Here is a 114,065-nt window from a genome sequence, read left to right as displayed (position 1 = left end):
TCTTTTCCACGTCGGCGATGACGTAGCTTAAAGGCCGCAAAGTTTCGAACGGTGGCGCATCACCCGGAAACTCGGGCGCGCTGCGCACCGCTTCGATTTCACTCATCCGGTCACGCGCGCCTTTGGTAAGTTTGCGGCGGCATTGAGGGCACGCCGGCCACGCGTCGAACGGTTCTTTGCAATGGCTGCACCAATTCAAAAAGTAGCGCGTGAGTTCGAGCGGGAATTTCAACGTAGCGCCCACACCATGCATTTTAGTGCCCCCGCGCAACGCGGCCATGAGCGCGTCGTAACTCGGTTCGATGTCAATCAACGTGCATTCGCGGCCGATATTTTCCAGCGAGTGCGCGTCTGAATTTGATACCAGCCCGAACCGGTCGAGGCCCGGCACGCGTCGACACATCAGCGGATTCGAAGTCAGGCCGGTTTCAATCGCCCAGAGATTGACCAACTCATCACCGTAAACGCCTTCTGCGGAAGTTTTCCCCGCCACCACGCCGAACACCGAGAACCACGGATTCATCACGTGCGGCGCGACGATATGGACGCGGTCGAAGTTGGCAGCACCACGCACCAGTTTCGCGGCAGAGAGCGCCAGCGTGGGCCGGCCTTCGACTAGGTTGCCGAGTTTACCAACTCGCTCCGCAAACTCCCGCGCCGTCGTGAGCGCCGGAAAATAAATCAATTGGTGAATCCCCTTCATCTCATCCGCACCCGTCACACAATTCACCTCGGTGCTCAGCACGAAGCGGAGCGAACGGCGCAACTTTTCCGGCAAACGCGCATGCACTGCCCGCTCGACCTCGGGTTTAAGGGCGAGAAATCCTGGCTCCGCTTCAACCGTGTTGGCTTCGATTTCGTCCAGCCACTGCGGCTGCAAACAATCGCCGGTGCCGAGCAGATCCACGCCTTTGCGCTGCGCCCACAGCGCGATGTTCTCCATCGTCATCGCGGGCGACACGCCCGACGCATAACGCGAATGCAGATGCAGATCGGCGGCGAAACGCACGAGAAATTATTTCGCGATTGTGCCCGGCTTGATGCCGTGACCGAGCTCGAACCCGGCCCCCGTGGCGCCCACCACGGCGTGCGCGCGATCCAATTTCAGCGCGTCGCGCAGCTGATAAACGGTTTCTATTCCCGTGCAGTGCGCACCGATCAGATTTTCCACGCCGAACTCGCGCAGCTTGTCCGCTGTCCAGGCGAGCGCTTCGGGCTTGGCGTTGAACAAATGAAGCCCGCCGATCAACGCATGCACTTTCGCCGGGCGCACCAGCGTGCGCGCATAATCGAGAATATTAACCACTCCGGCGTGGCCGCAGCCGGTGATGACCACGAGGCCTTCTGCTGTGTCGATGATGAGCGCCGCATCCTCCGGCACCGTGTCTTCCACGACGCCTTTCGGACTTTGGAGCGTGCCATCACCGCTCCAGTTGCGCTCGGGGAATTTACGCGGAATTGGGCCCGTCAGCCACACCCCGGGATAAAGCTGCACCGCGCCTGGATGAATTTTAAACGTGCCGCCTGTCGCCTCGTAATCGGGTTTCAAGACGAGCAACGGATTCGTCAACGCGAGCGGGCCCACATCGAGACGTTTGTAGAAAAGGCCCTCCGCGCCATGCACGGTCGCGAGCGCACTGGAATTTTTTTCTTTCACGGATTCGCGCAACGTGACCAAGCCGCCGATGTGATCCCAGTGCGAGTGGCTCAAAATCACTTCGGGCACCGTGCTCAAATCGATTTTCAGCGCGGCCGCATTTTTGAGCACCACATCCGTGTGCGCGCCGGTGTCGAACAGGATGCGATGTCCATCCACTTCCACAAGCGCCGCAAACCCCCACTCACCGAGCGACGGGCCGTCAGCGAGCATAGTCGAAAGCACGGTGACTTTAACCGAGCGCGCCTGCGCTCGTTTCGCGGTATCGATTTCCGCCGCGTGCGTCGCGGTGATTCCCAACAAGCAGAGCAGGCCGATCTGTAGAAAACGCATGCGCTCACCCAACTCCGAGTTGCCGGGTTGTCAGGCGAAAACTGCGACTTAACCAAGGGCCGTGACGCGCGCGGCGGCAGTTGCCAAACGCGACGTTGCGCTCATCGTCCGGTCATCGCTGCACCACGAGCAGTGATGCGATATTTTCTGCGATGAAAAAACCCACGTTTACTCTGAACTCATCCGAAACGGGCACCGATTATCAGCTCTACGTAAAAACGCCCGACGAGAGATCCGCGCCCGGCCCGTGGCCGTTGTTGCTGGTCCTGGACGGTGACGATCAGTTCACAGCAGTCGTCAAAGCGCACGATGCGCTCGTCGCCGCGGGCAAAATCTCGCCGCTGCTTCTGGTTGGCGTCGGCTATGGCGCAAGCTACGCGAAGCCGGCCAACAAACGCGCTCGCGACTACACCCCCGTGCGCGCCCACGACGAACCGACGAGCGGCGGCGCGAACAATTTTCTGCGCTTTCTCACGGCGACGCTCTGGCCCGCGCTGACGCACCGTTATCTGATTCAACCGGAGCATCGCGGCATCACGGGTTACTCACTCGGCGCGCTTTTCGTGCTGCATGCGCTCTTCCAAGAGAAACCGTTCTTCGAAAAACACCTCGCCGGATCGCCCTCCATCTGGTGGGGCGACGCGGCGATTCTCGACACCGTCACCGCGCTCCACGCGGCGCGATCGCCCCTGCCCGCGAACTTATTTTTCTCCGTTGGCGAAAAAGATTCCCAATCCATGACGCGCGATCTGGACCGGCTCGAAACCCAGCTCGCCGCACTCGCCTTCGCGCAACTGGACGCTACCGCGCGGCGCTTTCCGAAAAAGAATCACTTCAACGCGATCGGGATCACCATGGAAACGGGCTTGGAGATCCTTTACGGCCGCGCTTGAACGGCATTGCGGCGGAACAATTTCACGTAACACGTCGTCATTAGGCGTATCATCCCAACGCGAATTCTCTTCGCGCCACCCTCAACCCAAAGGATTCCCCATGTCTGTTTACGTCGATGGATTTGTGCTCTCGGTGCCCAGGAAAAACCTGCCGGCCTACATCAAGATGTCCAAAAGCGCCGGCAAAGTGTGGAAGGAACACGGCGCGATCGATTACGTCGAGGCCGTCGGCGACGACCTCACCCCGGAAGGTTGTGCCATCACTTTCCCGAAGCTCGCGAAACCCAAACCGAAGGAGACGATTGTGTTTTCATTCATCACTTACAAATCACGCAAACACCGCGATCAGGTGTTGAAGAAAGTCATGAAGGACAAACGCATCACTTGCGGTCCCGATAACATGCCGTTCGATCCCAAACGAATGACCTACGGCGGCTTCAAGAGCATCGTTCACCTTTGAGCGCACGTTCAGTGCAATCGGTTGATCGCCGTATCACGCCGTGAATCTTTCTCGTTCTCTTACTCCTTCTCATTCTCAAAAACACAAGAGAACGAGAAGGAGTAAGAGAACGAGAACGATTTTTAGAACCTTCGAAAAACCCGCCTCTCAAGGCGCAACCGGCGTAGTCGCTTCCGCCGGTTCTTTCATTTTATCGACGCATTCCACGCACATGCCATGCGTGAAACGGATGCGGCTGCGGTTGCTGAAATAATCTTCGACCTGCTCCCAGTAGCCGTTGTCGTCGCGCACTTTTTTGCACCACGCGCAGATCGGCAGCAGCCCGGAAAGCGTCTGCACTTCCGCGTGCGCGCTCATCAATTCATCATGGCGCAGTTGCAGGTGCGCAATCAGCAAGCCGACAAACAGCGCGACCATGAAAAAGCTTACCTCGAGGTCGCCCACGAGTTGCAGCCAGGCCGACGCTTCCGTCCAGCCTTTCGCGGCAAACAGAATCGCGAGCCCCACGCGCAGCGCGTGAAACACGCCGTGTGCGAAAAACACCGTCGCGGGCGCCGCGATCGATTGCCAAAATTGTTTCGCTCCGCGGCGCAAGCAGAGTGCCGACGCGATCGAAAATCCGCCCCAGATGAAACCGTTGACCACCATTCGCCAGCTCGACGGCTGCGCCATCACCAAAAAGCCAATCAGCGCGACCGCATGCAGTCCGGCCACGCACGCCACCGTGCGCCAACTCCGCTTAAGCGCGGCAGAGCGTTGCGCTCCGAGAAAAAGCACCGCGTGCCCGACCGTGACCATGATTGTCGGCAGAAACCGCGCAAGCGTCGGCGCGAGCGTTGGTCGCGCCGCGAATAACACATCGGCCGCAGTCATCACCCACGCCGCCACAACCCAATACACCATGCCCGGCGCCCCTCGATGTTGCCGCCAATAATGCGTGGCCAGCGCCGCGAGGATCGCACTCAACACGATATTCGTGAGATAAGTGATGGTTTCTTGGTTCATCGAAAACGCGGCCAGATTGCCTTCGACAATTATTGGCGCGAGACGAAACACGCCTACCCCGCGTAATGTAACTTACCGCGCGCCAGATTCCCCAAATGCGGCCAGATTTTTGCTTTAGCCGCACCGTCAGTGACGAACGGCCCTCAGCTCTTCACCAGCGCGCCAAGCCGCGCGTTCACATCGGCCAGACGTTCTTCCACCTGGCCCAGCATCACCTCATCCCAGCCTTCGCGACGCCCGCGCGCCACGCGTTCGCACAACGACTGTTGGTGTCCGCGCAGCTCTGCGATTTCCTCTTCAGGGTTTTTCCAAAGCGAATCCGGCGTCAGCTTCGCCCACGCATAGATGCCGGCGGCAACGATGAACGGAATAACAATGGCGAACGCTTCCATGCCTCCACCTTAGCCGCCCCGATCGCGGCCTCCAGTCCACACATGGCTGGAAATACAGTCACAGTAATTCCTTATTGGCCGTGTAAGATTTCGATTTCACGCGCGCACCCGCTTCGCGCCACGCCACTTCCGTCACTTCGCCGCCGGCTCGGGATTAACCGCCAGCAACTCGATATCGAAAATCAAACCCGAGTTCGGCGGAATGTTGCCCGAGCGTTGGCTGCCATAACCCAACTCCGGCGGCAGAAAAAGCAACGCGCGCCCGCCCGCCTTCATCGTCGACAGGCCCGCCGCCCAGCTCGCCATCACATGCATCATCGCAAAGTCCATCGGCTTTCCCTTCGCGCGCGATTCGTCGAACACCGTGCCATCTTTCAATTTCCCCACGTAATGCACGCGCACCCGATCCGCGAGTTTCGGCGACGCACCCTCGCCCACCGTCAGCATCTGAATGCCCAAGCCTGACGAACGCCACGTGATGTCGGGTGAGTTCGCGGCTTCGCCAAAAATTTCCACCCGCTCCGCTTTCAAGCGCACCGCTTCGGCCGCGGCCGCCGCGATGGCCGGATCTTCTTTCGGCGCACACCCCGCGCCCATTACCAACAATGCTACGCCCAGCACGCCGCCAAGGAACACACGATTCATGCGCGCAGGTTGGAAAAGATTACGCGTGGAAACCAGCCCGGAATCAGGCGACGGTGCGCGGGATTACGTTTTACGCGAACCTTTCCAAGCGCCGAGTCCGCCGTTGACTCTTCCTCTTCGCAAAAGCGAAATCGTCGCGACGTTCGCGATACCGTCACCAGACGGCTCACGAAAAATTATTAACCACCTCGGAATCCCATGAAGAAATTACTCCTCACCCTCGCCGCCGCCACGTTGCTCTCGTTCTCGACAGCTTCCGCCGCCGAAGACACCGCTCCGAAATCCGTCATCCACGTCGTCACCGTCAGCTGGAAAGCGGAAGCCACGCCGGAGCAAATCCAAGCCGCACTCGATGGCGTGAAAGCACTTCCGTCCAGCTACAAAGGCATCACCCGCGTCTGGACGAAAACCCTGAAAGCCCAGGGCGATCGCAAGGCCGCCATCGTCATGGAATTTAAAGACGAAAAAGCCCTCGCCGACTATGCCGGCAGCGACGCTCAAAAGGCTTGGTATAAATCTTACCAAGCCGCACGCGGCGGCAGCACGACGTTCGACATCACGAACTAAGCGCTGCGCTTTTTTCAATTCTCCGAAGGCCGCGGTAACGCGGCCTTTTTTATTGTCGTGAAATTTCAGCCGGCGCGCGCCTTGACTTGGCTTTTCGCAAACTCACCGTGAAACGCACCAGCGCGCGCATGTCGCCCGTTGTCCTCTCATGCCAGACGTTCCCTCCGCTTCGCCTTCGGAAATCACCTTCCCCATTGAGTATCAACTCACCGGCAGCATCGAGCACAACCGCACGCTCAAAGGCAGCGGCACACTGGCGATCAATCCCGCCGGCCCCACGTATCGTTTCACCGGCAACCGCCGAGCGACCTTTTCCAGCGAGCCGGTGCAGTTGATTTTAAACGCCGACGAAATCTGGAACGTCACCTTGCGCGACCGCGCCGTTTATTTCACCACGAAGAATCCCGCCGCGCGTGCAAAGGATGACACGTTCGTGTTTTTCTGCGCAAGCGCTGCGGAAGCGCATCAAGTCGCGTCGCTCCTGCCCGCGCGCGTCGATAGTCACTTCACAGCGGAACGCGATTTCGCGCAGCGCCTGCACAACCTCGGCGGCGCTCAGCATCCCGTGACGTCGATCACGACACTCATCATCGTCGCCAATGTCGCCGCTTTCGTCATCATGGGCACGCTCGGTGCCGGTTGGTTTACGCCGGAGAGCATGGAGCCTTACGTGCTCTACGGGGCAAACAATGGCGCCGCCACAACCAACGGCGAGTGGTGGCGACTGCTCACGAGTATGTTTGTCCACTACGGCCTGATTCACCTCATGCTGAACATGTGGGCGCTGTTCCAAGCCGGGCAATTCATGGAACGCCTTCAGGGCCGCACGCTTTATGCGCTCACTTATCTCGCCAGCGGACTTGCGGGTGGATTTGCGAGCATTTGGTGGAACAGCGCCAAACCGATCTGGAGCGCGGGCGCTTCCGGTGCGGTGTTCGGGGTCTTCGGCGCGATGCTCGGTTACATGCTGCGCGAGAAACACGCGGTGCCGAGCACGGTGTTTAAATCGATCCTCAAGAGTTCGCTGGTGTTCGCCGGCTACAACCTCTTTTACGGACTCGCCGCGAAAGGCATCGACAACGCCGCGCACCTCGGAGGCGCGCTCGGCGGGTTTATTTTCGGCTGGCTGCTCGCGCTCCCGCTCGATCCAGCGCGCCGCCCCGCGCTCTTCGTGCCACGATTTTTCACGGGACTGACGGCGCTGATGCTGGTGTGCGCCGCCGGCGTGTTCTTCACTCCGCGATTTGCTTACAATCCTCGCGAAAGCTACCTGCTCGGTTCGGTCGATGAGCGTTACGCCGAGCGCGAAAAGAAACTGTCCCAAAGCGAAACCAAAACGATCGCGGCGATTCGCGCCGGCAACGATCCACTCGCCCAAGCGACTTTAATCGAAAAAGACCTGATTCCTTTCTACGCCGACTGGGCGCGCGAACTGCGCGCGTTGCCAATGACTTCGAAGTTGGACGACACCGAAGTGCGCGACATCAACCAGCGTCACTTCGAGTTTCGCATCGAGGTCTTGAAGAACCTCGTCGCCGCCCTGCGCCGCAACGATCCCGACGCGCTGAAAACTTACGCGATCGAGAGCCAGCAAGCCCTCGCCGAAATCAAACGCTACAACGCCACGCACGGTTCCAAATAATTTCCTCCATGAACGCCCATTTCCCGCGCCGACTGCTTTTCTTTTTCGCCATAGCAACCGCCTCGTTGCTGCGCGCGGCAGCAGCGACGGCACCGGCCTTCTCCGACGCAGTGCTCGCGCTCGCGCTCAAGGAAGACGCTCCGCGTTGGAAATTCACGCCCGGCGCCCAGAGCGGAACCTTGAAACCGACGTTTGCGCTCCAACTCACCGCCGTTGCCGCGCACCTCACGCCCGACCGTAAAATCGGCGATGTCACCCTCGCGCAAAGTGTCGTGCAAAAACTTCGCCCGATCCTCAACGGCGCCGGCCCCGATGCGGACGGACACACGCGCGAGCCCGATGCGGTCGGCGGCATCGCCGGCTGGACGCACAACGCCGCCGCGCAAACCCTGCTGCTCGCTAAACGCACGCCCGCGATTTGGAAATCACTCAAACCCGACGAACGCCACCGCGCCGATCTTATCATGTATGCGCTCGCGACTGCGGGGCACTTGATGACGGACGACGACAACGACTACCACACGCGCCTCGACGGTCTCGGGATGCAGCACAAGAGTTGGAATCCGAACATCGCGGAGGGCTACGTTGATATCATGGTGGCGGCGTCGCAGTATTTTGGTGCGGAGAAGCTCCAGCAATTTTTCCTGAAATTCGATTTCGATAAATTCACCGCCGAACTCAAAGCCGCGAACCTGCTCAACGTGTATCGCTGCTGGAATCACCATCCCGCGATGCGCCAGCTGTTCATGCAGGGCGGCGATTTCAACAACGGCAAAAGTCCCGCGCCCAGCCAGCCGAACGGCCTGATGGGGCACGGTGCCGGCGTGCGCAACCCCTACACTTATCGCGGCCATGCGCTCGACGAACCGTGGGCCATTTTCCGCACGCAATGCGACCGCATGTATGCGAAATCCGTGCGCACCGTCGTCACCGCGTTCGCCGGCAACGACTCGCGCCTGATGCAACGCGCGACTTCCGCGACCCTCTCACCGTGGGAAGGCCGCATGGGCATGTGCTACGAATTCGAATCGATCGACGGCTACGGCGTCCGCACCAGCCTTACGTATGCGTTTGAAGGCATGATGATCAACCTGGGCACTGCCGCCACGCTGCGTGTGCTTGGTCACTGGCCCGACACGATCTCCGGCCACGATGTCGAACGCCGCATGGCCGTCGGCGTTTCGGATGCGATGTTTCGCGCGAAAGAAGGCTACCGCGGCTGGGCCGGCGGCAAGGAAACCATCGCCTGGCTGGAAAAAGACCTTCAGCCGCTCGGCTCGGATTTTATCTTTCCGCTCTGGTCCGAACTCTTCCCGCCCGCGCCTTCGCCCAACTGATCGTTTGACGCTGCGGCCGGCGATGCCGGCACAGGATTCAGCAACTCCACCCGCAGCGGCTTGGTGGTCTCAAGGTGCACGTCGCGTTGCGGGAAGGCCATGATGATTTTCTCTTTTGCGAACGTCTCTGCGATGCGGTGGCGCAGCTCATCTTCGGCGTCGTGCGGATCGCACAAGGCGACCCAAAAATAGATTTCAAAGACCAACGAGTTTTCACCGAAGTCCGCAAATTTCACGACCGGCGCAGGCTCTTTGCGGACATTTTCGATGCCTTTCACAACCCCATCCAATAATTCGGCGACTTTGCGCGTCGGGGAATCGTAGGCGACGCCCAGACGAATCCGCTTCCGCACGACATCGTCCGACAACGTCCAATTCACCACCGGTTGCTCGAGCAGCCGGCTGTTCGGCACGACGATGTGCGTGTTATCCGCCGACCGCACGATCGTGCTGCGCGGCCCGAGCCGTTCGACCGTGACCTGCCGGCCATCGATCTCGATGACGTCACCTTGATTCACGGGACGTTCGATCAGCAGAATAATTCCGCTGATAAAATTACTGATGAGGTTTTGGCTGCCGAAACCGAGGCCGACGGCGAGCGCACCGCTCATCACGGAGAACTGCGTAAACGACAGGTGAAACAAATTAAACGCCACCAATAGCACGATCAGGAAGAAGGTATAAAACGACAGTGTCTGCCACGCGGCGCGCCGACCGACATTCATGCCCATGCGGTGAAACACGGCGCTGCCAATCAGATCGCTCGCGCGGCGCGCCAGCCAGTGCCCGAGCCATACGAGCAGGATTACCCCGAAGATCGTCTTCACGCGCACCGGCTGATCCTTCACCGAGAATAATTCATAGTTCCATGCAGCGAGAATGTTTTCGCGCGTCGACGCGGTGGCGTCGCGAATCGAAAAAAGGTTCACTCGCTCGCCGATCTCCTCCTTCAGACGCTGGCGCTCCGTCCGCAAGTCGCCGATTTCGCGCAGCTCGCGTTCGTTAAGCGCAATCCACGCGGCGACGCGTTGCCGGCGTTCGTTTTCCCACGCGGCGGGTCGCGCCTCATTTTCCGCGCCGGATAATTTTTGCTGCAACGCCTGCAGCTCACGGCGGCTCTTGCCAAAATCCGAAATTTGCTGGCGGCGTTCTTTTTCAACGCGGTCGAGTTCCGTTTCGTTCTCCTCGGCCCACTGGCGCATCTCCTGACTGGTCGTGGTATTCGCCAACACCTTCCGGCGTTGCTCGCCCAGTTCAGTCATTTCAACGAGCCGCTCCCGCTGGGCCGCGAGCACACTCAGCGTGTAATTCGCGGTCTGCCGGTCGGCGCGCCGCGACTCCAACTCGGCGGGATTGGGCTCGGCGCCGCTGCGGCGTTCCACCGCGATTACCAGACGCGACGCTTTATCGGCATCTTCCTTGGCGGCGGACATGGCGGCATCGATTTCCGCGGCGCGCTTTTCGCGCTTTGCGGATTCAGCCTTCACGTCGGCTTCGGCGACCGCGACGTTTTTGCGCAGCCATTTCAAACGCGGCCCGATCAATTCTTTTTTTGGAGCAAGCAGTGACTGCTGGAGTTTTAAGGTCTGGAGCGATTTTTCTTTCAGCCAGACTGTTTCCTGCGCGAGCCGCGTTTCCAATTCCAGCAGTCGCAGCTGACCTTGCGCTTTCACCAAATCGGAGCCGGTCTGCACTGCCTCCCGCGCGGTGCGCCGGGCGCGGTTTTTTGCGTCAAGCTGTTCGCGCGCATCGCCGAGTTCGCCGGTCACATTGTCGATGTCGGCTTTAAGCGTATCGCCCGCGCGTTCGACGTAATCGCGTTCCCCGTAAAGCTGGTTGAGCAGTTTGAGATTATAAGGCGGCTTGAACGTCGTTTCCGGCGAACTCAGATTCAGCGAAAGCTGCTGCACTTCCGCCTGCTCTTTCGCGAGGTCGGTCGCGTGCTGGAGCGTGGCTTCCTGCTCCAAATAAACGCTGTCGATCCGCTCCAGCAGGGCGGTTTCCTGGGTGAGCCACAACGCATTTTCGTCGAGCTTGCCGTCCGGTAGTTTCGCGAGCCGCGCGCGCGCGTCGACGATTTCGCGCCGCACTTGCTCGCGCTTGGTGGCAATGGACGCCGGAGTCAGTTCGGCTGACTTTTCCGCGGGCGCGACAGCGGGTGTTTTTTCCGCGAGCAACGGAATCGTGCCCGCACCAGCCCGTGAAGTGAGCCAAAGCGAACTCCCGAGCAAAATGAGAGCGAAGCAGCGGGAAAAGTGAGCGGGCATACGTGGGTGGATTGACGCGGTGTGACCGTGCATGAAGCAATCCAGTTCCTTTTAAAGAGATATCGGGTGCGCGTGGCGTGGCTTTACAACCGCCTGATGGCCACTGACACTTCGGCCCATTGAATACTCTCGCGCCAGGCTCTTCGACGCGTGGGTGCCGCTCCTTGGGCACCTGCCTTAAGCGGCATTGGGCGATCAAAACGGTGGGCATCACCGGGTTCATGACTGTTTTTTTCGCGGCGTATTTTTACGTGCTCAACCATCCACGCGGCACCGTGGCCATCATGCCGCTGACGTGGCTGGATGAACTCATCGCGTTTCAACCGCTCGCGCTGGTGCCTTACGTGTCGCTGTGGATTTACGTCTCGCTCGCGCCCGGGCTGACGAAGACGTTGCGCGAATTAATCATCTATGGTCTCGCGTCACTTAGCGTCGCGATCTGCGGACTGGCGGTTTTTTATTTTTTCCCCACGGCTGTGCCTGCAGCCTCCATCGATTGGGCGGCGCATCCGGGATTTGCGTTGCTCAAGAGTGCTGATGCCGCCGGCAACGCGTGCCCGTCACTGCATGTGGCCTTCGCTATTTTTACCGCGTGCCGGTTCGGCAATTACTTCGCGGTTTTCGGCGTCAATCGAACGCTGGCGGCGATCAACTGGCTGTGGGCGATGGCCATCGTTTACTCGACGCTGGCCACGAAACAACACGTGGCGGTCGATGCCGCTGCCGGCGCGTTACTGGGATTCGCTGGCGAGTGGGTGCATCAGCGAATCGCCGCGACTTGGCGGAGCTGATTCAGCGCCGGCAAGACGCACGCGTAGTCTTCGGCGCGGAGGTGCTCGAGCACGCCTTGCAGGGCGCTCAAGCGCAGTTTCGGCGGCACGTTCGGGCCTTCGTGTAACAGGATGATGCTGCCCGGACTCACCTGGCGCGTGACGCGCTCGACGACCTCTTCGGCGCTGCGGCTGGCACATTCCAAGCCACGCACGCTCCAGCCGACGCAATGCAGGCCGCGGTCATCGAGCTCACGTTGTAGCCAAAAATTATTCATGCCGGCCGGCGACCGAAACCAGCGCGGCTTCATGCCCATCCGGAGAAATAATTCCAACGGCGGCATGATCTCTCGTTTCAGGCGCGCCGGCGATGCACACCAAAACGTAGCGAGCGGATGCGTATGCGTGTGATGAGCGACCTCGTGCCCCGCGTCCATCATCGCGCGGATCAGCTCCGGATGCTCTTCGGCGCGCTGGCCGATCACAAAGAACGTCGCGCGCGCATGGTGCTCTTTTAACAACGATAACACGCGCGGAGTATCTTCAGGATCCGGCCCATCGTCGATGGTCAGCCACACTTCACGGTGTTTTGTCGCAAAGCTCCGATACACCCGCACGAGACCTTGCGCCCCGGGCACCAGCAAATGATAGAGCAAAATCACATCGGTGATCACCCACACGCTGATCGCCACCCACGGCGCGAGGTCATACAACGCCACCGCCGCGCCCTTGCCCGCCAGATTCAGCGCAAATAAAAGATAAGCGGATTTTTTCAACCGGCTCATCGACAGCTAAACCCTTCGTTGGTGCGACACCTTTCGGTGAAAGGCGCCGGACGAAGATTGGGCAAATTCAAGGGCAGGCCACGCATGCAACGCGCTTCTGGAAATTTCGAACTATTCAGCCAGACGCTCGCGACCGTGCGCTTGATTGAAATCCAGCTCCGGCCCAACCGGCACGATTCCCGTGGGATTGATATCGAGATGGGTCGCGTAATAATGCCGCTTGATGTGCACTAAGTTCACCGTTTCTGCGATACCGGGTTGTTGATAAAGATCACACAGGTAACCTTGGAGCGCCGGCAAATCCACGATGCGCGCAAGGTTGCATTTGAAATGTCCGAAATAGACCGCGTCGAATCGCACGAGCGTGCAAAAGAGCCGCCAATCCGCCTCCACGGGATGTTTTCCAAAAAGAAAGCGCTGCGACTTCACGCGCTCCTCGTAACGCTCAAGCGCGGCGAATACCTTGCCGCACGCGCGTGCGTAGACCGCCTGCTTTGTCGCGAACCCGGCGCGATACACGCCGTTATTGATGTTTTCGTAAATGTGTTTTGCCACCGCGGCGTGGTCGGCCTCGATCTCGGGAGGGAACAATGTCGCCTCGCCATTGCCGAGCGGTGCGAAGACGCCGTCGAACATCCGGCAGATATCATCCTCGGAATTATTGACGATGCGCTTGAGCTGTTTGTCCCACAACACCGGCACCGTCCAACGCCCGCGATAACCTGGCTTCGATGCTTCGTAGGCTTCGCTGAGAAATTTAAACCCGTTGATCGGATCTTCGCTAAACCCGTCGCCTTCGCGGAACGCCCAGCCGCGCTCGTCGCGCCATGGATCGAGCACCGTGAGACCGATCGCGGATTCGAGCCCTTTCAGTTTTCGCACGATCACGGTGCGGTGCGCCCATGGGCACGCGAGCGACACATACAAATGATAACGCCCCGCTTCGACCGCGAAGGGCGTCGAGCCCTCGCGGGACACCCATTGGCGAAAGGCGTCCTCCTGCCGCTCGAATTCGCCGTCACTGCTGGTCTCGTCGGGAAACTGTCCTTGGGTGGCCATGCTCCAGCGATACGTGCCTTTCCGATTTGCTCAACCCCGTTGCGTGAGTTTCCGCGACTAATCTGCCTTTGCGGGAATTCCCCGATAGTCTTCAGGAAAAACCCTCGCCTCGCTTCCGGAAGTTTCAGCCGGCACCCAAGTGCACAGTGAGAGTCTATCGATGCACATTCATTGGTTGCGGAGGCAGCTTCTGCCCGAGCGACCATCAACATCACACCCAACAGGAGAACTTACCCATGTTAAGCTGGACACTCATGTTTTTGATCATCGCGATTATCGCGGGATTACTTGGCTTCACCGGCATTGCCGGTGCCGCTGCAGGCATCGCGAAGATTATTTTCTTAATCTTCATCGTGCTACTGCTCGTTTCGCTGCTCGCGAACGCCTTTCGCGGCAAGGGCCCGCCCGCCTGAGCAAGCTGCATAACCTTCCGGGAACGCCTCTTTGCAGGCGTTTACGCGCTTCAATCACACCCACCATGAAACCTTTCTCTCGCCTTTCGCTTTTTCTAACACTCGGCGCCGGCCTGTTTGTTTCCTCCCATTCGGGACACGCGCAAATGGAGCCGACCCCGCCGGTCGCTCCTGCTCCCTCCGCTCCTGACTCGTCCGCGCTTTCGTGGGACGAACTCAAGAAAGTGGAGTTTGAGCAACGCGCCGTCTTCATCTCCCAGCTTCGCTCCATGCATGCAAAGTTCGAAGCCGATGTTGCCGCGCTCCGTGCCCGCTTCAAGGAAACCAACGCGACCGAGTCACAGAAAAAAGCCATGATCGAACTCGATAAGGCCGAGGTGGACTTTGAAGAAAAGATGAAGGCACTTGATAATGTAACCGCTGAAACTTGGGAAACCGTGAAGTCGAATCTCCTGTCCTCGTGGTTGAATCTACAAGAGGCCTTCAAGCAGACGCGTCCGACGGAATAAGTCGCAACGCGCATATTCGGTAGTTAAAAAAGCCGCAGGCCGGAATCGCAGTCCGGCCTGTTTCTTTTACAGCTCGAATCATTTTCCCCACTCACCGTCCATGAAGCGCTTCAAACCCAAGTTCCCCGACCAGCAACGCCGCCGCGAATGGGATCGACGGTTTCGCGCCCGCGGCAAAACAGTCAGCCACTACCTGCTACATGGCGCACTTATCATCGCGCCGTTCGCGATCACTTTGATGGCGCTCAAGTGGCTCTTCGACCTCGTTGACGGTATTTTGCGGCCTTTGGTGGGGTTTCCCGGGCTGGGATTCCTGATCATTGTGGTGATGGTCGGACTGGTTGGCTGGCTAAGTTCGTTTTTCGTCACTGAAAAAATCTTCGAACTCTTTGACCGTTGGCTGGAGCGGACACCCGGCGTGAAATTTCTCTACACGGCGGTGCGCGATTTCTTCGACGCGTTCGCAGGAAAAAAACCCCGCTTTCAACGCACCGTGCTGGTCAACGTCCATTCGGAGGATGTCTGGATGGTGGGATTCGTCACCGACGAGGACCTGCAGCGCTTCAAACTCGGCGCAAAGTTCGTGGCGGTCTATGTGCCGCAAGCTTACAATGTCGCCGGCCAGCTTTACCTGGTTAAAAACGAGCGTGTTCGTCTGGTGGAAGGAATCGCGCCAAGCGACGTCATGAAATATGCCGTTACAGGCGGCACGGCTGAACTCGCGGTCGCGGCAAGCGCCCTAGAGCCCGCGAAAGCATAATCCTCCACATGGAGGAGGCCGCCGGTCTTGCCAACCACTCACTCGGAGAGTGTGCTCGGGGGAATTCATCCCCTATGTTCACCATGAAACGTTCCCTTCGTGCGCCCGCAGCGGCTTTGCTGCTCAGCGCGGCTTTTACGACCATGTCCGCCAATCCACTGCTCACCGAGAGCCCGCTGCCTTACCAACTCCCGCCGTTCGAGCAGATCAAGAACGAGCATTTCCTCCCCGCTTTTGAGCAAGGCATGACGGAAAACCTCAAAGAAATCGACGTCATCGCCAACAACCCCGCTGCGCCGACCTTCGACAACACCATCGTCGCGCTCGAACGTTCCGGTGAGCTCCTGAGCCGGGCGGTCCGCGCCTTCGGCATCTACACGGGATCATTTACGAATCTTGAATTGCAAAAACTTGAGAGCCAGATGGCCCCGCGCTTTTCCGCTCACGGAGACGCCATCCGTTTAAACCCGAAGCTTTTTGCCCGCATCGCGGAACTCCACGCGAAACGTGATTCCCTTGGCCTCGATGCCGAGTCGAATCGTTTGCTCGATCGTTATTACAAAGACTACGTTCGCGGCGGCGCGAAACTCTCCGACGCCGACAAAGCCAAACTGCGCGCGCTCAACACCGAAATCGCCAAGCTCTCCACGCAGTTCAGCCAGAACGTGCTGAAAGAAATTAACGCGTCCGCCGTGATCGTCGACACGCGCGAAGAACTCGCCGGCCTCTCCGACGCCGCCATCGCCACCGCGGCGGCTGCGGCGAAAACCGCTGGCAAAGAAGGAAAATTCGCGATCGTCCTCACCAACACCACCGGCCAGCCGCCGCTCAATTCATTGCAAAATCGCGCTGTCCGTCAGCGTGTGATGGCGGCCTCCCTCGCGCGCGGCAGTCACGGCGGCGATTTCGATAATCGCGCCATCGTTTCCAGCATCGCCAAACTCCGTGCCGAGCGCGCCAACCTGCTCGGTTATCCGACTCACGCCGCGCTCCAACTCGAAGAACAAACCGCCGGCAGCGTCGACGTGGTCAACAAACTCCTCGCGCAACTCGCCCCGCCCGCCGTCGCCAACGCCAAGCGCGAAGCCGCCGACATGCAAAAGCTCGTCGACGCCGAAAAAGGTAACTTCAAAATCGAAGCCGCTGACTGGGATTTCTACACGAGCAAAGTCCGTCAGGCCCGCTACGCCTACGACGAAGCCCAACTCCGTCCCTATTACGAAATGCGCCGCGTGCTCGTGGACGGCGTCTTTTTTGCCGCGACGAAACTTTACGGCATCACCTTCAAAGAACGCAAAGACCTGAAGGGTTACAGCCCCGACATGTTCGTGTTCGAGGTCTTCAATGAAGACGGCACGCCCCTCGCGCTTTTCCTCGCCGACCTCTACGCACGCCCGACCAAACGCGGCGGCGCCTGGGCCAGCGCTTACGTTCCGCAAAATAGTTTGCGCGGCACCAAGCCCGTTATCGGCAATCACCTCAACGTGCCGAAGCCGCCCGCCGGCGAGCCGACGCTGATGACGCACGACGAAGTCAACACGCTCTTCCACGAATTCGGCCACGCGTTGCACGGCATGTTCTCGAACGTGAAATACCCGCGCTTCGCCGGCACCAGCGTGCCACGCGATTTCGTCGAGTATCCGTCGCAGGTAAACGAGATGTGGGCCACGTGGCCGGAGATTCTCAAAAACTACGCCAAGCACTACCAAACGGGCGCGCCGATCCCGCCCGCGTTGATCGAAAAAGTCATTGCTGCGGATAAATTCAACCAAGGCTTCGCTACCACCGAACTCGTCGCGGCCAACGTCATTGACCAAGCGTGGTATCAGTTAAAAACGAGCGAAGTTCCCGGCGCCGACGACGCCCTCGCCTTCGAAGCGGCAGTGTTGAAGAAATACGGTCTGGATTTCGCGCCGGTGCCGCCGCGTTACCGCACGACGTATTTCTCGCACGTGTTTTCCGGCGGTTACTCGGCCGGCTATTATTCGTATTTCTGGAGCGAGGTGCTCGACGCCGCGAGTGTCGATTGGATGAAGACTCACGGCGGCCTCACGCGCAAAAATGGCGACCATTTTCGCAGCACGCTCCTGTCGCGCGGCGGCAGTCAGGACGCGATGGAGATGTATCGCAATTTCACCGGCGCCGAGCCCGACATCAAGCCGCTGCTCAAACGCCGCGGGCTCGACTCAGCCTCGCCGTAACCAAGTAGTTTTCCTCAGTTCATTTTCCTTCACCCTGCGTCCGAAAGGCGCAGGGTTTTTTGTAGGTTTTTAACAGAACAAATCCGCTCCCTATGCGTCTATGACCGTAGATCACCACCGAATGAGTAACCCCAGTTCAGCCGGCCAACCTCTGCGCATCCTCTATGCGGATGACATGCGCGAGCTGCGGCACTTGATCCAAGTCTGTCTCGGTCGCGACGGGCATGTGGTGGAAACTCATCCTGATGGCGCTGAAGCCTTGGAACGCCTCACAGCCGCGCCGCACGATTTCGATGTATTGCTCACCGACCACCACATGCCGCGCATGAATGGTTTGGAACTGGTCGAGCACCTTCGCAAAACCGCATTTGTCGGAAAAATTTTAGTATTCAGCTCCGAACTCGATGAGTCGATCGCCGACGAATACCGCAAACTTGGCGTCGATTACATTCTGCCCAAGCCGATCGTGCCCGCTACGCTGCGCACCATCATCGCTTCGCTCTCTCCGCAACAAATCCATGTCGCGTGAGTATTCATTTGGGTCGGCTTTAAGCGCGGAAACCAAATGCCTATGCGGCATCGCCCGACCTGCCCGGCCCAGAGGACGAACCCCAGCGCGTCCAAACACCGCCGTGCGGCAACGGGCAGGCGAACTGTGAATCGACCCGAGAGATTTAATTTAGTCATAATCGTAGCGGAGCGTGGGCTCTGGCGAAACAAGGGTTGGCGCCATGTTTCCAATCAGCGCAAACCAGCCGCTTTCAATTGATGCCACTCGATCGTGGCGCTGATTCGCGCATTCACTTCGGAGGCAAATTCGTTCACCCTTTCCCAGAACTGAAGGTTCCCCTCGGCCACATGCCCTCGCCAGCTGGGAGACTGCCAGCCCTGCGCAGTGAGAGTGAATGAATCAACCAACTCGCGTTCCTCGGCCGCTATCCGCCTCAACGACTCGAGAATCGCAGACTCCCCCTTCCCACTGGGATGGGCCATCAGCTGCTTGAGCCAGAGAGGCATCTCTGACTCCAGTTTTAGCGTGTAGCGGCACCAGTAACCACCCTCTTTCCGCGCACCATAGGCAATTAATTCCAAGCGCCTCACGTGCATCTTGGCCTTTTGCCGGTCATCGTTCTGCCCCTGCTGCATTTTGTCCCCGAAGATCAAGGCCAGATGTCCCCACGGGAGACCGTAGGTGCTCATTTGCCCGTTCACCACGCGCCCGTTGTCCTCCGCCAGCGCTCGCAGAATTGCCAGGCGCACCTCTTCACTGGTCGGTGCAGAATAGTTCGCCGGCACGCGCAGCCCGCCATCGTTCGCGGCCAGCGCCCGCTCGCCGTCGGAGTAAAGCGAACGCACGCGCTCCACTTCGAGTTTCTCTTCCCTCGCCGCCCGCAAGACGCCGAACGCCTGCCCGGATTTCGCCGGCAACCTCCAGTCGACGACCTCCTGGACAAGGGCCTGCAGTTGATCGTCATCGCTCGCCTCCGCCAACCGCGTCTGCAAACGAGGGAGCACCGCCGCATAAATGGAATTCTGCCGCTGCTCACAGGCGGCGAGCCATTCGCCCCAATATTCCTGACGGTAACTTACCATTCCTTTTTTTCTGTGGATGAACATCGCGCCGTAAAGTCGTTCCAAATCCGCCAGCTCAGCGGCAGCGGCCACGAGCCCGGCTTCGTTTGCTTTCAAATTTTCCAGCGCGCGCTCGCGCTGCTTAAATTCATGGCTCAAGGCCAAGCGGATCGCCTCCAGCCCACGCTGGTCGATGCCCGCAACCTGCTGCGCTTCGACACCGCGCAGCAACGCTCCGTGCACGGTCTTGACCTGATCGACCGCATGCATCGCCTGGATGAGTTCCTGCTGAACTCGCTCAATTTCCAGCTGCCGGCCCCGTTCGGCCAGTGCGTCGCCCGACCTGCCCCGTCCTGATCGAGCGCGCGGATTCGCGCGCGGAGCAGCCACCGCCTCTCCCGGCGAAGCCACGGCACGCTCAAACTCAGCCAGCCTTTCCCCCAACGTCTGGACTGCTGCGTTCATGGCTCGTGCGTAAAGATTTCCCGCCTGCGCGGATTTCTGCTGGACGATAAAATTATACAGGCCCGCCGCTTCTCCTGGCCACAGCAAGACCGGCCCGTCGTTTTTCTCCAGCGATTCCAAGGCTTCGATCGCCGCGATGACTGCGGCGGGATCGCCCTGCGCGCAAGCGGCCAACCGGGCGTCCAGCCCACGGCGGAAACCTTCAAGCGACTCCAAATGACGCAGCACGGCCTTGGGAGGATCAAAGGGAGCGTCGACATTAAACGTCGCCAAAATCATCGACCGAACTTCGAACGGCAGCCCTTTGATTTTTCCGATCCGGGCGAAGAGCGCGCGTTTTTCCCGGTGGCTCATTTGCCTATACGCCTCGCCAAAAAGTGGCACCGTGTAGTCCGCTCGAAAAAGATTATAACTCCGCTCCAGTTGTGGTTGCTTGAGGCCGTGCTGCGCCAGCGCGATGTCCACCCAAGCCATCAATAACGCGACGCGGTCGGGATCGGACTTGGCATTGGCCAAAAGATTCACCCGTCCCGCAAAAGGATTGGGCGGGGTCCCGCCTAAAATTCCCCTCGTCGCAAATGGATCGCCCGTCGCGATTCCTGCCACAGCCGCATGCAAAGCCCCCGGAATGCACCCTCCCGCTACGAGAAGAAATCCGATTAACGTAAGCAGCATTTTTTTCATAAAGGTAAACCGCCCGCACCCTTTTCCTGGCATCGCACGGCAGAGTGACTGTAGCGGAAATATCGGCCGGCCTCATCCGGGGAAATGCCCCGAGGCTTCGGAATTTCCTACACAACTCTCATTCGGTCACGGTCCTTCGACCACTTTCATTCTCAAAAAAACTCTTCCACTGCCGCCAAATGGAACTGACGCAGCATGGCGCTCCGTTTCGACATCGTCATCTTCAAGACGAACGATTTGCACCGCAGGCACCGCCGTCCAAGTCGTGAGATCTTCGGAGGATTGGATTTCCACCGAAATATCCTGCCGATTCTTACGCAGCCGGTATTCCATGACGAGGACGGGCACTCCGGCAACGTGCTGCACCGATACCTCGGGCCACTGCGCTGGCGTGGTGGTCTCGCCAAGATTCATCGCATACCGCACGAGGTTGGAGAGACCATCGGCGAACGGTGCCGCCGTCGGTGTCGCGTTGGCTCCGACCAAGCCCTGATCCTGCACCCATAGGTCAAAACTGTTCGGAGGCAAAGGAGCGCGGTTGCCGAGAATCGTGTAGCCTGCCAGTCCGCTGTAGCCCGTAAAAGTATTCGCTGCCGTAAATGCTTTCGCGTCGGCCTCACTGGCAAAATATTGCATCGCGAAATGCGAACTGACGGGCGCGCTTTCGTAGCTTGACCCGTTCCATACCTCGATCGCACCCAACAGGGGTGATAAGTGGGATCGATGATCCCCTTTCCATGCGAGGAACCCGCCTTTCAGTCGGAGAAAATTGCCGCTCGCCGCTTTCTCGTTCAACGCCAACCCGTAACTGAAAGGCGTGGAAAACGGCGTGTTTATTACCACCAATCCCGAGTCTTCCACCACCACTTGGTTCCCGTCGGCACCACCGGATATTCCGACCACTAGCCGGTTCTTAAGTCGCAGTTCGCTGCCCGGTCCCGCAACTTGCACGGAATTCCGCGAGCTAGAATAACCCACGGTGAGAGTCGTCGCCTCGAAAAAAGCCCCACCAGCAATCTGCAGTGAATTATTTTTCCACGACGCGGAAAACGACGACCCTACCGATACACGATCATTGTTACCGATCGCTCGGAACCGGGTTCCGGCACCACGCACCACCAGAGTGTTATCAGATGCGTAATTTCCCACGTAGATGGCGTCGGCCCCGATGTAAGGTCCCGTCGTCTCGAAAGTCGCGCCACTCTCGAAGAGGGCATGATTACCCGAGCCGCTTTCACCGACCACGAGCGCCTGGACTTTTACCGCACCCTGATTTTTCACCCACAGTCGATTTCCACCGGTGCGATAACCCACTCGTAACTGACCTGCTCCGGAGCCATCCAGATCTGCCGCCGCGCGCTGAATTGCGCTGCCAACCCCGTCGACCACTATCGCGTTATTACCGAGCGCGGAAACATTGCCCGCCGGCGCGTTAGTCCCGTAGCCGATCTCAGGGCCTCGACCAACCAAAAGTGAGCCGTTTCTTATGGTGAGTCGATTGTAGCCTGTCGTCTCCCCTACAATGACACGGGTCTCTCCGAAATCAGCGCTTTGGGCCTGCTCTGCACCCAACACATACTCTCGCAGACTACTCGCTGAGCCCCCATCATCCATGATCGCGGATAATCCGGATATGACCCGCGGTAACACGGAGATTTTCACTTCTTCGGAATCGACGTAGCCGTGCGTCGCCGATCGCACCCGAACCCAATACCAGGCTTCCTCGGTCAATGCCGGGGAAGTCCAATCCGCATCCGTAGCACCTTCGATCAATTGGGCCGCCCCGGATTTCCGTCCGCGATACCATTGATAAGATAGCATTTCCCCGGTTGCTTGAACCGACAAAGTTACCACTTGCTGAAAAGCAACCGGCGGTGACTGAGGCTGCGTTTGAATAAACGGGTAAGGTCCCGAATCGGAGGTCAGCAGTATATTGTCCGCCACCAGGAAGTTGTTCCCCGTTTCCGCCACTGTAGGTCTATCTTGATACCAAAACAACGAGATGAGACCCATTTCGAGCGGCCGGTCTGATCCTCCCCCCAAGGGACGGTTCGCCACCACCAAAGCATCTCCCACCTTCGCCGACCATGTGTTGGCTTTGAAATCGAGTTCCAAGCTAACCCGATACTTCGTGCCATTCGCAAAATTGTGCCCGCTGTAGTTCCAACTGTTCGTATCGAAGGTATAACCGTAGATTCCCAAGTTCTGGTTATTGAAATAAAGGGAGGCCAACACCTGGTCGTCCCGATTGCGCAGATCGATGGAAAATTCCTCGTAAAATGAGTTCGTCGAATCAAAGAGCGCCATGTCCAGTTCCAGTAGCACCATAGGTCGATTGGTGGTTGGTTGCATGTCCCCCACCCAGCGATAAGCCACCACGTTCGCTCCAACGGAGGTCCGCTCTTTCCCAACGTAGGCCGCTTTGCCTGAACCATTCCACGCTCCGCCGTGGATTCCAGACGATCCCGCAGACGAAACAATCCATCCATCAAACTCCCCCAACTTTCCTGGTCCAGTGTCGGCCAATTCAAAGCCAGTCTGGTAGTGAACCACGGCATTCTGTGCCGTGGCCGGGAGCAAGGTCACTCCGCCAATTACTATCGACATCAGTAAACGCCAAAATGATCGGTGAGCGACCCTGATAACGTTTAGGATTTGGTGCATGATTAAACGAATGGGCATTCGACGCGGGACGCAGTGCGCGACCTCCGCCGAATTACCACCATACGCGAAGTCTGTCCTCGTCACACCCGGGGAATCACCCCGATTTTTTCTTAATCTTGCACGATCGTTTGGCCCCAAAAAAAATCCCTAGAGAATCCGGAAAACATCACATAGCACACACACGCTTCTTGCCAAACCTCGGTCACACTTAACATCTCGTCCGTGTCGACGACCACACCAGCTTCCACCGAAAAAAAACCGCCTACCCGTTTGGTCGTCGTCGAAGATCATCCCGTAATGCGCGCGGGGATCCTCGCGGCCCTCGCTTCCGATCACTTGCTGCAATGCGTCGGTGCGGCAAGCGACGCCAGCGAGGGCAAAAAAATCGTGCGGCGCGTGTGTCCCGATCTCGCCGTTGTCGATCTCATGCTTGGCGGTGCCGGTGCCCGCCGATTTGACGACGGGTTGGCGTTCATCGCCGATCTCCATTACGAATTTCCCCCGCTGCGCCTCGTCGTCTATTCGGCGGTTGAAGACATCGGCTACGCCCGGCGCGCCCTCACCGCCGGCGCGCGCGGTTACGTCTCCAAAAGCGAGGTCGAAACCAATCTCCTTGGCGCGATTCACACCGTGCTTGCGGGCGAGCGTTACCTCAGCCCGCGCATCTTTGTGGACACGGCGCGTCAATTCACAGCTGCAGTGGGCAGCAAATTCGCGACGCTCCTCGCCCGCCTCACCAACCGCGAATTACACGTGCTCCATGCGACCGGCCTCGGCCTGCCCAACCGCCGGATCGCCGCCGATCTCGGCTTGAGCGTGAAAACCGTCGAGTCCTACAAGGAATCCCTCAAAGAAAAAATCGACGCCAGAGATGCCGAGCAACTGGCCGTCAAAGCCCGCGCTTTTTCCGCCGCGCTCATAGCTTGACCGTGCAACCGCCCGCCCCGCCGCTTTCCGCTCACCTCCGCAGGCAGCACCTGCGGCGATGGCAGCTAAACTGCTCTGCGCAAACGGGCCGGTTCGAGTTTGGCATGCGTGCACCCGTCCTCAGCTTTTTCATGGCATTCGCGGCTTTGCTAACCTTGTTCCCACCCGCTCTCGCTTCTTCTGCCCGTGATTCCTTCGTTATGGAAGGAGCGCTCCGCAAAATTCAGGCACCCGTCGATCTCACCAATTTGCAAGACAACGACCGCATGCTGCTGGTGGTCGAACGACGCGCCGTGCGCCTCACCGCGCCCATTCGCGCAAGCTTCCTCACCACTGGGAATTTCGTTCACCAACGTGACAAAACGCCAGGGATCCTCCCTGCGGGACTTGTCGTGAACAGCTACTTCGTCACAGCGAGCAGCGGCAGCGTATCGCACTACCTCGCCTCGCTCAAATTTTCCGGCGAGACCGTGCTCGCCATTATCAGTTACCCGGAGATTACAAGTTCGCACGCGCTCTTTGCGCTCGACGGCGTCGATTACGACATCAACGCCGGTATCGATCTCGCCCCGGCGGGCGGGCCCGATTCCTTCCGACTCAGCGAAGATCGCATGACGCTGCATTTCGATTTCGTCGACATCGGCCTGCACGATTCGTTTCGGATTCTCACGATCACCCCGGCTGGTGCACATAAGACCGTCTCTCCGTGATGCCGTCTTTCGATTCAGCTGCCTGGTATCGGTGGCACTCCTGGGCGCGCTGGGGCGGAGTCGCCGGCGCGCTCTGGTTGGCGTCGCTCTCGGCCCGAACGGAAATTGCCCCGCCGCCCGATGCCGCCTTCGCGCCGGATCGCGGACAAATTCGCACCTGGTTCGTGCCGCTCACCGCCGAAGAATTCGAGCGCCGTCACTCCGGCATCGCGACGGACAGCGCCGGACGCATCCTGATCGGCAATGGCCAGCTTTTGCGCTACGATGGCGCAAGTATCGAACGTCTGCCACGGCCCGGCGATGCGTCCACCAGCGCGCTCGCCATCGATGCCCAGGATCGAATCTGGACGGGCAATGGTGTTGATCTCGGCTGCCTCTCGCGAGCACGCGACGGGACGTGGAAATTCACCTCGCTCAAATCTCACCTGTCTGCCGACGCCGCCAGTTACGATACGATCCTGAGCGTCCATTGCGTCGGGGACGCGGTGGTCTTTGTCTCTCCCCATCAGGTGCTGCGCTGGAGCGAAGGACGCTTCGAACACTGGCCGTTTCAAGCCGACCGCCGCGTGCCCGCTCACACCGGAGGCAACCGCGTGTGGTTGCTCGACCACCGCTCATCCGCCGAACGCCCGACGCAGCTGCTCGCGCTCGCTGAGCGCGGCGCGCCGGAGGAAATCACGCTGGTGGGCGCGATGGCCCGGCCGACGTTCGCCACCACGCTGCCCAAAGGCGGCTGGCTTTTGGCCGATGCACGCAGCGGTGAAGCGCAGTGGTTCGACCCAGCCGGGCAACTCGTGAAAACCGCGACGCATCCCGCGTGGAAGCTCCACGCGATGTCCGTGGCCGACACGCGCAGCGGCCCGGTCTTTGGCGCGGCCGGCGGACTCATGAGTTTCGATTACGCGGGCCGGCTCCGCTTCGCGCTTTCGTCGCGCACCGCCACCGTGCCCTCGGTGTTGTCGGAAGTATTGACCACCACACCCGACGGGCGCGTATGGAGCGTCAATGCGTTTGGCCTCCTCGGAGTCGACCCGACCGCGCACGTCACTTATTTCGCCACCGCGCAAGGCGTGGTCGATCCCATCGGCACGCTGCGCCGTGTTGGCGGGGAAATCTGGCTCGTCGGACCGCGCGGCCTGATCATCCTCGGCGCCTCCGCCAATCCGCCCGCCACGGGCCGGATGACGCCCGGCGAAGACCTCCCCGGGCTCGGCGCAAATTCCCTCGGCTCCGCCCGGACGATCGAGGTCACCGACCGCCACGTTTTCGTCGCCGCCAATACGTTCGCGATCCTGTCACGCGCCACGCAACAATGGACCATGGCGTTCGAAGGCCGCGCGGTCCGCGCGCGCTCGTTGATGCAACCATGGCCCGCCACCGCGCCGGATACGTTGCTCGGCGCCACCGAAACGGAGGTGCTGCTTTTCGGCGCGGACGATCGCACGTGGCCGGTTCTCTGGCGCCAACCGTTCTCGAACGTCGACCGCGTTTATCCGTTGAAAGAAAACCGCGCCCTCCTGACCGATCAATCCGGCCGCGTATCGCTGCTCGCGTGGACCAAGGACGCCGCCAGCAACTGGCGGGAAGCCGCGCCGCCCCGTCTGCTCACACCGCGCGAAGGACTCGGTCGAATCATCCGCGTCGATTTTCGCGACGGCGAAACATGGGCCTATACCAGCGAAGGTGCATGGCATTGGTCGGAGCAGGCTGATGCTTTTCAACGCGTGGTCACCGACGCCGCACCGGGCGTGATTTTAACCGCCCTCGCGCGCCACCCGGATGGTCGTGAGTGGGCGCTCGCGCGCACGGCGGATTTCGGTTTCTCCACTCAAGGCACGCCAGTTTACGCAGTCTGGCCAGTGCAGACGGCGAGCGGCCGCGTGAGCGGATTCACCGCTCCGCCCGTGGAAATCATTGACCGCTTGGGCGGACTCAACGACGCCATCTTCGAAGCGGACGCGCACGCGCACGCCGGCGCACTCTGGTGGCTCGCGGGCTCGCAAGGCGTCGCCCGCATCAGTCTTGATGCTCCGCTCATTCCACTCGCTTTGCGGGCGGCACCCCAGCTCACGTTTTCGGGTGAGGGCGAGACACTTCCGACCGGCGATCACGTGTTGTCACCCGGAACCACGCGCTCTTTGGTCACGGAACTCGCTTTCACTTCTCTCGTGCATCCCCTGCCGGTCGCGTATCAAACCAAACTGGAAGGAGTCGATGTCACGTGGTCGTCCCCCGGACAGGAACGCCACCGCCGGTGGGATCGCCTGCCACAAGGCCACTACACGTTGCGCGCTCGCGCCGTGGACACCGCCGGGCAAATGAGCCCGGAACTCAGCCGCGCGGTGGTCGTGCCCGCCCGTTTCACCGAAACCGCGATCTTTTGGATCACCGTCGCGGGGGTGATCGCGTTGCTGGCGTGGTTGATCGTTCGCCACTGGTTTCAGCGTGTCGCGCAAAAACAATCGGAGTTGGAAACCACGATCAGTGAACGCACCGCCGCCCTGCTCGCCACCAACAAAGAACTCCAACACCAAAGCAGCCAGCGCGCGGAACTCGTGGGCGTCATTGCGCACGAACTGCGCACCCCGCTCATCGGCGTGAGCCTGATCGCACAACGCCTCCAGCACCAGCTCGCCACTTCTCCCGCAGCTGCGGATCTGCAGCTGATCGAAACCCAACTCGATCAGTTGGGCCATCTGCTCGACGGCACGCTTGACCTGACCCGCTTCGAACTCGGATTGATTCCGGTGCACTGGCGGGCCGTGCGCTGGCCACAATTTATCGACGAACTCGTCGCCGGTCACGCTTCCGCCGCCGCAAAGAAGAGACTGCACTGGCAACTCCATCGCGAAAATTCAGCACTACTGTGGCTACTCGTCGACGCGGGAAACCACCGCCGCGCCTTGCACAATCTGATTTCCAACGCCGTCAAATACACCGCGAGCGGCGGCGTAAGCATCGGGGTTGCGTTGCGCCCAGACCCGGACGCGGCGCCGTTGCTGTGGGCCGACTGGATTATCGAGGACACCGGCCCCGGCTTACCCCCGGAACTGCTCCGCTCCCTCGATGGCCCCTATCAACGCCCCGGGCTCGCGGCCTCGCCCCTCGACACACCGAGCAGCGGCCTCGGCCTCGCGCTCACGGCCCGCCTCGTGAAGCTCGCGGGCGGCCGACTCTCCGCGAGCACGCGTGTGGGCGGCGGCACCCGAATGGCGTTGAGCCTGCCGGTGCTTCCGCTCGATTTGCCCGCCGCGCACACCGATGCGCTCGACTTCCCGCCACCGTTCGCCTTGCACGCGCTGGTGGTCGAGGACGATGCCGCCCAACGTGCGCACCTGGCCGATCTGCTGGAACCACTGGGCGTGCAGGTAGACCTCGCCCCGACCTGCGCCGCCGCCGAGGAACTCGCCGCGCAGCACAATTACGATGTCGCTTTCTTCGATTTTAACCTGCCCGATGGAACGGGGCTCGAACTGCTCCGTCGCTTGCAAGCCGCCGATCGCCGACCCGCGCTCATCGCGATGGTCACCGCCCACGAGAGCGTCACGATTCGCGATGCCTGCCTCGACGCTGGCTGTGCCGCCTATCTGGCTAAACCCCTTTCCATTCGCGATGCGCTGGCGGTGCTGGCTCGCGATAAAAAACCGCACGGTCGCGTTTCACTGACGGTCAGATAAGGAAGTCATCGCCCGGCGGTTTACCGCGGGCAGTTTGTTTAGCTTACCCCATGTCTGCTGCAAACCTCGTCCAGCTCGGCGTCTTTCTCGGTCTCAATTTAATCGTCGGCATCATCACGTGGCTGCACTGCCGCAAAGCCGACCGCAGTGGCAGCGAGGCAAAGGAATATTTCCTCGCCGGCAACAGCCTCAACTGGGTGTTCATCGCCGGCTCGCTGACGCTGACCAACATCAGCACCGACACGCTCGTCGGCTGGAACGGCAACCAGATGCTGCTCGTCGTCTGCTGGGAACTCGCCGGCGTGCCGGGCCTGATCCTTTTGGCGAAAATTTTTGTGCCGCTGTATTACAAATACAAGTGCACGACCGTCACGGAACTCCTCGAGCGTCGCTACAACAACAAACACATCCGCGCCACCGTCGGCAGTATCTTCCTGCTCGGCGATGTGTTTATTTTCCTGCCGATCATGCTCTACACGAGTTCGCTCCTGTTGAAGACGATGTTCGGCTTGGAAATCCCGCTCGTCGTCATCGCGAGTTGCACTGCGCTCGTCGGCGCTGCTTACGCCATCGGTGGCGGCCTGCGCGCGGTGGCAATTTCCGACACGTATAGCGGCGTCATCGTGCTCGGCATGGCACTGCTGATCGCGTTTCTCGCGCTGAACGCGGTCGACTGGGACTTCACGGGCATTCCCGCCGAACGCCTCACGTTGATCGGCGGACCTGATTCCGTGCTGCCGTGGCAAACGCTGCTTACGGGCATGATTTTCACGCAGCTCTTTTATTGGAGCACCAATCAAACGATCACGCAGCGCATCCTCGCCGCGCCGAATATTCGCGAGGCCCAAAAAGGCGCTTACGGTGCCGCCCTGATTCGCCTGCTCATCGTGCCGCCGATGGTGGTGATTCCCGGCCTGTGCGCGTATAAACTGTTCGGCCCGCTCGGCGACGCGACTTACGGAAAAATCGTCAGCCACGTGCTGCCGCACTGGCTGCTCGGCGCGTTCGCCGCCGCGATGTTTGCCGCTGTGATGACGAGCTACAACGCCACGCTGAATTCCGCCGCCTCACTTTACGTGTGCGACATCCACCAGAAATACATCAACGCCACCGGGCGCATCAAATGGCTTAGCATCTGGCTGCAAGTAGCGTTTGCGATTCTCTCGGTTGCGATGGTGCCGCTCTACATGGGCGCGGAGAGTATCATTCAACTTATCCAGCAACTCCTCGGTCTTTTCAGCATGCCGATTCTCGCCGCGTTCATCACCGGTCTGCTCTTCCGCAACGTCGATGCGCGCGCCGTGATCGCCACGATTATTTTTGGCGCCACATTTTATGCGACGCTGTCGTTTGGCTGGCCGGCATTGTTGAATAATCACCCGACGTGGCCAAAGCCGCCGCATTTCCTTCACCTGATGTTTATCACCGTGTGGGCGTGCGTGGGATTTGCTCTCGCGCTGAATCGAATCGTTTTCGGAAAAAAATCAGAGTTTGAGCTAGGCACGAAGGCATCGTGGCGTAACGTCATCGCGGTTCTCAAAGCCTGAGTCCGCGGCTCGCAGTTCACAAGCGGCCGCTCGTTTATTAACCCTGAAATCCGTTCGTTCTCCATGCTTTCACGTAAACTCGTGTTTATGGTGCTGTTTGGCACCGCTGCTTTTCTGAGCGCCGCCGAAAAACCACTCGCGACTCTCGTCGACGAGCAATTCGCGTTCGCCGCGAAACAATACACCGGGCTCATCGCCCGGATGTCCGATGATCCGGCGCTCCAGCCGCGCAATTTCGTCAACGGCAAGGTCACCATGAGCAATCTTGAATGGTGGACGTCAGGCTTTTTTCCCGGCGCGTTGTGGCTGGTCTTCGAACACACGCGCGATCCGCAAATGAAAGTGGCCGCGGAAAAATTCACCGCGCGCATGGAGCCGATCAAAAATTTCTACGGCCACCACGACGTCGGCTTCATGATGTATTGCAGCTACGGTCAGGGCCAGCGCCTCGCGCCCAACGCCGCCTATCGCGACATTTTGATTCAAAGCGCACGCAGTCTTTCGAAGCGCTACTTGCCGGGCGCAGGCGTGATCAAATCGTGGGACGACCAGGCAAAATGGCCGAATCCCGTCATCATCGATAACATGATGAATCTCGAATTGCTCTGGTATGCCGCCGACCAGACGGGCGAAAAAACCTTCCGCGAAATCGCTTTCCGCCACGCCGACCAGACCCTCGCGCATCATTTCCGCGCCGATCACAGCAGCTTTCACGTCGTCGATTACGATCCCGCCACGGGCCGCGCATTGAGAAAAGAAACGCACCAGGGCTTCGCCGACAGTTCCGCGTGGGCGCGCGGTCAGGCATGGGGTCTGTATGGATTCACCGACATGTATTATTTGAGCAAAGAGCCGCGCTACCTGGAACAAGCCTGCAAGATCGCCGACTTCATCGCGAATCACCCGCGCCTCCCCGCCGACGGCATTCCGTATTGGGATTTCGACGCCACCAACATTCCCGACGCTTTACGCGATGCGTCCGCCGGGGCCATCATTTCGTCAGCCCTATTCAGGCTTTCCTCACTCGTCACCGGGGAACGCGCGCAGCGCTACCGCGCGCTCGCAGAAAAACAATTGCGCGCACTTTCCAGCCACGCTTACCGCGCCGGCCTCGACGAGAACGGTAATTTTCTCCTGATGCACTCCGTCGGCAACATGCCGATCAAAAGCGAAATCGACGTGCCCATCGTCTACGCTGACTACTATTTCCTCGAGGCGTTGGCGCGCGCCTACTGACTGTCAGCTTCCGTCACGCCGCGCGGCGGCTTGCCTGTCTGCGGCGGCACGCCACGCTCCGCCGCATGAGTCCGCGCCCCCGGTTTCTGTCGCTGTTTATTTTGTGCGCCTGCGTGTGCGCATCGCTCACGGCGAGCCACGCGGCAGACTCGCCGAGTTTTCCGAATCCGTTTATCGAACAGCGCGCCGATCCGTGGATTTATCGGCACACGGATGGTTACGCCTATTTCATGGGCACCGTGCCCGAATACGACCGCCTCGTGTTGCGGCGCGCGAAAACCCTGCACGCACTTCCCGCCGCGCCCGAGAAAACCATCTGGCGTAAACACCCGGCGGGCACCATGGGCGCGCACATCTGGGCGCCGGAGATCCATTTCATCGACGGCAAATGGTATGTGTATTTCGCCGCCGGCGCGTCTGATAAAATCTGGGAAATCCGCATCTACGTCCTCGAAAACGCCGCTGCAAATCCGCTCGAAGGCGAGTGGGTCGAGAAAGGCCAGTTGAAGACCGGCTGGGAATCCTTCGCGCTCGACGCGAGCACGTTCGAACACCGCGGCACGCGCTACCTGCTCTGGACGCAACGTCACCCCGACATCAAAGGCACGAACCTCTACATCGCGAAGATGGACACGCCATGGAGCATCAGCACACCCGCCGTCTTGCTTTCAAAACCGGAATTTCCGTGGGAGCAGATTCGCTACTGGGTCAACGAAGGCCCGACCGTGCTGCACCGCAACGGACGCTTGTTCCTCACCTACTCCGCCGCCGGCACGGGTGCGGAATATTGCCTCGGCCTGCTGACCGCCGACGAAAACGCCGACCTGCTCAATCCCAAATCGTGGAGCAAATCGCGGACGCCGGTTTTTGTTTCAAACGCGGAAAACAACATCTTCGGCCCCGGCCACAATTGCTTCTCTACGGAAAACGGCGTCGACCTCCTCGTTTATCACGCCCGCAACTACGCCGAAATTTCCGGCGACCCCTTACGAGACCCCAACCGCCACACGCGCGTGCAACCGCTCACCTGGAAAAAAGACGGCACCCCGAATTTCGGCGTGCCCGCCAAAGAAACCACCGTTCGCTGACTCCCTGAAAATTGCCATGCCGTCAGGTGCAAAGTTTAGCGTTAAAAGTTGAGCGTTCAGCGTTTTCACGTCGCTTCACGCCGCGTCCAGTGGTGAGCGCACGCCGACGCCCGGCTTTTTCATCACGTGGAGATAAATCTGCGTCGTCTCCACGCTCGCATGACCGAGCAACTCCTGCACGGTGCGGATGTCGGTGCCACTTTCGAGCAAGTGCGTCGCAAACGAGTGCCGCAGCACGTGCGGGGTGACGCGTTTCGTCAAGCTGGCGCCGCGCGACGCACTCAGCACCGCACGCTGGAATGCACTATCAGTCAAATGATGCCTCCGCCGCACACCGCTGGCGGGATCCACACTCGTCTCTCGCGACGGAAAGAGCCACTGCCATTCCCAACTTTCGCCCGCTCCCGGATATTTTCGCGCCAGCCCCTCTGGCAGCCACACTCCGGGTAATCGATCCGCGCGGTCTTTTTCCCAAAGACGGTGCAACTCAACCAAGCGTTGTCTCAGCAAAGGGATTAGCTTTTGCGGGAGCACCGTGACCCGGTCTTTGTCACCTTTGCCGCCCCGGACCTGCAACTGGCCGCGCGCAATGTCGAGGTGATGGATACGGAGCCGCATCAATTCCATCAAACGCAGTCCAGCCCCATAGGCCAACTCAGCCATCAACCGATAAGTTCCCTCCATCGTCGCAAACAACGCCTCGCACTCGGCACGGGATAAAACCGTCGGCACACGCTCCCGCGGCCGGGCCCGACAAAAATCAATCTCACCCAATTTTCGATGCAGCGCTTCTTGCATGAGAAAAACCAGCGCATTGAGCGCCTGCTTCTGCGTCGATGGACTGGCCCGCAACCGCACCGCCAGATCGGAGAGAAATGCCGCCACGTCGCCCGCCTCTGCCGCATAAGGAGAACGCGGAGCAAGGAAGCGGGCGAAACGTGAAGCCCATCCGCGATACGTTTCCTCCGTTCGCCAAAGCAGGTTTTTCCCGCGCACCGCTTTGACCAAATCACGTTCCCAGTCCGCTCCACCCAAGTCGTGGGCGGCCAGCGGAGGCACGCCTGAAATTGCCCCCGGCTGCGCCGCTTGCCTGGCGGCGCGATAAAACCACCTTAACGCCTCCCGCGCCGGTTCCCGCGTCTGCGGCTCCCGAACCATGAGATAGTGTTTAGCTGCCTCGGCGGTCGCAGGAGCCCGCAAGGACTTACACTGCTTAAGAAACGAAATAATTTCCCGCGCGTAACTTTGCTTAAGGGCGAGAGGTAGGTTGGTTTGAGCCAACGCGTGTTTCCACGAAGGGAATGAGATGGGCTGCTGATTCATGTGATAGCGGCCCGCCGTCAGGCATCAGTGCGGCTTTTTGCGGGGCCTACCGCAACCGCAAAAAGCCGCACTCAAAATCTGCGCCCTTGCGCCCCAGAGATTTGCTCCTTGTGCTGCCGCCATGAATCACTTTCCAGTGCGGCTTTCGAGTGCGGCATAATAACACTGTTCGGCAAAAAGCACGCACATGAAATGGCTCGTTACTTTCGGCAGCGTAGTTCTCGTAACTTTCTGGGCATCGCTAGCAATTTTCATAGTTACTTGGTGGCTCGCTGGAAAAGAAATTGGCGAGATGCGCAGTGCGGTTGCTCTGCTCTGCACAGTTATCGGAGGCGGTATCGTGGCGGTCTTGGCGACGATCGCCGCAGTGATCTGGACTTTAGTTCAACGGAAACGCGACAAGATAGAAAGTGGGCTTTTGCACGCCATCTTAGCCGAAATCCCTCAAACGCCGAACCAATCGTCACAGCCAACGTCGCTAACGCGACGTGACTGAGCTCAAACGTTAGGCAGAAAGCAGCATGACCACTATGGACGCGCTCAAGCAGTTCCGAGAGGCAGCGATTGCCAAAGGAGATTTCTCGGCGCGGAAGAGAGACGCAGCGCTGCATCAGGCGATGTCAGAAGCCATTTGGTGCCTCGAAGCCGAAAAAGATGGAAGCGCTGCCATGCATGTTCTGCTCTCCGATCCAAAAGAAGAAGTCCAAGTTTGGATTGCGGCTCATCTGCTGTCGAAGGGTTATGAGACTGCTCGAGAGGTCTTGAAGAGGCTTTCCCTTGGCTCTGGGCCTCGCGCCTTCAGTGCATCGATGACCCTTTCCGAGCACGCAGGCCGCAGGCTTCGGACGCCATTTCCTAAGAAGGAAGAGCCTAACCAGGCGCTAGAGCCAACGGCCCCAAGCGACCGTGGCTCATCTTGAACGTTGAGCAAAATGAGCTTTCTCGCGAAAATCTTTCGCCGCCGTCCTCGACCGAAGCTCGACCTGTCGCATCCACAGGTTGTCGCGCTGTCCGCGCGCTTGCGCGCTCTGCATGCGATGCCGATATCCTCGAAAGAAGAAGTAGCGGCTTGGGAGGTCGAAGCCGAGAAATTGCGGGAGCGACTATATGAAGACTACAAAGAGGTTTACGATTCGCTGCCTCACGAGATCGAGCACTACCTAGTCGATGTCGATATCCGCGCGAAGGATCCCGGTTACGCGAAATATCAGGCAGAACAGTTGGTGGAGCTACTCTCTCTGCCAGAAGAAATGCCTAACCAATCGCCAGAGCCAATGCCGCTAAAGCGGCATGGCTCATCTTGAACGATCGGCGGAAGAAAGATGAAGTTTCCCCAAGAGTTCATCGATTACCTGCGCAGCGACGCGCCGAGATTTGGCGACCTACCCAGTTTTCCGGTTTATTTCCAGCTGTGGGAGGAACCCGAGTTGGAGCTGTTCAATGCCGATTACGAGGTTTCGAAGTATGCGCCCGGTTTCTTGGGTTTTGGAAGCGACGGCGGAGGCGAGATGTTCGCGTTCGATGAGAAAGGAAGGATCTTCGCGTTACCCTTCATTGGCATGAGTCCCAAAGATGCGACGTTTGTTTGCGAGAGCTGGGCCGAATTCGTTTCCCGCATTGTTGTCTCATGAAAACTGCCTCCAATTTCGAGAGCCCTGGTGATTCTTTCACCGCAGGTGTGCGGCAGCTTATCTTTGAAATGGGGCCTTGGATCATTGTTTGGATCTTGGTGGCATCGCCATTCATTTGGCTGCTTTTACGCCGTAAAAAGAAAAGCCGGAGTATCGCTTCAATCATCGTAAGCGCGCTGTTACAGACGGCACTCATCGCCGCAGTCTGCGTAGCCATTCACGGAATTTTGGCGTTTGGTGAAGCCTTCGGGAGCGCCATCGACAGGGACCGTGTCCGAGTTTTTGTATTCCTCACTGCCGCATTTCTCCCTACTGCGATTTTCTGCTCTGCGCGAGAATCACGAAATGAAAAAAACGCCTAACCAGACGCTAGAGCCAACGGCCCCAAGCGGCCGTGGCTCATCTTGAACGTTAGGATTGAGCATCAGCAGGACTGATGGGCCTCGCGTCCATGGCTCGACCACCCCGGCGGATTCGTGCGGGAACCCAAATAAGATAAGCGCGAGTTGGTGCAGAACTTAAATTCAGCGCACGGCCAATCGCGATTCTACATTCGTCACGCCGCTGGTTTCGAGCGCGAGCGTGATGGCTCGGCCGATGAGCGCTTCGGAAGGTGCGGTGCCGTGAAGCGTCACGTTGCCGTCGCGGCAATCGACGTTGATCGCGAGCGTGGAGAGTTCTTTTTCGACGAGGTATTTGCCTTTCAACACGGTAACGATGCGCGCGTCGTCGATGCGCTCGCCGACCACTTTGGCTTTTGAACGCACCACGCGACCGGTTTCCGAAAGTTCCCGTTTGATGGAGTCGGAGTTCAGGTTCCAGTCGGAGGTTTTGTTGACGACGGCGTCTTTCGCATCGACGGCGGCATCCTTGCTGCGCTCGACAGCGGAATCGACGCGTTGGCCGACGGTTGGATTTCCTGCGTAAGCCTTGGTCGCCTGACTCCGCTGGTAATAATGCCAGCCAAACGCGCCGGCGATGAGCCCGAGAAGGAAAAAGATAATGGCGTTTTTCATAGTTGTGAATGATGTGCATTCTGTGACCGGTGCGGCGGCTTAATGTTCTTAGTTCTGCCGTATAAACCCCGGAGTTTGCCATGAAACCCATCTCTGATTTCGCGGTCAAAATGCCGATGCATCTCTTCTTTGCACGCACCCTGCGGTGCACGTTTGGCGCGGTTCTCTGCGCGATAGTCCTGACGCTTTCCGCTCACGCGGCCGTGGGCGGTTTTTCCGCGACGCTTTCCAACGACCAACAACTCGACGCGGGCATCACTTTGCTGACAATCGAGCAACGCACCGCGCTCGACCGCTTCGTCGCGAACGAACTCGGCCAAATCAAATCCGGCAAAGTCGAGGAGTTCGACGGTTCTTTCGTCAGCCGGCGCAGTGACGATGAATTAAAAACCGCCGGGCTCACGCAGCTCTCGGCCTCGCAACTCACCAAGCTCAACGAATACGCTGCCGCCATCCTCGACTATCGGGCTCCGCGCGAGCGTCCGCGGCTGAAGGACAGCGACGTCTTCTCCGCCAAACGTAAACCCGAAGTGCACGGCGAAGTGACCCTCGCTTACGGCTGGGGCAGCGGCGGTCGCGAGATGCGCGCCGGCTCGATGTATGTAAATTATTACGACCCCGCGAGCCGTGTGGGTATCGGCATCGGCGTTTCGCAAATCGAAGGGGACGGTTTCTTCGGCTATCCCGGCTACGGCTTCAACCCGTGGGGCTGGGGTTCGCGTTATTATTTAAACGACCCGTTTTACTGGGGCCCGTCGTATTTTGACACTGGTCCGGGCCGTTACGGATTCGCGGACGATGACTACTCGGTTCGCCATCGCTACCGCTCGGGCGCGTGGCGGCGCTGAGTTTCTCGAACTTTCGGGCCAACGGCCCGCTCGCCGCGGCACAATCAAACGCGCACGCGCGGTTTATTTCACGAGCGACTGATAGATCAGGATTTTGAATTTCCGATCCAGATCGACGCCGCCGGACGGACGGAGTTGCGTGAGCATGAAGCCGACTAGTTTCTCCTGCGGATCGACAAAATACTGCGGGTAATACGCACTGCCCCAGCCATACGCGCCTTCCGTGCTCAGTTCGCCGTGAAAACCGGGATCGGTGTTCACCCAGAAGCCAAGGCCGAAGCCCGCCATGCCGCCGCGGAAAAGCGTGCCCGTATGATTCTCACTCATCAAACGCACCGTCTTCGGGCTGAGCAGGCGCACGCCTTCGAATTCGCCTTCGTTGAGCAGCATCTGCAGGAAACGCCCGTAATCGTTCGCCGTGGACAGCAAGCCCGCGCCGCCCGAGAAACATTTGCGCGGCCCGTCGATGTAGTGGCCTTGCTCGCTCTCTTTGCGGATCAGCTGACCTTTCTCGCGGCTGTAAACCACCGCGAGGCGATCAACTTTTTCCTTCGGCAGAAAAAATCCGCTGTCCGTCATTTTCAGTGGCTGGAAAATACGTTCTTCGAAAAACTGATCGAGCGGCTTGCCGGAAACCACTTCCACCAAATACCCGAGCACATCGGTGCCGAAGCCGTAAACGAAAGCTTCGCCGGGTTGCGACACGAGCGGCAGTTTCGCGAGACGTTTGATCGCGTCGCCCACGGGTTCGTCTTTATCCGCGAAATACCAGCCCTGCACGCGCGCCTCTTTGTAGGTTTCGTGCACGAGCGTGTTGGCATCACCGTAGCTCAAGCCGGCCGTGTGGCACATCAGGTCGCGAATCGTGATCGCGCGCTTCGCCGGCACCGTGCTGTATTTCGTGCCCGCCGGCGCATCTTTCGCGGGCGGCACCGCGACGACGGAGTTCGCGAACTCGGGAATATATTTCGAAACCGGATCGTTCAGCAAAATTTTCCCTTCCTCGTAAAGCATCAGCGCGGCGACCGTGGTCACGGCCTTGCTCATCGACGCGAGCCGGAAGATCGAATTCGTCGCCATCTTCGTGCCGGCCTCAACGTCCTGTTTCCCGTAAGCCTTGAGCTGCTCCACGCGGCCGTTGCGTGACACATACATCACCGCACCGGCGATTTGTTGGCGCGCGATGTAGTCGTCGATCACCGTGTCGAGCCGGCCGAGGCGCTCGCGATCGATGCGCAATTGCGACTTTTCTTCCGCGCGTATCACCGGAGCAGCGACCAGCGACACCATCGCAATTATCAACGCACCCACTCGCAGCAGAGGTAATTTCATCCGCGCACCCAACATTCTGGGATTGCCGCTTTCAAACCAATTTCCGCCTATGACCGTTATCTGAATTCAATTTCCATCGTGAACATCGACTCCGCCGACCTGCTCGAACGTTTCCTCCGCTATGTGCAAATTGACACGCGCAGCGACGACCACTCGCCCACCTCGCCGAGCACGCCCGGCCAGTGGGATTTACTGCGCCTGCTCGAAAAAGAACTGCGCGCGCTTGGCTTGAGTGACGTCGTGCTCACGGTGCACGGCTATCTCCTCGCCACGCTGCCCGCGACCTCTGCGAAAAACATCCCCGTGATCGCGTGGTTTGCCCACGTCGATACCGCTACGAATCTTCCCGGCGCCGCCAAACCGATCGTGCATCGCGCCTACGACGGTCGCGAAATCGTTTTGCCCGACGACCCCACGCAAAAAATTTCCGTGGAGACCACGCCGTTCCTGCGCGGCGCGATCGGCCACGATGTCATCACCGCGAGCGGCACCACCCTGCTCGGCTCCGACGATAAATCCGGCGTCGCCACCGTGATGTCCGCCGTGCGGCATCTGCTCAAGCACCCGGAAATTCCTCACGGAAAAATCCGCATCTGTTTCAATCCTGACGAAGAAATCGCGCGCGGCGTCACGCACCTCGATCTCGCGCAAGTCGGCGCGGCGTGCGCCTACACCCTCGACGGTTCCGAACCGGGCAGCATCGACTTCGAAACGTTCAGTGCGGACTCGGCGACGCTCGAAATCCACGGCGTCGCCGCGCATCCCGGTTGGGCCAAAAACGTCATGGTCAATGCCGCGCGGCTCGCGGGAAAATTCCTGGCCGCACTCCCGCTTGAGCAATCGCCCGAACGCACCGGCGGCAAAGACGGTTTTATCCACCCGCTCGAATGCACCGCCTCGGCCGAGCACGCAAAAGTCCGCATGATTCTCCGCGACTTTGAACTCGCCGGCCTCGCGGCCAAACACGCGCTGCTCGAAAACATCGTCGCCGATCTGCGCGCGGCGGAACCGAAGGCGCGGATCACGCTCACGTTTACGGAGCAGTATCGGAACATGCGTTACTGGCTCGAAAAGGACATGCGCCCCGTCGAGTTCGCCAACGAGGCCGCGCGTCGCGCCGGCCTTACCCCGAACAGCGAACCGATTCGCGGCGGCACCGACGGCTCCGCGCTCACGCAACGCGGTTTGCCGACGCCGAATATTTTTTGCGGCATGCATGAAGTGCACAGTCAGCGCGAGTGGGTCAGTTTGCAGGATATGACAAAAGCGGTTGAAACCCTCGTGCACCTCGCGCAAGTCTGGGAGGAACGTTCCGCATGAAATCTTTTTCGCTCCGCGCCTTTTGGTTCGCCGCTCTCGTTTTGCTCCTCGGGGGTTGTGCCTCCGTCGACACGCAACTCGACCGCGATCTCAACCCGGTTAAATTCCAACGTTTCTTCGTCGTTCAAAATGCCAACGACAACCGCGCGATGGATCGTCGCATCGCCGAAGCACTCCGCGCCCGCGGCTATCAGGCGGAAAACGGCTACCTCACGATGATGCCGGACGACTATCAGGTGATCGTGACGTTTCAGGATCAATGGGCGTGGGATTTCAAAGATCACCTCGCCTCGCTCCGCATCAGCATGCGCGAGGCGAATAAGCCGCAGAATTTCGCCAACGCCTCGCTCGCCGCCCGCCTGCCCTTGCGCGAAGACCCGTCCGTTAGCATCAACCGGTTGCTCGACCGGTTGTTTTCCGGCGCGAAATAAAACCTGCGACTTGGATTCAAGGTGAAGCCTGACCTCCGGGCAGGCTTATCAAGATGCACGCAGCACCTGCGTTTCTCTCACCTGCCCGCCCGAAGCCCGCACGAATTGACACCTATTAAGTGTCAATTGGCACGTCCGTAAAGACGCCACACTCACTGCAGGTTGCGCGCTCGCGCGCAACGTGGCCCGCGCGCAGGCCAGCTACAAACCGACGATTCGTCTCACGCGAACACCGCGGCACGCTCGGTGGCGTTGAGTTCGCGCCATTTCCCCGGAGCGAGCGAACCGAGCGAAAAATTCCCTGTGCGCACGCGCACCAAGCGCAACGTCGGATGCCCGATCGCCGCGGTCATTTTCCGCACCTGGCGGTTTTTGCCTTCCACTAATTCGAGCGCGAGCCACGTGTCGGGCACGGTTTTGCGCACGCGAATCGGCGGCATACGCGGAGAAATTTCCGGCGCGGGATCCAGCCGCCGCACGCCGCACTGCCGCGTCAGATAGCCTGCAATCACGACGCCACGCGCGAGTTCCTTCAAGGCCGCGTCGCTCGGCACGCCTTCGACTTGCGCCCAGTATTCGCGACGATGGCCCGCGTCTGGGTCGAGCAGGCGCGAATTCAATCCGGCTTCGTCGGAAAACAACAATAGCCCTTCCGAATCCGCGTCCAGCCGGCCGAGCGCGTAGACTTTCGACGGCAGTTTAAACTCCGCAAGCGTCCGCCATTGCGAACCGGGTTCGGGCGAGAATTGCGAGAGGACGCCGTAAGGTTTGTTGAAAGCGATCAGCACGGAACGAGACCCTCACGTTCACGCATGCGGCACGACGTAGAAAAACACCGCCGCCCAATGGCACGCACTGCCCGCCATCACCCACAAATGCCAGATCGCATGGTTAAACGGCAACCGCTTCCAAAGATAAAATACCGCGCCGCCCGTGTAACAAAGTCCACCCGCCACCAGCAGCGCCATCCCGCCACCGGACAGCGCGTGGAAGAGCGGTTTGATCGCGATTAAAATCATCCAGCCCATCGCGACATAGAGCAGCGTCGAGAGCAGTTTAAAGCGTCCGGCCAGCCAGAACTTCATCGTCACGCCCACGACCGCCAGACCCCACACCGCACCGAACAGACTCCAGCCCCACGGCCCGCGAATCGTCACCAGGACAAACGGCGTGTAAGTCCCCGCGATCAGCAGAAAAATCGCCGCGTGGTCGAATTTCCGCATGAGCCGGCGTGTGCCTTCGCCGCGAAAACTGTGATACAGCGTCGACGACGTATAAAGCATGACGAGGGTCGCGCCGAAAATCGCCGAACTGGTCACTTGCCACGCGTCACCAAACCGCGCCGAAAACACGACCATCAACACCAGCCCCGCGACGCTGAGCGCGATGCCGAGCCCGTGCGTGACACTGTTGGCGAGCTCTTCGCGGGGGCTGTAAATATCAACCATATGCAAAAGTGACGTGCAAACCCCAGATTTAGCCAGAGAAAATCAAAGTTCGCGGCTTGGCAGAACGCCTGCTCTAAAGTTTGGAATCAGCCCTACTGTTACAGGCATGAAACATCCATCGGTTGAGAGCAATCGGCGGGGGTTGAAGGCTTGACTATGACATAGGGCGGGCGTTCGCTTCGCCTCTAATCCTTGTTCCGAATTACCAACGCGGAACTTCCACACACCAACTGCATCACACCATGCAAAAATCGTTCCTAAAATCGTTAGTTATCGCACTAGTCGCGGTCTTATCCGCGACTTTTTCGCCTACCGCCTTCGCGCAAGGCTTAGTTTCCTCCGGTATCACCGGCAGCTTGCTTGATGCTTCTGGCAAACCGATCAGCGGCGCCGCCGTGACTATCGTGCACACGCCGACCAATACGCCTTACACCGCCATTACCGGCGCCTCGGGCCGTTTCAACATCACCGGCCTTCGCGTCGGCGGCCCCTACACGGTGAGCGCCAGCGCCACCGGCTACGAAGTGGGCACCTATAATGAAGTTTACATCGCGCTCGCTGAGCCGACCGATATCACCCTTCGCGCCCGCGGCAGCGAAGTGGTTCAACTCGAAAAATTCGTCGTCACCGGCGAAGCTAACGCCCTCGACGCCGGCGCGACCGGCGCAGGCAGCGTCCTCGACAATCAGGCGATCAACAGCATGCCGACCACGAACCGTTCGTTCGCGGACATGATGAAGACGAACGCCTTCACCTCCATCCGCTCGGGTTCCCAAGTGAGCGCGTTGGGCATGAATTATAAATACAACTCGATCTCGATCGACGGTGCCCGCCAGAACGACAATTTCGGTCTCTCGTCTTCCGGTCTCTTCTCCCTGAAGAACCCCTTCTCCCTCGATGCGCTCGAGCAGTTCAGCATCTCGCTGACGCCCTACGACGTCACCCAAAGCGGTTTCGCCGGCGCTTCGATCAACGCGGTCAGCAAGAGTGGCACGAACGAGTTCCACGGTTCCGTTTATTACTACTACACGTCCTCCAAATGGGCGGGTGCCGACATCTCTGGCACCACCTTTGGCCAGCGCACCAGCACCTTCTATGAACGCAGCTGGGGTGCAACCCTCGGCGGTCCGATCATCCGCAACAAGCTGTTCTTCTTCCTGAATTACGAAAAGGTTAGCAATCCTTCCGGCGGCGCGACTGTCCCGGGCTTTAATCCTGACACCGCCGCGCTCACCGCGCTCAGCACTCAATTCAGCACTCTGCCTGGCTCCCCTGCCTTCGGTTCTTTCGGTGCGGCCAGCGCCTCGTTGACCGAAGACGAAAAGAAACTCGCGAAACTTGACTGGCAGATCACCAAAGACCACCGCCTGACTGTTCGCTACAGCAAGACGGAAGGTAATCAGCCCAGCTACCCGGACTATCGCAGCACCGGTGCGCCTTCTGGTTTCCCCGCGCTCTCCCCCGCTCCGAGCTTCACCAACGGTGTCACCACCTTTGATTCGAAATACTACTCGATCGCCGTCGCTGAAGAACTGTGGGCTTCCCAACTCTTCAGCAGCTGGGGCCCTAACCTGAAGACCGAGTTCGCGTTCTCCAAGAACGACACGACCTCGCTCCGTTCGACCCCGGTCAACCTGCCTGAAATCATCGTCCTCGGCGTCCCCGGCACCTCGGTTGCTACTGGCGGCGCGGTCACGACCAACACCGCCGTCATTTTCGGCACCGACTACAGCAGCATGGGCAACGGTGTTATTGCCGACACCACCGCGTTCAGCGGTAACGGCACCTACACCTGGAAAGATCTCACCTTCAAGGTCGGTTTCGACCATGAAGAGAGCGACTTCGAAAATCTCTTCCGCAACGGTTCTTACGGCCGCTTTGTTTATAACTACGCTCCCGGTCTGAACCTGGCTACCGCCACCCCGCTGGCGTTCGCTCGCAACGTGTCCACCGCAGGTTTCCCTCCGACCGATGTCAGCAAGTTTGAACAAACCGGTTTCTTTGCCCAGACGAAGTGGGACATCAATCAACGCCTCAACGTCACGGCCGGTCTGCGCTACGACACGCTCGGCAGCCCAATCGCCCCGTTTTATAACCCGGCTTTCGAAACCGCCTTCGGCGTCCGTAACGATGCGACCATCGATGGTGCCGACCAAATCGCACCTCGCTTGAGCTTCAACTACTCGCTCGACGAAGACCGCAAAGTGCAACTCCGCGGCGGTCTCGGCGTGTTCCTCGGCCGCAGCCCGTGGGTCTGGATCTCCAACTCCTACGGTAACGCTGGTCTCGGTCGCTTCCTGCGCACCTTCACCACCGGCGCGATCCCGACCTTGAGCCAATACCTCGGCGGCACGTTCCCGGATTCCGACCCGGTCTATAAATTCGACCCGGCTAATCCGCTAGGCACGACCAACGCCACCACCGGCGGCGGCGACGTCGCCTTCATGAAGTCCGGCTTGAAACTGCCGACCAACCTCCGCGGTAACCTTGCCGTCGACTTCAAGCTGCCGTTCCTCGACTCCAAGCTCTCGCTCGAATACATCAAAACGGATGTCATGGAAGCGATCTTCTACGACCAAATCAACTTGGTCCCTGGCGGCAAAGGTGCCGACGGCCGCACGTATTTCCGCCGCTACACCAGCGCAGCCAACACCACCCTGATTCCGCTCGGCACCACCGGCGGCCTCGTGAACACGTTCAACACAGGCTTCGCCCGCGTCTTCCGCTTCGGCAATACCGACGTCGGTGGCTCGGACTACGTGTCTCTCTCGCTCGAACGTCCCGTCAAGGATAGCTGGGGCTACAGTCTCGCCTTCACCCGCGGCCAATCCACCGAGGCGCAACCCGGCGGCAGCTCGACCGCCAGCTCGCAATGGGCCTTCAACGTCGTCTTCAACCAAGGCGAAGTGGAAGAAACCCGCTCCGACTACGAAGTGCGCAATCGCCTCCAAGCCAGCTTCACCAAGGAGTTCAACTTCCTGAAGCGCTACAAGACATCCACCACGCTCTACTACGAAGGCCGCACCGGTCTTCCGTATAGCTATGTCTATTCCGGCGATCTCAACTTCGACGGTTCCAGCGCCAACGATGCGCTCGCGGTTCCGACCGGTGTCGGCGATGCTCGCTTCGACTTCTCCGGCATGACCACGGCGCAACGCGATGCCTACCTCGCCTACATCGGCAGCAGCGAGCTCGCTCCTTATGCCGGTGGCTATGCTCCTCGCAATTCCTTCATCGGACCGTGGCAAAACCGCCTCGATCTTCACGTCTCGCAAGAGGTCAAGGTTGCCGGTCCCGTGCGCGTTGAAATCTTCGCCGACTTCATCAACTTCGGCAGCTGGATCAGCAACGACATCTTCAATTATGTCGAAACGCTCGGCAATCCGAACAACAGCAACCAAAGCGTCGTGCTCGGTAACGCCGCTTACGGTGTGGATGGCCGCATCCGCCCGTCCGTTGCCCTCAATCCTGACGGCTCGATCGTCATCCCGACCGCCTCCCAGTTCCTCCAGAACAACGGTGATTCCCGTTGGCGCGTCATGGCCGGTGTCCGCCTGAAGTTCTAAAGCAAAAAGCGTTTCGCTTTACTCTCACAAAGCGCCCTGCGAAAGCGGGGCGCTTTTTTTTGGGCCCAATAAAAACGTCATTCGCCCGGGCTGCGATCGTCCTCCCAGGCGCACCTGAAAAATCCACCCGTATTCCTAAACACAGTTTTCGCCGAATTCTAAACCCTCGCCACTGGCCAGACCAGAGAACTGCGCGGAACTTTCAGCGGTCGCGGAAACGCCGCCGCTTTTTTTGTGCCCGCGCATTCACCAACGAAGCAGACCTCGCGCGAATTCGCCGCGTGTCCGGTCCTCATCAACTTCCCGTTCGTCCGTCGTTCGCGCAATTCATGCGGCGGGGCTCGACGCACACGATGTCGCTTCTCCATGCGCTTCCCGTTTCACGGGCTGCGAAAAATTATTTCAAATTCATTCCCTGATCCCACAGCGCATTTATTTTTCCGCAAAAAATTTCACCCACTCCCCGCACGAGATCGCAGAATTTTCTCCGTCAATATTTTTTTTGCGCAAATTTCGCGTAGGGAAATTCCCCCGCCTTTCAGAGGGCGGTTGGTCACGTTTCCAATTTTGTTTCAGAAAATTAGGCGGCGAGTTCCGTGACTGGTTTTGTCCACACCAAAAATCACACAAAAGTTTCTTTTTCTCCGGCCAAAATTATTGACGGTCATTTGCACGGTTCCCATTAGTTGTGGTCAAGGTTCCGGGCATCCACATCCTGTGGTGGTCGACAACGTGTCAGCAAGTTTTGGCAACTAAGTGTCGCCAGAGCGTTTCTGCCGTCTCTAGACCACGGGAAGCTCGTCGCTTTTCCCAAAACCACACGCCTGTCCCTCGTCTCTTTCCGTCCTTTTTCGTCCCCTTAAACCGCGCACCGCTATGCAAAAAACTTTCTCCGTCGGCACCAAGACCTTCGTCCTCGATCAAGACAAAGCGGAAGCCGCTTTTGCCGCCAAGAAAGTCATCAATGGTCGCGAGACCATGACGTTTAATCTCCTCCCGCTGAAATACCAGTGGGCTTACGATCTTTACCGCACGATGAAGGCCAATCACTGGGAGCCGGAAGACGTCCCGATGGGCAAGGACATCGAGCAATGGCGCGATTCCGTCGTCGTTTCCGACGTCGAGCGTTGGATCATCCGCATGGGCATCGGTTATTTTTCGGCCGCGGAAGGCATCGTCGGTGACAACATTCAGCACGTTGTCCGCGAAATGGTCACGGCTCCTGAGTTGAAGCTCGTCCTCGGTCGTCACGCGCACGAGGAAAACATCCACGCCGACTCGCTGCTCTACATGATTTCCTCACTCGGCATCAACCCGCACGAGTGCGAGGCCATGTTCGAGGACATCCCGACCATCGCGAAGAAAAACGCCTTCGTCGTAAATAACTCCCGCAATCTTCGCCGCGACCTCGACCTCACGAAGGTCGAAAACAAGCAGCTCCTCGCGAAAAACATTTTCCTCTTCGGTCAGTGCATGGAAGGCACGCAGTTCTACGGCCTCTTCGGCATGATCCTTTCGCTCTACCGCCAGAACAAGTTCCCGGGCATCGGCCAGATGTTCCGCTACACGCTGCGCGACGAGTCCAACCACATCGAGGTCTTCCGCAATCTGTTCATGGACCTCATCGAGGAGAACCGCGACATCTGGACCAACCAGTTCAAGGAAGAGCTGCGCGCCACGATGGCCGAAGCCGTCGCCCTCGAAAAAGAATTTATTCGTGACTGTCTCCCCGTGAACTCCGTCGGCCTCAACGTCGACGAGTTCACCCAATACATCGACTACATCGCCGACCGGCGCCTGGATGGCGTGGGCCTCACGCCGCTTAATGCCGGCGTGAAGAACCCGCTTCCTTGGCTCGCCGAGATGATGGACATCAAGAAGGAGCAAAACTTCTTCGAAGGTCGCGTCACCGAATACCAAAAATCTTCCGCGCTCTCCGTCGCCAGCGACGACGAGCTCTAACGGCTGCTTCGCAGTTGAAAGTCACGAGCTGAAAGTAAAAAGACCGACCCAGTAATCGCCCAACCCTGCGCGCTTCCTCGTTTCGTCCGTCTTTCAACTTTCAACTCTCAGCTCTCAACTCGCTTTCACCCCACGTCACTTTCTCTCTTCAACCAACCATCGGTTCGCATTCCCATTATGCATACGCCTTCCATCGCGCAGGATCTCGCGCTCAAGAAACTCTCCGTCGCTCCCCAGGATCAGAAACCCAACTATAACTGGCGCGACATCCTCCGCGACGAATCCGTCGCCGTCCCCGAAGTCCAGGTCCTCTGCCCTCACGGCGAGGAACGCTTCGACCTCTCCGAAGTCGCCGACACCGTCGGCAAATCCCTCGCCAACCTCATGCAGGCCAAAGGCGAGAAGGATATCTTCAACGAGAAGAACCAGCGCTTCGTCGCGGACGTCACTCGCGAAGTCGCCGGTAACCTCACTAAAAAAGCCCTCGAACGCGGCCCGCTCCGCGTTTCCCTCCACGACCTTTACGTGCTCATCGAAAAAACTCTCGTCGACAACAACGCCCACGACGTCGCCAAGTCGCTGCTCCTGAAGCGCGCCTCCAAGATGAACGTCGCGCGCGACACCCATGGCGTCACCGTCCGCCTCATCCGCCGCAACCACCAGGTGGTGCCGTGGAATGAAGGCAAAATCGAAATCGCCATCCGCAAGGCCTTCCTCTCCCTCCAGAAAGATCCTTCGCCGGCCACCGCCATCACCCGCGCCGTCACCGAACGCGCCGCCGCCGTGAAACAGGCCTTCCTCCACATCGAGGAAGTCCAGGACATGGTGCAGGAAGAACTCATGAAGTCCGGCCACTACAAAGTCGCCGAAGACTACATCCTTTACCGCGCCCACCGCGCCACGGCCCGCCTCGCCTCCCCGGAAATCGAGGTCAAGCCCGACACCGTTCCGCCGATGCAGAACTCCATGGTCGTCGTCGCCCGCGCCGACGGCACCACGTTCCTCTGGGACGGCCTCGACCTCAAGAAGCGCATCGAGTTCGCCGCCATCGGCCTCGAGCTCTGCCTCTCCACCGAGGAAATCGAATCCGAACTCCGCCGCGCCCTCTTCGACAACATCGCTCTGGGTGATCTCAACAACACGATCATCCTCAACGCCAAGACGCTCATCGAGAAGGACGCCGACTTCGCCAAGTTCGCCGGCCGCATCCAGCTCACCTACATCTACGAAGAAGTCCTCGGCTGGGACATCGTCCGCGACGGCATCGGCGCGCTGAAGAAGTTCCACCAGCAAGCCTTCGCCAAATACATCGACCACGGCATCTCCATCAAGCGCCTCTCGCTGCGCCTGAAGGAATACGATCTCGCCAAGATCGCCGCCGCCATCGACCCGTCCGCCGACCTCGAGCTCGATTTCCTCGGCGTGCAGACGATGTATGATCGCTACCTGATCATCGACAAGACCGGCAAGCGCGCCCGCCGCCTCGAGACCCCGCAGTTCTTCTGGATGCGCGTCTCCATGGGCCTCTTCCTCGAAGAGAAAAAGAAGACCCGCGAAGACTGGGCCATCCGCCTCTACGAACTCTACAAGAGCCGCCGCTTCTGCTCCAGCACGCCGACCCTGTTTAACTCCGGCACGCTCCACTCCCAGCTCTCGTCCTGCTACCTCTATTTCGTCGACGATTCCCTCGAAGCCATCATGTATCGCGGCATCGCCGAAAACGCCCAGCTCTCCAAGTGGGCCGGCGGTCTCGGCGGCTCGTGGACCTCCGTCCGCGGCACCGGCGCGCACATCGCCGGCACCAACGGCGAATCCCAGGGCGTCATCCCCTTCCTCAAGCTGCACAACGACCAGCTCGTCGCCGTCAACCAAGGCGGCAAACGCAAGGGCTCCGGCTGCGCCTACCTCGAATCGTGGCACAACGACATCTTCGAATTCCTCGAGCTCCGTCGTAACACCGGCGACGACCGCCGCCGCACCCACGACATGAACACGGCGAACTGGATTCCCGATTTGTTCATGAAGCGCATGGAAGCCCGCGGCACGTGGACGCTCTTCCGCTCCAACGAGACGCCCGACCTCCACCACACCTACGGCAAGAAATTCGAAGAGGCCTACGTCCGCTACGAAAAGCTCGCTGAAGAAGGCAAAATCCTCGGCCACAAGATCGAAGCCCTCGAGCTCTGGAAAAAGATGCTCTCGATGCTCTTCGAAACCGGTCACCCGTGGATCACTTTCAAAGACCCGTGCAACGTCCGCTCCCCGCAGGACCACGCCGGCGTCATCCACAGCTCCAATCTCTGCACCGAGATCACGCTCAACACCTCGAACGACGAAACCGCCGTCTGCAATCTCGGCTCCGTCATCCTCGAGTCGCACTTGAAGCCCGATGGCACGCTCGATCTCGAGAAGCTCCGCGACACCATCACCGTGGCCGTCCGCGCGCTCGACAACGTCATCGACATCAACTTCTACCCGACCGTCGCCGCCAAGACCTCCAACCAACGCCACCGCCCGATCGGCATGGGCGTCATGGGTCTCGCCAACGCGCTCTACATGAAGGGCATTCCCTTCGCCTCTCAGGAAGCCGTCGAATTCAACGACGAGTTCATGGAAGCCATCGCGCACTACGCCTACGAAGCCTCCTCCGACCTCGCCGCCGAACGCGGCACCTACTCCTCCTTCAAGGGTTCCAAGTGGGATCGCGGCCTCCTCCCGCAGGACACCGTCGACCTCCTCGAACAGGAACGCGGCGTGCCGATCAACGTCCCCCGCGGCGGCAAACTCGATTGGACCAACCTCCGCGCCAAGATCGCCAAGCAAGGCATGCGCAACAGCAACGTGCTCGCCATCGCGCCCACCGCGACGATCTCGAACATCACCAACACGTCGCCCTGCATCGAGCCGACCTACAAGAACCTCTACGTCAAATCCAACCTCTCCGGCGAATTCGTCGTCTTGAATCCCTTCCTCGTGAAGGACCTCAAGGCCCGCGGCCTCTGGAACCAGGAAATGATCGACGCGTTGAAATACTTCGACGGCGAACTCGCCGACATCGAAGCCATCCCGGCCGACTTGAAAGCCCGCTACCTCACCGCCTTCGGCGTCGAGTTCAAGTGGGTGATCGACGCCGCCGCCCGCCGTCAAAAGTGGATCGACCAATCGCAGTCGGTGAACCTCTGGCTCAAAGCGCCCGACCTCAAAGTGCTCTCGCACATGTATCGCAGCGCGTGGCACGCCGGCCTCAAGACCACGTATTACCTCCGCACGCTCGGCGCCTCGAACATCGAGAAAGCCACGGTCAGCGTGAAGAAGGAAGTCCGCGGCGCCGCCGGTGAAACCAAAGCCGAAACCGCCACCCGCGACACCGCCGCCACCGCTTCGGCTGCTGCACTCAACGCTCAACTCTCAGCCCAAGACTCTTCTGCCAAGAAGACCTACACCGCCGAAGAAAAACGCGTGTGCAGTATCGAAGCCATGAAGAACGGCGAAGAGTGCGAGGCCTGCCAGTAACGCACTATATAGATTCAAACGAGGCGGCCTTCACTGGCCGCCTTTTTCTTTGCTCATTTACGAACTCGCATAATTACCTAATGCCAGTCTTCCTAATTAGACTAGCAGAGACGATGAATACCACGTCGCTCATCGTGCAATACCCCGCTTTATGGTCATTCTCCGCAACATTGAAATTAGCCGCTTTCGTTCTATCCGCGACTCGGCTTTGCCAGAACTCGAACATTTCTCTGCTCTGGTAGGGCTCAATAATTCCGGGAAATCCAATTTCCTACGCGCTCTTAATTTATTTTTTACCGGCAAGCCAGAGCCAGAAACATCATTCGACTTAGCTAGGAATTATTTCCGCGGCGAGCTTTCCGCGAAAAAGAAAAAGGTCATTAGCATAGCAATTCACTTCACTTTACCACCCAGTTTCAACTTCAGACGCGAACTGAAGCCTGTCGAAACAATGCTAGGACGAGACTTTTGGATCACGAAGGAGTGGACTCCTCAAAATATTGAGCCGCTGGTTTATCTGAACAAAGCCGCCACGCCTCTCACCGCTTCTGACGTTGCTAAAGTAAATCAATTTTTAGCGCTCATCGCTTTCAGATATGTTCCAAATCGAGTCATGCCCATTGAGATCATCCGCAAAGAGCAGCAAGCACTGCGCGATGTATTGGTGAGGCGGCTAGCTAAATTCAAAACTCAGTCCGCGGCTGTTTTTAACGGACTGCAATCGACAGCAGAAGCCTTGGTCCAAGCCGTTTCGGAGGACATAAATAAGTTCTCACCCGATATTCAAAAGGTGCGCTTAGCAACAGCTTCGTCGCTTGCTGATTTAGCATTTCAATTCGGTTATCGACTTAGCGAGAGTGGCGTAGAAATGGATGAAACAGAGCAGGGTTCAGGGATGCAGAGTTTGTTAATGTTTGAAACGCTACACCTCATTGACCGCGATTATTTTCAACATTTCGGATGGAAACAAGCAGCGCTCTGGGCCGTAGAAGAACCCGAATCGTCATTAAACACCGCGCTAGAAGCTCGCACCGCTCATTTTCTAGCGCGCATCACAAATGATAAAAATGGAAGGCTTCAAATTATCAGCACGACGCATTCAGATCTCATGATCCAGTATAGCGATCGAGGCTACATGATCGAAAAAGCTACCCTGAAAACGAAATTCACTGAAACTACAGCAACAACAAAGAGCGCAAAAGACCTATTGGAATGCGCATCTAGATATGGTGTGACCAGATGGGTTAACCCAATCTTACTCTCTCCTCTAGATCCTGTCATTCTTGTGGAAGGTAAATTTGATCGCGACTTCCTCGACCGCATTTTCGCCGCCTTGAATATCTCACCCCGTCCTCGCGTTGCCTGTTTAGAAGATATCAAAGGAGATGCATCCAAAGGCGGCGTTGAAACGCTTATCACGTTTATATTATGCGAGCCGCTGGTCCAATCACGGCAACCAGTGCTCATCGAAGCATTGGGCGACCCGTCTAGCATGGTGCGGGCAACCGCTCGTCTCTTCCTTAAGCAACTTGGCGTGGACAATGTCGCCGCCATTTATCGGCAGCGACTGGTTGAGTCTGACACTCCTTCGCCTGCGATAATTTTTGGGTTGTCGGAATCAGGATCTAAAGAGGATGCACCGCTGATCGCCAAATTCCTCATCCATCCCAAACCTTCGCTACGCAAAGCTGCCCTCATTAGCATCGGCAAGCTATACGGAGAGGCCTACACTGAGGAGATCAGCCAGGCGCTGATGGATCCTTCGCCGGGTGTGAGCAAAGCCGCGCGTGAGGTGCTCACAAAAAATCCGATATGGATTTCTTCCGCGCTGATTACCGAGACGCTTGCGGGAAATCGCCCTCTTTACATCCGGAAGGCGGGAATAGCATTGATTCGGTCTCTACCGAAGTGGGAGCGGATCATCATGCTTTTGAAAGTCTCCGACCTCGCCCCTGAATTTAATGATCTAATTCGCGAGGAAGTGAATCGATGGCTGATGACGTTCAATCGGAACTCTGTAGAACCTCAAAGCGACCAACTCGCAGATCTGAGGATCCTGTTTAATCAGCGTGTCTCCATGCTCACACTAGATGCCGTGCGCAATCTGCAGCACATCGTCGATTCTCCATTGAAACGGAGTTTATAATTCTCCGCGCTTGCCTCCCATTTAATTTTTATTCTGCTTCTCCACGGGCCAAGGATGTTTCTCACGAAGCGTCGTTGGCCTTCTTTATTATCTACAACGGGCCAGACGCGTTCGCCGTTTTGCGAACTGTTTCCGTGCTCTCCCCCCGTTCATGAACGACCGCGAATCCCGCCGCTACGAAAAGGTTAACCGCGTCCGCGCCTTCGGGCAGGACTACGCCAGCGAATTCCCCGCCGGCTCCCGCGCCCCCACCCACTTCACCGCCGCAGCATGATTCAGTCGTTTGCCGATCGCGACACCGGGCAACTTTTCCACCAAGAAAAGAATCGCCGCTTCTCTGCCATCGCCTGCGTCGCTCTCCGCAAACTCATCCAGTTGAACCAAGCGGAATTGCTCACCGACCTGGCCGTTCCTCCCGGCAACCGGCTCGAAGCCCTCAAGCACGATTTGATCGGTTTCTACTCAATTCGCATCAACGACCAATGGCGCATCGTTTTCCGGTGGACCGACGCCGGGCCGGCCGAAGTGCGCATCATAGATTACCATTGAAGTGCGTGCCTATGACGTTACGCGTTATAGCATGAAAGCGATCACACCGGGAGAAATTCTCCTCGAAGAATACTTAAGCCCGATGGCGATTTCCCAAAACGCCATGGCTCGCGCCGTGGGCGTGGCCCCGCGCGCCATCAATGAAATCATTTTAGGCAAACGCGCGATCACTCCGGCCATGTCCATCCGCTTCGGCGCTTTCTTCGGACAGACCCCGCAGTTCTGGCACGGCCTCCAAGTCGAGTGCGACTTCCGCGCTCTCGCGAAGCAGAGCAAAAAACTGACCGCCAAGATCACACCCGCGCGTGAACTCATGTCCGCCTGATTTTCACGGCGCACCATGGCCGTTCGACGACTGACTTCAGTGGGGCAACTTTCCTTCGGTCTCTCAGCGGACTCTGATGCTACCGACTATCTTTTCTTTAGCATATACCCTGAGCCACCGGTTCCCGCCAAGCTGTCCGGTCACGCCCAACACCTGCGATCCAAACATGGTCTGATAGGAAGGCCGCTGGCCGCGGATCGTTTTCACATTTCCCTGTCCGATCTCGGTAATTACTGCGGATTGCCTGTAGGTAGGGTTCGGGAAGCAAAGGAGGCGGCCTCGACCGTAAAGGCATCTGCATTCGACGTGACGTTCGACAACGTCATGAGCTTCGATCACTCAAGCGGCAACTTTCCCCTGGTTCTGCGCATGGCTACCGATACCGGCCCGCTCATCGAATTCCACCAGGTTCTCGTCACCGCTTTAGTCAAAGCCGGTCTTGATGTTGAGGCGCGGTTTACCCCGCACATCACCCTCCTCTACGACGTCAACTTGGTCCCCAAAGAGCCGATCGAACCACTGCACTTCAAAGTAAATCATTTCACCTTGGTGCACAGCCTGCAGGGAAAGACCCGCCATGTTAAACTAGGGCAGTGGAATCTGCAGGGCTGACCACCTAGTCGCAGTCGACGACTTCAACGTAAACCTACGCAGGAATGCGTAGGTTGAAAACCCATTTGGAGATTCCGCCTGGCACGCGGCGTTCGTTCACTCGAAGTGCTTTCTTGCCCTGGCGCTTCCCCGCATTTTTCTGGAGCCGCTCGCTTTCTTCCACCCCACCCATGAAAAAAATCCTCCCCACCCTCGTTCTGTCCGCCGTGTTCGCCACCGTTGGTTTCGCTGATGTCGTCAGCCAGCGTATCCAAGCCTCCTACCTGATCGCCTTCGGCCGCGGCGCGAACAGCGGCGAACTCACCTATTGGAAACAGCAGAATCCGCGCTCCGTGAGCGCCTTGGTCGCCGGGCACACGCAGTATCTCTCGCAGGATGCCAACACGCACCGGGCCACGATTCGCCGCTCCTACATCGATGCCCTCGGCCGCGAACCAAACGAGGGCGAATATAAACACTGGATGCCGGGCAGCGACACTTACACGCAGTTGATGAAAAACCACGTGAGCTGGCTCAGCGGCAACCCCGGCGAATACGAGTCCGTCATCAAGCGCTCCTACCGTTTCGTCTTCAACCGCCCGCCCAGCGGCGACGAACTCAAATACTGGCGCAAGCAAGGCACGATTTCCTACGCGATCCTCGTCGCCGCTCACGACACCTGGCGCAAAGCCAATCCCTCTCCCTCCGCGCCCGGTAAAACGTCCGGCACCGCCACCTTGGCCGGCAGCTCGGACTTCCTCGCCAGCGTGGTCGTCTCCGGCCCCGTCCTCCAGGAAGCCCAGGCCGCGCTCGGTCTCGGCTCCACCGGCGGTAATGTCCTCGCCGCCGGGGGCGGCCCCTTGGTCGCAGCCGGCGGCGGCAATCTCGTCGGTAACGACGGCGCCAGCCTCGTGGGCAATGACGGCGCGAGTTTGGTCGGCAACGATGGCGCGAGCCTCGTCGCCGCAGGCGGCATGAATCTCGTGGCCGCCGGCGGCGGGAATTGACGAGCCGAGCCGACGGCGTCGGGTGGGAGCGGCCGTTCACGCCGAATTTTTTCCACTGCGATATCTGACGGCTACAAGAACTACGTCGGCGATTAGCCGACGCCCCGAAACCCACCCCGGAGCCAATTCGGCGGAGGTCACCTCGTAGCGTAGCCGGTATGCGAAGCATCTGTGGTCAAAAATTAGGTCAGCGTGAACAGACACGGAAGAGTCAGCTCGAGCAACTTGCTCCCGATTCAACCAAGCCTGCTCTGACGCTTTGACGCACCTCTACGCAGGAACACGTAGGCGGGAAACTCATTTGGAGATTCCGCCGCTACGCCGGTCGCATTCACTCGAGGCAACCTCTCCTCACCATGTCCCTCCGCCACCTCGCCTGTCTTGCTCTCGTCACGCTCGCGCTCGTCAACGCGCCGTTAGCCCACGCCGTTCCCACCTCCGAAGCCACCACCGTCAAGCCGGGCAAGGCCATCGACCTCACCCAGGTCAAACCGTTGTTCAAGCAACGGAATCGCGTGGCCATCGCCGGTTACCAAGTGGCCTTTGTCACGCACAACAAGGCCACCGCGCATGCCATGAATATCCTCGGCAGCGGCACGGCCAAGGCCTCCATTGAAACCTTCCTCGGCAACGTCGACGCCGCGCTGATGAAACAGATCGCCGACGAAGCCTACGTCACGTTCGTGCAGAAACTCCAGGAAGCCGGCCTCGAAGTCGTGCCGTGGGAAACGGTGAAGACGGCAAAGGCCTACGCGCAGCTCGAGCGTCATCCGAAGCAGACAGGCTACACCGTGAATTTCCAAGGAGCCGACTACGCGCTCGTTGCTGCCGGCGACTTTCCCCTTTGGTTCAATAGTTTCGACGGCCTCTCCGGCGGCAAAGGCAGCAAGAAGAACATCAAGGTCATGTGGGAACTCGAAAAGGAACTTAACGCGGTGATCCTCCAGCCGTCCCTCGCCGTCGACTTTGCCTACCTCGACACCTCCGGCGGAAAGTTTTCCAAGAAAGCTTCGGTCGAAGCCCAGAACGGCATGCTCATCGTGCCCGCGGCCTCGGTCTTCTGGGGCAGCCTCGGCGGCGGCCTGAGCTACACCAAGTTCACCGACGGCTTCTGGGCCGAAGGCGCCACCGGCAACTGGACCAAAGCCGGCGACTCTAACAACGCCGCCCTCGTGAAAGGCCTCGCCGGCCTCGGCATCGACATCGGCCCGGCGTCATCGAAAAAAGCCATCGTCCTCGACGCCAACCCCGCCGTCTTCAAAGCTAAAACCCTCGAGCTCCTTGCCGGCGCCGGCGAAGTCTTCAAACGCGGCATCCAGGAAGTCCGGCGCTAAACGCGAGCAGCGCGAACACGCGTCCCGTCTCTCAAATCAGCGCCAAACTGAATGACACGTAATGCGTGTCATTCAGTCAGCCGAAACTACCCGACCGGCTCGCCACGCGTCCTGGTTTCCCAAATTACCACCCAGCCAAATGACACGTAATACGTGTCATTCACGCAGCCACTTCACGCCACTCACGGTGCCGGAAGCCCCTTCAAAATTCGGATGAGCCTTCCGCTCCTTCGCCGGCAGCCTCATCGCATCTGACCGCTGTTAAACCACATGACACGTAATACGTGTCATGATCTCAAGATGGCGGCCGGCCTTGCCGCGTGGCCATGAGCCAGGCAAGCATTTGTAACGTGCGCTCGGCGTCGGGCATTTCAGTGCCGCGCGTCACATACGCCTGCACACGTTGACGCGGCAGCGCGAGCAAACGTCCTAGCCGCGCTTGGTCGCCGTATCTTTTCAGCTCCGTGCGCAATTCCTTCCGAAGCTCATTCCAAAGCGGAGTCTTGCTCCCGGGGCGAAGCGTCTTTCCTCGCCGGAGAGACGGTCTCTCGATGCGAAACGCTTTGGCTGAGTGTTTCGCCATCTCCACGGCCAGCGTGAGCAACGCTTCGGTTAACGCCGCCGGCAACTCCAGGTTACGCTGTGCCGAGTGAAATGACATGACACGTATTACGTGTCATGCGCCTCCATAAGTTGATCGTTAAAAACACCTCGAATCAGGCGTTTTCCAGACAATCGAAACCGAGCAAAAAATTCTGCCCGCGAGGCTTTTAAGGGGCTAGTCTTTCCGCCGTGACTCGAAATGGCTTACCGCGCGACTCCGGCCGCCAGCCGACGTCAATGGCTTCCTGGGTGCACTGCTGAATTCTCGCAGCTAACTGCGCGCGGGAAGCTGGTCGCTTCGGCGGGTAATCCAACGGGTCAAATTCGATCACGAGTTCCCGCATATTTTCTTCGGCCAAACACACCCGTGCGGAGAGTCCGCGCAGATGCGTGTTGGCGGAAGATTCGCCACCGTAATGTTTGACGCTCCAGTTGAACGTATCTGCTCCGATCTGAAATTGGCCTGAATCCACACGTGACATTCCTTTGAGGTAAGAATCGTCTGCCCGACGACAATCCTGAAGACTCCTTCAACTCACGCTGACTCATCCCATGCTCGATCACCTTTTCCTCACCGTCAGCGATCTCACACGCTCAATTCAATTCTACGAAGCAGTGTTGCCCAGCCTCGGCATCACCGCGCGACATGATTACGACGGCAAGGACGGACCAAAAGGGCACCCCGACTTAAAAGGCTTTGGCGCGAACGGCCGCATATTTTTCTGGCTCAAATCAGGCACGCCTTCACCCGGCGCCGTGCATGTCGGCTTCGTCGCGGACTCCGAAAAAATGGTCATCAAAGCCCACACACTCGCGCTCAAAGCCGGCGGCACCGAGATCCATCCACCCGGCCCGCAGCTGCATTACGACCCGCGCTATTTCGCCGCCCAAGTCCGGGACCTCGACGGCTACAGTTTGGAATTCGTCTACAAGAGCTGGCAGCACTCGCAATGACCTCCAGCCAGGTTTCGTGGGCCGTTTAAACTAGGCAGCACGCGCGCTGTGCCGCGACGCTGAGAAAACAACGTGGCCGTCAGCTTCGCCCAATTCCGCCAACTCGCGCTCGCCTTACCCGAAGTCGAAGAGCGCCTCTGCCACGACACGCCAGCGTTTTATTTCCGGAAGAAAATTTTCAGCCGCTTACAGGAAGACCGCGAACACGTGGCCCTCGCCTGGCCGCGCGCCAAGCGGGATGCCCTCATCGAGAACGCGCCTGACGTTTTTGCGTCCAACGACCACCTCGCGAACTACGATTACGTGCTGATGGACTTACTCGCCGCCAGCCTCACGCAAGCGCGCACCCGTTTAGAAAAAGCGTGGCGCCTGAAAGCCACGAAACAGGCGATCGCAGCGTTCGATGGCGCGTAACGCCACGCGTCTCCCAAGAAGAGTGCGCCAATTAGGAACCCTTTTTATCGGCCGCCGCCTTCTTCTCTTCTTCGAGCTGTTTCTCCTTCGCCTTTTTTGCGGCTTTCGCCTCGGCCTCGTGTCGGCGGGTGGGCTGCGAATTCTTTTCCGCGTTATACCAGTTTTCCAGTTCGATCACTTTCGCCTCTGTGCGCACATCCTGCATCGGCGAACTCACGGTCGGCATTGCTTGCTTCTGCGTAGCCATATCACTCGCGCTTCGTTGACTCGACTGCGGAGACTGACACCCGCTCATCCCGAGCAACATCATCGCCACGCAAATCGATTTCTGGCGAGTAACGTGGAGATTCATGCACTCAAGATATCGCCACCACTGAATCGCGCAACTAGTGAAACATTTTGGCTCATTCACGATATCGACAAAACTGGCCCAGCGAATTTTCTGTCGCGCAATTTTTCAACCCCAGCGCTTGATTCAAAGCTGACAATGGTTGCGGCACGCTAAAAGTTTTCAGCATGACCTTTCTTCGCCTGCTGCGTTTATCCAGCCTGCTTTTGATCGTGCTGCCGGCACTCGGTGCAATCGAGGTATCGCGACTCCCCGACCTTCCGCAAAGCCGCGCCGCGCACACGCTCACGGCGCTGCCTGACGGACGCATTCTCATCGTCGGTGGATTTTCAGGCGCCGATCGCACGCCCATCGGGGCCACGCTCTACTCATCGCAAACGCGCACCTTTCAACCCGCCGCGCCGATGCGTGAGTCGCGCTATGGTCACACCGCGACACTTCTGCCCGACGGCTCCGTGCTGATCGCCGGCGGCTGGAATGCCCGCGGTGAGTATCTCACCTCTGCTGAACGCTTCGAACTCGCCTCTGGAAAATTCGTTTCGTTGCCCGCGCTCCACACAGCCCGCGCCGGCCATGTCGCGATCGCCCTCACGGATGGTCGCGTGCTGCTGGCTGGCGGCGTTAGCACCGGCTGGAAATTTCTCGCGAGCGCCGAAATCTTCGACTCTGCCACTGGTCGTTTTTCTCGGACGGGCGACCTGGCCGTGCCTCGAGAAAATCACGCGGCGGTGCGCCTCGACGATGGACGTGTGCTGATCACCGGCGGCCATGCCGGTCGCGGTGCCACTGTGCGCATTCACGCCACCGCGGAAATTTTTGACCCAACGCGCGGCACTTTCACGCCGGCCAGAGCCATGCACTCCCGTCGCCACAAACACGACGCCGTGCTGCTCGCCGACGGGCGCGTCCTCATCACCGGCGGCACCGATGAACGCGACGAGGCGGGGCGTTACGACACTTCGGAAATTTATTCTCCGGTCACGGCCTCCTTCGCCTCCGGCCCGCGCTTAAACCAGAAACGTTATAAACATTTCGGCACTTCGATTCGGTTGCCCAGCGGAGACGTTTTAGTTCTCGGTGGGGCCGCCGTCCCCGAACGTTTCGATCCCGCGGCCAATCGTTTCGAATTACTAGCCAGCCACAACTTCGCCAACAGCGAAAGCTACGCAGCCGCCGCGCTCGCCACCAACGGGCACATTCTTTTCTGCGGAGGCTACAACGACCAGATCCTTGCCAGCTGCGCCGCGTGGTTGATCCAGCCCTAAATACCCGCTATCTCTCACTACGTCTTTATCGCTGCCACGTTTCATTTTTTCCGCAAACATCGCTAATCCTCCCATGCGTTACCTGACTAGTTTGTTTTTCGCTCTCTGCACCGCTTTTGCCGGAGCCGCTCCTTCAGTCAACGAACTCTCGCAATTATTCCTGCCGGCCGAGTTCGGGCAGCCCAAGCTTTCCCCAGACGGAAAGTTCATCGCCTTTCTGGCCAGAAATGGCGACGACTACAGTATTGGGTTGTGCGACCTATCGACGGGACAAACGGATCTTTCCAAAGGTGACGGCAAAGCCCGGCCGATCGATTTCTGGTGGAAAACGCCCCGCCGGTTGCTCGTGCAGGTGAGCAACAACAAACTCAATGCCCTGGCCTACACCATTTTTGATCTCGACCGTCGCACCACGGAAGATGCGTGGCACTTGGACCGTCAGCCCGGACGGATCTTCGATGCCCAGCCTCAGGATCCCAAGCATGTGTTAATGGTGACCTCGGAGGAGATCAGGCGGATTAACCTGAGTAATGGCAAAGCCGAGAACGTGGATCGTCCTCCCACGAGAACCAGCAGCTGGGTGGTGGATTCCCAAGGTCGCGCCCGCGCCGTCTATCAAAGCATTTTCCGATTCGGCGTAGCCGACTTGTGGTGGCGCTCGGTGATCGGCGGAGAATGGCGCCATCAACATTTCACCGCGACAGATCGCCGGTTTGTCCCCCAAGCGGTCGATGCAGACGGCCTTCACTTATGGGGCTGGGAAATGGCCAGCGGCAAGGAAACCGTGTTCGCGCGTTTCAACACTCAGTCAGGCGAACGCACGACCAAACACTTTCCGCCAAATTTACCGCCCACGGATTTGCTGATGCTCGGGAGCACGCGACAACCGGTCGCGGTCGCGTATGCACAAGGCAAGGACGTCGCTCTATTTGCGCTCAATGCATCTGACGAAGCCGCGGTCAGCCGCTTGCAGACTACATTCGCCGGTTTTTTCCCCATCATCGTGGATGCACTTCCTGATAAAAAAACCTGGCTGGTCTGGATCGGTAATTCGCGCCTTCCAGGTGCCTATTTTCTTTTCAACCGCCAGACTGGCGAAGCCTCTTTGATCGCCCAATCGCATGGCAAAAACATCGTCGAAGACAAACTTGCGGCCGCGGATTATTTCACCTTCACCGCCCGCAATGGCGGACAATTGACCGCCCGTCTTTGGCGGCCACCCGGCAAATCCACGCCGCCGCTGATTGTGTATTGCCCGCGCCAGCTGCCGCCAAGTCCCACAGCGGACCTTTATCAAGCGGACGTGCAGGCCTTCGTCGCGCAGGGCTTCGCCGTGTTGCAGGTGAATATCCGGGGCACCGACGGTTTCGGGGCGACCCCCACCTCGCTCGGCGACGAAAACTGGAGCACCAACATCCGTGACGATCTGGAGGACGCCGCCAACCACCTCGCTAATCAACAGATCGTAAACCCGTCGCGCGTGTATCTCTACGGCACTTGGTTTGGCGGTGTGTTGGCGCTGGAAATCGCCACCACCAGCACGCGCTTCGCCGCCATCGCCACCGTCAACATTCCTTCCAAAGTTTCGCGCAACGATCTATTCCGCTACACGGATGACAGCGGCCTGAACGGCATGACCGCACGACTCTGCGGCTGGGCAGAAACCAATAAAATCGCGCGCGAGCTCTCGCCGTTACAGCAAGTCACGGAGCTCAAAACTCCCGCGCTTTATCTGCACAACGAAGACACCCTTAAAGGTCAACCCGTCCAGGACGGTCGAGAAATCAGATCGGCGGTGAAGAAATCCAGCAACGCCCAGACCGGCCTCGCCTACAGTTGGTCCGACCGGCTCAAAGCCCCGTCCAAACTGGCGGCGGAAAACGCCGCCATCTCACTGCAAATCGGCAACTTCTTTAACCAGTTCCGCTCTCCGGACTCGACGGCCCAAACCAAGCCTTGAGCGCTGTGAAAATCCGCCCGTCGCCACTTGTCACGTTAAAGTGCCTCGCGTGCTTACAGCGCATGGGGGAGATTTTGGCGTAGTTTATCAGGAATTCACCTGAGGGGGTTTCTACTCAGAGGGAGAATCGTCGTAGCCTAGCCGCGCGCTTGTTACTGGTGATTACCGGCGTGGAACTGGACAAGTTGGCATCAGTCTAGCTCGTCATCTTTCCTATGGACGAACTTATCATTGATGCTTGGACCGCGGCGGTGAACCGCCTTTGCCAATTCACCGTGGATCGTCTTCCCGCCATCATCACGGCCAGCACGCTCGAGGCCGCGAAGATTAATTTGGTGCTCTCCGAGACGAGCAGCATGAAATCGCTGCTTCGGCTGTTCGAGAAGAGCCACAACGAGGGCGTGGCTCGCATCATCGCGAGCAAGTGCGAATACACCTTCATTTTTTGGCAAAATCATCTGGCGGAGCTCCCTGCCTCGGCCGCGTCTGAACTCGCCCGCATCGAGAAGCTATTCCACATCGTGGCGGGCGAAGTCTCCCCGGCCCCGGCTCTTGAGCAAAAAGCAGTTTAGGCGGTCGCTGATCCACGATTGAGCGTGATTGTTTCACGTGCGTCATCGGTTTGAGTTGCGCAACGGCTGCCTTTTTTTCGCTGCGAGGTGCGAGTGGCCGCCCATGAGATCGTTCGACGCATCACCGGCGGGAACTCGGTGTTTTGCTGACGCGACCATTCATCTTAGGCGCTGAGCGTAGAGGGCAGCCTCAGGGACGCTCTGCTCTCGCGCCCGCGTTGCAGAATTTTTCTCAGCAGCAGATTCAAGATAAAGTGAGCGCCGGTGCGCTTGCGCTGCTCGGTCTTTTTTCTCGTCACCGCATTCAAGTCCAACCACGCGAGAGTTGATGGATGCGCCGCTGAAATGCATCCACTGACGGAGGGTGCTTCGTATAATCACCGACGTTACTTTGGAGCGGGAATTTATATAACGATTCCCGAGGAGCCATCCGGCCTTTCACCGGCATTCATCGTTCGAATTTACTGAGGTTGTAATTACTCAGCTATTCCTACTCAGGAACTGAGACGTTCAAACTATTTCATAAGTGGCGCTACTCCGCGTCAGTTGCGGAGTTTCCCCACATGAAATCACGTTTGAGCCTAATTCGCCTGCTTGGATTATATTCTGAATGCCGGTGTGATAATTTAGCCACGGCTGATGCCCTGTGCGGGATGTGTGTCGTTGATCACGGCACACTGCGTCGGTTTTCGACGCTCCGTTTTTACCCTGCACAAAATGAAAACAAAACCATCGCTAGGTAGTATGGTCGCGATCGTGGCTGCATTCGTCAGCCCGCACATCGCTGTTGGTCAGCTCCTGAATACCGTCAACAACACGGTCAACGCCACGCTCAGCGCGACAGTGAACACCGCCACCACGGTCACGCAAACCACGGTTAACGCTGCGGCGAATGTCGGCGCCACGGTCAATACCGTAGTCACCGCGCCACCGGTCGCCGAGACGGTGACGGGCGTAACTTCAACAGTGGGCGCGGTCGCGAATAACGTGACCGGCACCGTGGCCACCACAGTTGACCAAACTGCCGCGCTTACCGCCGGCGCAGCCAACTCGGCCGGCGCCGTCGTCGGTGGTGTCGCCACCGGAGTCGGCACGACGGTCGGAGCCACCAGTGCGAGCGTCACCACCGCGGTGCAAAGCCTCACGAACAGCGGCTTGATTGCTCCCACCGAAGAGCGGTTGCGCGCCGAAGCCGCCGCCGGCGCGGGCGTCTACGTCTATAAACACGGACACATCCCTTACGGTGCGCGTGTGATCGCAGTTGAGAAAACTTCGGTCGCACTCGCGCCGCTTTCCACCCGCTCACGCATCGAAGGCATCAACCTCGAAACCCGCGAACGCATCCTGCTCGATGTGAGAGCCCGGCTCGGGCTCGGTGCCGCCGTCGTCTCGCGCGCAAAAAAAATCACGCACGATACCGCCGACGCCGCCACCAGCCGGATCAGCCAAGCGATCGCCACGGTGGAAGCGAAAAAGCGCTCGGTGGTTCAACACGTGCACGCGGTTAAAGCCGCCAGCGTGAATCAACTCGGCCGCGCGAAAAAAAGTCTCTCCGACGATTACGCCGCCTACGCGCGCGCCGTCGCTGACTTGGAAGGCGAGGTCGATTTATTTCATCACAATCATCCGGGGCATCGCAATTACGACCTGGCCCGCGCCAAGGCCAATGTCGACGCACTCGTCGGCATCCGTAAAACATCAGGCGAAGAGCGTGATCCCGGCGTGTATGTGGACGCCGATGCCGCCGCACTGGTGCGCCTGCTTTCACCGCACGCGCTCGCTCGCGCCGGAGCGGAACCAGCGCTGGAAGCGAGCATCGTCCTTCCTTTGATTCGCGGTTGCTCGCCGGATGGACGTGACCAACTCATCATCGATGTCGGCGCTCACCTGGACGCTGCACTCGCGGTGATCGTCGCCGATAATCCCGGCAACGGTGGCGGCACGCCTCCCGGCGGAACCAACCCTGGCGGGGGCACGAACCCTGGCGGCGGGACGAACCCAGGTGGAGACACCAATCCGGGTGGTGGAACGAATCCGGGCGGCGGCAACAACCCAGGTGGTGGCACTAATCCCGGTGGTGGCACTAACCCTGGCGACGGCACCAATCCCGGTGGCGGCACGAACCCCGGCGGCAATCCTCCCGGCGGCACCGGCCCCGGCGGCGGCACCGGTGGCCCGGGCGATGGCAATAATCCAGGGGGCCCGGGCGGCGTTTTGGTGAACGTGCCTCCCTACCTTGCCGACAAAGACGAAGACGTGCGCGAAAAACTCGCTGAACTGGCTGAAGCCGACGACGACGATTTACCAAGAGTGCGCGAAGAACTCGCTGACACTTATGAAGACTATGTCGACGCGGTAAAACGCTACGAAACGCAAACCGTGATCCGGCGCGATGTCGTCGTAACGTCCACTGAGGAAGTTCCCGCTGAACAGTTCCGAATCGAAGTCGGCGTGGGCTACAGTCGCGGTGACTACGGTCTTGCGAGCGACACTGAAGTATTCTCTCTCCCGGTCAGCCTGGTCTATGAGAACTCAGACTGGATTTTGCGCGGCACGCTTCCGTGGGTGAGCATTGAAGGCCCGGCGGTCGCACTGGCGGATGGCATCGCCACCCCGGCCCGGCCCACGAGCGATTCAGAATCCGGTTTCGGTGACTTCGTCGCCGCCGCCACTTACAAGTTCGTCAAAGATCCCGCGGCGCTTCACGTCAACTTCACGGGGCGCGTGAAATTCCCGACGGCCGATGACGACAAAGGCTTGGGCACGGGAGCGACTGACTACTACGCGCAGATCGATCTCTACAAAACTTACGGCAGCATCACGCCATTCGCCGGTTTCGGCTATCGTTGGCTCGGCGATAACAGTCGTTATCAGTTGGACGACGGTTTCTATGTTTCCGGAGGCGTGGCCAAACGCGTGTCCGAGCGCGGCAGTATTGGCGCTGCGCTCGAATGGCGTGAAAAAATCGTCACCGGCGGGGACGATGCGTGGGAAGGCACTCTCTTTTACTATCAACGCATCAACCGTCACTGGGGCGCCACGATTTACGGTCTAAAAGGTTTCAGTGATGCGAGCGCCGACTATGGATTCGGTGCTTCCGTCATCTACACCTTCTAGTTCGTTGCAGGGGTCGCAAGCGCCGGTCCTCCCGGGCCGGCGCTTTTCTTTTGCCTTAAAAAGCGCGCTTAGAAACTCAGACTTTCAACGAAGCGCGAAATCCGCGGACGCCGTAGTAGGACTGCGCGCCGTTGTAGCCGATGAACACCCGGTTGTAGCGGCGATCCGCGTGCAACGCGCCACCCAATTTCCGGATCTCATCTGGAGTTTTGATCCAGCTCGAAGTCTTCGTATCAAAGTCACCGAGCTTTTGGAGCGCTTGATATTCTTCTTCCGTCAACAGCTCGACCCCCATCGCGGTGGCCATGTCGATCGCGGTGTCTTTCGGTTTGTGCTCTTTGCGCGATTCTAATCCTGCGCGGTCGTAGCACACGCTCACGCGACCTTGCGGGCTCTGCTCTGAACAATCGAAAAAAAGATATTCGCCCGTCTTTTTATCGTGGCTGACCACGTCCGGCTCGCCACCTGTTTTTTCCATTTCGGCGAGCGACCAAAGTTTCGCCGGGCTGGCCGCGAGCTTCGCCTCCACCTTGGCCCAATCGAGCGCCTGGTGCCGGCTTACATTTTTTTCGAAGCGTGCTTTTAATGTGCTCAACAGTTCTTCCCGTTGGGCCGTCGTCAGTGATTTTTTGGATTCGGCGCTTTTCAGGGGCATGATTTGAGTGGGTGGCGCAACTCTACGCCCACGCCCCGCCCGCGATCAATCCTGCGCTTGCTTTGCAGACTCCGCCGGACACCAGTGCGCGAAAATCCACCGCAGCAATCATGGCGCTCGCCCCTGAATCCTTGCACCAGAGGCTTTATTCAGACTCTCTCCGCGTCTTTCATGCGCACCCTTCGCTCTTGCCTGTTTCTGCTCGGTCTATTCGCAACGACGCTCCACGCCGTCGATGCCACCAAGGCACCCACCGCGCCGCGCAAGGTTGACCTCGGCATCTACATTCTCGACATCACCGACATCGACGAGCCCGCCGGTCAGTTCACCCTCCACGCGCTCGTGGGCGTTTATTGGCAGGAACCGTCCCTCGCCTTCGAAGGCACGGAGCCGCGCGTCCTGCGCGAGGATGCCGCCTTGGAGCAGGTAAACGCAATGTGGCGCCCGATGGTGGAATTCAACCGCACCACCGCGCCCGCCGAATTGCATCATAGCTTGCTGCGCATCCATCCCGATGGCCGCGTGGAATTCGAACGCCAGATGACCGCGCAAATCGCGACCGAACTCGATTTGCGTAAACTGCCTTTCGACACCCAAACGCTGAACATCGAATTGGAATCTTTCCAATACCTCGCAAGCGACGTCGAACTCACGCTCAAACCGGAAAAACTCCGGATGGCCTCGCGTATTTCCCTGCCGCAATGGCTACCCGGAAAAATCTCCGGCGAGGTGCAGCCCTACTATCGTGAAGTCTTCCAGGAAACCTACAGCCGCGCGAACGTGACGATCCAAATGAAACGTCACGTCCAGTTCTACATCTGGCAGATGATGGTGCCGCTCGGTATCGTGCTCGCCATGGCATTCGCGGTTTTCTTCCTGCCGCCCAAGGATCTCTCCGACCGCATGAGCGTGATCATCGCGAGCCTGCTGACCGTGGTCGCGCTGAGTTACTCGCTGCATTCGGGTTTGCCCAAAATTTCCTACCTCACCGTCATCGATTGGTTTTTCGTATTGGCCTACGTTTTCCTCGGGCTCGCGATGGCTGGCATGGTGTGGATCAGCAATCTCTATGACCGCGACGAAGCCAAAGCCATCCGCTACGACCATGTGCTGCGCTGGGTTTATCCGGGAGCGTATATTCTCTGCTCGGCCATCGTGGTGATCATGGCGCTGAACTGATCGTTGCTTCACAACGACCGCCAAGCGACGCCGCCAGTTCGACGATTGGCCATGGCTACAAAATCTCCCGCACGCCGGGCAGCTTGCGCAGCGCCGCTGCCACGCCCCAACTCAACGCGACCGCCCCGATCATCACCACGCTCGCCTTCACTCCCCCGGCCCACGCGCTTGTGAGCAGCGCATACTGCAACCAAGTCACGATCGCGTAGTGCACGAGATACATGCCAAACGCATTACGCGCGAGGCTCGCGAGCATGGCGTGACTGCGATGACCTTTACGTGCGAACAATGCCAGTAGCGCAAACGTGGTTGCGACGCCCGTGATCGCATACATCGCGTTAGCCGCGATATCCAGGGAGAGTGAAGCCCCGCCTTTGCCGGCTTGCGAAAACCACATAATCAGCGTCGCCACAAACCCACCGAACATCATGCCTGCGGCAGCCATCGCCCATTTCCAGCAGCGCGCCAACGATCCTTCGGCGCGCATCCAATCGCGCAGCTTTTCCATTCCGCCCGAACCCAGCGCGCAACCCACAAAAAAATAAATCGCATAGAGCGGTAACCGACTCGTTTGCACGGTGAACGGTCCCCACGTGGCCCACACGAACGGACTGACCACGCGCGTCGTGGCAAAATACACCGGCACCACGAGAGCGCAGAAGACCGCGCTCGTTTTCACCGGATGCGTTCTTGCCCAGGTTCCGAATCGCGCGAGTGCGTTGGACGCAGGCGGCAACCACGCCTGCAAGCCCGCCGCCACGCCACTGAACGCGAGCAGCACCCACAAGAACCATGCCGGCCCCGCCGGCCAGATTCCGAGCGAAGTCCATGCATTCCAAAAACCGGGATTCCCAGTCGCTTCGGCGCGCTGGAGATACGCCGGCCAATACGCGAGCGGCGCCAGCACCGCCGCCGCGACCACAAACGGCAGCCCCAAACGCAGCGCGCGATCACGCAGAAAATTAAGGACGCCTTTTCTCTGGATGCTCGGCCACACGAAGAGCCCTGAGAGCAGGAACATCATCGCCATGAAATAGGAATCATTCCACAGCGTGAACGTATCCAAGCCGGGCGCACGCGCCGCATCGACCACCGGAAACGCGCCCCACACCATATTCTCGCGCGTGAACGCTCCCGCGGGCGGTGCGTAAAGATGATACGCGAGCACCGCGTGATGCGCGATCACGAGCAGCGTCAGACACAAACGCGTGAGATCCAGCGCCGAGTCGCGAGTGGGCGCCCCTAACTCGCTGGATGAAGGCAGTCCGCCCGAAAGCGGCGCCGTGAAGTGATTTGATTTAGACATAAAAAGGCCCTCCGGCTTAGCCGGCTTAATCTTGCGGGTGTTCGATTCAGGAGTGGCGACGCCTCAGCCGTCGCGATTCTCCGGACTTGTTTTCGTTGGCCCCAACCGCCGACGCACCGCCCGCGCGTAGAGCGTGATTGGAACCAGCGTGGCCAACGCGACCACGATATAAAAAATCATTTGGTTCTGCTCCGCGTTGGGATCGACGACTAACGCCAGCGCCGCCGGCGTATTCGCATGTTCGGCCAACGCCACCGGCGCATCCGCCGCCACGCGTGCGACGCCAAAACCATTACTCCGCGCCGCGAACCAGCCGAGCGCGCTCATGCCGGCATACGCTTTCAGCCCGATCGCGATGCCACCAATTGCGAGCAATCCGACGCCGAAGGTCCCGAGTCCGATCACGCCGACACCGACCGCGCCGATCGCTAGAAACCCCACCGCAAACGCGCCGACACTCACCGGTGCCACCGCCACCGCGCCCCAGGCCACGAGCAAGCCATACGCGCGATCTCCACCCGCAATCCAACCCACCACCGGCCCCTCGCTTTCGTCCGGCGAGGCGAAACGAATATGCACGAGCGGCACGCCAAACAAAGTCGCTCGGCTTCGATAAATTCCCGCAGCCGATCCAATCTGATCGCGCTCCGCACGAAACGATTCCGGATTCAGTCGCCGCTCTTCGGAGCGTAGCCGTCGGAAAAAACGCAACAGTCGCACCAGGGCAAACGGCCACGCGATCACGAACGCGAGAATCGCCACCTGCGCGATCGTCGCGAACACCACGCGTTGTTCCCACGAACGCAACGCCGCGACCCGCAGTCCCCAAATCGCGCCAAGAAACGCGAGGCTCCCGAAAAATACGACGATCGTGGTGATCACCAAGAGTCGCTTCTCGCGATGCGTGCGCGACTGATCGAGTCCCACGCGCAATTGCATCGCCGTCGACGCCACGCCCGAAGCCGACGCCATCACTGCCGCCAGCGCGGTGGTTTTCGCCGCCAGACCGCTGTTTGCCGCGACCGCCGCCCCGAGTCCCGCCGCCTTTGCCGTAGTCGGCGTCGCCAGTGCCGGCAACGCCGCGAGCACGCCGAGCGTGAACGCGCGACCGGGAGTCGTTCTCGCCAGCGCACCTTCGACAAACGCGAGCGCTTGCTCCTGCAATAGTTTGCGGCCACGCGCGAGTCGTTGCTTGACCGCATCCTCACTGACATCGAGCGCACACGCGACGTGTTCGATCGAGGAGTTTTCGCGATAATATAACACGAGCGCCTCACGATAGAGCGGCGGCACGCGTTCCAGCGCGCGCCAGAGAATCACTTGTTCTTCGTCTCTCATGGTTTTTTCCACCGCAGGCACGTCTTCACTCACGATGTCGGCGGCGGCCTCCACGGGCTCCGCGCCGAGCGCGGCGTCGCGACCATATTGCCGGCGGAGGCGACTGAGTTTGTGGCGTAAAATTCCGCAAAGCCACGGGCGCAGTTTTTCCGGTTCGCGAAGATCCGGCAGCTGCGTCCACGCGGCAATAAACGCTTCCTGCGCGGCGTCCTCACTTTCAGTCACGTTGCCCGTCGACGAATACGCCAGCGAACACAACAGACGTTGATAACGCTCCACGATCCGCGCAAACGCCTCGCGCTCCCCAGCGAGACATGCCGCGACGAGTTCGGCATCGCTCGCGGCGGAAATCAGAGGAGTGGAAGACGTAAACTTCATGGCGTTTCTAATACAGTGCCCGAAACCCACCGATTGGTGACAAACTATTTTCATTTTTCGCAACCAACGGTCAAACAGGTGTTTTCCGTCACCGCACTTGCTCAAGGCGTTAAATTCTGCGGAGGTCTTTCCATGAAATTTTTCTGCGCACTCCTGTTCGCCACCTCACTTTTCGCCGCGAAAGCCGTCGCCGCTCCCACCCACGCGGTCGCCATCGAAGAAAAAATTACCGCCGCGCTCGTCGATTTCCTGACTTATAACAGCGACCCCGCCCGCCACGAAAACTTCTGGGCAGAAGATTTAATTTACACGAGTTCGCTCGCGGCGGTGCGCACGAAGCCGATGATCATGCAGTCGGTCACCGAAGCCGCGAAACTCGCCAAAGTCGCGCTCACCAAAAAAGCTCCGACCGCTTACTCCGCCACCGACATCAAAGTCCGCGTTTACGAAGGTTTCGCCGCGCTCACCTTTCAACTCGTCGCCCGCAGCGCCGACGGCACTGAAGAAAATTTCCGCAATAGCGGCACCTTCGTGCTGCGCGGTGAATGCTGGCAAGCCGTCACCTGGCAAGCCACGCGCATCCCGACTGCGACTGCCGACTCGAAATAAGCATAACCCGTCCACACACTCTCTCTTCATGCTACCCCGTCGAATCGCTTCCCTGTTGCTCGCGTGTGGTGTGGTGTTTTTCGCAGCCCAGGAAACCCATGCGGACGAAGCCTCGCTTCGCCATCGCGTCATCATTTCCACCGACATCGGCGGGACCGATTTCGATGATTTTCAGTCGCTCGTGCATGCGTTCCTTTACGCGGACACGCTCGACTACGAGGGAATCATCTCGTCGCCCTACGGCGCCGGGCGCAAGGAACATATCCTCCAAGTCATCGCTCACTACGAAAAGGATCATCCCAACCTGCGCACCTACTCGGAAAAATATCCCGCGCCCGATGCTCTCCGTGCGATCACGAAGCAGGGTGAAACCGAAATCGCGCCCTACACGGGCGTGCGCCGTTCGACTGAGGGCTCCGAGTGGATCATCGCTTGCGCGCGTCGTGATGATCCACGGCCCCTTTATGTGCTCATTTGGGGTGGCATCGAAGATCTCGCGCAAGCCCTGCACGATGCGCCGGACATCTTGCCGAAACTACGCGTGTATTTTATCGGCGGCCCGAATAAAAAATGGAGTGTCGACGCGTATCATTACGTCGCAACCCATCATCCGAAATTATGGATGATCGAAGCGAACGACACCTACCAAGGTTGGTTTGTTGGCGGCAATCAAACCGGCGATCTCGCCGCTGACCAGTTCACACCCGCCCACGCCGTGGGCCTGGGGGCCTTGGGTGATTATTTTGCGAGCGGCATCAGCTTCGAAGGGAAAACCCGCACCGCGATCCGCATGGGCGATTCGCCGACCATCGGCTGGCTGCTCAAAGGCGATCCCACCGACCCGACGAAACCGGGCTGGGGCGGCCAGTTCATCCGCGCGTGGAAGCGTCCCTATAATCGTTTCGATCGCCTCACCACGACGGACGATCGCATCGAACAGTTCGCCGTGTTCGAACTCGTGCTGCCACTGGGCGAAACCATTCCCGTAAATCCTGAGGCCCACCTCGTGATCGAAAATCAGTCGCTGGTCGGCACGGTTGTCGATGGCGCGATGCATTTTCGTTTCTCACCCAAGGAAGCCAAAGCCTACCGCTACACAATTCGCTCCAACGTCGCCTCGCTCGAAGGCAAAACCGGCGGCCTTACTTCCCTGCAACCCGCGCCGCAGCTCGCGCAACAGCCTGACCTCACCCTGCCCGACTGGTGGACCGACGATCCTTCGCCCGCACTGATCGAAGGGAAATTGATTGGCGCGAAAACCGTCAATCGCTGGCGCGAAGACTTCCTCCGTGACTTCGCCGCGCGCTTCCTGCGTTGTGAAAAGCCAGCCACGACCACCGTGCAGCGCTGATCGCCCGCGCAGTTCTCAAAACTTAATGTTGAACTTGATCGCCGCCACCCCGAGGCGCTCCGGCCCGGCACTCAGCGAAAATTTTCCATCGCGACTTTGCACAATCTTGCCGTCGCCATAGAAAAAGTTTTCGAGCGTGAGCCGGGGGATCACCGGTAGTTCGATCTCACGTTTTTTAGTGATGGTGAAAGGATCAAGTTGCAGGACGTCCTCGGGCATCGGCTGGTGCTGGTCGTTGAACACCGGATCGCGATCGACCGCCGCCGGCGCTGGCATTTTTGGTGAAATCTTTTCCGCGTCTTGCCGCACTAACTCTGCGATTTGTCCCCGCAGCACCGTGCCGGATAAGGAGCGTTTCTGACCCGGCGACGTTGCCGCAGGCTGCGCCGCCAGTGCGACTACGCAGCCCAGCGAAAGAAATATGCCTACGCCGGCTTTCATCTGAAAGCGCTCATTACACGGGCGAACCTTGCCAATCGACAGGTGAGCGTCGAACGCATTAGCGGGAAAATTCACCCTCACCTCCTACCGCTTGGCCGCTGAATGGTTCCTGCCATTCCACTTATTACGATCCCATCCTGGGCGGACACCGCCAAAATCAGACCTGGCTTCGACTATTTCCAAAGCGCTGCGCACCTGAGACGTGGCGCTGATTATAAGCACTTCACCGCAGCCCGCTGGTAGCTGCGCGAGGCGAGTCTCATTGTGCGTTCATGAAATCCCTACGCCGTCTCGCGCTCGCACTCGTGGGTTTCCTCGCGAGTTTGGCGGCGCTCGCTCAAACTGCGCCCACGTCGCTACGAGTGCTTTTCCTCGGCAACAGTCTTACCGACGGCAACGACGTGCCCGCACTCGTGCAAGGCATGGCCCAACTTCAGGGCGTGGAACTCAAATACACCACGATCGCGCCGGGTGGTTATGCCATCGAAGACCACTGGCGTGACGGAAACCAAATTCACCTGGCGCAGGGCAACTATGACATCGTCGTCCTCCAACAAGGGCCGTCCACGCTGGTCGAGAGCCAAGCGAATCTCCGTCAGTGGGCCACCACGTGGGCCAACGAAGCGCGCAAATACGGCACGCTCCCCGCGCTTTACATGATCTGGCCCGTGCGCACCCAAACGAACGGCTTCGCCCTCGTCGCGCAGTCCTACCGGAACGCCGCGCTCGCCGCAGACGCGTCGATCTTTCCCGCGGGCGAAGCGTGGGATCAAGTCACCCGCGCCAACCCCGCTATCGCGCTTTACAGCGAGGATAATCTTCACGCCACCTCCACCGGTTCATTTCTGGCGGCGATGGTGATCGCCCGCGGCATGGTCGGCCTGGATCCCGAGCGCGTGCCCACCCGCGTCGGCCTCGTAAGCGTTCCCACTGCCACGCTCACGGTTTTCCGCAACGTCGTCGCCGGACTTCCTGCGACCGTGTTGCCCGCCAAGGCTGCCGCCACGACTCCCGCCACGCCCACGATCACATCACCCACGACCACACTGACGCCGCAGTCTTCCGGAAATAGCAACGGCAGCGGTGGTGGTGGCGGGCCAAGCGCGTGGTGGGTCGTCGCCTTGCTCACGATCGGAGCCCTGCGATTTCGCCACGCGCTCCTGAGATAAATTCGGCGACGGACAAGCCTGCCGCTTTTCACGCTTTATCTTCGGGCATTCCTCCGAAGCATCGCGCCATGCTTTTCCGCTGGCTCGCCATTCTTTTCGCGCTCGGAGTTTTCGCCGGTTGCGGGCAGAAAAAAGATCTCCCAGAAATCACGGTCGCCGCAAACGATCCCAGTGATTTTGCCCGTTTCTCGTCTGAATTGCGCGCGCAGTTCCCCGCGGAACGCTTGAAAGATTTCGATACGGCGGTGAATGAATTAAAATTGGACGCGATGAACCGTAACGTCGCGACCGCCGAAGCGCGTGAGCAGGATATGGTCAACGCCGTGAAAAACAAAACCGTGCACGCAGCCACCTTGCTGGGCTGGCAGGCACGGCGCGCGCGCTTCGCGCGGGAAATCGCTTTCATCGACGTCCTGCTTCAAGGCGATCTCAAGCAACAAGCCAAAACCGCCGCGACCGGCGTCCCGCCCACGGTCACCGCGCGCATCCGTAGCGCCCAAGAGATGATCGCCCGCCTGCAGATCAGCCTCGATGAAACCGAACGGCGTCTCACTGAATGGGGCGTCGCGTTGGACAAAACCTCGCCCGCCGCAACGATTCCTGCCGCCAAGTAGCGCGCGGTTCCACTTTCCGATCAGTGAACCCCCGCAAATCGCGGGAGCGGCGGGGATTCGCTCTGCTATTCGCATGGTTCGTGCTAGTGACTCGTGAACTCCGTCGACTCCCTGACGGCTTCGCCAACTTGGTTTTTGAAATTCTTATGCGTGCCTCTCCTAAATTCCTGCTGGCCGCGGTTTGTCTCGCGGCAGCGACGGTCAACGCGTTTTCCGCGCCTCGTAATTTCGATCTCATCCTTGCCGGTGGCACCGTCATCGACGGCACCGGCGCCGCGCGGCGCATCGCGGATGTCGGCGTGATCGGCGACACCATCGAGGCGATTGGCGATCTTTCAAAGAGCACCGCCACGCGAAAAATCGACGCGCGCGGCCGGCTCGTCACTCCCGGTTTCATCGATGCGCACGCGCACGTCGCGGACAATCTTCTCGGCAGCAATGGCCTGCTCTCGCCCGACAAACGCCGGCGGGCCGCCCAGAATTTTCTCCTGCAAGGCATTACCACCGGCATGGGTAATCCCGACGGCAGCCAAGTCGAGCCGGTCATCACGCAACGTCGCCGACTCGAAGCCGCGGGCATCGGCATCAACGTCGCGTTGTTCAACGGCCACAATTACCTCCGTGCCCAAGTCATGGGCAAAGACACGCAGCGCCCCGCGAAGCCCGCCGAGATCGAGCGCATGCAAGCGATGCTGGTGAAGAGCCTGACCGAGGAAGGTTCGTTCGGCATGAGCACGGGTTTGGAATACGACAGCATGTTGTTCTCCGACACCCACGAACTCGTCGCGCTCGCGAGCGCGCTCGTGCCTTACGGTGGCATCTACACCGCGCACCAACGCAGTCAGGGCATTGCGCCGATGTGGTATAAACCCAGCGTGCACAAAGCCGTCACGCCGCCGACATTCGAAGGCTCGCTGCGCGAAAGCATCGCGGTCGCCGAAACGGGCGTCACCACCGTCGTCACTCACATCAAGGCGTGGGGCCCGGGTTATCGCGGCCACGCCGACAAATACATCGCGTTGCTGCAAGACGCGCGCGATCGCGGTGCGCGGATTTTTTGCGACCTGTATCCTTTTGTCAGCGCCGGGTCGGACGGCGGTTTCGTCATGCTGCCGCCGTGGCTCTTCGGCGTCACCGGCATGGCGCAAGTCAACACCGACCGTGCCGCCGCCGCGATTGAGAAAACCGATTACCGCGCGGCGTTCGAAAAAGAGATCCAACGCGGCGCCCGCGTCGACGACATCGCGCGCGACGTCCAAAACCAAGTCGACCTCAAGGGCGGCGCGGAACAGGTCTTCGTGCTCAACTACCCCGACGCCTCCTATGTCGGCAAAAACATCGCGACACTCATGCACGAGCGAAACCTGAGCCTTGTCGATCTTGCCATCGCGCTTCAACGCGAAGGCGACCCCACCCTTCCCGGTGGCGTGAAACTGCGCGCCGTGAGTATGGAGTTGAGGGACGTGCAGGCTTTCTACCGCCAATCGTGGACGATGACCGGCACCGACGGCTGGATCGTGTTACCCGAAGAAGCGGTGGGTCCGGCAAAATATCTCAGCACGAATCAACGCTGCTTCGGCACGTTCATCCGTCGCCTTACCGACATCAGTATCGAGCAAAAAGTGGATTCGCTCGAAGAAGCTGTGCGCAAAAGCAGCGGGCTCACGGCAGAGGTTTTCAATATTCCCGATCGCGGGCGCATCGCTCCCGGCATGAAAGCGGACTTGCTCATCATCGACCTCGAAAATCTCCGCGATCACACCACGCTCGCCGAGCCCAGCGTGTATCCGACCGGCGTGGAATACGTCTGGGTCAACGGCGCGCTCGTCGTCGAAAAAGGCAAATGCACCCTCGCCCTCCCCGGTCGCGTGCTTGATCCCGTGCGTCGCGCCGTAAAGACTCCCGCCTCGTGAAATCCACCCCCGCCGAAGCCACCGTGACGTTTGCCGACATCCAAGCCGCGCGCGAACGCATCCGCCCTTACGTCCACCACACGCCCGTGCTGCGCAGTCATACGTTGAACACCCTGTTCGGCGCGGACGTGGCATTTAAGTGCGAAAATTTGCAACGCATCGGCGCGTTCAAAGCCCGCGGTGCGCACAACGCCGTCTTCGCGCTGACCGACGCGGAAGCCGCCCACGGCGTCGTTACTCACTCCTCCGGCAACCACGCCGCCGCGCTCGCCCTCGCCGCGCGCAACCGCGGCGTTCCCGCGTTCATCGTGATGCCGAGCAACGCGCCAGTTTCGAAAGTCGCTTCCGTAAAACGCAACGGCGGGCAAATCACTGTCTGCGAACCTACCAACGCCGCGCGCGAAGCCACCGCTGCCCGCGTCTGCGCCGAAACCGGCGGCGTGCTCGTGCATCCTTACGACAACGCAATGGTGATCGCCGGCCAAGGCACCTGCGCGTTGGAATTTCTCACCGAAGCACCCGAGCTCGATCTGCTCGTCGCCCCGGTCGGCGGCGGCGGTTTGCTGGCCGGCACGGCCATTGCCGCGAAAGGCGTTAACTCGAAAATTTCCGTTTACGCCGCCGAGCCACTCGGTGCTGACGATGCCGCGCGCTCGTTTCGCGACGGCGTGCGCCACCCGCAAACCGATCCCCGCACCATCGCCGACGGCTTGCGCACCGCGCTGGGGGAGAAAAATTTTCCGTTGATCAGAAATCTCGTGGACGACGTCGTCACCGTGGACGAAGCGAGCATCATCGCGGCCATGCGCCTCGTGTGGGAAGTGCTGAAAATTATCATCGAGCCGTCCGCCGCCGTGCCGGTGGCTGCGTTGCTGGAAAAGAAAATTCCCGTGACTGGTCGCCGCGTGGGCGTGATCCTGAGCGGCGGCAATGTCGACCTCGACAAGCTGCCTTGGATGAACGCGAAAGCGTAACGCGCGATGTCCTTGCCGACTAAAGAAGGCGCGACCGCGTTGCTGCACGCACACGTGCGTGACGAGTATCAACGCCTGCACGCCGTGATGGTCGCGACCGCGCTCGAAGGTTACGCGCAGCACATTTTCCCGGGCGAAGACCCGCACCTCTGGTATCTCACGGGCCTGCTGCACGACCTCGATTTCGAAGAACACCCTGACACGCACCCCGCTCCTTCGCTCGGTTGGTTTAAAGAATGGAATTATCCGGAGGCACTCATTCACGCCGTCGAAGCCCACGCCTACGGTTACCATGATTTCAAAACGCTTCCGCAAACCAAGCTCGCCGCCGCGTTGCTCGCGACTGACGAGCTGTGCGGCATTTTTTACGCTTATCGGAAAATGAATCCCGTGCGCTACGGCGAAATGAAACCGGCTTCACTCAAGAAAAAGTTTAAAGACCATGGCTTCGCCGCGAAAATCGACCGTGCCACGATCGAACTCGGTTGCCAGCATCTCGGCGTGGATCTCGACGCACACATCGCGAATCTCGGGCGATTCCTCGCTCCGCTGAACTGACACCTCCACGCTGCGCCCCAGTCAGCAAGCGATGCGGATTGAACCGCTTTTTTGTCCCACTGGTCGCGCGAATGGCGCCGTTGCCCGCAGCGAGGTTGAATAATCCACAATTTCGCTCATCGTGTGGCCAATCCCCTTCGCCCCATGACACGTCTCTTTCTCGCCTTGTTTGTTTTGACGGGTGCGCTTTCCGCGCAAACCCAGCCTGCGAAAGAATACAGCCTGCACACGACGGAGCCCGATGAAATCGACCGCGCCGCCCTCGGCCACACGCGCTACGATTTCCGGATCGATTCGAAAGACGGATTAGTCGACTCGTCTGGTAAAGCCGTCGCCGCCGCGAATCTCGGGACCTACCTCAAGACGCGTGAATTCAAAGCCGACGCATTTTACTTCCTCTGGATCACGCCGACGAGCGCCCCGACCGACACCCTGGCGCCTACGCTAAAATCGCTCAGCGATCACGGTATCACCAAGATCGTGGTGCGCTACGAACCCCGTCCTCGCATCACGAACAATAAAACTGTCGAGCCCGTGAAAGGCTTGGAAAAAAGTCTGGCGAACCTTCGCACGGAGAAAAAGAACTGACCCGCCCGCCGGCGGTAAGTTTATTTTTTCTTCCGTTTGTGAAACGTCAGCATGTTGCCGTCGGGGTCGCGGACTCCGAACATTGAGCAGATCGGAAAATACTGGGGCGGGATCGCGAATTTGATTTTGTGCGCGCGAAAGTGCTCCACCGCTGCTTCGAAATCCGCAACTTCGATGGCGACCGCCGTGCCCTTTTTAGAGGGAAACCAGAGCTTCGGCGCACATGCGACGACTAGCGTGCTTTTGCCGATGTCGTATTCGATGAAGTTTTTCGAAAACACCCGGCTCCGTTTCAGGCCAAGCACGCCTTCGTAGAATTTTTTCGCCTTCGCCATGTTGGTTACCGCGTAGGCCGTGAATGCGATCTCTTTGAATTTAATCATAGGGCAATGAGGTTAGCCTTTTGACCCATTACCACCCGTCTCGTTCCGTGTTCAAATTCCGCGTAGCGCGACGATCCCAAACGCCACCGCAAACCCAACGGCGAGCGGCACGACCATTTTGCGAATCACCACGGGCACGGCCACGCCCGCCAGCGTGCAGGTGAAAATCACGACCGCCGCCACCGGCGAAAGCGTGCGTCCATAGTTCGCTGCAATCGCCCCGAGCACACCGAGGTCAATCCCGTGCGCAAGCTGGTCGCCACGCAACGCGGGCAGCACCGCTTTTGAAAACGCCACACTCGGCCCCGTGCCCGATCCGCACACCACGGCGAGCAAACCGGGGAACACACTCGCCGCTATTTTCGCGGCAAAACCACTGGTCGCGGCGAAGTTCACCAGTTTCTCCGTCAAGCCCACCGCCGTGATGCCCGCAATGAAACAGCTCGCCGTTACAATCAGCGAAATAATCTGCGCATACGCCTGCCCCATGCCCTCGAAAAACGATTTCACAATCGCCGACACGCCGCGCCAGCTCGCCAGCAACACAACAATGGTCGAAACCAGCATCGCGTAAGGCACCGGCAAACCCCGCTCGAACGGCGCCGGCAAATTATCAAAAATAAAACCGGGCAGCATCACGAAAATCATCACCACCGGCAGCGGCGGCATAAACGCTTTCCATAACGGTTCGCTGATGAGCGTGGTCGCCGATGACGCCTCGTGCGTCGTCGGGATCGCCGCCGCGCTTCGACTGCGGGCATTCAGCACCGTAAACACGGTCACGAGCACCGCAAAGCCACCTAACACCGGCGGCAGTATAAAACTCAAGATCTGCGCCATGGGCGCGCCGTTCGCGTCGTGAATCGCTACGAGGTCCGCCTCGCCGGGATTGCACAAATTCCCGCATGACGTCCCGAGCAACAACGTCGCCGCTGCGACCACGGCAGGAAAGCCTGCCGCGATTAACAACGGCACGAGAATCGGCCCGACTGCGGCCGCCGCTGCCGTCTGGCTGTTGATCGCGACATTCGTGAAAAACGCCACCACGCAACCGCCCGGCAACAGCAACCAACCCGCCCGCCGCAACGGCGCCATCAACCGGCTCACCATCGCGCGATCGCAGCCGGTGGCCCGCAGCACAAACGAATACCCCATCGCCGAACAAATCGGCCCGATCGTTTTGCCATTCCCCATTTCCGCGATGAACGCATCGAACACGCCCAATGGTTTCCCGGCGAGCAGGGCCAGCAACAACCCCGCGCCAAACAACACCAGCCGCACGTCCACCTGTCGCACGAGCAGATACGCAGCGAAGCCGATAATTAAAAAAGCGACAGTTAACAGCATGAGGGCGAAAAACGACCTTGGGGTGCAAGCTGGTTATATGCCGGCGACGACGCCAAGCCATTAAAACTTCGCACGCCGGCCTTGTGGGTTAGCCCACGCTCGGCCATGAATTCCCCGTGTCCGATCCTTCGTCCCCGCTCAATCCTGATTCCAGCCCATCCGGAAACACGCCTGCTCCACACAAACGTCGCCCGCGTTACGCTGGGAAAAACCCGCGGCGCTTCGAGGAGAAATACAAGGAACACAACCCCGCGCGCTACGCCGCCGACGTCGCCAAAGTGCTCGCCGCTGGCAAGACGCCCGCCGGCAGCCATCGCCCGATCATGGTCGCAGAAATCCTCGACGTGCTCGCGCTGCAACCAGGCGAAATCGCTGTCGATTGCACACTGGGATTCGGCGGACACTCCCGCGAGTTGTTGCAGAAAATTTCACCGGGCGGACGTCTCATCGCGCTCGACGTCGATCCGATCGAACAACCAAAAACCACCGCGCGCCTGCGCGACGCGGGTTGGAACGAAGCCGTTTTCACCAGCGTGCGCTCCAATTTCGCCGGCCTACCCAAAGTGCTCGCCACGCTCGGCCTACTCGGAGGCATCGATGCCGTGCTCGCCGACCTCGGCGTTTCCTCGATGCAAATCGACGACCCCGCGCGCGGCTTCACTTTCAAAAGCGATGGCCCGCTGGATCTGCGCCTCAATCCTTCGCGCCCGCCGTCCGCCGCCGACTGGCTTGCACGCATCTCCGAAGAAAAACTGGCCGTCGCACTGAAGGAAAACTCCGACGAACCTTACGCCGAACTGCTCGCCCGCGAACTGACCGCACGCCGCGAATCCGCGCCCTTCACGCGCACGCAGGCACTCGCCGACGCCGTCCGCGAAATCATCCAGCCGCACCACACGCATCCCGATGAAGATGCGCAGGACGACTGCGTGCGCCGTGTCTTCCAAGCGATCCGCATCGCCGTAAACGATGAGTTTGGCGTGCTCGATCTTTTCCTGCGCCAATTGCCGGGTTGCCTGAAACCCGGTGGTCGCGTCGCGATTCTCACGTTTCACTCGGGCGAAGATCGCCGGGTAAAACATGCCTTCCGCGAAGGCGTGCGCGCCGGCATCTATTCTTCGACCAACGACGAAGTCGTCCGCGCCGGCCCGGAAGAACGCCGCGCCAATCCCCGCAGTTCCTCCGCAAAACTTCGGTGGGCGATCCGCGCTTAAATTGAATGCGGGAAGGATAGTTCGCTAACGCGGCCATCTTCTGTCCCGTTCAGCTGCATCGACGATCATCCTGACCTTCCCGCGTGCGCCGGTTGCGGCCGCTGCTGCCACTTGGTGGTTGAACTGCGTGAAGACGACTGGGTGCCCGCTCATTTTATCGTCGAGCATGCCGGCGCGCGTTGCATGGATCAACACAGCAACGGGGCCTGCGTCGCCCTCGATCCGCGCACGCAGCTCTGCACCATTTACGACGATCGCCCGCAAACTTGTCGCGACTTCAATCGCGGCGAACCGCTCTGCCGTCACATTCTCACCCAACGAGCGCCGAGCGTCGCCTGAAATTCAATTCGCGGAATACTTCGCTATTCCCGCGAGTCTGCGCAGCTTGAGAGAATGAAACCTGCTGCCCTCGTCCATCCGCCACTCGTGGCCCGCCGTAGCTGGGTGCAAGGGCGCCGGATTTACTTCGAAATCAACGACCGCCGCTCGCTCAGCTTTCCCGCGACGAAATACGCGCTCCTCGAGAACGCGCTTCAGTCCGAGCTGAACAAAATCCGCCTGAGCGCCGACGGCACATCCGTGACTTGGGATTCGCTCAACGAGGAAATTCAGATTGGCGACGTCGCCGCCAACCACTTCGTGCACACGGCACGCAGCTAGGTTTTGGCAAGCGCCTTGCGCAGCGCACGGTGACACACGTCCATTTCCTCGGGCAGGCCGATTGTCACGCGGGCCCAATCCGTCAAAGGCGGAAACGGACGGCCCACACTCACGCCCTCCGCGCGCATCTTGGCGGCGAACTCCTGCGCCGGCATTCCCGTCTGGAAAAACACAAAATTGCCCTGCGGTTCCGCGTGACGTTTTCCGAGCTTCGTCACTTCTGCGATCAGCGCGTCTCGGCCGGCTTTGATTTTCGCGCGCGTCGCCGGCACGTAACCGCGGTCATTCAGCGACGCCGTCGCCGCCGCGAGCGTGAGCGAACTCACACTGCCGGTCATGTGGCCGCGTAACGACACCGCGAGTTTCTGCGGCAAGATCGCGTAACCGAGTCGCAAGCCCGCCATGCCGTAGATTTTTGAGAACGTCCGCGCGACGACCACATTGTAACCTTCCGCCACGAGCGGCGCGACCGTCTGGCCGGCGTAATCGTCAGCGCAGTCGAGATACGCTTCATCGACAAACACCACCGTCTGCTTCGAGACCGTGCGGACAAATTCTTTCAACGCCGCTGCGTTCACCACGGTGCCCGTGGGATTATTCGGATTAACCACATAAACGAGCGACGTGCGCGCCGTCACCGCCGCCGCCATCGCGGGCAAGTCGTGCTCGAGCTTCGCGTTCAGCGGCACGCGCACGGCCTTGCCGCCGGATTTTTCCGCCGCGTTCACGAGTTGCATGTAGGAGGGATCTGCAACCACCACTTCTCCTTTCTCCAAACCGAAATGAAATCCCGCGACATCGAGAATCTCGCCTGAGCCATTGCCCAACACAATTTGTTCGGGACGACAGCCTTCCTTCGCCGCGATCAGCGCGAGCAATTCAGCTTCTTGCCCGAAAGAATAACGACAACTCCGGCTCACGGCTGACGTCATCGCTGCCTGCGCCGCGGCCGAGGGGCCGAACGGATTTTCATTCCACGCGAGCCGCACGATGCCCGGTTCGACCGGCCCGGGAATCACCGGCGCCGGCCCGACCGGTTTGGGCGCGGGCGTTTGCGCCTGGAGTGAAAAGCGTGAAGTCAGGGCAGTCGCGGCGATCGAAGCGCCAGCGGCCTTGAGCCACTGCCGCCGATTGAGAGGAGAAGTGAGTGAGGCCATGATTAAGTCGTAACGCGCAGCCGCCGCCATGCCAAGCCAGCGCGACAAACTCCCTGAATAATCAGTGAGATAATTTTTGCCAAACGCCCGCACGCCGCCGCAAATTTTTGTCACCCCGAATGAAATTACGCTCACTCCGTCTCCTCGCGTTTACCGTCGTTACTTCAACCGCTTCCTTAGTTGGCGCCGAATTTTTTGTGGCGCCCACCGGCAGCGATGCCGCCAACGGCACGTTGGCCGCGCCTTTCAAAACGTTGGAACGCGCCCGCGATGCCGCCCGCGAACTGCGCACGAAGCCCGGCGCAGCTTCGGAAAAAATCACGCTCTGGCTGCGTGGCGGCACTTATCCGCTCGCGCGCACCTTCGAGTTAAACGCGACCGACTCCGGCACGAGCGATTCGCCCTTTTTAATCACCGCTTACGAGAAGGAAGAAGTCCGCGTCACGGGCGGAATGCCGGTTCCCGCGACTTCGTTTACGAAAGTCACCGACGCATCGCTCTTGCGACGCCTGCCAGAAGCCGCGCGTGGCCACGTGCTGGTCGCCGATCTGCGTGCGCTCGGCGTGCAGGATTTCGGACGTCACCAACAATTCGGCCACGGTCTGCCGGTGGTGCCGTCGTCGATGGAATTATTCTGGAACGACACGCCACTGGCCCTCGCACGTTACCCCAACACCGGCGCGATTCTCATGGGCGAAGTGACCGAACCCGGGTCGATGCCGCGCACAGGCGACTACTCGAACCGTCCCGGCCGCTTCAAATACACTGACCCGCGCCACGAACGGTGGGTCAACGCACCTGACGTGTGGTTTCAGGGTTATTTCAATCATGGTTACGCCGACGACAAAATCCGGGTGGCGAAAATCGACGTCGCCAAAAAAGAAATCTCCCTCGCCGCACCGCATTTGTATGCGCTTGGCAGCGGCCAAAATTACAACGCCTACGTCGCGCTCAATCTACTCGAAGAACTCGACGAACCCGGCGAATGGTATGTCGATGCGACTGCGGGCAGGCTCTACCTGTGGGCTCCGGGCGATCTGCGCACCGCGCGCATCGCGGTTTCCATTCTGGAACAGCCGCTCATCGCGATCGAAAACACCAGTGATTGCCAACTGCGCGATTTGATCATCGAAACCGGTCGCGGCCTCGGCATCTACCTGGAAGGCGGCACGCGCAACCGCATCACCGGTTGCACCATTCGCAACTTCGGCACGATGGGCATCATGTTCGGTCAGGGTGCGCGCCAGACCAACCCGCCCGCCGTTGATGACTATCTTGGCGTCGGTGTCCCGCGTGACGTGGGTTCGTATCACTCCCACATTTATCACAACACCGCGTGGGAACGAAACGCCGGCACAAATCACGTCATCGAGCACTGCGACATCTATAACACGGGCTCCGGCGGCATTTTGCTCGGCGGCGGCAGCAAGAAAAACCTCACGCCTGGCAACAACGTGGTCACCGACACGCGCATCCACGAATTCAGCCGGCGCAACAAAATGGGCGCGAGCGGCGTGACCTTGGACGGCTGTGGCAACCGCGTCGTGCACTGCGAGATTTTCGACGGCGACCTGCAAGCGATCTTCTCGCGCGGCAATGACCACATCTTCGAGTTCAATCACATCCATCATGTCGCGCGAAACTCCAACGACGCCTCCGGCTGGTATCTCGGCCGAGACCCGAGCGATCAGGGCAATATCGTCAGGAATAATTTTTTCCACGACGTCGGCCGTCCCGACCGCAAGTGGACGATGGGCGTCTATTGCGACGACGCGACGTGCGGCGTGCTCGTCGAAGGCAACGTGTTCCTCAACGTCGCGAGCTACGGCACCGTTTACAGCAACGGCGGCAGCGACATCGTCGTGCGGAATAATATTTTCATCGGCGGGACTGGCCCCGCGTTTCAGCAGAAAGCGATGTGGTGGGATTTCGCGATCGATAGTTTCGATTACTACTTCGGCCCGAAAAGCATTTACCGGAAACGCCTCACGCAAGCCGTGGACATTTACTCGCCCCCTTACAGCACGCGTTATCCGCATTTGAAAGAATGGCTCGATCCGATGCCCGACGGAAAAACTTTCGTCGGCATGTATCCGAGCCGGAATCGTTTCGCCGACAATGTGATTTATAAATTCGAAGAAACCGTCCGCCTCGTCGGCGAGCACACCCAACTCGAGTTCGGCAAAAATTTCCTCACGAGCAAAGATCCGGGTTTCGTCGATGCCGCCGCGAAAAATTTCTCGCTCAAGCCCGACGCCGCCGTTTACCGCGAACTGCCGGGATTCAAACCCATTCCCTTCGACCAAATCGGTCCGCGCCCGCGCCAGAATTAGCAGGTGGGCGTCGGTCTCCGCACCGACGCCCAAACGCTCTCACTCGATCGGCTGCTCGTCGCGCAGCAATTTCGCGTCCACGATAAACGGCCCCGCCGGCAGCAGGCTCGCGAGCAACACGAGGCCCGTGCGCTTCCAGTTCCAATTCTGCGCCAGCGCGGCTTGGATCGCCGCCAGCACGTAGAGCAAAAAAAGCACGCCATGCGCCATGCCCACCACGCGCACGAACTCCGGTCGGCCCGCGAAATATTTCAACGGCATCGCGATCAACAGCAGCGCGAGAAACGATGCGCCTTCCCACCAACCGATTACCCGCAAGCGCCCGAGAGGAGTTTTGAGCCAATTCATGCGTCGTTGATGAAACGCGGGCTCCCGATGCTCAAGTCCGCAGCCGCTCCAACGCAGACGTATTTTTCCAACTCATCGCGGTCATGAATCGCACGTGCACGCAGATTTAGTTTTCTCGAGGGGAACCGCCTCGCTCCATCCCAGTCGAAGTTGCGCGCCGCCCGGCTTATCCTTGCGAGGAAAGCCGCGCCGCAAGCGCTCGATCCGCAGTTCGCCATCTCCGCTCCGCAACTCGCCCCTGCCAACTCGCCGGGCGCTTTAATCGCTGTTGAAACCTGTCGTGTGCGCACAAACCCGCGCCACGCCCACCAAGTTTCACACATATGAAAAACCGCCTCGCCTCCCTCCTCAGCGCCTCGCTCCTCGCCTGCGCGCTTTCGTCCTCCGCTATCGCCCAGATCACCGTGACGGCCTCTGCTGACACCGTGCTGCTCAATCACGGGGAAACCCCCAATTCCGCCACCACGAATTATTCATCGGCTATCAGTCTTCAATCGCTGGTTCCGGCCAACGGCGATTATCAGAGCTATCCGCTCTTCAAATTCGATCTTTCCTCCTACGCTGGCACCACCGTCTCCGGCGATGCTATTTTCTCGCTCCATGTTTTGGGCGGCTCGGGCGTCAACCGTCCCATCCAATTACTCAATTTGAAAGGGGCGGTTGATTTCAGCACAGTGACATGGGACAGCTACGGCACCGCATTCGCCGTTACCCCCAATGTCTATGCGCCCACTGACTCCGCCACCTACGGCGCGGCCATCGGCGGTGAGCAAACTTTCACCCCAGTCGCCGGAGCGGTGAGCACGTTCGTGATTCCAGCATCCACCGTGCAAAGCTGGATCGACAGTCCCAGCACCAACTACGGTTTCGCGTTCTTCCGCTCCGGTCTCAACTACACTGAAGGCCTCGCGGACTTCTCTTCGATCGAAGGCGTGCAAGGTGCAACCCTCTCGTTCAGCAGCGCCTCGGCCATCCCGGAACCTTCCACCTACGCTGCGATGTTCGGTGCCTGCGCCCTCGGTTTCGCCGCGTATCGCCGTCACAAAAAATCCAAGACGGACGCGGCAGCCGCCACCGTCATGGCCGCCTAACCTCTTCCGACTTTCACCATGCAAGCCGCCGTTTCCTTCGACCCCGCCACGGCCAAATGTATGCCCTCATCGCATCGCCCTAAATCCCGCCACCTCTCCGACGCCGCTCGCGACCGGAGGGCAGACGTCTGGCAGTTCGTTGCGACCGGGGTGGTGTTCGCATGGTTGGTCGGTCTTTTCATCTACGTGCTGAAAAACGTTAACTGAGTTTTCGAAAAAAAATCTTCCCAAGCCCGCCTCTCAAAAAGGCGGGCTTTTTATTGTTCGATTTTAAACAGAAACACCGACGACGTCTCGTAACGCCCGCCTTGCGACGCCGCGAAAAGATACGCCGGCTTCCCCTCGCGCAGCAGCAACTGCGGACGCTCCAGCCGGCCCCACCGATTCAGGTGCTTCGGCCGCGGCGGCAATTCCACGTAGGCGCTCACGGGACGAAATGCGATTTTCGGCTCCGACCACGCAATGCCATCAACCGACTCCAGCCAAAGCCCGACCTCGTGATTGAACACGCCCATGTCGCGCATGATGGCGCAAAAACGTCCGTCCTCGTGCCAGATAAACACATCTTCGCACTGCCGGTTTTCGCCGCGCCCCGAAAAATCAATCAACGGATTCTGCGGATGCTTGCGATACGGGCCTTCTAATTTTTCCGCGATCGCGAGTCCGTATTTACGATTTCCCCGCACCGGCGGTTTGCCCGCTTCATAGTCGGCCGTGTTCCACGATTTGTAATAGAGCCAGTATTGCCCGTTCGGGTGCTTGATGAACGACGGATTCGTTGTGCAATGATCGTCCCACGCGCCCTCCGCGCCCGCTTCGAGCAACGGCGCAGCCGGACGCTGCCACGGCCCATCGAGCGAATCCGCCAGCGCAAGCCCGACCCGTTTCGTATTCGTGCGACCGTTCGAGTTGCCCATGTAAAATAACGCGTAACGCCCGTCCACTTTCACGATATGCGGGTTGTGACACGTTGTGCCGTCCCAAAATCCCGCCCCGCGCGGCGCGAGCACCATGCCCGTAACCTCGTAAGGTCCCTCTGGCGACGGCGCGACCGCGTGCGCAATCTCGCTTGAGCTGATCCACCCGCCCATGCCTTTCGCTTTCGGCCAGCGCGAAAAAAACACATGCGTGCGCCCATCCGGCGATTCGATCGGCGCGTTGCACCACACATAGTAATTTTCCAATTCGAGAATCCGTCCAACTGGGCGCAAGCGTTTCGAAAAATCAGAATACAGCTCAGGTGGAATTTCCGCCGTCGCCGTTTGTGCCGCCTTCAGCGCGAGCGGCAGCGTCGCCACCGCCCCGATAAATGCCCGCCGTGTCCACATCCGACAAGACTCGCAGATTTATCCTCTGAGCCGAGTTCACGTTTTTCACTCGGTCAGAAAGTCACGCCAATCCTCGAATTCCGCACCTCTGCCTCAATCCGTGTTTATCCGCGCAATCCGTGGTTAAAAAATCCAGCTTTTCGCCGTCACCCACGCTCACACCTTCTTGAACTGCGGATGCCCTTCGATCCTCGCCGCAAACGCCGCTTTCTCACTCTCTGCGAGCCCGGCAGGAAATTTCGAAATGCTGCGATTCCACCGCCCGAGCCATTCTTCGCCGAGCAACCCTGGCGAGCGCGGATGCCGCGTCGCGCCCTCGGCCCGCGTAAACGCCAGCGTCGTATCCGCCTTCGGCCCGGTGCCGACGCCCGCGGCCACATAGAAACCAGCCGTGAGCAGCGACACCCGCACCGAGGTCGCCGCCGAGTAAGTATACAGCTCCGCCGGTTTCGATGCACACTGCGCGAAGATGCGTTTGAACACCTCGACCGTCCACAAGCCTGTGTCCGTCTTGCTCGAAAACGGATCGAAGAAAATCAAATCAGGCGCCGGCGATGCTTCGAGAAACGCCAGGAAATCCCCGTGTCTCAGTTCCCAGTTCAACAACGTCGTCGGATCGGTCCACTTGTTTTCTTCAAGAATAACCTTCGGCGCCTTGTGCCGCAGATGAGGGAAATGACTCGCAAATTTCACCGCGAGAATCAGCGGATCGAGATCGATTTCAAAACTCACGATGCGCAACGGCCGCACCGCTTCGACGCCGACCTCCGCCACCACTTTTTCAAAACACGCGACTGCCGCCATGGCGTTCGAAGCCGCGCCGAGGCCGACGTCCCAAATGATCAGTTCGGTTTCGTTACCGCTGCTCTTGAGCAAACGCGTCGCGAGCGCCGATTGCTCGATGTAGAGGCGATTTGCTTCCTCGCTCGGCGCGTTCACCGAGTGCATCACTTCGCCCGAACTCGTTTGCTTGATACTGGAGAATCCCTGCGGCCCCGTGACGACCTCGTAGTCACCCAGCTTCGGCAACCGCGCTGGCCGCCGCTTCTTCACGGGCGTCACAATATTCTCCTCGTCGCTACGCCCGAATTCGAAGCGGTGCGCCTCGTAATACGCGACAAACTCATCCCGCAAAATCGCTTCACGCATCTCGCGCATGATCCGGTGGTAAAATGCGATGTTGTGAATCCCCAATAAATGCCAGCCGAGCATCTCGTCGGATTTCACGAGGTGATGCAGGTAGGCGCGCGAGTAATCTTTGCAGCACGCGCAATCGCAGCCGGCTTCCAGCGGCGCTTCGGAAAACTTATGGTTCACGCGGCGGAGTTGCACTTTGCCCCGCTTCGTAAACGCCACGCCGCGCTGCGCGAGTTGCCCGGGAATGATGCAATCAAACATGTCCACGCCACGATGCACCGCTTCAAGAATGTCAATCGGCGTGCCGACTCCCATGAGGTAACGCGGCAGATTTTTCGGCAAATGATCTGTGACGAACCCAGTGAACTCGTAACGCTCCGCATGCGTCTCACCGACAGCAAGCCCACCGATCGCGAGTCCATCGAATGGCTGCTCGCGCAAAAACTCCGCGCTCTGTTGCCGCAACGCGTGATGACACGCGCCTTGCACGATGCCGAACAACGCTTGCGGTGATTCGCCGCGCGCCGCCAGCGAACGCAGCGCCCAACGGTGGGTGAGTTCCATCGCCGCCTTCGCCTCATCAAAACCCGCTGTCGATGGAATGCACTGATCGAGCACCATCATGATGTCGCTGCCGATCGCCTTTTGCGTGTCGATGCTCGTTTCCGGCGAAAGCATGTAATAGTCGCCGTTCACGTAGCTCTGGAAACGCGCGCCTTCCTCGTTCATCGCGCGTTCAGTCGGCAGGGAAAAAATCTGAAAACCGCCCGAGTCCGTGAGCACCGGCCGATCCCAATTCATGAAATTATGAATGCCGCCAAATTTCTTAAACACCTCCGGACCCGGCCGCAGTAGCAAGTGATACGTGTTAGCCAGCAACACGCTCGAGCCGGTCGCCTTCAGCGTGTCGACCGTCTGCGCTTTCACCGTCGCCTGCGTGCCAACCGGCATGAACACCGGCGTCTTTACCTCGCCATGTAACGTCTGAAATGTCGCGGCGCGCGCACGTGTGCCGGTGGCTTCTTTTTGCAGATTAAATTTCAGGCGCGACATCTTTAAAAGTGGAGCCGGCGAGTAAGTAATACTTTTGCGTCCATGCGAAGTTCTTTCTCTGACGCTCCCTGCCTTGAGCCCTCGCCCGTGCCATCATTTGAGCATCCTGACCGTCCGGAAATTGCAGGCTTGGCCGTTCACTCAGCTCTGCGTATGGATTTTCACCCCGCATGAAACGCATTTTTGTCTCCGGCTGTTACGACATCATCCACGCCGGCCACGTCCAATTTTTCGAAGAAGCCCGCGCCCTCGGTGATCACCTGACCGTGTGTTTCGCCTCGGCTGACGTCCTCTGGTTTCACAAAAAGCGTCGCAGCTCCCTGCCCGACGAACACAAGCAAGGCCTCCTCGCCGCGCTCCGCATGGTCGACGAAGTCGTCATCGGCACCGGCCTCGATGAGGGCATCGATTTTCGCGAACACTTCCTGCGCCTGCGCCCGCACGTTCTCGCCGTCACGGAAGACGACAAATACGCGCCGCTCAAACGCGCGCTCTGCGCTGAAATCGGCGCGACTTACATCGTGTTGCCCAAGACCCCGCCGAAGTTTGCGCCTGTTTCCACGACGCAGATCGTGAAATTCATCCAAGCACCGCAAGACGCACCGCTCCGCGTGGATTTCGGCGGCGGCTGGCTCGACGTGCCGCGTTACGCCCGCGAAGGCGCTTACATCGTGAATTGTGCGATCTCGCCGACAGTTTCGCTCCGCGAGTGGGGCTATGAACGCAACGCCGGCCTCGGCGGCAGCGGCGCGTGGGCTTTGCTCAACGGCAAAGAAGGCGTCGCCTCCGAACTCGATCTCGGCGTCGGTTGGCAGGATCCCGCGGTCATCAAAGAAACGGGTTTATGCGTCTGGCAAAGCGGCGCGCGGCCCGTGCTCGAAATCAAACACAGCGCTGACTTCTTGAAAGGCCGTCTCGCCGTGTATTGGTCCGGCAAGCAGCACTGCACGCCGAGCGTCGTCGATCAAAGCCGAAACTACGACAATATCGCCAAGGCCGGTGCGCTCGCGCGAGCGGGCGTGTGGGCCGCCGATATCCACAAAATTGCCGAGGGCGTGCGCACCTCCTACGCGGTGCAACGCGCCGAAAACATGGATCCACTGCCCGGCGATCCCGCCTCCAGCGCGCTGCCCGAACTCGCCGCGTGCAAACCGCTCGCGTGGAAATATTGCGGCGGCGGCTTCGGCGGCTACGCGGTGTATTTATTTGCCGAACCCGCCCAACGCGATGCCGCGTGCAAGCTCGCCGGTTTCCGCCCGGTCGAGCCCTACGTGCGCTGAAAGCTTCCGTCCGCCGCGATGACTCCCGTTGAGATTCTGCGTCGCCGGCAACTCAATCAGCGACTCATCGCCAGCGAGTTCACGCAACCCGCCGAAGTCGTTGCCTGGCTCGGCGCGATGCAGGCGCAGGAATACGCCCACGCCAAGTGGGCCATCAATCTGCGACTGAAAAATGCGACTACCGACGCGTTAATCGAAGAGGCATTTAATCGTGGCGAAATTCTCCGCACGCACGTGCTGCGCCCCACGTGGCATTTCGTGGCGCCGGCGGATATTCGCTGGCTGCTCGCGCTCACTGCGCCGCACGTGCATCGCCTCAACAGCTACACCGCTCGCCAGCACAGCCTCGACGCAAGCCTCTGCCTGCGCGGACTAAAAGTAATCGTCAAAGCGCTCACTGGCGGCCAGCACCTCACGCGCACCGAACTGCAAAGCGCGCTCGCCCGCGCGAAAATCAACGTCAGCGGTCTCGCGCTCGCCTACATCGTGATGCACGCCGAACTTGAAGGCGTCATCTGCAGCGGCCCGCGCGTCGGCAAGCAATTCACCTACGCACTGCTGGACGAACGCGTGCCCGCGGCAAAATCGCTTGCGCGAGACGAAGCCCTCGCCGCGCTTGCCACGCGCTACTTCATCAGCCGCGGTCCAGCAACGGCGCGCGACTTCGCTTACTGGTCAGGACTTTCGCTCAAAGACGCCCGCGCGGGCGTCGCGTCGTTGTCCGCTGCTTTCACTCGCGAGACGATCGACGGCGAAGATTTCATCTTCAAAGGCAGCTCTGTAAATTCAACGAAAGCCTTGCTCCGCACGTTCGTCCTGCCCGACTACGACGAATGTGGTATGGCTTACCAAGATCGCCGCGCGCTCTTTCCAGCGAAACGCCTCGTCCCGCCCGCTTCAAAAAACGGCGAATCTTATCACGTCTTTGTCGTTTCGGGAAAAGTCGCCGGCACGTGGACGAAAACCACCAAGGGAAAAACAATTTCCCTCCACACAAATCCATTCGTCGCTTTGAAGCCCGCGGAAACGAAATCGCTCGCGCGGGCCGTTGCAGCCTATTGCGAGTTCAGCGCAGGCCGCTGACGTATTTTTTCAAGCGCTTCTTGGCGGCTTTCTTCGCGATCGCGCTACGCTTGGAGTGGGCCCGCTTTTGGCGAGCCACGCCGAGCAACGCAGCTTTGCGGTGCTCCGTGGTGACGCGGTATTTTTTAATGCGATTCTTGAGCTTCGTTTTTTTCCCCTTCGAGACGGCCACGCGGACCTTTTTCTTTTTCTTAAAATCAGTCAGGCCATACTTGCGGTCACCTTCGATTTTGCCCGTGGCTTCGTGAATCACGACCTGCGCGGTGGGCGAACTCTTCGCGAGATCGCTCGCGGCCTTCACCGCTTCGTCCTTCGTCGGCAGCACGACACTCGCGCGTTTCGCAGCGCCGACTTTCACTGACCAACCGTTTTCACCGGGCAACACATGATAGATTTTTCGTGTAGGCATAAATTGAAAAGGTAACGATTATTTGGCTCCCCATGGGACAGACGGCGTGGCGATTGGTTTCGTAAGATCGAACTCCACGCGAAAACGCCGGCCCTCCGCCTCGCGGCGCAGCCCATAGCCGAACGTTTTTCCCGGTTCGATGAGCATCGTCCAGATGTTGTGTTTCGCCGCTGGAATCAATTCGCCAGTAAAGGCGTCCGCCAAAAAATCCTGCCTCACTGCCGTGCCCTCGGACGCGGTGTCGCCGCCGTATTGAGTGACCTTATCCTCGGTGCCGTCTTCGTGGCGATGATCGTGCTTCAAGCGCAGCCCGGCCGCCGTGCGCGTGATCACCCACGTGCGCGAACGATTTTCGCCGACGTGAAACGGAATGCGAATCTCGTTCAGGCCGCACGCCCTGACGTGCATCACCAGGCGTTGCCCCTTAAACGCTTCATCGGCCGCCGCCGTGCTCTCGACCATTTGCCCTGCAAACGCTGTTCCGCAGAGCGCCTGTAGATTCTCCCAGAAAACATCCTGCGACGATTTTCCTGCTCCGCCCAGGTGCGAAAACCCCAGACTTAAGATAACCAACCAGCAGATTTTTTTCATACGCGTAAAAAATGAAATGACACGTATTACGTGTCATTCGGTTCGGACTGCGGACGCTCCGGCCAGATCGCGATGAACGCCATTTGCGCTTCACGATCGGGCACGGCTTCGTAACCGGGGCGCGTCAGGAAACGCAGCGGATAACCGGCTTCGATTTGATCGACGCAAATCATGCTGCCGGTCGTCGTAAACACGGCGCGCCACGCACCGCACGCGATCACGTGCTGCGTGGCCCCGCGCCGCTTGATGCGACGCGTGCGATGCGGCGTCGGATCTCGAGAAAGCAATTCGATCAGTCGCGGGCGAAAATCGATTTTCCAATTCTCGACCAGCCACGTGGCTTGCGCTTCCGCCGGCGGGCCAAATGTCACCGTGAACTGTGGCGGTTGCTCGAGCGAGGCATCGACTTCCTCGATCCAACCGGCGCGCGATTCGGGAAACGAATCGTAAGCCGGCACGTAGGGTTTGATATCGAACACCGGCGTGCCTTCGACGAGATCGCACGGCCCGAGAATCAACCGGCGTTTCTCCACCGCCAGCAACTGCACCGGGGTCATGCCGAGGAAATTGGGGCGATGCGGCGAGCGCGTGGCGAACACGCCGCGCCGTTGAGCCGGACCGCGCGGCGGCAGGACGAGCGGACGCCACGTCGCGTTGCGATGAAACCACCAAATCAGCCACACGCGATCGAAGCCCGCGAGATCTTGGAGTGCCTGCTCGTAGTTTTGCCCCGCAACCAGTTCGAGCACGTTGCGCTCGCCGCTCGTTTCCTCCGGCTGATGCCGTGCTTGAAACTTCACCTGCTGATGCGTGCGGATGAAGCCGATGGGATGAAGCGTGAGCGTATCGCCAGACAAGACCTTAGAAAGCGAAACTCAGGGCAAGGCGGCGAGGACGAAGTTGTCCGCGACTGGATGCCTTGAGGTAGGGTCTGTTATCCCGAACCGACCTCGGCGTGGAAAGCGTGCATAAAAAAAGGGCGGTTAAGGATAACCGCCCCTACTTTAAGAATTTTCGCGCCGCTTACACCAATTGCGCGTCGAGCGTGATCTTGGCGTTGAGCACGCGGGAGATCGGGCAACCGGCTTTGGCTTTCGCTGCGAGTTCGGCGAATTTTTCCGCCGTGATGTTCGGCACTTTGCCTTTCACGATCAGGTGCGACTCCGTAATCGTCCAGCCGGCGGGAGCGACTTCTTCAAATTTAACTTCAGCGGTCGCATCGAGACGTTCCGGCGTGAAACCTTCGCCGCCGAGAATCATCGAGAACGCCATCGCGAAACAGCCCGAGTGGGCCGCGGCGATCAGTTCTTCCGGATTCGTGCCGGCGCCCGAAGCGAAGCGCGAGCCGAAGGAGTATTCGGTGTTTTTCAGAGCGCCGCCGGGAGCGGTGAGCGTGCCTTTGCCTTCTTTGAGTGAACCTTGCCAGACAGCGGATGCGGTGCGTTTCATAATATAAAGGATGTTGAGTGGTTGACGGTGAGGACGGAAAGGTTGCCAATTCCCCGCCGCGTGCAAACCGCATCTGCGATTTTCCTCCGCGCGCTCCTTCCGTCCATGAAAATCAAATCCGCCGTCTTCACCATTAGTTGCCCGAACCTGCAAAGCTGCAAGTGGTCACCGCTGCCGGAGTTTGCCTTCATCGGCCGCTCCAACGTCGGCAAATCGTCGCTGATCAACCTGCTCTCCGAACGCAACGATCTCGCGAAGGTCTCGAACGTGCCCGGCAAGACGAAGCTGATGAATTTTTTCACGATCAACAATGCGTGGACCCTCGTCGACTTACCCGGCTACGGCTATGCGCACGTCAGCAAAGAAAACCGTGCCGACTTCAATGAAGCCGCCGCGGACTTTATCGAAAATCGCGAAAACCTCGCGTGTGTTTTCGTGCTGATCGACTCGCGCTTACCGCCGCAGGAAATCGACATCGAGTTCCTCGGCTGGATCGCAGAAACCGACACGCCATTTGCGCTGATCTTCACCAAGACCGACAAACAATCGATCGCGCAGACCAAGACGGCGATCGAACGTTTCAGCAACAACGTGCTCGCGGAACTCGACGTGCAGCCGGAGATTTTTTCCAGTTCCTCCAAAACGAAGTTCGGCCGCACGCAGATCCTCAACTTCATCGAGCAGACGATTAAGCAGAAGTGAGCGCGGCAGATTGGTAGAGAATGTGAAACTCAGGAAGTCAGGAAAAAATCACCGAAGCGCTCGCTTGGGTGAACTGCACTTTTGCTCATCGTCGCCTGTTGAGATCGGAAGCGTTTTCCATCCTTCCTGATTTCCGCATTAAAAACATCCTGCTCCACATTCGCAAAATCGGGAAACTTGGGCAGGGTGCCCCATGATTCCGTTTTCCGTTCTCGATCTCGCACCCATCGTGCAAGGCGGCTCTGCCCGCCAGGCATTTGACGATGCGGTGGATCTCGCGCAACTGGCCGAAACGCTCGGTTACAAACGTTACTGGCTCGCCGAGCATCACAACATGCCCGGCATCGCCAGCGCCGCCACCGCCGTCGTGATCGGCCACGTCGCCGCCGGCACGAAAACGATTCGTGTGGGATCGGGCGGCATCATGTTGCCCAATCACTCACCGCTCGTGATCGCGGAACAATTCGGCACGCTCGAAGCGCTTTTTCCCGGCCGCATCGATCTTGGCTTGGGGCGCGCGCCCGGCACCGATCAGCAAACTGCGCGCGCGTTACGGCGGGGCGCCAAGGACAGCGCGGATACTTTTCCTCAGGATGTGCAGGAACTGCAGGCTTACTTCGAGCCGGCCATCGCGAATCAAGCAGTGCAAGCCGTGCCCGGTGCGGGCACGCACGTGCCGATCTGGTTGCTCGGATCCAGTTTATTCAGCGCGCAACTCGCGGGTATGCTCGGCCTGCCGTTCGCCTTCGCCTCACACTTCGCACCGGACCTGTTGTTGCAGGCGCTGGATATTTACCGGCGTGAATTCCAGCCTTCGGAGTCATTAGAAAAACCCTATGCGATGGCGGCGATTAATGTGTTCGCCTCCGATACCGAGGCTGAAGCGAAACGCGCGTTCACGTCGCTCCAGCAGAGTTTCATCAACCTGCGTTTCGGCACACCGGGACAATTTCCGCCACCGGTCGATGACATCAACGCCCTCGCCTCACCCGCCGTGCTCGCGGGCGTGCAGCAAACTTTCCGCGAAGCGGCGGTCGGCAATCCCCAGCAAGTTGAGCAAACCATCAAAGCGTTTATCGCGAAAACCAAAGTCGATGAGCTGATGGTGGCCGGCATGATGTATGACCACACAGCGCGGAAACGTTCGTTCGAAATCGTGGCGCAGGTGCGCGAGCGGCTCGCGGATCAGGAGCTGTGATGGCCGCACGTTTGTGACGGTAGGGCCTGACCTCCGGGCAGGCCGGTTTCAATAATTGGAGGCGGGGCCATCAGCCCCGCGGGATATTTTGAGTTAATCGAAAATGTAGGTGGCCCGTTTACGGGCTACGTTGCGCGTAAACGCGCAACCTACGCGAACCGATGATAACTTACCGGGGCGATGGCCCCGCCTTCACTCAATTCAACCCAACCTGCTTCACGCCTTACCGAGGCAGCACTGTTTGTATTTCTTGCCACTGCCGCACGGGCACGGGTCATTGCGGCCGACTTTTGGCGCACTCGACTTGACTGGAGCAGGGCCAAGGCGCGCCTCACGGTTGTAGAACCACTGACCATTCTTGCGCAAAAACTCGGCTTTTTCGTGGAGCACCTTCTCGATCTTGTCCTCAGTGCCATACGCCGAGAAATCGACATAGGATTTGTCCGGGTTGCCGCCGACGTCGGTTTCGTGACCGTGCACTTCGAGGCGCGTCCAGACGATCGCCGGCTCGCCTTCTTCGACGACGTAGGGCTTATGCGCGTCGGGCAGGTAGGAGTGGTGGAGAAATTCGAAGTTGTGCGACACGTGCGCCACGAACCGCGCGCGCATCAGCCGCTCGGCGCTCGGGGCTTTGACGGCGCCGCTCAAGATCGGCTCGCAGCAGGTTTCGAACAATTGGCCGCTGCCGCAAGGGCATGGCTGGCCGCGTTGGGGTTTATGGGAAGGCTGGGCTTCTGTCGTCATGTGCCTGAGACCTACCGCGAGTTCGGGGGCCAACGCGAGGGCAAACCTGCTTTCTTTCTCGTCCGCCTCGGCTACCGTTTCGCGCATGTCCACACCTCCTTGGAAGAAACCGGCACCGAAAACGTCTACGAAAGCCAAGGTCACGCTCTCGCCCGCGAGCATCGCCTGGGCCAAAGCCCGCGCCAAAAAAGCCGGCCGTCGCTACCCCAATCTCGTCGACAACATGGCCGCGTCGCGCCGTCAGCTCGAACAGGAACACGGCGGACACCGCCCGGACGACGATCGCCCGCGCTGAGAACAATCGAGGCGAAACCCAATGCCCGCGCGAGCTAAGTCCCGCGGCCTAATTGACACTTAATAGGTGTCAATTACCGGAGCCCGTTTGGCGCGCACAAGCGGTGTGCTGCGCGAAATTTCTGCATCGGCGGGCGTTCCCTTGCGCGAAAGCCGCGGGGCCTACCGCACCGTTAGCCTGTCGGGAAATCGCGTTCCTGTCCTGTTCAATTGACACTTATTAGGTGTCAAGTCACGGCGAGACTCACCAGCCAGGGGCAGCTCCTCCAACTCACCTGGGGCCACTTTCACTACGTAGATACGCGTATTCCCGAGTTGGAACATCTTTGCGATGATACCCCCGCCTGCTCCTTGGCCGGCTCACCGCAAACACTCCGCAGTTCCAATCATGAAATCCCGCATACTCCTCGCCGCCCTCCTGATCGTTTCGCTCTCGCCCCTCGCCCGCGCCGCCGACGTCGCCGATCTGGCCCGCGCCCAAGTCGTCTTCGCCAAGGTGATGAAAATCACCGAGTCTTACCAAAAAGTTTCCGGCGTCGTCGGTGCCGCCAATGCGACGCCCGCTGCGATCCGCATGCCCGTCGCCACCGCGAACAAGACCGGCAAATTCTACCTCCCGTTCGCTGAAAACGGCGAACTCGCCGCATGGGCCGAAAAAGCCATTTCCGCCCACGTTGGTGCTGCCGTCGGCTCCAAAGTCGGCGAGAAGGCCGGCGCCGCGGTCGCTTCCAAAGTGCCAATCCCGTTCGCCGGCAGCTTACTCGCGGGCGGCATCAAGAAAAAGAGCAAGGAGATCGGCGCGATGACCGCCGTCGGTGGCGCTGACTTCGTGAAAGAATCCTCAGGCATGTCCTTCGCCACGATGGATGATCTCATCGTCTACATGCACATGAACTATTCGAGCAGCCCCGGCTACCTGAAAGCCATCGCCGCCTCGCTCGCCCTCTACCCCGACCTCGAGAAAAACTACGAGAAGGCCATCAAGAACGCCTACGCCGGGAAATAATTTTAGCCCTAGCACCACACACACGAAAATCCTGCGTTGCTCCCGCGACGCAGGATTTTTTGCGTCCGCGCACTCCAGCTTGCACGCCGGCTTGAACTTACGCTGGCGCCCCGCACGCTGACACCGCCATGAAACGCCCGACCGCCGACGAGCGCAAACACCGCTGCATGCGCAAACGCCGTTACCGCTCCCAGGGAGACGCCCTCGACGCTGCGCAAATCCTCGGCCTCGGTCGCCAGCGCACCGCGTATCTTTGTCCGCTCTGCCACCACTGGCATCTTGCGACCGCTTAAGGTAGGGTCGGTTATCCTTAACCGACCTTCAGGATGATCGAATCACGATCGTATTAGCGCTGTCAGAAACAACCGCCCAACCTCTAAAAATAACGGGTTGGCCTTCGGGCGCTTCGTGTCCTTCGTGTGAGTTCTTTCTCAATGCGCCTGATCCTTCCGCCCAATCTGCCCGCTGCCGCGCCCCGCGACTCCATCGCCGTGCGCCTCGAGTTGGATCTGTCGAAGGCTCCGCCGGCGGAACTCGTGCCCGCGCTCGCCATCCTGCAACGCCTCGGCGTGCCCAATCAGCCGGTTTCACTCCTCCTCCTTAAACGCGCTCAACTCCGCGAACTCGTCAACGCGCTCATTGGCGAAAAAGTCTTTTTTCGCTCCGACAAACCCGCGCAACCGCTCGCATGGAATGGCATGGAATTGCCCGGAGTTTCCGAACACTTATCCGAGCCGAAAGTTGAAAAACCGATCGAGCCGGCGCCGCCAGTTCCGGCGAAAAGAAAACTGGTCGAAGATCACGATCTCACGCCACTCACCATCGACGGCTCCGAGCATTTCCTCGCGGTCACGCTGCCATCGCGCGAATCGATGATTTACGACGCCGGGTTAGATTTTCTCAAAACCCACCGCTTCATCCTCGATCCTTCCTCCCGCAAATGGTGGCTCCGCGATCGGCACAAAGTGTTAAACATTCTCGCGACGCACGGCGATTTTTTGCGCGACGAACTCAATGCCGATTTCACCGCGAACTTTGAGAAAAACACCGGGCACCTCAAAACCGCCGAAATCGCCGCGCAAATCAGCGAGGAGCGCGACGCTTATGATGTCACGCTCGGCCTCAAAGCCGGCTCCGCGCCCGAAGCCCAGGTCCGCGCCGCGATCTCCACCGGTCGCGGCTACATCGAAGACGGCAAAAACATTTATCTGATCGACGCCGCCCGGCTCGCCAAACTCCAAGAAGCCCACCGCGCCCTCGCCGGCGAACCCGCTGCCACGAACGCCAACGGCCGCCACCGCGTCGCCAAGGCCCGCGCGGCCGAGGTCACCGATTTGCTCGAAAGCATTGCTCCGCATTTCGCCGCTCCCGAGACATGGCGCACTCGCAGCGAAGCGTTGCGCAATCTCTCGAAGCTTCCGCCCGCGCCGATCCCGTCGCAATTCACCGCCACGCTCCGCCCGTATCAACAACTCGGCGTCGCGTGGATGTGGCATCTCTATCGCCAGCAACTCGGCGGCATCCTCGCCGACGAAATGGGCCTCGGCAAAACCCCGCAAGCGCTCGCGTTGCTTTCCGCCGCTACGGCGCAAAAGGGGTCGTCGGTTTCCGCGTCGACGATGGTAGGGCCCGACCTCCGGGCGCGCCGCGTTGCCGTCGCCAGTGCAGAAACTGGCGCCCACCATAAAACCCACCTCGTAGTCGTCCCCGCTTCGCTCGTGGAAAACTGGCGCCGTGAAGCTGCGCGCTTCGCACCACAACTTCGCGTTTTCATCCATCACGGCAGCCAGCGTCTCGGCGAAAACGATTTCGCGAACTACGACCTCGTGCTCACGTCCTACGGCACACTGTCGCGCGATGCGGAATTATTCAGCGCGATCCGCTTCGACCTCATCCTTGCCGATGAAGCGCAGCATCTAAAAAATCGCCGCACCCAAGCTGCCCAATCGCTCCGCGCGTTGCACGGTCGCGGACGTTTCCTGCTCACCGGCACGCCGCTCGAAAACTCGCTCGACGACCTGCGTTCGCTCTTCGAATTCCTGATGCCCGGTTTCCTGCCAAAACTCGCGCCTGGCCTGAAGAAAGAAGAACGCTCGTTCTACGACGAACGCCTCCGCGTGCAAACCGCGCCATATATTCTGCGCCGCACCAAGCTCGTCGTTGCCCCCGAACTTCCGCCAAAGATCGAGCAAGTCATCTACTGCGAACCAACCGCCGCACAGGCCGCACTGTATCGCCGCACGCAGGAGGACACCGAACGCGAACTCCTCGACCTCGCCGCCAAAGGCGCGTCGGAAGGAAAACTCCATTTCGCCACGCTCACCCAACTCCTCCGCCTCCGCCAGATCTGCTGCGACCCGCGCCTCGTCAAACCCCAGCTCCCAACGGCGCAGCCGGCGCCGTTTGCCGACTCCACCAAGCTCGACGCTTTCCGCGAACTCCTCGCCGAATCCATCGACGAAGGCCACCGCATGCTCGTGTTCTCGCAGTTCACGTCGCTGCTCGGTTTGCTGCGCGAGGAATTGGACGCCCAGGAGATTTCCTACTGCTACCTCGACGGCTCGCTCACGCCCAAGGCGCGCCAGCGCGAGGTCGATCGCTTCCAAGCCGACGCCACGATTCCGGTTTTCCTGATCTCGCTCAAAGCCGGCGGCACGGGCCTCAATCTCACCGGCGCCGACACCGTCGTGCATTACGACCCATGGTGGAACCCCGCCGCCGAAGCTCAGGCCACCGACCGCACCCACCGCATCGGCCAAACGAAAGTTGTTACTAGCTACCGACTCATCTGCTCCGGCACCGTCGAAGAAAAAGTCATGGCCCTCCAGGAAAGCAAACGCGCCCTCCTCGCGGACGTCTTTGAAGCCTCCGATGCCGCCGCCGCGAAACTGAGCCTGAGCGACCTGCGCGAGCTATTGAAATAATCGACACGACTCGCTCGTCGCTTACGGTTTGCCCAACCAACGATTCTGAAACTCCACGTTAAACGCATGATCGATCTCCCTCCACTTTTACGCGATCAACGGAAGGCCGATGCTGATCACTTGCGGCTCCTCGCCGTGTTTCATTTCGTCGTCGCGGGGCTTTCCGTCGTCGGCTTGGGTCTTGTCGCGCTGCACTACACCTTCATGCGGGTTTTCTTCATGAATCCCGACATGTGGAAAGACCAAAAAAGCGCCCCGCCACCGGTTGCGATTATGGATATCTTCAAGTGGTTCTATCTCGTTTTCGCAGTGCTGCTCGTAGTCGTGGTGGTCGGAAATCTGCTCTCCGGTCTGTTCATCGGAAAGCGCAAGCACCGGATGTTTTCACTCGTAGTTGGCGGAATCAACTGCCTCCAGTTTCCGTTTGGCACAGCGCTGGGTGTTTTCACGTTGGTTGTCCTGACCCGCGACTCCGTGCGCGAGTCGTATGAAGCTAACCAAACGTAATCACTAAGGGTTCGAGGCTCTGCACACGGGAACGGCGCTAGTCCACGCCTGTCGCAAGCGACTATGCCGCGTCTTTTTGATCATGTTGATCTCCGCGTAAACGATCTCGCGGTGGCTGGGCTGTTTTATCGGCAGCTTCTTCCACTACTCGGATTTACGGTGAGCGTCGATATTCCGGGTTGGATTCAGTTCGAAGCTCCGGGCGCGGGCGCTGCGGAATTTTTCGGCGTGACGGAGGACAAGACCCACCGGCCCAACCACTCGCGCATCGCGTTTTGGGCGGAGTCAGTGGAACGCGTCAATGAACTGGCGGCGAAGCTCGACGCGCTCGGGGCGCAGAAGATCGAAGGCCCGAGCTTTGAGTCGGCGACGTATTACGCGGTTTATTTCGATGATCCGTCCGGCAATCCGCTGGAAATCGTCCATCGCACGCAGCGGTTCGAATGAGGAAACGGTCTTCCTCGCGATTTCCTCATTTTCATTTCGACGGTGCTTCTCATTCTACGGGGGCAATGTTTTCGCGCGCTTGTTTAAGCCTGACCGTCTGGTTTGTCACCTCGCTGTGCGTGGGGGTGACTACTAGCTGTGCGCAGACGGCGACGCCGCTCCAGCGCCCGATGCGGCCGGAAGACGTCCCTGCGCAGACGGCTGACACAAGTGCTCAAACTGAGTCCGCAGAAACCTCGGACGAAAACGATCCGCGTTATCACGTCGTTGCGAGTGCGCCGGTGAGTAACTGGCTTGAGGTGCAGATCGAACTCGCCCGCCGAGGTTTTTCGTCAGGCTCGATCGACGGCGTGCGCGGCGCGCAATCGGCGGCGGCGATGAAAGCATTTCAACGTAACAACCAACTGCGCGAAACCGGCGACCTCGACGCGGCCACGCGGCAGGTGTTGCAGCTCACCGACGCGGTGTTTACGACGCATATTTTTAGCGCGGAAGAATACGCGGTGCTTCAGCCGGTCGCTCCCACGTGGTTGGAAAAATCCCAGCAAACCGCCCTCGCGCACGCGAGTGCGCTAGAGATGCTCGCGGAGCGTTATCACGCGACGCCCGGTCTGTTGCGCCGGCTGAATCCGGGGATCGATTGGGAAAACATTTTACCCGGGGTTGAAGTTCAGGTGCCCGCATTGGGCAAATTTACCACGACGCTACGTCCGACGTTGATTCACGTGCGCCTCGCGGATCGCGTGCTGCAAGCCACGGACGAGAGCGGCCGCATCATTGTGCACTTCCCCGTGAGCATCGCAAAGATCGTCGAGAAGCGCCCGGTGGGTGAATTGCAGGTCGTCGTGGTGGTTCCGAATCCCGACTACACCTTCGACCCGGTGAATTTTCCCGAGTCGGCGGAAGGCCAGGAGCTCGGTCGGCGCCTCATCATCCCGCCCGGGCCGAACAATCCCGTCGGGGTTGCCTGGATTGGATTGAATCGTCCCGGCTACGGCATTCACGGCACGCCCGACCCGGAAAAAGTGGGCCGCACGGAATCGCATGGATGCTTCCGGCTCGCGAACTGGGACGCGCTCGCGCTTCTCAGTATCGCGAAAGTCGGCATGCGCGTGGTCGTGGAGCCGTGAGGCCTGCTGCAAAATAGAATTTTAATCCTCAGCCTTTGATCTCCGGGCAATCGATGCCCAGCGCGTCAGCGAGTTCGGTGAGGTGGTCTTGCTCTTCTTTGATGATTTCGCGGAGCACTTCGCTGATCGCAAACTCACCCATTGCTTCCGCCTGACGGATGCGTTGCCGGTAATTCTTGATCGTCTCCGCTTCGTTATCCAAATCGAAACGCAGCATATCGTCCGGCTTGTCGGACATCTTAACTTTCTTCGGCTCTGTGACCGGCGTGCCGTTGAGGTAGTCAACTTGTTTCGCGATCAGGATCGCGTGCTTCAATTCTTCGGCCGCGTGCTTTTTCAGTTCGTCGGCGATGGCTTTGTATTTCGCGCCCTTCATCGTCTGGCTGTAAACCGTGTAGGCGATGATCGCCTGATACTCGCGCGCGAGATCTTCGTTGAGCAGGCGGATAAGTTCTTTGCGGGATATTTTGTCGGAATTTTTCATAATGTGAGTTTGGGTAACTTTTTCGACTGCTCTCGTTCGTCGAGGTTTCCCTACTGTTGTCACCGGTGAAATTCCCACGACCCTACGCACCAACCTGCTGTCAAAATTATCCATGAGCGAAACCCTCCCCATTCTCTACGTGAAACCAGGTTGTCCGTGGTGCACTGACGTCATCAACTTCCTGCAAGCATCAGGCATCAGCTACCGCGAAGTGAATGTGACCGAAAGTGCTACCGCAGCCGCCGAAATGAAAAAGAAATCCGGCCAGACAAAGGCGCCGACTTTGGATTGGAATGGCAAGATCCTCGCTGATTTCGGTGTGGAAGAACTGCGCCCCTTCCTGCGGAAGCAGAATGTGAAGTTCGAGGACAGTTAAGTTTCCGCGCCGCATGGAGGAGCGGCTTTTCATTCTGACGGAGCGACGCTGCAGCATTTCCTTTTGGAGTGGGATGTGTTTCCTTCAGCGCATGCTTTCGAGATTACTTCTGGGGCTGCTCATTTCCGCAGCCGCATTGGTCGCGCAAGACGACTACGCTAAAACTATCGAGCAAGTGCGCGCAGAGCGGGTCGCACAGCTCACCGCGTCTGATTCGTGGCTCACGCTCGTCGGTCGCCACGCATTGCAGCCGGGAAAAAACACTCTCGGCACCGCCACAGAGAACTCCGTCCGCCTCGCCTCCGGCCCGCCCTATCTGGGTATCATCACGCTCGAAGAAGGCGTCACCACCTTCCGTCCCGCGCCAAGCTCACTCGTTAAAGTCGATGGCGAAACGGTGCGCTCCGCGGTGTTGCAATACCGCACGCTCAAACCCACGCGCGTGACATTCGGCACGGCGAATTTTTATATCATGGAACGCGGCGACACACTTTTCGTGCGCATGCGCGACACCGCCGCACCGAACCTGAAACAATTCGCCGGCATTGAATATTTTCCCACTGATCCCGCCTGGCGCATCGAGGCGCAATGGATGCCGTTCGAGAAGTCGCGCATGTTACCCGTCACAAATATGATTGGCCAGACGTCGCCCCAACCCGTGCCAGGCAAAGCCGTGTTCACCCACGCCGGAAAAACCGTGGAGCTGTTGCCCATCGACGAAGGCGGGGACCATTTATTTTTCGTGCTCACCGATCTCACCGCCGGCGAAGAAACCTACGAAGCTTCGCGTTTCCTCTACGCAAAAAAGCCCAAAGCCGGAGAAACGAAAATCATTCTCGATTTTAACCAGATGCAAAATCCGCCGTGCGCCTTTACCGAGTTTGCGACGTGCCCGCTGCCACCGAAAGAAAACCAAATCCCCTTCCGCGTCACCGCGGGCGAAAAGAAATACCGCGGCAAGCACTGAGTCGCTCGGAATCGGGCCCGGTCTCCGAGCGAGCCGACCTCGTTCACCCAACAACCCACGCAGTCTGTCCGTAGTCAGGTCTTACCCCACAATCATGAAGTCTTTTTTTGCTTTCGTCGTATTGTTATTAGCCGGAAGTGGCGTCGCCTCCGCGCAACCCATCGACCGCGAAGCGCTCGTCAAACGCCACAATCCCATCGTGCGCAAAGTCGACGTCGACTCGCCGCTCACCGTCGGCAATGGCGGTTTCGCGTTCGGCGTGGATATCACCGGCCTGCAAACCTTCGCCGATCATTATCAACGCTGGGGCATTCCCACGGAAACGCTCTCGCGCTGGGCGTGGGTCACGGACGAAAACACCCACGGCTACACGCTCGCCGACGCCGGCAAGGATTTCACGCTCGCCGATGATCGCGTGATGTCGTTCCCCACGCGCTCCAGCGTTCCCGCCGGCGACTGGCTCCGCAAAAATCCCCGCAACCACCCACTCGGCCAGCTCGCACTCGAATGGAAAAAGGACGACGGCAGCGCGTTTACTCCCGAGGATATCCAGTCACCCGAGCAGACGCTCGATCTGTGGACCGGCCTGATCAAGAGCCGCTTCAAACTCGGCGGCGTGCCAGTCGTCATCATCACCGCGTGCGCGTCCGATACCGATACCCTCGCCGTGCGCATCGAGTCGGAACTCGTCACCCAGGGAAAACTCAGCGCACGCCTCACGTTTCCTCGTGGACACAATCTCTCCGTTAAAAATACCCCCAACCTCGATTGGAGTTCACCGGAATCGCACACCTCTAGCCTTCACGATCAGACGCGCATCGACCGCGAAATTCTCGGCACGCATTACTATGTCGCGAGCAGCCGACCGCTCACTGAAACCGCGCCGCATACGTTCTCAATCAAAGCCGATGCCCGTGCATCGGCGTTGGAATTCACGCTGCAATTTTCGCCGCAGCCCATCACCGCCCACGCCAGCGATGCCGAGAAGGTGCGCAACGCCTCCAAAAATTACTGGGAAAAATTCTGGCGTGAAAGCGCCGCGGTAGATTTCAACGGCAGCGCCGATCCGCGCGCGAACGATCTCGAAAAACGCATCATCCTCTCGCGCTACCTGATGGCCGTGCAAATGGCCGGCGATGTGCCACCGCAGGAAAGCGGGCTCACCTGCAGCACGTGGTATGGCAAGCACCACAGCGAGATGATCTGGTGGCACACCGCGCATTTCGCGCTGTGGGGCAACGACGCGTTGCTCGAAAAAAATCTGGCGTGGTTTCAGTCCCAACTCCCGGCCGCCCGCGAACTCGCGAAGAGTCGCGGCCTCAAAGGCGCGCGCTGGGCCAAAATGACCGGCCCCGACATGCGCGAAAGCCCCGGGGGTAATCCACTTATCGTGTGGAACCAGCCGCACATGATTTACCTCGCAGAGTTGCTTTACCGCAACCAACCCAACGCCGCCACGCTCGCGAAGTATCGCGAACTCGTTTTCGAAACCGCCGACTGCCTCGCAACGATGGTGCACTTCGACGCCAAGAGCGGCACTTACGTGCTCGGCCCGCCGCTGTGGATAGCGCAAGAAATCTACGACCAAGCCACGAGCCAGAATCCATCCTTTGAACTCGCCTACTGGCGTTGGACGCTCGGCGTTGCGCAGCAATGGCGCGAACGACTCGGCCTCCCGCGCGATGAAAAATGGGATCATGTCATCACGCACCTCGCGCCGATTCCGCAGAAGGACGGCAAGTATGTCGCCCTCGGTTCAAATCCCGACACGTTCGACAACATCGACAGCCGCCACGATCACCCGACGATGCTCGCGCCGCTCGGCGTGTTGCCCGAAGCGCCCGGCGTCGACCGCGCCACGATGGAACGCACCCTCGATGCCGTGCTCAAAACATGGGACTGGGAAACGAAGATCTGGGGCTGGGATTACCCCATGATTGCAATGACCGCCGCGCGACTGAACCGTCCCGAAGTCGCCGTGGAAATCCTCCTGCGCAACGGCCCCAACAATCTTTATCTACCCAACGGCCACTGCCCGCAGCGCAGCGACGAAAAGTTCGACCCGAAAAAACCTCACGACCGCAAACGCGAGATCGCCGTGTATCTGCCCGCGAACGGTTCGTTCCTCGCCGCCGTCGCCCTGATGGTCGGCGGCTGGGACGGCGCCGAAGGAAAATTCCCCGGCATCCCCAAGGACGGCAAATGGAAGGTCCGCGCGGAAGGATTGAAGCCGATGCCGTAACTTTCTTAGCTCTTCAGTCATTGCGAGAGTGGATCCTACCTATCGAAATGAACCCCATTTAAAGGCACGGAATCCAATTCTGGATAAGGTTATGCTCGGACTGTCAGAGGGCGATTGCATTGCCCGAACGGCGCAACCCTCAACGGTAGAGCCCGACCTCCGGGCGGGCCGCGCACGTTTTCCAATTCACGCGCCGCTCGAAGATCGGCCCCTACCTCGTCTTATGAAATCCTCCTTCTTTGTTCTCGCCCTTGCCGCTGCCTCAGTTGCACGCGTTCTCGCTGCCACGCCCGCAGAATTTAAAGATTGGCCTGCTGGCACTTCCCCTGCGGAAATCGGCAAACGCGTCGCAGAGAATTTTGCCGCGCGCCAATTCCAATGGCAGACGGATCCGAAGCGCAAATACGTCATCTATCCGGAAATCTGCGCGTGGTATGGCGCGCTCGATGTCGCGAGCCTGATCAAAGACGCCGATCTGCAGCAGCGTCTCGTCGCCAAATACGACGTTTTGACACTTCCCGAAAACGCGAAACGTATCTCGCCTGACGAACACGTGGACTACCGCATTTTCGGCGTAGTGCCGCTGGAGATCGGCGTCATCACCGGTGACAAAAAATTCCGCGACCTCGGCCTGCATTACGCCGACGCCCAATGGGAAAAACCCACCGCCGACGGCATCACACACGAAGCGCGTTACTGGATCGACGACATGTATATGAGCCCGATTTTGCAGGTGCAGGCGTATCGCTCGACGCGCGACGCGAAATACCTCGACCGCGCGGCGCTCATGATGGCGGCCTACCTCGACAAACTTCAGCAACCCAATGGCCTCTTCGTGCACGCGCCTGACTCGCAGTTTTTCTGGGGCCGCGGCAACGGCTGGGTCGCGGCCGGCATGGCGGAATTATTGCGCGATTTGCCGGAGTCGAATCCGCACCGCGCGCGCATCGTCGCCGGGTTCCAAAAAATGATGGCCGCACTGCTCGCTACTCAAGCCGAGGACGGCATGTGGCGTCAGCTCGTCGACAAACCGGAATCGTGGGCCGAGACGTCCGGCACGGGCATGTTTGTCTTCGCCTTTGTGAGCGGCGTGAAACACGGCTGGCTCGACGAAAAAACCTACGCGCCCGCCGCGCGCAAAGCGTGGCTCAAACTCGTCTCCTATCTCGACGAAAACTCCGCCGTCCGCGAGGTCTGCATCGGCACCAACAAAAGCCGTCAGCAAACCAAGACCGACGACCTCGCTGTCCAGTATGAATTCTACATGAAACGCCCGCGCGCGACCGGCGATTTGCACGGCCAGGCCCCGTTGCTGTGGAGCGCCGCCGCGTTCCTCAGATAACTTTTCCCGGAGGTAGTTTTCGGAGCATCGGGGATTTGCCGTTTTCCCCTGAAATCCAGAAGGGGAATCGCCCGATAGCGGAGCTGCGCGCAAACTGTTAAAAACAGGACATGCCCCGCCCCGCTTCCATTTCCAAAACGCATTGCCCTGCCCTGACCTCTCCCGTTTCCGACGGGCTGGTAAAAATCTGGATCTCTCAGCGCAACCTCCTTCGTGCGATGGACGCACACCGCCAGCTCGATTCACTTTCGGCGGATTCATTCGCCACGGAAGTCGTCACGGATGGTTACTATCTCGTGCGCAAAAATCTTTTCGACTTGGTGACGCTCAATCGCGACCTCCCGCACAACGCCAGCATTTCCGAGAGAAATTCTCGCCCGCCGATGGTTGCCGTCTCTGAAATACCTGACACCTCTTCCAACGAAACCGCTCACAATATCCTCGCGCAAAATCTGGGAGCGCTGCATGCACTCGCGGCCGATTACGCATCGCTCCAAGCCGAAGCCGCGACCGAAAAAGCATCCGCCATTTTCGCCGTCGTCCAGCAACACAGTCGCCAGCTGAAAGCGTTTCTCACAAATCTGTTTCCCGACCGCGTGTCGGCATAAACCCGTCCCGCTTCGCCCGGTGGAGCCGTTTCAGCCACGGCTTTTTTTAGCCTATCACCGACCTTTCGGGCCCAGGCAAATTGACACTTAATAGGTGTCAATGGTGCCGCTTGCTAAGAACCTTGCACGAATCGCTGGTTGCGGCGAGCGGTATCGACGAGCCGCAACAGTGCCACGTGCCACTCGGCAACAGATTCGCCAGCCTGTGCCGACACGAATTGACACCTATTAAGTGTCAAATGTGGTTTGAGTGAGGCGCGCTCTGGACTGTAAGAAGCGTTAGAGTTTGCGACGTGCACGCGCTCCCCGTGAGCTGTCGGCACGCATGAAATTACCCCTATTGCGCTTCGCACTTGTGCTGTCGATTACCGCTAGCGCCTTCGCTGCGCCGCTCACGCTCAATGTCCCTGGCCAACTAACGCCACCCGCGACCGAGACTTTCGCTATGGGCACGTCGGTCAATCCACGAGGCAATCTTCTCACGGTCACGAGCCGAACTCTCTTGCTGGACGGCCAGCCGTGGACGCCCGTGATGGGTGAGTTTCATTATTCGCGTTATCCGCAGAACGAATGGCGCGACGAGCTGGCGAAAATGAAAGCCGGTGGCATCGACATCGTCGCCACGTATGTATTTTGGATTCACCACGAGGAAATTGAGGGCCAGTGGACGTGGCGCGGCGACAAAGACCTCGCGCAATTCGTGCGCACCGCCGGCGAAGTTGGCCTCAAAGTCATCGTGCGCTGCGGCCCGTGGTGCCACGGCGAAGTGCGCAATGGCGGCCTGCCCGACTGGGTCGTCGCGCGCGGAAACGTTCGCTCGGACGAGGTCACGTATCTCGCCAGCGCAAAAAAACTTTACGCGCAAATCGCCACGCAGCTCACCGGCCTGCTCTGGAAGGACGGCGGTCCCGTCATCGGCATTCAGTTGGAAAATGAATACGGCGGCCCCGCGCAGCATTTGCTCACGTTGAAAACCATGGCACGCGAACTCGGGCTCGACGTCCCGCTCTACACGCGCACCGGCTGGCCGACGTTAAAGACGCCGATGCCTTTTGGCGAAATCATCCCACTCTACGGCGTTTACGCAGAAGGCTTCTGGGATCGCGAAACCACCACAATGCCCGGCAATTACTGGGCGGGCTTTCATTTCTCCACACTGCGCACCGACGCCAACATCGCCAACGAAGCCCTCGGTCGCCGCAACGCACAAGATGCGCCCGATGTCGCGCGTTACCCTTATCTCACGTGCGAAATCGGCGGCGGCATGATGAGCAGTTATCACCGTCGAATCCTTGTCGATCCGCGGGACATCGATTCCACCACGCTCGTAAAACTCGGCTCCGGCAGCGTGTCGCCCGGATACTACATGTATCACGGTGGCACCAATCCCGAGGGCCAGCTCACCACGCTCATGGAAGAGCAAGCCACCGCGATCACCAACTGGAACGACATGCCGGTGAAGAATTACGATTTCCAAGCTCCGCTCGGCCAATACGGCCAGATCCGCCCGCACTATTACACGCTGCGCCGGCTGCATTATTTTCTCCATCACTTCGGCCCAACACTCGCCACGATGGACACCGTGCTGCCCGACCAGCGGCCAATAGGGAAAGACGACACAGCCACGCTCCGCTGGGCGGTGCGCTCGGATCGCAAACAGGGGTTTCTCTTCGTGAACAATTACGAGCGCGCGAAAAATCTTCCTGAGAAATCCGGCGTGCAATTCAGCATCCGGCTCCCCGAAGCCGGCACGATTACTTTCCCGAGCAAGCCCATCACGGTGCCCGCCAACGCACGTTTCATCTGGCCGCTCAACCTGCAGCTCCATGGCAGCGCTCGTCTCACGTGGGCCACCGCGCAGTTGATCGGCATCGGCACCGAGAAATCGCAATTCACCTATTACTTCGCCGAGACACCGGGAGTTCCCGCAGAATTTATTTTCACCGGAGCCCGCGTCGTCGCCCACCGAGGCCAGATGTCAGGCACCATGCAGGCTTACAATGTCACGCCTAGCCGCGAGCCCGCGCTCACTGTAAATTCGTTCCGCGTCGTGTTACTCTCCGAAGCCGACTCGCTCGCGCTCCACCTCGATCCCGTGACCGGCCAAGCGAGTTTCGATAACTTCTCGCAGCCATCCACCACGCCGGTCGCGTTCGAGTCCATCAAAGCGGCCGGCCCGCTCCGCACCATCGCTCTCGGCCAATCCAAACAGCCCGTTGCCTCCGCGCCGCTCTCGGCCGACTTCAAAGACGCCGCCGTGTGGCGTGTTAAACTCCCTGCCAATCTGGATTTCACAAAAAACCCGCTGCTACGCCTGCATTACACCGGCGACGTCGCCCGCGTTTCCATCGGCGACACCTTCATCACCGACGACTACTACAACGGCTATGCACTCGAGATCGGACTACAACGTCACGTCGAAGCGTTGAAGCGTGGCGACCTCACCATCGCGATCCTCCCGTTACAAAAATCCGCCGCGACCGGCGACAAACCACAAATCTACCTCCCCGACTCCGCCAAACCCGACTTCGGCACGACCACCGCCATCGCCGAACTCCGCGAAGCCCACCTCGTGACCGGAGGCAATTGACACTCAATAGGTGTCAATTGTCGCCAGCAAATTTTCGCGCAACTTGCGGCTTCGCGCTTCACTCACGAAGGAAAAATTACGTCACCTGCGACCTCGGCACGCGGCTATCAGGAAGGCGGCAAGCCCGCTCGCACGGCATGCAACCACGCTAGCAATTGCAGCGTTCGTTCAGCGTCAGGCATCTGCGTTCCGCGCGTCACGAAAGCCTGCACGCGTTGGCGCGGCAGCCCTAGCAAACGTCCTAAATTTACCTGTGCGCCCCGCTTCTTCAGCAGCGGGCGGATTTCGCGCCGCAGTTCGTTCCACAGTGGGGTGTGCCGGCCAGGTCGCAACGTCCCGCCGCGTTTCGATGTCGGGCGATCAATACGGTAGGCTTTACCGGCGTATTTCGCCATTTCCACAGACGCTTCATAAATCACTTCCAAAAGCATCAGCGGCAACTCGAGTCGCGTCTCAATCAGTTTTGTGCGCATTGACACCTATTAAGTGTCAAGTGCCCGCCGCACAATTAGCCTGACCACCTGTTTTCAGGCGCGTTGATTTTTGCGACGGACCCGGGATTGCGCGCCATGCAAAAATAAGACTGTCAGCATTGGTCGCCCTTGGCTTCGAGGCCGATTCTGTCGCAATTGCGCTGCATGCGGAAACTACCCCTTTTTTCTGCGCTGGCTTCGTTTGCCTGCGCTCACCTCAGCGCCGCTACCGAAACTCCGGGCTTCCACGCGTG

General features: G+C 59.4%; 107 protein-coding genes (2 of these 107 cut by a window edge). 73 read left to right on the top strand and 34 right to left on the bottom strand.

Features of this window, described 5'->3' with window-relative positions:
• Positions 1-1,009, bottom strand: the 5' portion of a protein-coding gene (locus ACRRQW_RS12555) for an endonuclease Q family protein (protein ID WP_438481797.1). It extends 218 nt beyond the left edge of the window; 1,009 of the gene's 1,227 nt are visible here — the first part of the coding sequence; the start codon lies at positions 1,007-1,009; its stop codon lies beyond the left edge, outside the window.
• A 6-nt stretch (positions 1,010-1,015) separates the two neighbouring features.
• Entirely contained in the window at positions 1,016-1,990 is a 975-nt protein-coding gene (locus ACRRQW_RS12550; protein WP_438481796.1) for an MBL fold metallo-hydrolase, read from the bottom strand.
• A 152-nt stretch (positions 1,991-2,142) separates the two neighbouring features.
• Here ACRRQW_RS12550 and ACRRQW_RS12545 point away from each other — a divergent pair, with 152 nt between their 5' ends.
• Positions 2,143-2,883, top strand: coding sequence for an alpha/beta hydrolase (locus ACRRQW_RS12545; RefSeq protein WP_438481795.1), 741 nt, complete (start codon positions 2,143-2,145; stop codon positions 2,881-2,883).
• Between the two features lie 100 nt (positions 2,884-2,983).
• The gene (locus tag ACRRQW_RS12540; RefSeq protein ID WP_438481794.1) at positions 2,984-3,343 is read left to right on the top strand and encodes a DUF1428 domain-containing protein; all 360 of its coding nucleotides are present in this window, start codon (positions 2,984-2,986) and stop codon (positions 3,341-3,343) included.
• A 147-nt stretch (positions 3,344-3,490) separates the two neighbouring features.
• Here the strand turns inward: ACRRQW_RS12540 and ACRRQW_RS12535 are convergent, their stop codons facing one another.
• From ACRRQW_RS12535 to ACRRQW_RS12525, 3 genes are all read right to left on the bottom strand, one after another.
• Positions 3,491-4,348 (bottom strand): hypothetical protein, encoded by an 858-nt coding sequence (locus ACRRQW_RS12535; RefSeq protein ID WP_438481793.1) that lies wholly within the window; start codon positions 4,346-4,348, stop codon positions 3,491-3,493.
• Positions 4,349-4,491: 143 nt separating this feature from the next.
• On the bottom strand, positions 4,492-4,740 hold the full coding sequence (locus ACRRQW_RS12530) for a hypothetical protein (protein ID WP_438481792.1): 249 nt from the start codon (positions 4,738-4,740) through the stop codon (positions 4,492-4,494).
• Positions 4,741-4,872: 132 nt separating this feature from the next.
• Positions 4,873-5,385, bottom strand: coding sequence for an FKBP-type peptidyl-prolyl cis-trans isomerase (locus ACRRQW_RS12525; protein ID WP_438481790.1), 513 nt, complete (start codon positions 5,383-5,385; stop codon positions 4,873-4,875).
• Positions 5,386-5,583: 198 nt separating this feature from the next.
• Here ACRRQW_RS12525 and ACRRQW_RS12520 point away from each other — a divergent pair, with 198 nt between their 5' ends.
• From ACRRQW_RS12520 to ACRRQW_RS12510, 3 genes are all read left to right on the top strand, one after another.
• Positions 5,584-5,952 carry a Dabb family protein gene (locus tag ACRRQW_RS12520; protein ID WP_438481789.1) on the top strand — a complete coding sequence of 123 codons (369 nt, stop codon included), beginning with the start codon at positions 5,584-5,586 and terminating at the stop codon, positions 5,950-5,952.
• Between the two features lie 148 nt (positions 5,953-6,100).
• Positions 6,101-7,594, top strand: a complete 1,494-nt coding sequence (locus ACRRQW_RS12515) for a rhomboid family intramembrane serine protease (protein WP_438481788.1) — start codon at positions 6,101-6,103, stop codon at positions 7,592-7,594.
• Between the two features lie 8 nt (positions 7,595-7,602).
• On the top strand, positions 7,603-8,931 hold the full coding sequence (locus ACRRQW_RS12510; RefSeq protein WP_438481787.1) for a hypothetical protein: 1,329 nt from the start codon (positions 7,603-7,605) through the stop codon (positions 8,929-8,931).
• Here the strand turns inward: ACRRQW_RS12510 and ACRRQW_RS12505 are convergent.
• Entirely contained in the window at positions 8,859-11,198 is a 2,340-nt protein-coding gene (locus ACRRQW_RS12505; RefSeq protein ID WP_438481786.1) for a mechanosensitive ion channel domain-containing protein, read from the bottom strand. The genes ACRRQW_RS12510 and ACRRQW_RS12505 overlap by 73 nt on opposite strands.
• 221 nt (positions 11,199-11,419) lie before the next feature.
• On the opposite strand from ACRRQW_RS12505, the gene ACRRQW_RS12500 reads away from it, so the two are divergent.
• A complete protein-coding gene (locus ACRRQW_RS12500; protein WP_438481785.1) occupies positions 11,420-11,989 on the top strand; it encodes a phosphatase PAP2 family protein in 570 nt (189 codons plus the stop codon).
• Here the strand turns inward: ACRRQW_RS12500 and ACRRQW_RS12495 are convergent.
• Both ACRRQW_RS12495 and ACRRQW_RS12490 read right to left on the bottom strand, forming a co-directional pair.
• Positions 11,959-12,753, bottom strand: a complete 795-nt coding sequence (locus ACRRQW_RS12495; RefSeq protein WP_438481784.1) for a polysaccharide deacetylase family protein — start codon at positions 12,751-12,753, stop codon at positions 11,959-11,961. The two genes, ACRRQW_RS12500 and ACRRQW_RS12495, sit on opposite strands and share 31 nt — an antisense overlap.
• A 111-nt stretch (positions 12,754-12,864) precedes the next feature.
• Positions 12,865-13,812 carry a glutathione S-transferase family protein gene (locus tag ACRRQW_RS12490; RefSeq protein ID WP_438481783.1) on the bottom strand — a complete coding sequence of 316 codons (948 nt, stop codon included), beginning with the start codon at positions 13,810-13,812 and terminating at the stop codon, positions 12,865-12,867.
• Positions 13,813-14,048: 236 nt separating this feature from the next.
• Between ACRRQW_RS12490 and ACRRQW_RS12485 the strand changes: the two genes are divergently transcribed.
• The 5 genes from ACRRQW_RS12485 to ACRRQW_RS12465 all read left to right on the top strand — a co-directional run bounded on the left by ACRRQW_RS12485 (position 14,049) and on the right by ACRRQW_RS12465 (position 18,224).
• A complete protein-coding gene (locus tag ACRRQW_RS12485; protein WP_438481782.1) occupies positions 14,049-14,225 on the top strand; it encodes a DUF1328 domain-containing protein in 177 nt (58 codons plus the stop codon).
• Between the two features lie 65 nt (positions 14,226-14,290).
• A complete protein-coding gene (locus ACRRQW_RS12480) occupies positions 14,291-14,734 on the top strand; it encodes a hypothetical protein (RefSeq protein ID WP_438481781.1) in 444 nt (147 codons plus the stop codon).
• A gap of 100 nt (positions 14,735-14,834) precedes the next feature.
• The gene (locus ACRRQW_RS12475) at positions 14,835-15,494 is read left to right on the top strand and encodes a DUF502 domain-containing protein (protein ID WP_438481780.1); all 660 of its coding nucleotides are present in this window, start codon (positions 14,835-14,837) and stop codon (positions 15,492-15,494) included.
• Between the two features lie 74 nt (positions 15,495-15,568).
• A complete protein-coding gene (locus ACRRQW_RS12470) occupies positions 15,569-17,695 on the top strand; it encodes a M3 family metallopeptidase (protein WP_438481779.1) in 2,127 nt (708 codons plus the stop codon).
• Positions 17,696-17,816: 121 nt separating this feature from the next.
• The gene (locus ACRRQW_RS12465) at positions 17,817-18,224 is read left to right on the top strand and encodes a response regulator (RefSeq protein WP_438481778.1); all 408 of its coding nucleotides are present in this window, start codon (positions 17,817-17,819) and stop codon (positions 18,222-18,224) included.
• Between the two features lie 212 nt (positions 18,225-18,436).
• Here the strand turns inward: ACRRQW_RS12465 and ACRRQW_RS12460 are convergent, their stop codons facing one another.
• Positions 18,437-20,416, bottom strand: a complete 1,980-nt coding sequence (locus tag ACRRQW_RS12460; protein WP_438481777.1) for a hypothetical protein — start codon at positions 20,414-20,416, stop codon at positions 18,437-18,439.
• A gap of 126 nt (positions 20,417-20,542) precedes the next feature.
• Positions 20,543-23,002, bottom strand: coding sequence for a hypothetical protein (locus ACRRQW_RS12455; protein ID WP_438481775.1), 2,460 nt, complete (start codon positions 23,000-23,002; stop codon positions 20,543-20,545).
• A 300-nt stretch (positions 23,003-23,302) separates the two neighbouring features.
• On the opposite strand from ACRRQW_RS12455, the gene ACRRQW_RS12450 reads away from it, so the two are divergent.
• From ACRRQW_RS12450 to ACRRQW_RS12425, 6 genes are all read left to right on the top strand, one after another.
• Positions 23,303-24,007, top strand: coding sequence for a response regulator (locus ACRRQW_RS12450; RefSeq protein WP_438481774.1), 705 nt, complete (start codon positions 23,303-23,305; stop codon positions 24,005-24,007).
• A gap of 200 nt (positions 24,008-24,207) precedes the next feature.
• Positions 24,208-24,717, top strand: coding sequence for a hypothetical protein (locus ACRRQW_RS12445; protein ID WP_438481773.1), 510 nt, complete (start codon positions 24,208-24,210; stop codon positions 24,715-24,717).
• Positions 24,717-28,394, top strand: a complete 3,678-nt coding sequence (locus tag ACRRQW_RS12440) for a response regulator (RefSeq protein WP_438482359.1) — start codon at positions 24,717-24,719, stop codon at positions 28,392-28,394. The genes ACRRQW_RS12445 and ACRRQW_RS12440 overlap by 1 nt, the downstream gene beginning before the upstream one ends.
• 50 nt (positions 28,395-28,444) lie before the next feature.
• The gene (locus ACRRQW_RS12435) at positions 28,445-29,941 is read left to right on the top strand and encodes a sodium:solute symporter family transporter (protein WP_438481771.1); all 1,497 of its coding nucleotides are present in this window, start codon (positions 28,445-28,447) and stop codon (positions 29,939-29,941) included.
• Positions 29,942-30,004: 63 nt separating this feature from the next.
• Positions 30,005-31,177 carry a glycoside hydrolase family 88 protein gene (locus tag ACRRQW_RS12430; RefSeq protein ID WP_438481770.1) on the top strand — a complete coding sequence of 391 codons (1,173 nt, stop codon included), beginning with the start codon at positions 30,005-30,007 and terminating at the stop codon, positions 31,175-31,177.
• Positions 31,178-31,242: 65 nt separating this feature from the next.
• Positions 31,243-32,265: a glycoside hydrolase family 43 protein gene (locus ACRRQW_RS12425; protein ID WP_438481769.1), complete on the top strand. Its 1,023-nt coding sequence runs from the start codon at positions 31,243-31,245 to the stop codon at positions 32,263-32,265.
• A 75-nt stretch (positions 32,266-32,340) separates the two neighbouring features.
• Here the strand turns inward: ACRRQW_RS12425 and ACRRQW_RS12420 are convergent, their stop codons facing one another.
• The gene (locus ACRRQW_RS12420) at positions 32,341-33,324 is read right to left on the bottom strand and encodes an integron integrase (RefSeq protein WP_438481768.1); all 984 of its coding nucleotides are present in this window, start codon (positions 33,322-33,324) and stop codon (positions 32,341-32,343) included.
• 785 nt (positions 33,325-34,109) lie between these two features.
• Between ACRRQW_RS12420 and ACRRQW_RS12415 the strand changes: the two genes are divergently transcribed.
• Genes ACRRQW_RS12415 through ACRRQW_RS12400 form a run of 4 tightly spaced genes read left to right on the top strand, consistent with a single transcriptional unit; the run spans position 34,110 to position 35,581 of the window.
• Positions 34,110-34,508, top strand: coding sequence for a hypothetical protein (locus tag ACRRQW_RS12415; protein WP_438481766.1), 399 nt, complete (start codon positions 34,110-34,112; stop codon positions 34,506-34,508).
• Between the two features lie 12 nt (positions 34,509-34,520).
• Positions 34,521-34,892: a hypothetical protein gene (locus tag ACRRQW_RS12410; protein ID WP_438481765.1), complete on the top strand. Its 372-nt coding sequence runs from the start codon at positions 34,521-34,523 to the stop codon at positions 34,890-34,892.
• 18 nt (positions 34,893-34,910) lie between these two features.
• Entirely contained in the window at positions 34,911-35,219 is a 309-nt protein-coding gene (locus tag ACRRQW_RS12405; protein ID WP_438481764.1) for an SMI1/KNR4 family protein, read from the top strand.
• On the top strand, positions 35,216-35,581 hold the full coding sequence (locus ACRRQW_RS12400; RefSeq protein WP_438481763.1) for a hypothetical protein: 366 nt from the start codon (positions 35,216-35,218) through the stop codon (positions 35,579-35,581). The genes ACRRQW_RS12405 and ACRRQW_RS12400 overlap by 4 nt, the downstream gene beginning before the upstream one ends.
• A gap of 162 nt (positions 35,582-35,743) precedes the next feature.
• On the opposite strand, the gene ACRRQW_RS12395 is transcribed toward ACRRQW_RS12400, so the two are convergent.
• Positions 35,744-36,235 (bottom strand): BON domain-containing protein, encoded by a 492-nt coding sequence (locus ACRRQW_RS12395; RefSeq protein ID WP_438481762.1) that lies wholly within the window; start codon positions 36,233-36,235, stop codon positions 35,744-35,746.
• 80 nt (positions 36,236-36,315) lie between these two features.
• On the opposite strand from ACRRQW_RS12395, the gene ACRRQW_RS12390 reads away from it, so the two are divergent.
• Positions 36,316-37,083: a hypothetical protein gene (locus ACRRQW_RS12390; RefSeq protein ID WP_438481761.1), complete on the top strand. Its 768-nt coding sequence runs from the start codon at positions 36,316-36,318 to the stop codon at positions 37,081-37,083.
• A 63-nt stretch (positions 37,084-37,146) separates the two neighbouring features.
• Here ACRRQW_RS12390 and ACRRQW_RS12385 read toward each other — a convergent pair whose 3' ends face one another.
• Positions 37,147-38,415 carry a serine hydrolase domain-containing protein gene (locus ACRRQW_RS12385; RefSeq protein ID WP_438481760.1) on the bottom strand — a complete coding sequence of 423 codons (1,269 nt, stop codon included), beginning with the start codon at positions 38,413-38,415 and terminating at the stop codon, positions 37,147-37,149.
• Between the two features lie 78 nt (positions 38,416-38,493).
• Here ACRRQW_RS12385 and pepT point away from each other — a divergent pair, with 78 nt between their 5' ends.
• Complete coding sequence (gene pepT, locus ACRRQW_RS12380; protein WP_438481759.1) at positions 38,494-39,735, top strand: peptidase T; 1,242 nt, start codon at positions 38,494-38,496, stop codon at positions 39,733-39,735.
• Entirely contained in the window at positions 39,732-40,166 is a 435-nt protein-coding gene (locus tag ACRRQW_RS12375; protein ID WP_438481758.1) for a hypothetical protein, read from the top strand. Before pepT ends, ACRRQW_RS12375 begins: the two co-directional genes overlap by 4 nt.
• 221 nt (positions 40,167-40,387) lie before the next feature.
• Here ACRRQW_RS12375 and ACRRQW_RS12370 read toward each other — a convergent pair whose 3' ends face one another.
• Positions 40,388-40,954, bottom strand: coding sequence for a pseudouridine synthase (locus ACRRQW_RS12370; RefSeq protein WP_438481757.1), 567 nt, complete (start codon positions 40,952-40,954; stop codon positions 40,388-40,390).
• Between the two features lie 18 nt (positions 40,955-40,972).
• A complete protein-coding gene (trhA, locus tag ACRRQW_RS12365) occupies positions 40,973-41,614 on the bottom strand; it encodes a PAQR family membrane homeostasis protein TrhA (RefSeq protein WP_438481755.1) in 642 nt (213 codons plus the stop codon).
• A gap of 242 nt (positions 41,615-41,856) precedes the next feature.
• Here trhA and ACRRQW_RS12360 point away from each other — a divergent pair, with 242 nt between their 5' ends.
• From ACRRQW_RS12360 to ACRRQW_RS12315, 10 genes are all read left to right on the top strand, one after another.
• Positions 41,857-45,180: a TonB-dependent receptor gene (locus ACRRQW_RS12360; protein WP_438481754.1), complete on the top strand. Its 3,324-nt coding sequence runs from the start codon at positions 41,857-41,859 to the stop codon at positions 45,178-45,180.
• Positions 45,181-46,056: 876 nt separating this feature from the next.
• Complete coding sequence (locus ACRRQW_RS12355; protein WP_438481753.1) at positions 46,057-47,142, top strand: ribonucleotide-diphosphate reductase subunit beta; 1,086 nt, start codon at positions 46,057-46,059, stop codon at positions 47,140-47,142.
• A 177-nt stretch (positions 47,143-47,319) separates the two neighbouring features.
• The gene (locus ACRRQW_RS12350; RefSeq protein WP_438481752.1) at positions 47,320-50,655 is read left to right on the top strand and encodes a ribonucleoside-diphosphate reductase subunit alpha; all 3,336 of its coding nucleotides are present in this window, start codon (positions 47,320-47,322) and stop codon (positions 50,653-50,655) included.
• 151 nt (positions 50,656-50,806) lie between these two features.
• Positions 50,807-52,801 (top strand): AAA family ATPase, encoded by a 1,995-nt coding sequence (locus ACRRQW_RS12345; protein ID WP_438481751.1) that lies wholly within the window; start codon positions 50,807-50,809, stop codon positions 52,799-52,801.
• A 151-nt stretch (positions 52,802-52,952) separates the two neighbouring features.
• Positions 52,953-53,075: a hypothetical protein gene (locus ACRRQW_RS12340; protein ID WP_438481750.1), complete on the top strand. Its 123-nt coding sequence runs from the start codon at positions 52,953-52,955 to the stop codon at positions 53,073-53,075.
• Positions 53,072-53,350: a type II toxin-antitoxin system RelE/ParE family toxin gene (locus tag ACRRQW_RS12335; protein WP_438481749.1), complete on the top strand. Its 279-nt coding sequence runs from the start codon at positions 53,072-53,074 to the stop codon at positions 53,348-53,350. The genes ACRRQW_RS12340 and ACRRQW_RS12335 overlap by 4 nt, the downstream gene beginning before the upstream one ends.
• 31 nt (positions 53,351-53,381) lie before the next feature.
• Positions 53,382-53,675, top strand: a complete 294-nt coding sequence (locus tag ACRRQW_RS12330) for a HigA family addiction module antitoxin (protein WP_438481748.1) — start codon at positions 53,382-53,384, stop codon at positions 53,673-53,675.
• A gap of 15 nt (positions 53,676-53,690) precedes the next feature.
• Positions 53,691-54,287 (top strand): 2'-5' RNA ligase family protein, encoded by a 597-nt coding sequence (locus ACRRQW_RS12325; RefSeq protein ID WP_438481747.1) that lies wholly within the window; start codon positions 53,691-53,693, stop codon positions 54,285-54,287.
• Between the two features lie 170 nt (positions 54,288-54,457).
• Positions 54,458-55,273 (top strand): hypothetical protein, encoded by an 816-nt coding sequence (locus ACRRQW_RS12320; RefSeq protein WP_438481746.1) that lies wholly within the window; start codon positions 54,458-54,460, stop codon positions 55,271-55,273.
• A 356-nt stretch (positions 55,274-55,629) separates the two neighbouring features.
• Positions 55,630-56,607 carry a hypothetical protein gene (locus ACRRQW_RS12315; protein WP_438481744.1) on the top strand — a complete coding sequence of 326 codons (978 nt, stop codon included), beginning with the start codon at positions 55,630-55,632 and terminating at the stop codon, positions 56,605-56,607.
• A gap of 295 nt (positions 56,608-56,902) precedes the next feature.
• Here ACRRQW_RS12315 and ACRRQW_RS12310 read toward each other — a convergent pair whose 3' ends face one another.
• Positions 56,903-57,268 (bottom strand): hypothetical protein, encoded by a 366-nt coding sequence (locus ACRRQW_RS12310; RefSeq protein ID WP_438481743.1) that lies wholly within the window; start codon positions 57,266-57,268, stop codon positions 56,903-56,905.
• Between the two features lie 494 nt (positions 57,269-57,762).
• Between ACRRQW_RS12310 and ACRRQW_RS12305 the strand changes: the two genes are divergently transcribed.
• Both ACRRQW_RS12305 and ACRRQW_RS12300 read left to right on the top strand, forming a co-directional pair.
• Complete coding sequence (locus tag ACRRQW_RS12305; protein ID WP_438481742.1) at positions 57,763-58,164, top strand: VOC family protein; 402 nt, start codon at positions 57,763-57,765, stop codon at positions 58,162-58,164.
• A 72-nt stretch (positions 58,165-58,236) separates the two neighbouring features.
• Positions 58,237-58,578 carry an MmcQ/YjbR family DNA-binding protein gene (locus ACRRQW_RS12300; RefSeq protein ID WP_438481741.1) on the top strand — a complete coding sequence of 114 codons (342 nt, stop codon included), beginning with the start codon at positions 58,237-58,239 and terminating at the stop codon, positions 58,576-58,578.
• Between the two features lie 31 nt (positions 58,579-58,609).
• Here the strand turns inward: ACRRQW_RS12300 and ACRRQW_RS12295 are convergent, their stop codons facing one another.
• Positions 58,610-58,888: a hypothetical protein gene (locus ACRRQW_RS12295; protein ID WP_438481740.1), complete on the bottom strand. Its 279-nt coding sequence runs from the start codon at positions 58,886-58,888 to the stop codon at positions 58,610-58,612.
• A 206-nt stretch (positions 58,889-59,094) separates the two neighbouring features.
• Here ACRRQW_RS12295 and ACRRQW_RS12290 point away from each other — a divergent pair, with 206 nt between their 5' ends.
• The 4 genes from ACRRQW_RS12290 to ACRRQW_RS12275 all read left to right on the top strand — a co-directional run bounded on the left by ACRRQW_RS12290 (position 59,095) and on the right by ACRRQW_RS12275 (position 65,841).
• Positions 59,095-60,192, top strand: a complete 1,098-nt coding sequence (locus ACRRQW_RS12290) for a Kelch repeat-containing protein (protein ID WP_438481739.1) — start codon at positions 59,095-59,097, stop codon at positions 60,190-60,192.
• Between the two features lie 73 nt (positions 60,193-60,265).
• Complete coding sequence (locus ACRRQW_RS12285) at positions 60,266-62,152, top strand: prolyl oligopeptidase family serine peptidase (protein ID WP_438481738.1); 1,887 nt, start codon at positions 60,266-60,268, stop codon at positions 62,150-62,152.
• Positions 62,153-62,367: 215 nt separating this feature from the next.
• Positions 62,368-62,724 (top strand): hypothetical protein, encoded by a 357-nt coding sequence (locus tag ACRRQW_RS12280; protein WP_438481736.1) that lies wholly within the window; start codon positions 62,368-62,370, stop codon positions 62,722-62,724.
• Positions 62,725-63,441: 717 nt separating this feature from the next.
• Entirely contained in the window at positions 63,442-65,841 is a 2,400-nt protein-coding gene (locus tag ACRRQW_RS12275) for a transporter (RefSeq protein WP_438481735.1), read from the top strand.
• 76 nt (positions 65,842-65,917) lie between these two features.
• Here ACRRQW_RS12275 and ACRRQW_RS12270 read toward each other — a convergent pair whose 3' ends face one another.
• Positions 65,918-66,496, bottom strand: a complete 579-nt coding sequence (locus ACRRQW_RS12270; protein WP_438481734.1) for a DUF4256 domain-containing protein — start codon at positions 66,494-66,496, stop codon at positions 65,918-65,920.
• Positions 66,497-66,667: 171 nt separating this feature from the next.
• On the opposite strand from ACRRQW_RS12270, the gene ACRRQW_RS12265 reads away from it, so the two are divergent.
• The gene (locus tag ACRRQW_RS12265; protein ID WP_438481733.1) at positions 66,668-67,675 is read left to right on the top strand and encodes a hypothetical protein; all 1,008 of its coding nucleotides are present in this window, start codon (positions 66,668-66,670) and stop codon (positions 67,673-67,675) included.
• A 55-nt stretch (positions 67,676-67,730) separates the two neighbouring features.
• Here ACRRQW_RS12265 and ACRRQW_RS12260 read toward each other — a convergent pair whose 3' ends face one another.
• Together ACRRQW_RS12260 and ACRRQW_RS12255 are read right to left on the bottom strand one after the other, a co-directional pair.
• A complete protein-coding gene (locus ACRRQW_RS12260) occupies positions 67,731-68,981 on the bottom strand; it encodes an acyltransferase family protein (RefSeq protein WP_438481732.1) in 1,251 nt (416 codons plus the stop codon).
• A gap of 63 nt (positions 68,982-69,044) precedes the next feature.
• Positions 69,045-70,697, bottom strand: coding sequence for an RNA polymerase sigma factor (locus tag ACRRQW_RS12255; RefSeq protein WP_438481730.1), 1,653 nt, complete (start codon positions 70,695-70,697; stop codon positions 69,045-69,047).
• A gap of 132 nt (positions 70,698-70,829) precedes the next feature.
• On the opposite strand from ACRRQW_RS12255, the gene ACRRQW_RS12250 reads away from it, so the two are divergent.
• Complete coding sequence (locus ACRRQW_RS12250; protein WP_438481729.1) at positions 70,830-71,306, top strand: nuclear transport factor 2 family protein; 477 nt, start codon at positions 70,830-70,832, stop codon at positions 71,304-71,306.
• Between the two features lie 28 nt (positions 71,307-71,334).
• Entirely contained in the window at positions 71,335-72,657 is a 1,323-nt protein-coding gene (locus ACRRQW_RS12245) for a DUF1593 domain-containing protein (RefSeq protein WP_438481728.1), read from the top strand.
• A 15-nt stretch (positions 72,658-72,672) separates the two neighbouring features.
• Here the strand turns inward: ACRRQW_RS12245 and ACRRQW_RS12240 are convergent, their stop codons facing one another.
• Positions 72,673-73,098: a hypothetical protein gene (locus ACRRQW_RS12240; RefSeq protein ID WP_438481727.1), complete on the bottom strand. Its 426-nt coding sequence runs from the start codon at positions 73,096-73,098 to the stop codon at positions 72,673-72,675.
• Between the two features lie 272 nt (positions 73,099-73,370).
• On the opposite strand from ACRRQW_RS12240, the gene ACRRQW_RS12235 reads away from it, so the two are divergent.
• The 6 genes from ACRRQW_RS12235 (at position 73,371) to ACRRQW_RS12210 (ending at position 78,914) form a co-directional block, all read left to right on the top strand.
• On the top strand, positions 73,371-74,267 hold the full coding sequence (locus ACRRQW_RS12235) for a hypothetical protein (protein WP_438481726.1): 897 nt from the start codon (positions 73,371-73,373) through the stop codon (positions 74,265-74,267).
• Positions 74,268-74,335: 68 nt separating this feature from the next.
• Complete coding sequence (locus tag ACRRQW_RS12230) at positions 74,336-74,881, top strand: hypothetical protein (protein ID WP_438481725.1); 546 nt, start codon at positions 74,336-74,338, stop codon at positions 74,879-74,881.
• Positions 74,882-75,027: 146 nt separating this feature from the next.
• Positions 75,028-76,794 carry an N-acyl-D-amino-acid deacylase family protein gene (locus tag ACRRQW_RS12225; RefSeq protein WP_438481724.1) on the top strand — a complete coding sequence of 589 codons (1,767 nt, stop codon included), beginning with the start codon at positions 75,028-75,030 and terminating at the stop codon, positions 76,792-76,794.
• A complete protein-coding gene (locus ACRRQW_RS12220; protein WP_438481723.1) occupies positions 76,791-77,768 on the top strand; it encodes a pyridoxal-phosphate dependent enzyme in 978 nt (325 codons plus the stop codon). Before ACRRQW_RS12225 ends, ACRRQW_RS12220 begins: the two co-directional genes overlap by 4 nt.
• A gap of 6 nt (positions 77,769-77,774) precedes the next feature.
• Positions 77,775-78,326 carry an HD domain-containing protein gene (locus ACRRQW_RS12215; RefSeq protein WP_438481722.1) on the top strand — a complete coding sequence of 184 codons (552 nt, stop codon included), beginning with the start codon at positions 77,775-77,777 and terminating at the stop codon, positions 78,324-78,326.
• Positions 78,327-78,470: 144 nt separating this feature from the next.
• The gene (locus tag ACRRQW_RS12210; protein ID WP_438481721.1) at positions 78,471-78,914 is read left to right on the top strand and encodes a hypothetical protein; all 444 of its coding nucleotides are present in this window, start codon (positions 78,471-78,473) and stop codon (positions 78,912-78,914) included.
• A gap of 20 nt (positions 78,915-78,934) precedes the next feature.
• Here ACRRQW_RS12210 and ACRRQW_RS12205 read toward each other — a convergent pair whose 3' ends face one another.
• Both ACRRQW_RS12205 and dcuC read right to left on the bottom strand, forming a co-directional pair.
• Positions 78,935-79,297 carry a VOC family protein gene (locus tag ACRRQW_RS12205; protein ID WP_438481720.1) on the bottom strand — a complete coding sequence of 121 codons (363 nt, stop codon included), beginning with the start codon at positions 79,295-79,297 and terminating at the stop codon, positions 78,935-78,937.
• A gap of 51 nt (positions 79,298-79,348) precedes the next feature.
• Positions 79,349-80,644, bottom strand: coding sequence for a C4-dicarboxylate transporter DcuC (gene dcuC / locus ACRRQW_RS12200; protein ID WP_438481719.1), 1,296 nt, complete (start codon positions 80,642-80,644; stop codon positions 79,349-79,351).
• Between the two features lie 116 nt (positions 80,645-80,760).
• Here dcuC and rsmH point away from each other — a divergent pair, with 116 nt between their 5' ends.
• From rsmH to ACRRQW_RS12185, 3 genes are read left to right on the top strand one after another with little or no spacing between them, the layout of a single operon-like run.
• The gene (gene rsmH / locus ACRRQW_RS12195) at positions 80,761-81,858 is read left to right on the top strand and encodes a 16S rRNA (cytosine(1402)-N(4))-methyltransferase RsmH (RefSeq protein ID WP_438481717.1); all 1,098 of its coding nucleotides are present in this window, start codon (positions 80,761-80,763) and stop codon (positions 81,856-81,858) included.
• Positions 81,859-82,197, top strand: a complete 339-nt coding sequence (locus ACRRQW_RS12190) for a YkgJ family cysteine cluster protein (protein ID WP_438482358.1) — start codon at positions 81,859-81,861, stop codon at positions 82,195-82,197.
• A 54-nt stretch (positions 82,198-82,251) separates the two neighbouring features.
• On the top strand, positions 82,252-82,518 hold the full coding sequence (locus tag ACRRQW_RS12185) for a DUF2442 domain-containing protein (protein ID WP_438481716.1): 267 nt from the start codon (positions 82,252-82,254) through the stop codon (positions 82,516-82,518).
• Here the strand turns inward: ACRRQW_RS12185 and ACRRQW_RS12180 are convergent.
• On the bottom strand, positions 82,515-83,789 hold the full coding sequence (locus tag ACRRQW_RS12180) for a pyridoxal phosphate-dependent aminotransferase (protein ID WP_438481715.1): 1,275 nt from the start codon (positions 83,787-83,789) through the stop codon (positions 82,515-82,517). The genes ACRRQW_RS12185 and ACRRQW_RS12180 overlap by 4 nt on opposite strands.
• Positions 83,790-83,794: 5 nt before the next feature.
• On the opposite strand from ACRRQW_RS12180, the gene ACRRQW_RS12175 reads away from it, so the two are divergent.
• Positions 83,795-86,008, top strand: a complete 2,214-nt coding sequence (locus ACRRQW_RS12175) for a right-handed parallel beta-helix repeat-containing protein (protein WP_438481713.1) — start codon at positions 83,795-83,797, stop codon at positions 86,006-86,008.
• A 39-nt stretch (positions 86,009-86,047) separates the two neighbouring features.
• On the opposite strand, the gene ACRRQW_RS12170 is transcribed toward ACRRQW_RS12175, so the two are convergent.
• The gene (locus ACRRQW_RS12170; protein WP_438481712.1) at positions 86,048-86,356 is read right to left on the bottom strand and encodes a DUF3817 domain-containing protein; all 309 of its coding nucleotides are present in this window, start codon (positions 86,354-86,356) and stop codon (positions 86,048-86,050) included.
• A gap of 323 nt (positions 86,357-86,679) precedes the next feature.
• On the opposite strand from ACRRQW_RS12170, the gene ACRRQW_RS12165 reads away from it, so the two are divergent.
• Both ACRRQW_RS12165 and ACRRQW_RS12160 read left to right on the top strand, forming a co-directional pair.
• Positions 86,680-87,447: a DNRLRE domain-containing protein gene (locus ACRRQW_RS12165; RefSeq protein ID WP_438481711.1), complete on the top strand. Its 768-nt coding sequence runs from the start codon at positions 86,680-86,682 to the stop codon at positions 87,445-87,447.
• 18 nt (positions 87,448-87,465) lie between these two features.
• Positions 87,466-87,654, top strand: coding sequence for a hypothetical protein (locus ACRRQW_RS12160; RefSeq protein WP_438481710.1), 189 nt, complete (start codon positions 87,466-87,468; stop codon positions 87,652-87,654).
• 50 nt (positions 87,655-87,704) lie between these two features.
• On the opposite strand, the gene ACRRQW_RS12155 is transcribed toward ACRRQW_RS12160, so the two are convergent.
• Both ACRRQW_RS12155 and tgt read right to left on the bottom strand, forming a co-directional pair.
• Complete coding sequence (locus tag ACRRQW_RS12155) at positions 87,705-88,775, bottom strand: glycoside hydrolase family protein (protein WP_438481709.1); 1,071 nt, start codon at positions 88,773-88,775, stop codon at positions 87,705-87,707.
• A 156-nt stretch (positions 88,776-88,931) separates the two neighbouring features.
• Entirely contained in the window at positions 88,932-90,965 is a 2,034-nt protein-coding gene (tgt, locus tag ACRRQW_RS12150; protein ID WP_438481708.1) for a tRNA guanosine(34) transglycosylase Tgt, read from the bottom strand.
• A gap of 170 nt (positions 90,966-91,135) precedes the next feature.
• Here tgt and ACRRQW_RS12145 point away from each other — a divergent pair, with 170 nt between their 5' ends.
• The gene (locus ACRRQW_RS12145; protein WP_438481707.1) at positions 91,136-92,245 is read left to right on the top strand and encodes an adenylyltransferase/cytidyltransferase family protein; all 1,110 of its coding nucleotides are present in this window, start codon (positions 91,136-91,138) and stop codon (positions 92,243-92,245) included.
• 18 nt (positions 92,246-92,263) lie between these two features.
• Entirely contained in the window at positions 92,264-93,328 is a 1,065-nt protein-coding gene (locus tag ACRRQW_RS12140) for a winged helix DNA-binding domain-containing protein (protein ID WP_438481706.1), read from the top strand.
• Here ACRRQW_RS12140 and ACRRQW_RS12135 read toward each other — a convergent pair.
• From ACRRQW_RS12135 to ACRRQW_RS12120, 4 genes are all read right to left on the bottom strand, one after another.
• Positions 93,312-93,737 carry a DUF2188 domain-containing protein gene (locus tag ACRRQW_RS12135; RefSeq protein WP_438481705.1) on the bottom strand — a complete coding sequence of 142 codons (426 nt, stop codon included), beginning with the start codon at positions 93,735-93,737 and terminating at the stop codon, positions 93,312-93,314. The two genes, ACRRQW_RS12140 and ACRRQW_RS12135, sit on opposite strands and share 17 nt — an antisense overlap.
• Positions 93,738-93,755: 18 nt before the next feature.
• A complete protein-coding gene (locus tag ACRRQW_RS12130; protein ID WP_438481704.1) occupies positions 93,756-94,328 on the bottom strand; it encodes a hypothetical protein in 573 nt (190 codons plus the stop codon).
• A gap of 26 nt (positions 94,329-94,354) precedes the next feature.
• Positions 94,355-95,185: a tRNA (N6-threonylcarbamoyladenosine(37)-N6)-methyltransferase TrmO gene (gene tsaA, locus ACRRQW_RS12125; RefSeq protein WP_438481703.1), complete on the bottom strand. Its 831-nt coding sequence runs from the start codon at positions 95,183-95,185 to the stop codon at positions 94,355-94,357.
• Between the two features lie 166 nt (positions 95,186-95,351).
• The gene (locus ACRRQW_RS12120; protein ID WP_438481702.1) at positions 95,352-95,777 is read right to left on the bottom strand and encodes an OsmC family protein; all 426 of its coding nucleotides are present in this window, start codon (positions 95,775-95,777) and stop codon (positions 95,352-95,354) included.
• A gap of 105 nt (positions 95,778-95,882) precedes the next feature.
• On the opposite strand from ACRRQW_RS12120, the gene yihA reads away from it, so the two are divergent.
• Positions 95,883-96,479 (top strand): ribosome biogenesis GTP-binding protein YihA/YsxC, encoded by a 597-nt coding sequence (yihA, locus tag ACRRQW_RS12115; protein WP_438481701.1) that lies wholly within the window; start codon positions 95,883-95,885, stop codon positions 96,477-96,479.
• Between the two features lie 193 nt (positions 96,480-96,672).
• Positions 96,673-97,677 (top strand): LLM class flavin-dependent oxidoreductase, encoded by a 1,005-nt coding sequence (locus ACRRQW_RS12110; RefSeq protein WP_438481700.1) that lies wholly within the window; start codon positions 96,673-96,675, stop codon positions 97,675-97,677.
• Positions 97,678-97,893: 216 nt separating this feature from the next.
• Here ACRRQW_RS12110 and ACRRQW_RS12105 read toward each other — a convergent pair whose 3' ends face one another.
• On the bottom strand, positions 97,894-98,508 hold the full coding sequence (locus ACRRQW_RS12105) for a YchJ family metal-binding protein (RefSeq protein ID WP_438481698.1): 615 nt from the start codon (positions 98,506-98,508) through the stop codon (positions 97,894-97,896).
• Here ACRRQW_RS12105 and ACRRQW_RS12100 point away from each other — a divergent pair.
• The 7 genes from ACRRQW_RS12100 (at position 98,507) to ACRRQW_RS12070 (ending at position 104,729) form a co-directional block, all read left to right on the top strand.
• Positions 98,507-98,716: a hypothetical protein gene (locus ACRRQW_RS12100; protein WP_438481697.1), complete on the top strand. Its 210-nt coding sequence runs from the start codon at positions 98,507-98,509 to the stop codon at positions 98,714-98,716. The genes ACRRQW_RS12105 and ACRRQW_RS12100 overlap by 2 nt on opposite strands.
• 387 nt (positions 98,717-99,103) lie before the next feature.
• A complete protein-coding gene (locus tag ACRRQW_RS12095) occupies positions 99,104-99,721 on the top strand; it encodes a hypothetical protein (RefSeq protein ID WP_438481696.1) in 618 nt (205 codons plus the stop codon).
• Between the two features lie 128 nt (positions 99,722-99,849).
• Positions 99,850-100,014: a hypothetical protein gene (locus tag ACRRQW_RS12090; RefSeq protein ID WP_438481694.1), complete on the top strand. Its 165-nt coding sequence runs from the start codon at positions 99,850-99,852 to the stop codon at positions 100,012-100,014.
• A 141-nt stretch (positions 100,015-100,155) separates the two neighbouring features.
• A complete protein-coding gene (locus ACRRQW_RS12085; protein WP_438481693.1) occupies positions 100,156-102,645 on the top strand; it encodes a DEAD/DEAH box helicase in 2,490 nt (829 codons plus the stop codon).
• 66 nt (positions 102,646-102,711) lie between these two features.
• Entirely contained in the window at positions 102,712-103,152 is a 441-nt protein-coding gene (locus ACRRQW_RS12080; protein WP_438481692.1) for a hypothetical protein, read from the top strand.
• 63 nt (positions 103,153-103,215) lie between these two features.
• On the top strand, positions 103,216-103,599 hold the full coding sequence (locus ACRRQW_RS12075) for a VOC family protein (protein WP_438481691.1): 384 nt from the start codon (positions 103,216-103,218) through the stop codon (positions 103,597-103,599).
• Positions 103,600-103,724: 125 nt separating this feature from the next.
• Complete coding sequence (locus ACRRQW_RS12070) at positions 103,725-104,729, top strand: L,D-transpeptidase family protein (protein ID WP_438481689.1); 1,005 nt, start codon at positions 103,725-103,727, stop codon at positions 104,727-104,729.
• A gap of 28 nt (positions 104,730-104,757) precedes the next feature.
• Here ACRRQW_RS12070 and ACRRQW_RS12065 read toward each other — a convergent pair whose 3' ends face one another.
• Complete coding sequence (locus ACRRQW_RS12065) at positions 104,758-105,213, bottom strand: ferritin-like domain-containing protein (RefSeq protein ID WP_438481687.1); 456 nt, start codon at positions 105,211-105,213, stop codon at positions 104,758-104,760.
• Positions 105,214-105,325: 112 nt separating this feature from the next.
• On the opposite strand from ACRRQW_RS12065, the gene ACRRQW_RS12060 reads away from it, so the two are divergent.
• The 6 genes from ACRRQW_RS12060 to ACRRQW_RS12035 all read left to right on the top strand — a co-directional run bounded on the left by ACRRQW_RS12060 (position 105,326) and on the right by ACRRQW_RS12035 (position 113,338).
• Entirely contained in the window at positions 105,326-105,589 is a 264-nt protein-coding gene (locus ACRRQW_RS12060; RefSeq protein WP_438481685.1) for a glutaredoxin family protein, read from the top strand.
• Between the two features lie 91 nt (positions 105,590-105,680).
• A complete protein-coding gene (locus ACRRQW_RS12055; protein WP_438481683.1) occupies positions 105,681-106,556 on the top strand; it encodes a DUF1684 domain-containing protein in 876 nt (291 codons plus the stop codon).
• Between the two features lie 94 nt (positions 106,557-106,650).
• Complete coding sequence (locus ACRRQW_RS12050; RefSeq protein ID WP_438481681.1) at positions 106,651-108,798, top strand: hypothetical protein; 2,148 nt, start codon at positions 106,651-106,653, stop codon at positions 108,796-108,798.
• 223 nt (positions 108,799-109,021) lie between these two features.
• Positions 109,022-110,140, top strand: a complete 1,119-nt coding sequence (locus ACRRQW_RS12045; RefSeq protein ID WP_438481679.1) for a glycoside hydrolase family 88/105 protein — start codon at positions 109,022-109,024, stop codon at positions 110,138-110,140.
• 110 nt (positions 110,141-110,250) lie between these two features.
• Positions 110,251-110,748, top strand: coding sequence for a hypothetical protein (locus ACRRQW_RS12040; RefSeq protein ID WP_438481678.1), 498 nt, complete (start codon positions 110,251-110,253; stop codon positions 110,746-110,748).
• Between the two features lie 325 nt (positions 110,749-111,073).
• On the top strand, positions 111,074-113,338 hold the full coding sequence (locus ACRRQW_RS12035; RefSeq protein ID WP_438481676.1) for a beta-galactosidase: 2,265 nt from the start codon (positions 111,074-111,076) through the stop codon (positions 113,336-113,338).
• Between the two features lie 107 nt (positions 113,339-113,445).
• On the opposite strand, the gene ACRRQW_RS12030 is transcribed toward ACRRQW_RS12035, so the two are convergent.
• The gene (locus tag ACRRQW_RS12030; protein ID WP_438481674.1) at positions 113,446-113,811 is read right to left on the bottom strand and encodes a hypothetical protein; all 366 of its coding nucleotides are present in this window, start codon (positions 113,809-113,811) and stop codon (positions 113,446-113,448) included.
• 165 nt (positions 113,812-113,976) lie between these two features.
• Between ACRRQW_RS12030 and ACRRQW_RS12025 the strand changes: the two genes are divergently transcribed.
• Positions 113,977-114,065 carry the beginning of a GH39 family glycosyl hydrolase gene (locus ACRRQW_RS12025; protein ID WP_438481672.1) on the top strand. The gene runs 2,869 nt beyond the window's last position, so the window shows 89 of its 2,958 coding nt (coding positions 1-89); its start codon is at positions 113,977-113,979; the stop codon falls past the right edge of the window.

The organism is Oleiharenicola lentus (genome assembly GCF_051660365.1).
Classification (GTDB): Bacteria; Verrucomicrobiota; Verrucomicrobiia; order Opitutales; family Opitutaceae; genus Lacunisphaera; species Lacunisphaera lenta_A.
The sequence above is the reverse complement of the archived record's forward strand: the minus strand, read 5'-3'. Positions and strand labels throughout refer to the sequence as shown.

Coding starts and splice junctions, on each gene's coding strand:
- ACRRQW_RS12550 (WP_438481796.1), bottom strand. CDS start 1,990: ATGCGTTTTCTACAGATCGGCCTGCTCTGCTTGTTGGGAATCACCGCG.
- ACRRQW_RS12545 (WP_438481795.1), top strand. CDS start 2,143: ATGAAAAAACCCACGTTTACTCTGAACTCATCCGAAACGGGCACCGAT.
- ACRRQW_RS12540 (WP_438481794.1), top strand. CDS start 2,984: ATGTCTGTTTACGTCGATGGATTTGTGCTCTCGGTGCCCAGGAAAAAC.
- ACRRQW_RS12535 (WP_438481793.1), bottom strand. CDS start 4,348: ATGAACCAAGAAACCATCACTTATCTCACGAATATCGTGTTGAGTGCG.
- ACRRQW_RS12530 (WP_438481792.1), bottom strand. CDS start 4,740: ATGGAAGCGTTCGCCATTGTTATTCCGTTCATCGTTGCCGCCGGCATC.
- ACRRQW_RS12525 (WP_438481790.1), bottom strand. CDS start 5,385: ATGAATCGTGTGTTCCTTGGCGGCGTGCTGGGCGTAGCATTGTTGGTA.
- ACRRQW_RS12520 (WP_438481789.1), top strand. CDS start 5,584: ATGAAGAAATTACTCCTCACCCTCGCCGCCGCCACGTTGCTCTCGTTC.
- ACRRQW_RS12515 (WP_438481788.1), top strand. CDS start 6,101: ATGCCAGACGTTCCCTCCGCTTCGCCTTCGGAAATCACCTTCCCCATT.
- ACRRQW_RS12510 (WP_438481787.1), top strand. CDS start 7,603: ATGAACGCCCATTTCCCGCGCCGACTGCTTTTCTTTTTCGCCATAGCA.
- ACRRQW_RS12505 (WP_438481786.1), bottom strand. CDS start 11,198: ATGCCCGCTCACTTTTCCCGCTGCTTCGCTCTCATTTTGCTCGGGAGT.
- ACRRQW_RS12500 (WP_438481785.1), top strand. CDS start 11,420: ATGACTGTTTTTTTCGCGGCGTATTTTTACGTGCTCAACCATCCACGC.
- ACRRQW_RS12495 (WP_438481784.1), bottom strand. CDS start 12,753: ATGAGCCGGTTGAAAAAATCCGCTTATCTTTTATTTGCGCTGAATCTG.
- ACRRQW_RS12490 (WP_438481783.1), bottom strand. CDS start 13,812: ATGGCCACCCAAGGACAGTTTCCCGACGAGACCAGCAGTGACGGCGAA.
- ACRRQW_RS12485 (WP_438481782.1), top strand. CDS start 14,049: ATGTTAAGCTGGACACTCATGTTTTTGATCATCGCGATTATCGCGGGA.
- ACRRQW_RS12480 (WP_438481781.1), top strand. CDS start 14,291: ATGAAACCTTTCTCTCGCCTTTCGCTTTTTCTAACACTCGGCGCCGGC.
- ACRRQW_RS12475 (WP_438481780.1), top strand. CDS start 14,835: ATGAAGCGCTTCAAACCCAAGTTCCCCGACCAGCAACGCCGCCGCGAA.
- ACRRQW_RS12470 (WP_438481779.1), top strand. CDS start 15,569: ATGTTCACCATGAAACGTTCCCTTCGTGCGCCCGCAGCGGCTTTGCTG.
- ACRRQW_RS12465 (WP_438481778.1), top strand. CDS start 17,817: ATGAGTAACCCCAGTTCAGCCGGCCAACCTCTGCGCATCCTCTATGCG.
- ACRRQW_RS12460 (WP_438481777.1), bottom strand. CDS start 20,416: ATGAAAAAAATGCTGCTTACGTTAATCGGATTTCTTCTCGTAGCGGGA.
- ACRRQW_RS12445 (WP_438481773.1), top strand. CDS start 24,208: ATGGAAGGAGCGCTCCGCAAAATTCAGGCACCCGTCGATCTCACCAAT.
- ACRRQW_RS12440 (WP_438482359.1), top strand. CDS start 24,717: ATGCCGTCTTTCGATTCAGCTGCCTGGTATCGGTGGCACTCCTGGGCG.
- ACRRQW_RS12435 (WP_438481771.1), top strand. CDS start 28,445: ATGTCTGCTGCAAACCTCGTCCAGCTCGGCGTCTTTCTCGGTCTCAAT.
- ACRRQW_RS12430 (WP_438481770.1), top strand. CDS start 30,005: ATGCTTTCACGTAAACTCGTGTTTATGGTGCTGTTTGGCACCGCTGCT.
- ACRRQW_RS12425 (WP_438481769.1), top strand. CDS start 31,243: ATGAGTCCGCGCCCCCGGTTTCTGTCGCTGTTTATTTTGTGCGCCTGC.
- ACRRQW_RS12415 (WP_438481766.1), top strand. CDS start 34,110: ATGACCACTATGGACGCGCTCAAGCAGTTCCGAGAGGCAGCGATTGCC.
- ACRRQW_RS12410 (WP_438481765.1), top strand. CDS start 34,521: ATGAGCTTTCTCGCGAAAATCTTTCGCCGCCGTCCTCGACCGAAGCTC.
- ACRRQW_RS12405 (WP_438481764.1), top strand. CDS start 34,911: ATGAAGTTTCCCCAAGAGTTCATCGATTACCTGCGCAGCGACGCGCCG.
- ACRRQW_RS12400 (WP_438481763.1), top strand. CDS start 35,216: ATGAAAACTGCCTCCAATTTCGAGAGCCCTGGTGATTCTTTCACCGCA.
- ACRRQW_RS12395 (WP_438481762.1), bottom strand. CDS start 36,235: ATGAAAAACGCCATTATCTTTTTCCTTCTCGGGCTCATCGCCGGCGCG.
- ACRRQW_RS12390 (WP_438481761.1), top strand. CDS start 36,316: ATGAAACCCATCTCTGATTTCGCGGTCAAAATGCCGATGCATCTCTTC.
- ACRRQW_RS12385 (WP_438481760.1), bottom strand. CDS start 38,415: ATGAAATTACCTCTGCTGCGAGTGGGTGCGTTGATAATTGCGATGGTG.
- ACRRQW_RS12375 (WP_438481758.1), top strand. CDS start 39,732: ATGAAATCTTTTTCGCTCCGCGCCTTTTGGTTCGCCGCTCTCGTTTTG.
- trhA (WP_438481755.1), bottom strand. CDS start 41,614: ATGGTTGATATTTACAGCCCCCGCGAAGAGCTCGCCAACAGTGTCACG.
- ACRRQW_RS12360 (WP_438481754.1), top strand. CDS start 41,857: ATGCAAAAATCGTTCCTAAAATCGTTAGTTATCGCACTAGTCGCGGTC.
- ACRRQW_RS12355 (WP_438481753.1), top strand. CDS start 46,057: ATGCAAAAAACTTTCTCCGTCGGCACCAAGACCTTCGTCCTCGATCAA.
- ACRRQW_RS12350 (WP_438481752.1), top strand. CDS start 47,320: ATGCATACGCCTTCCATCGCGCAGGATCTCGCGCTCAAGAAACTCTCC.
- ACRRQW_RS12345 (WP_438481751.1), top strand. CDS start 50,807: ATGGTCATTCTCCGCAACATTGAAATTAGCCGCTTTCGTTCTATCCGC.
- ACRRQW_RS12340 (WP_438481750.1), top strand. CDS start 52,953: ATGAACGACCGCGAATCCCGCCGCTACGAAAAGGTTAACCGCGTCCGC.
- ACRRQW_RS12335 (WP_438481749.1), top strand. CDS start 53,072: ATGATTCAGTCGTTTGCCGATCGCGACACCGGGCAACTTTTCCACCAA.
- ACRRQW_RS12330 (WP_438481748.1), top strand. CDS start 53,382: ATGAAAGCGATCACACCGGGAGAAATTCTCCTCGAAGAATACTTAAGC.
- ACRRQW_RS12325 (WP_438481747.1), top strand. CDS start 53,691: ATGGCCGTTCGACGACTGACTTCAGTGGGGCAACTTTCCTTCGGTCTC.
- ACRRQW_RS12320 (WP_438481746.1), top strand. CDS start 54,458: ATGAAAAAAATCCTCCCCACCCTCGTTCTGTCCGCCGTGTTCGCCACC.
- ACRRQW_RS12315 (WP_438481744.1), top strand. CDS start 55,630: ATGTCCCTCCGCCACCTCGCCTGTCTTGCTCTCGTCACGCTCGCGCTC.
- ACRRQW_RS12310 (WP_438481743.1), bottom strand. CDS start 57,268: ATGTCATTTCACTCGGCACAGCGTAACCTGGAGTTGCCGGCGGCGTTA.
- ACRRQW_RS12305 (WP_438481742.1), top strand. CDS start 57,763: ATGCTCGATCACCTTTTCCTCACCGTCAGCGATCTCACACGCTCAATT.
- ACRRQW_RS12295 (WP_438481740.1), bottom strand. CDS start 58,888: ATGATGTTGCTCGGGATGAGCGGGTGTCAGTCTCCGCAGTCGAGTCAA.
- ACRRQW_RS12290 (WP_438481739.1), top strand. CDS start 59,095: ATGACCTTTCTTCGCCTGCTGCGTTTATCCAGCCTGCTTTTGATCGTG.
- ACRRQW_RS12285 (WP_438481738.1), top strand. CDS start 60,266: ATGCGTTACCTGACTAGTTTGTTTTTCGCTCTCTGCACCGCTTTTGCC.
- ACRRQW_RS12280 (WP_438481736.1), top strand. CDS start 62,368: ATGGACGAACTTATCATTGATGCTTGGACCGCGGCGGTGAACCGCCTT.
- ACRRQW_RS12275 (WP_438481735.1), top strand. CDS start 63,442: ATGAAAACAAAACCATCGCTAGGTAGTATGGTCGCGATCGTGGCTGCA.
- ACRRQW_RS12270 (WP_438481734.1), bottom strand. CDS start 66,496: ATGCCCCTGAAAAGCGCCGAATCCAAAAAATCACTGACGACGGCCCAA.
- ACRRQW_RS12265 (WP_438481733.1), top strand. CDS start 66,668: ATGCGCACCCTTCGCTCTTGCCTGTTTCTGCTCGGTCTATTCGCAACG.
- ACRRQW_RS12260 (WP_438481732.1), bottom strand. CDS start 68,981: ATGTCTAAATCAAATCACTTCACGGCGCCGCTTTCGGGCGGACTGCCT.
- ACRRQW_RS12255 (WP_438481730.1), bottom strand. CDS start 70,697: ATGAAGTTTACGTCTTCCACTCCTCTGATTTCCGCCGCGAGCGATGCC.
- ACRRQW_RS12250 (WP_438481729.1), top strand. CDS start 70,830: ATGAAATTTTTCTGCGCACTCCTGTTCGCCACCTCACTTTTCGCCGCG.
- ACRRQW_RS12245 (WP_438481728.1), top strand. CDS start 71,335: ATGCTACCCCGTCGAATCGCTTCCCTGTTGCTCGCGTGTGGTGTGGTG.
- ACRRQW_RS12240 (WP_438481727.1), bottom strand. CDS start 73,098: ATGAAAGCCGGCGTAGGCATATTTCTTTCGCTGGGCTGCGTAGTCGCA.
- ACRRQW_RS12235 (WP_438481726.1), top strand. CDS start 73,371: ATGAAATCCCTACGCCGTCTCGCGCTCGCACTCGTGGGTTTCCTCGCG.
- ACRRQW_RS12230 (WP_438481725.1), top strand. CDS start 74,336: ATGCTTTTCCGCTGGCTCGCCATTCTTTTCGCGCTCGGAGTTTTCGCC.
- ACRRQW_RS12225 (WP_438481724.1), top strand. CDS start 75,028: ATGCGTGCCTCTCCTAAATTCCTGCTGGCCGCGGTTTGTCTCGCGGCA.
- ACRRQW_RS12215 (WP_438481722.1), top strand. CDS start 77,775: ATGTCCTTGCCGACTAAAGAAGGCGCGACCGCGTTGCTGCACGCACAC.
- ACRRQW_RS12210 (WP_438481721.1), top strand. CDS start 78,471: ATGACACGTCTCTTTCTCGCCTTGTTTGTTTTGACGGGTGCGCTTTCC.
- ACRRQW_RS12205 (WP_438481720.1), bottom strand. CDS start 79,297: ATGATTAAATTCAAAGAGATCGCATTCACGGCCTACGCGGTAACCAAC.
- dcuC (WP_438481719.1), bottom strand. CDS start 80,644: ATGCTGTTAACTGTCGCTTTTTTAATTATCGGCTTCGCTGCGTATCTG.
- ACRRQW_RS12185 (WP_438481716.1), top strand. CDS start 82,252: ATGAAACCTGCTGCCCTCGTCCATCCGCCACTCGTGGCCCGCCGTAGC.
- ACRRQW_RS12175 (WP_438481713.1), top strand. CDS start 83,795: ATGAAATTACGCTCACTCCGTCTCCTCGCGTTTACCGTCGTTACTTCA.
- ACRRQW_RS12170 (WP_438481712.1), bottom strand. CDS start 86,356: ATGAATTGGCTCAAAACTCCTCTCGGGCGCTTGCGGGTAATCGGTTGG.
- ACRRQW_RS12165 (WP_438481711.1), top strand. CDS start 86,680: ATGAAAAACCGCCTCGCCTCCCTCCTCAGCGCCTCGCTCCTCGCCTGC.
- ACRRQW_RS12160 (WP_438481710.1), top strand. CDS start 87,466: ATGCAAGCCGCCGTTTCCTTCGACCCCGCCACGGCCAAATGTATGCCC.
- ACRRQW_RS12155 (WP_438481709.1), bottom strand. CDS start 88,775: ATGTGGACACGGCGGGCATTTATCGGGGCGGTGGCGACGCTGCCGCTC.
- tgt (WP_438481708.1), bottom strand. CDS start 90,965: ATGTCGCGCCTGAAATTTAATCTGCAAAAAGAAGCCACCGGCACACGT.
- ACRRQW_RS12145 (WP_438481707.1), top strand. CDS start 91,136: ATGAAACGCATTTTTGTCTCCGGCTGTTACGACATCATCCACGCCGGC.
- ACRRQW_RS12140 (WP_438481706.1), top strand. CDS start 92,264: ATGACTCCCGTTGAGATTCTGCGTCGCCGGCAACTCAATCAGCGACTC.
- ACRRQW_RS12135 (WP_438481705.1), bottom strand. CDS start 93,737: ATGCCTACACGAAAAATCTATCATGTGTTGCCCGGTGAAAACGGTTGG.
- ACRRQW_RS12130 (WP_438481704.1), bottom strand. CDS start 94,328: ATGAAAAAAATCTGCTGGTTGGTTATCTTAAGTCTGGGGTTTTCGCAC.
- ACRRQW_RS12120 (WP_438481702.1), bottom strand. CDS start 95,777: ATGAAACGCACCGCATCCGCTGTCTGGCAAGGTTCACTCAAAGAAGGC.
- yihA (WP_438481701.1), top strand. CDS start 95,883: ATGAAAATCAAATCCGCCGTCTTCACCATTAGTTGCCCGAACCTGCAA.
- ACRRQW_RS12110 (WP_438481700.1), top strand. CDS start 96,673: ATGATTCCGTTTTCCGTTCTCGATCTCGCACCCATCGTGCAAGGCGGC.
- ACRRQW_RS12100 (WP_438481697.1), top strand. CDS start 98,507: ATGTCCACACCTCCTTGGAAGAAACCGGCACCGAAAACGTCTACGAAA.
- ACRRQW_RS12105 (WP_438481698.1), bottom strand. CDS start 98,508: ATGCGCGAAACGGTAGCCGAGGCGGACGAGAAAGAAAGCAGGTTTGCC.
- ACRRQW_RS12095 (WP_438481696.1), top strand. CDS start 99,104: ATGAAATCCCGCATACTCCTCGCCGCCCTCCTGATCGTTTCGCTCTCG.
- ACRRQW_RS12090 (WP_438481694.1), top strand. CDS start 99,850: ATGAAACGCCCGACCGCCGACGAGCGCAAACACCGCTGCATGCGCAAA.
- ACRRQW_RS12085 (WP_438481693.1), top strand. CDS start 100,156: ATGCGCCTGATCCTTCCGCCCAATCTGCCCGCTGCCGCGCCCCGCGAC.
- ACRRQW_RS12080 (WP_438481692.1), top strand. CDS start 102,712: ATGATCGATCTCCCTCCACTTTTACGCGATCAACGGAAGGCCGATGCT.
- ACRRQW_RS12075 (WP_438481691.1), top strand. CDS start 103,216: ATGCCGCGTCTTTTTGATCATGTTGATCTCCGCGTAAACGATCTCGCG.
- ACRRQW_RS12065 (WP_438481687.1), bottom strand. CDS start 105,213: ATGAAAAATTCCGACAAAATATCCCGCAAAGAACTTATCCGCCTGCTC.
- ACRRQW_RS12060 (WP_438481685.1), top strand. CDS start 105,326: ATGAGCGAAACCCTCCCCATTCTCTACGTGAAACCAGGTTGTCCGTGG.
- ACRRQW_RS12055 (WP_438481683.1), top strand. CDS start 105,681: ATGCTTTCGAGATTACTTCTGGGGCTGCTCATTTCCGCAGCCGCATTG.
- ACRRQW_RS12050 (WP_438481681.1), top strand. CDS start 106,651: ATGAAGTCTTTTTTTGCTTTCGTCGTATTGTTATTAGCCGGAAGTGGC.
- ACRRQW_RS12045 (WP_438481679.1), top strand. CDS start 109,022: ATGAAATCCTCCTTCTTTGTTCTCGCCCTTGCCGCTGCCTCAGTTGCA.
- ACRRQW_RS12040 (WP_438481678.1), top strand. CDS start 110,251: ATGCCCCGCCCCGCTTCCATTTCCAAAACGCATTGCCCTGCCCTGACC.
- ACRRQW_RS12035 (WP_438481676.1), top strand. CDS start 111,074: ATGAAATTACCCCTATTGCGCTTCGCACTTGTGCTGTCGATTACCGCT.
- ACRRQW_RS12030 (WP_438481674.1), bottom strand. CDS start 113,811: ATGCGCACAAAACTGATTGAGACGCGACTCGAGTTGCCGCTGATGCTT.